The following is a 111,916-nucleotide window of genomic DNA, read 5'->3' on the forward strand; positions in this document are numbered from 1 at the left end:
GGTGCCCGGCACCTGATTGTAGGGAACCGCTTCGTCATAAGTATGCAGATACTTGCGCGAGCGGCCGGTGCCGTTCTGGCCATATTCGATAAAGCTTTTTTCCAGCAGACCAAAGTCGTTGGCTTCCGGCCCGAAATAGCTGATGTGACGTCCGAGGTCACGGGCTTTGCGGATTGCCGCATCCATTTCAGGGCGGGTGAAATGGTGAAAGCTGTCGCCTTCCAGCTCAGCGGCACGCAGGCCAAGCTGCTGAAATATTTTACGAAATGCCAGGCTGGTGGTGGTGGTGCCTGCTCCGCTGGAGCCGGTAACTGCTATAACAGGATGTTTTGCTGACATAGTCGGGCTTACTCCTTAAACGTCACGCCATATTGCCCTTCAGGTCATTCAGGGCAGGCGGAAACAAAGCGCATAATTAATCCCATTGTTACCATAATTATTCGCAGAGGGACAGGCTGTCCAAATCCATTTTATGATCGTGTTTACCAGTCCTGCGGGGTTTCTTCCTGTCCGGCGCGGAACTGACCGCGCGGCATAATGTTCAGCGTTTCATGCAGTTCTGACCAGACCAGTACGACCTCGCCACTTTTCAGCTGACGTTTTACGTCATCGACTTTTTGCTCCAGCGATCGTTCCTGCTCGCCGTAATCGGTGCCTTCGCGCAATACGAAGGATTCCACCACGCTGGTGAGCAGTTCGGCGTCCAGTTCCTGCCAGGGAATAATCACAATAGGGTTTCCTTTGTCTTTTTCTCTAAATGCGGGGCGATCCAGGCCGGAATGCGTTGTTCCAGCCACATCTGCGGATGGCGCAAACTGCCGGACACAAAGCCGACATGTCCGCCGTGTTCGGTGAGCTGATATTCGACGCAGTCCGGTAATTCTTCCGCTTTCGGGATCACCTCCGGCGTCATAAACGGGTCGTCTTTGGCGTGGATAATCAGCAGCGGCGTTCTGATCTGCGCCAGCAGCGGCAAGGCGCTGCACCGGCGGTAATAATCCAGCGCGTCGGCAAAACCGTGAGCTTTCGAGGTAATGGCGTCGTCGAAATCACGAATGCGGCGCATGGCTTTCAGTTGCGCCAGCGTGACGGGCAAGGTGCCCGGATATTTCGCCAGTTTGCGCGTGGCATTGCCTTTGAGCTGACCGAGCAGGTATCGCTGATAAATGCGCGATGAACCGCGCTCCAGCCGGTACGCGCAGGGTTCCAGCATCAGCGGGGCGGACACCACCACGGCGGCGCTCAGCGTACAGGTGTCGCCTTCCTGCCCGAGATAACACGCCAGCATGTTGCCGCCGAGCGAAACACCCACCGCACCGGTCGGGACTTCGCCATAGGTTTCATTAAGCCAGCGGATGAAGAAACGGGCATCTTCGGTTTCACCGGAATGGTAGATGCGCAGCAGTTTGTTCGGCTCACCGCTGCATCCGCGAAAATGCATCACCACGCCGAGCCAGCCCTGATCTTTCCAGGCCTGCAATAACCCGTGGGCATAGGGGCTGTAGAAGCTGCCTTCCAGCCCGTGAAACAGGATCATGCGGGGTTTATGGCGCGCCTGTTCCGGGTCTTCACTCCAGGCTAAATCCAGAAAATCGCCGTCCGGCGTATCCAGCCTTTGCCAGTGAGGTTTGAGTTTGGCATGCCGCCGCACCAGCCGCGGTAACAGCGTCTGGAGGTGCGGATTACTGGCCCCGCGCAGGGGGCGAAAGGATTCAACCATAAGATGAATAAATTTCTCTTAAGAGGCTCTTGTGCGATCAATATCACGCTGATAGCTTCAATGCTATCGCACATCTTTCGGGTCGGAGTACCCAAATTAAATGGAACTCGGTTTATTTTTATCAATGCTCGGATTTTTATGGGTCGCCGCCATTACCCCCGGCCCGAACAATATGTTGTTAACCACGTCTGGCGCTAACTTCGGTTTCTTCCGCTCAATCTGGCTGATGGTCGGCATTATGCTCGGTATGCAAAGTATATTGCTGCTGGTCGCATTTGGTGTCGGCGGGCTGATCACGGTGTATCCCGCGTTACACCTTTTCCTCAAAATCGCCGGTAGCCTGTATCTGTTGTGGCTGGCATGGAAAATTGCCACGTCGGCTTATGAAAAACTGGAAACCGGCGCGCCGCCACCGAAACCCATTCGCATGTATCAGGGCTGGTTGCTGCAATTTCTCAACCCGAAAGCCTGGCTGATGGGGCTGGGCGCGGTGGCGAGTTTCAGTCTGGCCGGTGCCGCCTATAACCATTCCATCGCCGGTATCAGCCTCGGCATGTTCCTGGTGAATCTGGTGTCCGGCATTATCTGGCTCGGCTTCGGTACCGTGATTGGCCGTCTGCTGCGCAGCAAACGCGCGTGGTACACCTTCAATATCGCGATGGGCATTCTGACCGCCGCCTGCGTGTTGCTGATCTGGCACTAAGCCGATCCGGCACTGACAAAAAAGCCCGCCGGGTTTATTCCGGGCGGGCTTTTGACTTTCAGCGGCAGATTATTTGAAGCCGTCGGTTTTCATCAGATTATCCAGCACACCCATTTCGGTATCCAGCTCAAGCTGATCGTTTTCCAGCAGCCGCTGGTGCTGCTGATCAAACATGCTGCGGATGTCTTTCAGGGTTTGCAGCGTCCGGGCACGGGTTGGTGCATCCGCGGCCTGCTGGCGGCGTAAATTCAGATCTTTGTCGATGAAGGTATTCACGGCAGGCAAATACCGCTGGAAGAAGCGGGTGGCCGGTGTGACATCTTTCGGATCTTCCTGCATACATTTTTGTATACGGCGGGCTGACGAGACGATTTCGGCGATCTCGCTGCGGATTTCCTGCGGGAAGTCGCTCAGCTCAGATTTGTTTTCCAGCTGTGTAATGTCCTGATCAAACGGCCTGTCGGGAATATAGGATGTGGATTTTCTGACCGGTTTATCCTCCGTCCAGACGTCTTCGCGCGGCGTGTCCACCGGTGTGCTTTCCGTTTTTACCGGTTCCCGGCGGCGTAACGGCACGGGCTGAATGTTGTCCACCGGCGCAGGGGAAGGCACGGCGTCGCGTTTTTCGATTTTGCGCAGATGGATCACGGAACCGATCATCACGATGACAAAGGCCACATAGAAAACAGCATAAGGCGCGAAGCTGTAAAATTCGGCATAGGAAATCAGGCCGATGAGCCAGGGCAGCAGCATCCCGGTCAGAGGGAAACGGTACTGCGTGATTAAGCTGAGCAGCAGTGCCGCAGTGGCCATCCAGAAAGGGATCGCCAGGGCATCGCCCGTGAAGGCCCAGATCGCGCCAATGATCACGCTGTAGTACAGGCTCAGGCGGTCATAGAGAAACGTATGAAATAACAGGATGAAGGACATCCACACCAGAACGGAAGAGGCGCCGCTCAGATCTTTCCTGACAACGCTGTCCGCCACGTTGAGATACCCGCTGGCGGTCGCTTTTCCATAGGCAATGGCAGCTATCAACAGCAGAAAATGGAGGAATATCTGCGCGCCCCGTGACTGATGATAGGTGGTGCTGAGTATGTCCGTGTTGTGATTGATTGCCCTCATGACTGCGCGGTCACTTTATTCTGTGAGCTATTTTCCGCTGCAATCGATGCCAGTTTGCTGCGCAGTTCCTGCTCCATTGCGGCCAGTTCTTTTTCCACTTCCGCGCGGCGGGTGCGGGCATTGCTGGCGATCTGCATGGTGTCTTCCAGTGTGCTCAGCAAACGGCCCTGAACATCCCGTAATGTTTCCACGTCCACAATCGAACGTTCCACTTCGGTGGCGGTTTCGATGCTACCGGTCTGCAACAACTCAGCATTGCGGCGCAGCATGGCATTGGTGGTGTCGGCGACATCTTTTTGCAGTCTGGCCGCCTGACGCTGGGAATTGAGCGACAGCGCCAGCACGATCTGGCTTTTCCACACCGGAATGGTGGTCAGAATGCTGCTCTGAATCTTCTCAGCCAGCGACTGGCTGTTGCTTTGCATCAGACGAATTTGCGGTGCGGTCTGGATGGACAGCGTGCGCGTCAGCATCAGGTCGCTCAGGCGGCGTTCGAAACGCTGAACACCTTCGACCAGATCCCGCACATTCTGGGCTTCCATTGCATCGCCGGAAGCCTGCACCCGCGCCTGTGCCGCCGGGATCACGTCGGACTGAATTTGCGCGATCTTCTTTTTGCCCGCCAGAATGTGCAGGCTGATGTCTTTGAAGTAATCACGGTTGCGGATAAAAAGCTGTTCCAGCGTGGCGATATTGCGCAGCAGTTCGGTGATGGTGTTCTGCAATTTTTCGGAAAGCGTATCCACCTGTCCGGCCAGCGTCTGGTATTCCAGTAACGTCCGCTCGACCTTGTTAAACAGTTTTCCGAGTAGCGGGACAGAGGCCAGCAGGCTTTTTTTCTGATCGAACACCGTCAGGTCAATGCCTTTTACTTTACTCAGCAGGTCGGTCAGTTGGGCACCCACTTCGCCCGCGTCTTTGGCGCGCACTTCCTGCATCAGCGATTCGTTAAAGCGCGACATGGCATTCAGGGTTTTTGCACCATAGGCAATCGAGAGCACCGGATCAGTAATGTCGATCTGTGCCGCAATCTCTTCAATTTTATGTTGTTCTTCTGCACTGATAGCGGGGGTAGATTCACCGGCGTCGGAGGTCAGGTCGGTGGCGAGCTGGGATGATAAAACAGGTTCGGGCAAAGGTTGCGAAGAAGAGATGTCCGTCACGTCATAATCCTTTTAACTTTGGGCGGTTATCGATTGCACAATCGAAAAGATGAAAGGATTTTAACGCGCAACACGCATGACTGCCAGTGAACCCGGCGGGGAGAGATAAACCGCCATGCCTGTTACGGACGATGGCGGTTACAGGGGGGAACTTCTAGTCGAGATCAAAGGCCTTCGACATGTCTTCCAGTTGTTCCTGCGCATCGAGCCAGGTCATTTCGGTCTCTTCCAGCGCGCCTTTCACTTTGGTCTGTTGTTGCAGACATTCAGTGAGTTCGGCTTTACGGCTGATGTCGTAGATCGCGGAATCCGCCAGACGTTCTTCAAGGGTCGCCAGCTCGGTACTCAGTTTTTCCATCTGCGCTTCAAGTTTGGTGATGTGTTTGCGCAGTGGCTGGGTCTGGTTGCGGAAATCGGCTTCGCGACGTTTCTGATCTTTACGCGATTGCGCGCTGTTCACGCCGCCGTCTTTGGCCGGTGCATCCTGCTGGCTTTCCTGACGCTGAATGTCCACCAGCCATTGCTGATAGTCTTCCAGATCGCCGTCGAACTGTTCCACTTTGCCGCCATGAACCAGATACAAATCGTCAGTGGTGGAGCGCAGTAAGTGGCGATCATGCGACACAACCACCATCGCGCCTTCGAAGTCGATTAGCGCCTCGGTCAGCGCCTGTCGCATATCGAGATCCAGGTGGTTAGTCGGTTCATCGAGCAGCAGCAGGTTAGGGCGCTGCCAGACGATCAGCGCCAGCACCAGACGCGCTTTTTCACCGCCGGAGAAGCGCCCGGTCGGATCCGTCACTTTATCGCCGTGGAAACCAAAGCCGCCGAGATAATCACGCAGTTGCTGTTCGGTCTCTTTATTTGCCAGACGCACCAGATGTTGCAACGGTGAATCTTCAGCGCGCAGGAATTCCAGCTGATGCTGGGCGAAGTAACCGAGTTTGACGCCTTTTGCCAGCCCGATATCGCCCTGAAGCGGCGGCATAGTGCCAGCCAGCAATTTAATCAGCGTGGATTTACCGGCACCGTTACGCCCCAGCAAGCCGATCCGCGAGCCGGGCACCAGATTCAGTTTGATCGACTCCAGAATGGTGGTGTCGCCGTAACCGGCACTGACTTTTTCCATCCGCAGCAGCGGATCGGGCAAGCTTTCCGGCGAGCGGAAGCTAAAATGAAAAGGATTGTCGACGTGCGCCGGGGCAATCAGTTCCATGCGTTCCAGCATTTTGATGCGACTTTGCGCCTGTTTGGCTTTGGTCGCCTGCGCACGGAAACGGTCGATGTAACTTTGCAGATGCGCCACTTTTTCCTGCTGACTTTCAAATAATGCCTGCTGTTGCGACAGTTTGGTCGCCCGCTGGCGTTCGAAAGAGGAGTAGTTACCGGTGTATTCGTTCAGCGACTGCTGTTCGATATGCAGGATTTTATCGACGATCGGATCAAGGAAATCACGGTCATGGGAAATCAGCACCAGCGTGCCGGTGTAGCCTTTCAGCCATTTTTCCAGCCAGATGACCGCGTCCAAATCCAGGTGGTTGGTCGGTTCGTCGAGCAGCAGTAAATCAGAACGGCAAATCAGCGCCTGCGCCAGGTTAAGACGCATACGCCAGCCGCCGGAGAAGGATTTCACCGGTTGCTGCAACTGATTCTGTGTGAAGCCTAAGCCGCTGAGCAGGCTGGCGGCGCGCGCCGGAATGGTCCAGGCGTTAATGGCATCGAGTTTACCGTGCAGCGTGGCGATGGCGTGGCCGTCATCCCGATCGTTGGCTTGTTGTAATTGTGCTTCCAGCTGGCGGAATTCGCGGTCGCCGTCGATAACATACTCTATCGCAGGCTCGTCCAGAGCCGGTGTTTCCTGGTTGACCCAGGCCAGCGCCCAGTTAGACGGAAAGGTCAGGTTGCCTGCGTCAGCGCTCATTTCACCTTTTAACAGCGAAATCAGGGTGGATTTACCGCAGCCATTTTTGCCCACCAGCCCGACTTTCTGGCCGGGATTGATGGTCGCAGACGCGTTGTCCAGCAGCACATTTGTGCCGCGTCGGATTTGTAAGGAGGAGAAAACAATCATAAAGCGCCGTGTTGAGAGTATGTTAAATTGTCATGAAATTCGTTTAAACAAGACGTATCGCGTCCCATTTAGTCTTTGCGAAGCATGGTAACGGAAAAACCGCACCCTGACGACGCTTTGGAGGTATTGATGTCGCAGCCACCAAAGGTTTTGCTGCTGTACGCCCATCCGGAATCACCCGATTCGGTCGCCAATCGCGTTTTGTTACAACAGGCACAGCGGCTTGAACATGTCACCGTGCATGATTTGTATGCCCACTATCCTGATTTTTTTATTGATATCCACCGCGAACAACAGCTGCTGCGCGAACACAAAGTGATTGTCTTTCAGCATCCTCTTTATACCTACAGTTGCCCGGCGCTATTGAAGGAATGGATGGATCGCGTGCTGGCGCGGGGTTTTGCCAGCGGGGCCGGCGGCAATGCCCTCAACGGCAAATACTGGCGTTCAGTGGTGACCACCGGCGAACCGGAAGGTGCCTACCGTGCGGGCGGCTATAACCGTTATCCGATGTCCGACATTATGCGTCCGTTCGAACTGACATCGGCGATGTGTCATATGCACTGGATGACGCCGATTATTATTTACTGGGCGCGACGTCAGAAACCCGATGTGTTGCAAAACCATGCTGAAGCCTACGGTGAATGGCTGCAATCCCCGTTGCCGCACGGAGGGATCGTCTGATGGACGTATCAAATATTCCGACGGCCATCCTGCTGTTTTTGTTCGCTGCGGTGGTTGCCGTCCCGCTGGCTCAACGTTTGGGTATCGGCGCGGTGCTGGGCTATTTGCTGGCCGGGATTGCCATCGGTCCGTGGGGGCTGGGCTTTATCCGCGACGTGGATGAAATTCTGCATTTCTCCGAGCTGGGTGTGGTTTTCCTGATGTTTATCATCGGGCTGGAACTGAACCCCGGAAAGCTGTGGGCGCTGCGGCGGCAAATTTTTGGCGTCGGCGCCGGGCAGGTGGTCCTGACTGCGCTGGTGCTTGGCGGTTTGTTATATCTGACGAAGTTTTCCTGGCAGGCGGCGGTGATCGGCGGTATCGGGCTGGCGATGTCTTCCACCGCGATGGCATTGCAGCTGATGCGCGACAAAGGCATGACGCGTAACGAAGGCGGTCAGCTGGGTTTCGCCGTGCTGCTGTTCCAGGATATTGCGGTTATTCCGGCACTGGCGCTGATCCCGATCCTCGCGGGCGGTTCGGAAGGCAGCAATAACTGGGAAATGATCGGCCTGAAAGTGCTGGCCTTTGGCGGCATGTTGATCGGCGGACGTTATCTGCTGCGGCCGATTTTCCGGCTGATTGTGGCCTCCGGCGTGCGTGAAGTGTTTACCGCTGCCGCATTGCTGGTGGTGCTCGGTTCGGCGCTGTTTATGGATACGCTGGGCTTCTCGATGGCGCTCGGTACCTTTATTGCCGGGATTTTACTGGCAGAAAGTGAATATCAGCACGAACTGGAAATCGCTATCGAGCCATTTAAGGGTTTACTGCTCGGGCTGTTCTTTATTTCCGTCGGCATGGCGCTGAATCTGGGCGTGCTGTATACCCACATTTTGCTGGTGCTGGCAGGCGTGATTATTCTGGTGACGGTGAAAGGTGCGGTGTTATACGGGCTGTCCCGCGTGTTTGGTTTGCGCACTTCAGTCCGGCTGCAATTTTCGGCGGTGCTCAGTCAGGGCGGTGAATTTGCTTTCGTGCTGTTCTCGGCGGCAGGGGCGCAGAAAGTGATTTCCTCCTCGCAGCTTTCCCTGTTGCTGGTGGTGGTGACGATATCGATGATGACCACGCCGTTGCTGATGCAGTGGGTCGACCGGATCCTGGTCAAACGCTACAACGACGGTGAAGAAAGCGACGAAAAACATTTTGTGCAGGATGATGAGCCTCAGGTGATCATTGTCGGCTTCGGCCGTTTCGGCCAGGTGATCGGGCGTTTGCTGATGGCCAACAAGATGCGCATTACGGTGCTTGAGCGGGATATCAGTGCTGTCGGGCTGATGCGCACATACGGCTACAAGGTGTATTACGGCGATGCGACCGAACTGGAGCTGCTCAGGGCTTCGGGTGCTGAAAAGGCCAAATCGATTGTGATTACCTGTGATGAGCCTGCGGACACCATGACCATCGTGCATTTGTGTCAGCAGCATTTTCCGCATCTGAATATTCTGGCGCGCGCACGCGGACGCGTGGAAGCACACGAATTGTTGCAGGCGGGCGTGGTGAATTTCTCCCGCGAGACCTTTTCCAGTGCGCTTGAACTGGGTAAGAAAGCACTGGTCACGCTGGGTATGCATCCGCACAGTGCGTACCGCGCGCAGCAGCATTTTCGTCGTCTCGACATGCGCATGTTGCGTGAACTGGTACCGCAAAACCGTGGCGATGTGGCGCAGATTTCCCGTGTGAAAGAAGCCCGGCGCGAGCTGGAAGACATTTTCCAGAGTGAAATGCATAACGAACGTCGCCAGCTTGATGGCTGGGACGATGACGAATAGTCCGGTCGCGGAAAAATAATTTCGGTGGTTGATCGAAAACTGACCGGACGCAATGTCGGCAATTTTTGGAGAAGTAATATGGCTACAACCCGTAAACGGTTCATCGCTGGCGCGGTGTGTCCGAAATGTAAGGCGATGGATACACTGGCTTTATGGCAGGAAGATCAGGTTGAAGTGGTGGAGTGCGTGAAGTGCGGACACCATCAGCGTCAGACGGATGCGCAGGTCAGTAAGAAGCTGCGCCCGGAAGAGCAGGTGATTGGTATTTTCGATCCGAAGTAGCGTTATCGCCCGTGTTTTTTTATGCTGTTAGTACAGAGACGCGGATTTCCGCTACACTCTTCGCCAAATTTATCCGGTCACGCTTTTCAGGATGATCTCATCGAAAGGCGTCCGTCACTGAATTAGCCTTAAGCGAAGTAGCGTGCGTTATGCAACGCCCGCAGACAACAAATTGAGTTTCCAACGGTAGGAGTTATCATGAAAGTAGCAAAAGACCTGGTCATCAGCGTGGCATATCAGGTACGTACAGAAGACGGTGTGTTGGTTGATGAATCTCCGGTGAGCGCGCCGTTGGATTACCTGCACGGCCATGGTTCCCTGATCTCCGGTCTGGAAACTGCGCTGGAAGGTCATGCCATCGGTGACGTATTTGACGTGCATGTTGGCGCGAATGACGCTTACGGCAACTACGACGACAACCTGGTTCAGCGCGTCCCTAAAGACGTCTTCATGGGCGTGGACGAACTGGAAGTGGGCATGCGTTTCCTGGCTGATACCGATCAGGGCCCGGTTCCTGTCGAAATCACTGAAGTGGATGGCGATCACGTTGTGGTTGATGGCAACCATATGCTGGCTGGCCAGAACCTGAACTTCCACGTTGAAGTGGTGGCAATCCGTGAAGCGACCGAAGAAGAACTGGCTCATGGCCACGTTCACGGCGAACACGGCCATGATCATGGTCACGACCATGAACACGGTGACGGTTGCTGCGGTGGCCACGGTCACAGCCATGATCACGACCATGACCATGACCACGGTAAGAAAGGTGGTTGCGGCGGTAACGGCGGCTGCGGTTGTCATTAATCGCCCGCACAGTGATATAAACGAAAGGCGCCGCAAGGGCGCCTTTTTGTTGCGTCGCAATCCGTATCAATAATGCGGGGGCGGCGTTTCTTCCGACTGATCGGCAATCATTGATGGCTGGCTGGCGCGCAGTTTGTCTGTCAGCAGGCGCAGATGGTCGTGCAATCTGCTCATTTCCAGCTGATGCTGTGTGACGATCAAATTCAGCTCTTCAATCGTGATTTCCTGAAAAGCCAGTTTGTTTTCCAGCATCTCCAGACGTTGTTCAACGGTATCTGAGTTCATCATCATTTCCTCGCTGTGTGGCTCAAATTGATCAGGTCGAGCACTGACCGGAACCTCATCCTGTATTGTAGACCGGCGATTCTACCCGTAAACCCCTCTGATTACCTGACCTCTGCGGCGCTTTATCTTCGCTCTCCATGACCCGACGAAACTAATTGATGTAAAAAAGGTCTGAATATGACGCTAATGGCGTGTATAGAGATTGTTTTGTCGTGAGACGGACAGTTATAGTAACCGCCGAACTTTCGTAATTATTACCAGAGGTCATACGCTTCTGGTCCTGGAGAAATGGATGAAATCACTGTTTAAAGTAACTCTGCTGGCAACCACCATGGCGCTTGCCCTGAATGCCACTCAGGTTATGGCTGCTGAAGCCACCGCACCGGCCGCTGCTGCACCTGCGCCAGCCGCTGCAGCTGCTCCGGCAGCAACAGATACGACCAAGTTTAAAAGTGATGACGAGCAGGCGGCATACGCTCTCGGCGCATCATTGGGTCGCTACATGGACAACTCCCTGAAAGAACAAGAAAAACTGGGCATCAAACTGGATAAAGACCAGTTGATCGCGGGTGTTCAGGACGCGTTTGCTAACAAAAGCAAACTGTCTGATCAGGAAATCGAGAAGACTCTGCAAACCTTCGAAGGCCGTGTGAAAGCTTCTGCACAGGCTAAGATGGAACAAGACGCTAAAGCTAACGCTGACAAAGGCGACAAATTCCGTGCTGATTTCGCCAAAGAAAAAGGCGTGAAGAAGACTGAATCCGGCCTGCTGTATCAGGTAGAAAAACCAGGTACCGGCGCTGCGCCTAAAGACAGCGATACCGTTGTCGTTAACTACAAAGGTACGCTGACTGACGGTACAGAGTTCGATAACTCTTACACCCGTGGTGAGCCGCTGTCCTTCCGTCTTGACGGTGTGATCCCTGGCTGGACCGAAGGCCTGAAACACATTAAGAAAGGCGGCAAAATCAAGCTGGTCATTCCACCGGAACTGGCTTACGGCAAAACGGGCGTCCCGGGGATCCCGGCTAACTCCACGCTGGTGTTCGATGTTGAACTGCTGGATGTGAAAGCTGCGCCTAAAGCGGATCCTAAAGCAGCAGAGAAACCTGCTGAAGCAGAAGCGGCACCAAAAGCAAACTAAGTGGGTGTCGGGTTACTGTTCGGAAACCGTCGCTTAACGCGGCGGTTTTTTTTCGCCCGTCACTTTTCTCTGTACCCGCCCCTCTTTTTGTTGCGGTTACTCTATGATGATAACTTGACGCTTTTGTCTCCCCGGCATAACGTCACAGATCCATATAATCGTAAGGCCGTTTTTTCTGTATTTTTGATACAGTAACGACCCTGAAATGATGAATAATGCGTCCTGACTCCCGTTGGAAGGCGCGATATAGAGGGTGGTAGCTTCGATGTCTAATTCGCTTATAACTGGCGAAACCGGCGAACTGGATTTGCTGGACCAACGTCCTTTCAGCCAGGTCGATCATGAGATTTTGTCTTCATATGAGGCCGTGGTGGATGGACTGGCAATGCTGATTGGTGAGCATTGCGAAATTGTTCTGCATTCTCTGGAAGACCTGAAATGTTCGGCGGTTCGTATCGCTAATGGTGAGCATACCGGCCGTAAGATCGGCTCACCAATTACTGATCTGGCATTGCGCATGTTACATGACATGACCGGTGCGGACAGCAATGTGTCCAAAGCCTATTTTACCCGCGCGAAAAGCGGTGTGCTGATGAAGTCGGTCACCATCGCCATCCGCAACCGTGAGCAGCGTGTGATTGGCCTGCTGTGCATTAACATGAATCTTGACGTGCCTTTCTCGCAAATCATTCAGACCTTTATGCCGCCTGAGACGCAGGAAGTCGCCTCGTCGGTGAACTTCGCGTCATCCGTCGATGATCTGGTCGCGCAGACGCTGGAATTCACCATTGAAGAAGTGAACGCGGACCGCAACGTTTCTAACAATGCGAAGAACCGTCAGGTGGTACTGAATCTTTATGAAAAGGGTATTTTTGATATCAAAGATGCCATTAACCAGGTGGCTGATCGCCTGAACATTTCCAAGCACACGGTCTACCTGTATATCCGCCAGTTTAAAAGCGGTGATCTGGTGGGGAACGAACGTTGAAACTGCGTTACTGTCTGCTGGTCACCGGCCCTGCGTATGGCACGCAACAAGCCAGTGCCGCCTATCAGTTTGCTCTCGCGCTGATCGCCAGCGATCACCAGCTCGACAGCGTGTTTTTTTATCGCGAAGGGGTGCTCAACGGCAATGTGCTTTCTGCTCCCGCATCGGATGAATTCGATCTCGTGCGTTCCTGGCAACGGATGGCGGCAGATTATCAGGTGGCGCTCAATGTCTGTGTTGCTGCCGCATTACGCCGTGGCGTGATCGACGAAACGGAAGCCCATAATCAGGGGCACGGGCAGACAAATTTACAACCGGGTTTTACCCTGACCGGGCTGGGCAGTCTGGCGGAAGCCTCGCTGACCTGTGACCGTCTGGTGCAGTTCTGATGCGTGAGGGCAGGGAACAAAAATGAAAAAGATTGCGTTTGTGTTCACGCAGGGACCGCATGGAACGTCCGCAGGCCGTGAAGGACTGGATGCCTTGCTGGCCACCTCCGCCCTGACCGAAGACATTGGTGTCTTTTTCATGGCGGATGGCGTTTTTCAGTTAATGCCATCCCAGCAGCCGGAAAAAATTTTAGCGCGTAATTATATTGCCACGTTCGGCGTGTTATCTCTTTACGATGTCGATCAGTGTTTCGTTTGCGAAACGTCTTTGAAGACGCGGGGTCTGTCTGCCGGACACGACTGGGTTCTGGACGTCGAGCCGTTATCAGTGGCTGAAATTCGCGGGCGACTGGCCGATTATGATGTGGTAATGACGTTTTAATTCAGGATATTCCATGCTTTTTACGCTTGCACATTCCCCGCAACATTGTGATTTCTCACTGCTTATTAATATGGTTGCTCAGGACGATGCACTATTGCTGATGCAGGATGGCGTACTGGCCGCACTGGATAGCAGTGAGGCATGTGACCGGATGATTCAACAGGTGCAGTCAGTCTATGTGTTGAGCGAAGATTTAGCTGCCCGGGGATTGGTTGGTCAAATTTCGCACAAAATCACGTTGATCGACTATACTGGATTCGTCGCGCTGACTGAGAAACATGCCCAGCAAACAGCATGGTGAATCACTGATGTGCTGTATATTTCTTGACACCCTCTTAGGTCAGCCCTAAAATTCTGCGTCCCCATATTAGCTAATGCTTTTTATGGGGCGATTTATCACGCGTTTACAAAGTAGTTTATGAACCAAAATCCAGGAGCTTTTTAATGGCAACAATTAATCAGCTGGTACGCAAACCACGCTCTACGAAGGTTGCTAAAAGCAACGTTCCAGCGCTGGAAGCTTGCCCGCAGAAACGTGGCGTATGTACTCGTGTATATACTACCACCCCTAAAAAACCAAACTCCGCACTGCGTAAAGTATGCCGTGTGCGTTTGACTAACGGTTTTGAAGTTACCTCCTACATCGGCGGTGAAGGTCATAACCTGCAGGAACACTCCGTGATCCTGATCCGTGGCGGTCGTGTAAAAGACTTGCCAGGTGTGCGTTATCACACCGTCCGTGGCGCACTGGACTGTTCAGGCGTTAAGGATCGTAAGCAATCTCGTTCTAAATACGGCGTTAAAAAGCCGAAGTCTTAATGGTTCTCCGTTAAGTAAGGCCAAACATTTTCACTTTACTGTCAAAATAAACTCTTAGAGTTTTGGACAATCCTGAATTAACAACGGAGTATTTCCATGCCACGTCGTCGCGTCATTGGTCAACGTAAAATCCTGCCAGATCCTAAGTTCGGATCCGAACTGCTGGCAAAATTCGTCAACATTCTGATGGTAGATGGTAAAAAATCTACTGCAGAAGCAATCGTCTACACTGCTCTTGAGACCCTGGCTCAACGTAGCGGTAAAGGCCACCTGGAAGCTTTCGAAGTCGCATTGGACAACGTTCGTCCGACTGTCGAAGTTAAGTCCCGCCGTGTAGGTGGTTCTACTTATCAGGTTCCAGTTGAAGTCCGTCCGGTTCGTCGTAATGCTCTGGCAATGCGTTGGATCGTTGAAGCTGCTCGTAAACGCGGTGATAAATCCATGGCTCTCCGCCTGGCGAACGAACTTTCTGATGCTGCAGAGAACAAAGGTACTGCAGTTAAGAAACGTGAAGACGTTCACCGTATGGCTGAAGCCAACAAGGCGTTCGCCCACTACCGCTGGTAATCACTTCGCTGTAGTTATGCTAACCAAGCGGGCGCTTCAAGAAGCCAACCCGCTTGGGTTAACTGAACTTGAACGTCCTAGTTATAGAGGAATCAAATGGCTCGTAAAACACCCATTGAGCGCTACCGTAACATTGGTATCAGTGCTCACATCGACGCCGGTAAGACAACCACTACCGAACGTGTTCTGTTCTACACCGGTGTAAACCACAAAATCGGTGAAGTTCATGACGGCGCAGCTACCATGGACTGGATGGAGCAGGAGCAGGAACGTGGTATTACCATCACGTCCGCTGCGACGACCTGTTTCTGGTCAGGTATGGCTAAGCAGTTCGAACCACACCACATCAACATCATCGACACCCCAGGGCACGTTGACTTCACCATCGAAGTTGAACGTTCCATGCGTGTTCTTGATGGCGCGGTAATGGTTTACTGTGCTGTTGGTGGTGTTCAGCCACAGTCTGAGACCGTATGGCGTCAGGCAAACAAATATAAAGTTCCACGTATCGCGTTCGTTAACAAAATGGACCGTATGGGTGCTAACTTCCTGAAAGTTGTTGATCAGATTGAAAAACGTCTGGGCGCAACTCCGGTGCCACTGCAACTGGCAATCGGCGCGGAAGAGAAATTCACCGGTGTTGTTGACCTGGTGAAGATGAAAGCTATCAACTGGAACGAAGCTGATCAGGGCGTTACCTTCGAATACGAAGAAATCCCTGCAAACATGCAAGAACTGGCTGAAGAATGGCGTCAGAAACTGGTTGAGGCCGCTGCTGAAGGCTCTGATGAGCTGATGGAGAAATTCTTTGGTGGCGAAGAGCTGACTGAAGAAGAGATCAAAACTTCTCTGCGTAAGCGCGTTCTGAACAACGAAATCATCCTGGTTACCTGTGGTTCTGCGTTTAAAAACAAAGGCGTACAGGCAATGCTGGATGCTGTTGTTGAGTATCTGCCAGCACCAACTGACGTTGAAGCTATCAACGGTCTGTTGGATGACGGTAAAGACACTCCGGCAGTTCGCCATTCTGACGATTCAGAGCCGTTCTCTGCTCTGGCGTTCAAAATCGCTACTGACCCATTCGTGGGTAACTTGACGTTCTTCCGTGTTTATTCCGGTCTCGTCAATTCAGGTGACACTGTATTTAACCCAGTGAAATCTCAGCGTGAACGTCTGGGTCGTATCGTTCAGATGCATGCTAACAAGCGTGAAGAAATTAAAGAAGTTCGTGCAGGCGATATCGCTGCAGCGATCGGTCTGAAAGACGTGACTACAGGTGATACCCTGTGTGATCCAGATAACGTGATTATCCTGGAACGCATGGAATTCCCTGAGCCGGTAATCTCCGTTGCGGTAGAACCAAAAACCAAAGCTGACCAGGAAAAAATGGGTCTGGCTCTGGGCCGTCTGGCGAAAGAAGACCCATCATTCCGCGTTTGGACTGATGAAGAGTCTGGTCAGACAATCATCGCAGGTATGGGTGAGCTTCACCTGGATATCCTGGTTGACCGTATGCGTCGTGAATTTAACGTTGAAGCTAACGTCGGTAAGCCGCAGGTTGCATACCGTGAAGCTATCCGCGCTAAAGTTACCGATGTTGAAGGTAAACACGCTAAGCAGTCTGGTGGTCGCGGTCAGTATGGTCACGTTGTGATCGACATGTACCCATTAGAACCTGGCACAAATCCGAAAGGATATGAGTTTGTCAACGAAATCAAAGGCGGTGTAATTCCTGGTGAATTCATCGGCGCGATTGACAAAGGCATCCAGGAACAGCTGAAGTCTGGTCCACTGGCCGGTTACCCGGTAGTAGATCTGGGCGTGCGTCTGCACTTCGGTTCTTACCATGACGTCGACTCCTCTGAGCTGGCGTTTAAACTGGCCGCTTCTATCGCCTTCAAAGATGGCTTTAAGAAAGCGAAACCAGTTCTGCTTGAGCCGATCATGAAGGTTGAAGTAGAGACTCCGGAAGAGAACACTGGTGACGTCATCGGTGACCTTAGCCGTCGTCGTGGTATGCTGAAAGGCCAAGAATCTAACGCTACTGGCGTTGTGATTCATGCTGAAGTTCCGCTTTCCGAAATGTTCGGTTATGCAACTCAGCTGCGTTCACTGACCAAAGGCCGTGCATCTTACTCCATGGAATTCCTGAAGTATGATGATGCGCCAAATAACGTGGCCCTGGCCGTTATTGAAGCTCGTGGCAAATAAGCCACAGTTTTAAACACAATGATCCCGTGCTCTCTCTATGAAGGGAGAGCACAAGAGTAAGGAATATAGCCGTGTCTAAAGAAAAATTTGAACGTAACAAACCGCACGTCAACGTTGGTACTATCGGCCACGTCGACCACGGTAAAACTACCCTGACTGCAGCAATCACTACCGTTCTGGCTAAAACCTACGGCGGTTCTGCACGCGCATTCGACCAGATCGATAACGCACCAGAAGAAAAAGCTCGTGGTATCACCATCAACACTTCCCACGTTGAATATGACACCCCGACTCGTCACTACGCGCACGTTGACTGCCCAGGGCACGCCGACTACGTGAAAAACATGATCACCGGTGCTGCTCAGATGGACGGCGCTATCCTGGTTGTTGCTGCAACTGATGGCCCTATGCCTCAGACTCGTGAGCACATCCTGCTGGGTCGCCAGGTTGGCGTTCCATACATGATCGTGTTCATGAACAAATGCGACATGGTTGATGATGAAGAGCTGCTGGAACTGGTAGAAATGGAAGTTCGTGAACTTCTGTCTGCTTACGAATTCCCAGGCGACGACATCCCGGTCATCAAAGGTTCAGCGCTGAAAGCACTGGAAGGCGATGCAAATTGGGAAGCGAAAATCATCGAACTGGCAGAAGCACTGGACAGCTACATTCCATTGCCAGAGCGTGCTATCGATAAGCCATTCCTGCTGCCAATCGAAGACGTATTCTCCATCTCCGGTCGTGGTACAGTTGTTACCGGTCGTGTAGAGCGCGGTATCGTTAAAGTTGGCGAAGAAGTTGAAATCGTTGGTATCAAGGACACTGTTAAGTCTACTTGTACTGGCGTTGAAATGTTCCGCAAACTGCTGGACGAAGGCCGTGCTGGTGAGAACGTTGGTGTTCTGCTGCGTGGTATCAAACGTGAAGACATCGAACGTGGTCAGGTTCTGGCTAAACCAGGTTCAATCAAACCACATACCAAGTTTGATTCTGAAGTGTACATCCTGAGCAAAGATGAAGGTGGTCGTCATACTCCATTCTTCAAAGGCTACCGTCCACAGTTCTACTTCCGTACAACTGACGTGACCGGTACTATCGAACTGCCAGAAGGCGTTGAGATGGTAATGCCTGGTGACAACGTGAACATGGTTGTTACCCTGATCCACCCAATCGCGATGGATGACGGTCTGCGTTTCGCAATCCGTGAAGGCGGCCGTACTGTAGGCGCTGGTGTTGTTGCTAAAGTTATCGCTTAATCGCTGATAATTTTTGCAAAATAAAAAGGGTGCTTCGGCACCCTTTTTTATTGCCTGAAATTTGTTCTCAGAAGTATGCAAACTGCATTTGCAATAATAACCATTCTCATTTACAGTTAGGTCAGGTTTTGTTCGAAGTGTGGTCTCTATGTACGTGTGTTTATGCAACAGTGTCAGTGATAAAACGATACGGCAGGCAGTTCGTCGTTATCAGCCTCAGACGTTTCAGCAGCTCAGAAATTTTGTTCCGGTGGGCACGCAGTGCGGTAAGTGTGTCCGTGTCGCGCGGCAGATAATGGAAGATGAATTACAACAGATACCCCAATTCGACAATATCGCCTGAAAATACATCGCTAAAAAGTAGGTGTTTTCTTTGACTTACTCTGAACCGGATCTACGCTTTAGATACCGGAACGGAGGAGTTACCTATGAAAGGCGATAAAAAAGTCATTGCACACCTCAATAAACTTCTTGGAAATGAACTGGTTGCCATCAATCAGTATTTTTTGCATGCCCGTATGTTTAAAAACTGGGGGCTGATGCGCCTCAACGGTATCGAATATCATGAATCCATCGATGAAATGAAGCATGCCGATATCTATATTGAGCGGATCCTGTTCCTGGAAGGCCTTCCTAATTTGCAGGATCTCGGAAAACTCAATATCGGTGAAGATGTTGAGGAAATGCTGAAGTCTGATTTGCTTCTGGAACTGGAAGGCGCGAAAGACTTACGCGAAGGCATTGCTTACGCAGACTCGGTGCATGATTACGTCAGCCGCGATTTAATGATTACTATTCTGGCCGATGAAGAACATCACATCGACTGGCTGGAAACTGAACTGGAATTGATCGGTCGTATCGGTATCCAGAATTACATTCAGTCTCAGCTCAAAGAAGAATCTCAGTAATTTTTGCTGCGTTAACTAAACATCAGCCAGATGGTTCTGCTCTCCTGGCTGATGTAAACCAGCGCACCAGCCAATGCCAGACAAGGACCGAAAGGGATTTGCTCTGACATCTTATAAAGGCCCACACGCACCAGTGCAAAAACGATCCCCGCAAGCGCGGCGAGAATGCACAAATACGGCAACATCTGCCAGCCCACCCAGGCGCCAAGCGCCGCCAGCAGTTTGAAATCGCCGTATCCCATCCCTTCTTTTCCACTGACGATTTTGACTCCCCAGTACAAAACCCAAAGCACCAGATAGCCTGCGACCGCGCCATATAATGCATCCTGAAGTGTTACCTCACCGGAAATCGAATGAATCAATAATCCTGCCCAGAGCAGGGGAAGGGTCAGGCGATCCGGGAGCAGGTAAGTCGCCAGATCAATCAGGCTCAGGGCGAGAAGAAACCAGAACAGCAATAATGCACTCAACAGGCTCAGTGGTGTGGTAAACAGAAAGGAGAGACCCAGAAACATGACGGCACAACCGGCTTCCGTCAGTGGATATCTTTTCGCGATCGGGGCTGCGCAATAATGGCATTTTCCGCGTAACAGCAACCAGCTCAGCACCGGAATATTTTGCCAGTATTGCAGCGGGTGTTTACAGGCCGGACAGTGCGATGCGGGAAGGCTCAGGTTAAAGCCACACTCACCCTGTTGGCCATCATGCTGAATCATCAACGGTAAGCGATAAACGACGACATTGAGAAAGCTGCCCAACAGCAAGCCGAAAATAGCGACACAGGTGTGATAAAACCCACCTGACAAAGATGTGATGTAGTCCATTTGCTGCCAGCCAACAATCATATGAAAATTTCCTGTTGAGGTCATCTGCCCGTTAACGCAGTGTGAGTTGTGGAACACTGACATTTCCGGATTGTCCGCCACCGGTCACTATCGTGATGGCCACGACCTGAATGCCATATTCCTTGTTGAGGATTTCAAGCCAGCGCAGCAGGGTGGAGTAAGGAATTTGTCCCACGCTGAAGGTGACGCCCTGTTCATTCTGTGTCGTTTTTGGCATTTGCAGGGATAAACCGGCCGCTGAGGTGTTGATCGCTTCCGTCAACTTTTCCTTACTCGTTCTCTTTCCGGCAGGTGCACCAAGCCGTTGAGTTTGCTTCACCATCCATTCCAGCTGGTTACGCTGGGTGTTGACCATGACCCGGGATTTGGCGATTTGATTATCGAGGGGGGTTAACAGACCAAACCAGATAAAAGCCATCAATAACAGGCAGGCTGCGATCAGTATCAGCCGTCTTTCACTTTCGCTTTTAAGCATCAACCACTGTTTCATGATTTACTCCGCTGAGTCAGCGTGGCAGTCACGCCTGTTGCCGATGTAGTAAGGTTGGAAACAGCAAAGTGAAAATCATTGGCGGTAATTTTGAGAAAATCATCAATCGCCACGCGGTTATCGGTCGTGATCTGCAATGTGAACTGATTCGTTTTCTGCTGGAAATCCAATTTATCGATGGCGATTTGCGGGACTTGTCCCTGATAAGCCGTGAGTTTTGCCAGCGCAGGCAGAAAGGCTGTGGGCGCTTTTTTCATGTTTTGTTCAAAATAGAATTTCAGGTTGCGGGTGTGCTTGTCCTGAGGGAACGCGCTTTGATGCAGGGTCAGCATCTGGTTTTTCAGCACGGATTCTTGCTGCGACACCTGCCACCATGTGAAAAGTTTGCTGCCGAGAATGAGTACCAGCGTGAATATCACCATACCTGCCGCTATCCGTTGCAGATGACGGCCCCAGGCGGGATCTTCCTCGCGCACGGCAAATTCGCCCTGAAGAAGATTCACGGCGGATGGACAATTATTTTTCATCACAATCAGCGGGTGGGAAGGCGCTTCTGCGTGAACCCAGTCAGGAGGAATCTCCTGATCATGCCCGTAATAGTGCACTACTTCAGGCATTGCGATAGCCAGCAACGTATCAAGTAATACTTGTTCGACCAGACACCCCGAATATTCTGACTGCCGGAGCAGCCATTGATGGTCAAGACGGGCGGCCGACCAGCCTTCCTCAGGCAGAGGGAGCAGTAACGCATCTATATAAACGTGCCTGACTGTCAGGCCGGCATCACGAAAACGGTGTATCCAGTTTCGTAAAAAATCGGCTTCAATACCGGCGGCATACAGTGTTTGCTCCTGACGGTACAGCTCAACCCAATGCAAGGTATCCACATCCGTGGCAATGCTTTCTTCTGTCTGCCAGGCAATCATCTGCCGGGTATTTTTACCCGCACGTTGTGGCACTGTGACCTGACGAAAAATGACTTCACTGGCGGGGATAAGCAGAGAAACGTTCTGTGCCGACGGTTGTGCGGCCAGTTCTGATAAATGCTCAGCGTCTGGTAAAAGATGAATATCCTCATCATTTTCTGCCAGCTCAGTGAACCAGTTAAGTGAGCGTTCTGGCGTACTGCCTGCTCTGATAAACAGCCTGTTGGCCGGTTGACGGTGTTCCATTTACTCAATTACCCGATAGCGTCGCTGATAAATTGTGATTTTTGAATCTTCTGGATTGAAGTGCGCATAACTGCTCATGGTGTTTTGCTGTTCTTCAAAGTGACCCTGTGTGTGCAGAACGAAATACTGGCTGCGCACTGTCAGCAGCGGTTTCAAATCCCCGGTTTGCACGTCGAGAGTCAGCTTTTGTTTTTTAACCTCTTTCAGAAAAGCATCGACAGAGACCCAGCCTCTGCGTGGCCGTACGGCGATTAATTTCATTGCATCGTCCTGATTAATTCCGCCAAGAAATAAGGCGCTCAGCAGGGGAGCCTGCGCTTCGGTCAGCGTATTGACATTGATTTGCTGAGACTCTTCCGGAAGCGCGCAAAGCTGAGTGCGGATCCGCTTCAGGGGCGAAAGAGGCAGGTCTGGCAGTAAAGCCAGTTCATTCATGGAGAAAAGGCGTTGGTTAGCCGCAGCCCGTGGTGGCGTCAGGGTTTCGTAATACTCGGATTCGGCACCGGCGGTACGGGTGTCGTTATCTGTATCCAGATAATCACTGAGGCTGTCGGTGAACCGGTCAATTTCCACGGAAGTTGCCTGTGCATCGAGCAGCAGTTGTTTCAATATCTGCGTATTGTAGGGTTCGTCCTCAAGCTTCGTGTCAGGTTCGTTATTGCGCAGGCTATTGAGGTTGAAGCAGTTTTGGCCATCCGTGACAACATAGTTTACGGAGAAACCGTCTGGTGCGATGAACGTCCCTTCCTGCATGGAAAACTGATCCAGGTTGTTGTTATATGCGTTTTCGGTCAGCTCTTTCCGAAGCCGGGGCAAGGCAATTTCTTCTGCGCCAAGGGTCAGCCAGCGCAACTGCTGCTGGTTGAGTAACCAGCTCTGACGTTGCTGGCTGACCTGAAATTGCAGCGTCATTTTCGCGGCTAATGCCGCCATGATTGCCAGGATCATTAACACGATCAGCAGCGCCACACCTTGTTGCTTATTCATTGTTGAAGCGCCTCCCCGCTCATCGGAACCGGCGTTGCCGAAGTGGGTTCCGTCTGTTCCGGCGCTTTGTCATCGGTATTCGCCTTTGTATCCTCAAGTGCGGCAGGCAGGAGGAACAAACGGCGTATTTCACCCATATCATCCAGCGTGACAACGAGTTCGATAGCGGCAGGAAACGTGGTGGCTTGATCCCATTTGTCAGCCCAGCCGGCAGAAAAGAAACGCCAGTGCAACGTGCGTACGCCGGTCAACATGGTCACGGGAGTGAGCGGTGCGGCATCCGGTAAAGGGGCGGAAGGCAGGGCGCTCGCGCTGCGCTTCAACGCATGATCGATTATGGCCCAATCAACCCGGGATAAATCGCTGGCAGATAAGGGGGTTGCTGCCGGATAACTTCCCAGGGTGGTAAAACGCAGTGAGGTCTCCGTCGCGGATAAGTACGTCTCTTCTTCCTCCGTTTGCCTTGGCAATACCTGGATCAGGTCACGTTCCAGCAGTGAAAACGCCGTCTGGATTTCGTTGAGTCGCGCAGTGTGTTCCTGTGCTATTTCGCTGTTTTTCACTGATGCCGAGAGGATCTGATAGGCCAGTAAGCTGAGCAGGGAAAATATCGCCATCGCAATCATGACTTCTATCAGCGTGAAGCCTTGCTGCCGGGCTGTGCGGTTTTTACTCATGGCTTGTCTGCCGATATCTGAGCCCAGCTGCTGACGGAAAGGAGCGGTGATCGGGCATCTTCAGATTGCTTAACCCGAACACGATTCTGGCGAATTTTATTATCCCGATCAGTGAGTTGCTGTTGATCAACAAACCACTCCTGACCCGCCAGTGTGACGGGTTCTTTTGTTTTCTTTCCGGATTTGATCTGCGCTTCTGCCAGCGTATTTTCGGCGACCCAGCTCCCAAAAAGGCTGGTGCGGAAATGCTCTGCTGCACGCATCTGCGAACTCATACTGTTCAGCAATGCCAGCGCGGCAGTGGCGAAAATAGCGAGTGCGATGATCACCTCAAGCAGAGTCATTCCTTGCTGATTTTTAGCGTCGGGTTTTACCGGGATGCACATTATTTTTCAGGCCTTTTGACAGTGAAAATCAGAGGCAATCGGCCTTCTGAAATGATGCTGCAACAGGCCGGTTCAGACGCTGAAGGGGCGTAGCTAAGTTCAAATACTGAAAGCGTGCCGTCGGGCATAAAAACAATCTGTGGTGGACGGCTGACAGATTTGTTGAGCGGCATCGGAGTCAGGGAAAGGGTTTCTTCTTGCGTAAATTCACCCGTGAGCGGCATACGGGCAGAATCCATCTCTGCCCACTGCGGCTAGCTGGCGTCAGGAATTAACGGCAGCGCGTTACCCAAAATAACAAACCGGTAGGCGCTGCCCGTCAAAGAAAGCCCAAGGGGTTTTCCTTCTAACACGGCACGCTCAGAAGCATATTCCATCATCGCTTTCATTTTCTCAGCGCGCTGGAGTTGGGCGTTGTCAGAAGGTAAAACCATGACAACTACCCCCGCGGCAATGGCGAAGATCGCCAGTACCATCAGGATTTCCAGTAGCGTAAAGCCGGATTGTTTAGCAGCAGACAAGGTTATTGATCCTTCTCAACCCAGTTTTTAATGTCATCTGCCGTGTTCGGTTCACTGTCCGGTCCGGCGGAGAAGACATCGATAGCACCATGTTCACCCGGGCTGAGCAGCATATATTCGTTGCCCCACGGATCGGCAGGTAAGCGTTTGATGTAGCCGTCGTTGCGGTAATTCGCAGGCACCGGGCTAAGCGTAGGTAAGGTTACCAGCGCATCCAGTGTCTGTTCTGTTGTCGGATAGCGGTGGTTATCCAGCTTATACATGTCGAGCGCGTTCTCGAGAGCGACGATATCGCTGACGGCTTTCTGAGTATCGGCCCGCTCTTTATTCCCCATAACATTGGGAACAACCAGAGCGGCCAGAACGCCGAGAATGACGATGACCACCATCAGCTCCATTAAGGTGAAGCCTTGTTGTTTTTTATCCGTCACCGGAAGATTTTTTGAAATGTCTGACATGGGTTTATTCCTTTAACTGACCAGGTTATTGAGCTGGAGGATGGGTTGTAAAATCGACATGATGATGAACAAAACGATGCTCGCCATTGTGACGATCAAAAGGGGTTCAAACAGAGCTAAGGCCATGGAGAGCCGGTGTTGCATCAGCTTGTCCTGATTGTCTGCGGCGTGCGCCATGAGCTCCCCGAGGCGTCCGCTTTGTTCGCCGGAAGCAATCATGTACAGCATCATGGGCGGGAAGAGGCGTGTTTGTTCCAGCACGGCAAACAGCGAGCTGCCCTGACGGACATTTTCTGCCGCCTGTACAAGCAGAGAGTGGATACGCAGGTTGGTTATCCCTTCTGTCGAGATTTTCATCGCGTCCAGTAAAGGGACACCACTTGATTGCAGGATGCTGAGTGTACGGGCATAACGCGCACTGTTTATCGCCCTGATCAGCGGCCCGAAAACGGCAACACTGAGCAACGCAGTATGAAAACGCATAAGGTTGTTTTTACGGCGGAGAACCAGTTTCGCTGCAGCGATTGCCGCAAATATCCCAATGGCTAATAACCACCACGTCCGTTCGAGGAATCCGCTGATGCCGATTAAAATGCGGGTTGTGATGGGCAGCGTATGCTTCATATGAACAAACTGTTCGATGATTTGCGGGACGACGGCCACCAGTAAAATAATAATTACCAGAATGGCGACGATCGTCAGCATCGCCGGATAGATCATAGCCTGCGACAGTTTGCTTTTGATCTGTTGCCGGATTTCATAATAATCCGCCATTTTTTCCAGCACGGACCCGAGTTGTCCGGTGCGTTCCCCGGCGGTGACCAGCGTTCTGAACATCGGGTCAAAGATGCGGGGGAAATCAGCCAGCGCATCGGCAAGCGTATGTCCTTCCACCACTTTGTGACGAATGGCGGTGAGTACCTGCGTGAGTCCGGCGTGCTCTGTTTGTCGGGCGATAACTGCCAGGGCTGCCTCAACGGGCAGGGCTGCGTTGGTTAATGTCGCAAGCTGACGTGAAAACAAGGAGACCGCATGAGAAGGGACGCGGGTTTTTAAACCTTTGCTTTTCATCTTGCTGGCTGTCAGCGAGTTGCCGACCTGCTTTATGTCGAGCAGCGTTAAACCCCGCTCCCGCACCATCTGGCGTGCCTGACGAAGATTGTCGGCTTCTATTACGCCACGTTGCGTCTTGCCCGCCACGGAGGTAGCATGGAAGGAGAAGCGGCTCATCAGACAGGGCTCCCTGTCGTCATCTCATGTTCCGCAGTGACCCTGATGACTTCTTCCAGCGTTGTTTCGCCGCTGATGGTTTTAAGCAGACCATTTTCCCGCAGGCTTCGGGCTGTTTTGCGATGAATATTCTCAATGGAAAATTCATCCTGATTTTCATGAATGGCCTGGCGGATGGCATTATCGACAACCATGCATTCGTGTATCGCTGCCCGGCCCTTGTAACCCGTAAAATGACACTGTGCGCATCCCACGGCTTTAAAAACGGCGACCGGTGGTTCAGGTAAAAAGTGGAACAAAGGAATGTGGGAGATATCCAGCGGCGCTGGCTGAGCACAATGTGGACACAGACGCCGAACAAGACGCTGAGCTACCACCCCCAGCAATGACGAGGCGAGGAGGAAAGGCTCCAGTCCCATATCACGCAGACGGGTAATGGCACCGACGGCACTGTTGGTGTGCAACGTTGACATGACCAGATGGCCGGTCAGTGACGCCTGTACGGCAATCTGAGCGGTTTCGTTGTCGCGGATCTCACCCACCATCACCACATCCGGATCCTGACGTAAAATCGCCCGCAGTCCGAGAGCAAAGGTCATTTCCACGCGCGGGTTAACCTGAGTCTGACCCACGCCTTCCAGTTCATACTCGATCGGGTCTTCTACGGTAAGAATGTTGCGCTCGTTATTGTTCAGTGCAGAAAGCACCGCATAGAGCGTCGTACTTTTACCGGAACCGGTCGGTCCGGTGACCAGAATGATGCCATGAGGTTTATGGATTAATGCGGTGAGCTGTTGCTCATCCTGTGGAGAAAGGCCAAGTTGCGGGATATCAAGGCATAAATTATTTTTATCCAGCAGACGCATTACCACACGCTCACCGTATTGAGCCGGGATCGTCGACACGCGAATATCAATTGCACGGTGACCGATACGCAACGAAATGCGCCCGTCCTGAGGTAACCGCTTTTCGGCGATATCCAGTTTTGCCATGACCTTGATACGGGATACCAGAAACGGAGCCAGCTTGCGGGCTGGCTGCAGGATCTGACGCAAGACGCCATCGATCCGGAACCGGATGCTAAGCATGCGTTCGAAGGTTTCGATATGAATATCTGAAGCCCCTTCTTTTACCGCTTCGGAGAGCACCGCATTAATCAGACGGATAATCGGTGAGTTTTCGTCGCTGGCCAGCAAGTCTTCGTTATCCGGCAGATCTTCAGACAAGGACAGAAGGTCGACTTCATTATCAAGGTCATCAATAATTTGCTGGGAGGCTCCGCTGCTCCGCTGGTAGGTAGCCGATAACTTTTCATCGAAAAGGGGAGTCTCCACGATTTCAATTGCCGTGATTTCCCCCAGGACACGACGTGCTTCAAGCAGCGTTTCCACCGAGATGTCCTGGCGGCAAAAAAGCACGTTATCAACCAGCGTAATGCCCTTTTGTTTGGCATAGGCGTACGGCAGAACAGGGGTGATCTGTTCTGGTTCCGGGGTCTGTTGCAATTCGTTGTCCCTGTTCATTGCTTATCCGCTAAACGGGTTACGAGGTCTGCCGTCATCTGGCGCAGCCGAAATGGACGTTTTGGGCGCAGGATTTTCCGGATAATCCGGTAAAACAGAACGGGTATTTGGTGTGAGCAGATCCTGATGATCCTCATCCTGCCGTTTTTTCTGCAGCTTTTGGAAATGGGAGTATTTCTTATTGGAAATCGAAGAATACACCTCATCATCACGAATAATGGTCGGCCGGATAAACACCATCAGGTTACGTTTTGCTGATTCCGTGCTGGTATAGCGGAACAAATTACCGACCCATGGAATGTCACCCAGCAGCGGCACTTTGGATTTGGTTTCTTTGGTACTGTCATCCAGCAAGCCGCCAAGCACGACGGTTTCCCCGGTGCGAACCAGCACGGCGTTGGAAATGGTGCGGGTATTGAAGGTCGGACCCAGCGATGAATTGGTTGAGGTATCGACACTGGATACTTCCTGTTCGATTTCCATCAGAACCGAATCACCTTCGTTAATCTGCGGCGTGACTTTCAATTTGGTACCGACGGTTTTGTAAACCACACTGCTATAGATGTTGTCGCCGGCTGTGGTTTGCGAACCCGAGAGGGAAGGGACTTCCTGACCGACATTGAACGAGGCTTCTTTATTATCGAGTGTGACAATGCTTGGCGTGGCAAGAATGTCGTTTTTATTGCTGGTGGATAACGCGGTCATTAAGACATTCCAGTCGCCGCTGAAGAAACCTGCCGTCATGCCGTTGAAGGTTTGCAGGGTGCTGCTGAGCGGATTATCACTGCTGATAACGCCGTCTTTTTTGTACTGACGTACGCCTGACGCAACCGTTGATATCGGTGCGCCGGTGCCGGTGAATTGTGTTCCGCCAAACTTGTCGTTGCTCCATTGGATCCCAAGATTGAGTCCGTTACCATCCTGTACTTCAACAATAATGGCTTCGACTAATACCTGCGCACGGCGGATATCAAGTTTGGTGATGACCTGCTCGAGTGACTGCATGACATCCTGCTGAGCCGTAATCACAATGGAATTGGTTTGTTCATCTGCGGTGATGCTCATCGGCTTATTAGAGGCGCTCGAAGACTGAGTTGTTTTGCCTTCTTGCATTTCCTGAGTGATGCCGGTTAGCACGGGAACGATTTTCTCCGCTTTGGCATATTTCAGATAGAAAACACGCGTGTTGCCCTGAGATGACTGGTCTTTATCCAGCTGACTCACCAGTTTTGCTGCGCGGCTGCGCACGCTTTCTGGTCCGCTGATGATTAAGGTATTGGTTCTCTCATCCGCGACGATTTTGGCTTGTAATATGGACGACGATTGCCCTTTGGATTCCTCACGGACCAGGTTGTTCATCATCTCGGCCATTTCGGGCGCAGAGGCATATTTGAGTTTGATGGTCTGTCTCTGCTGATCGCCCATCGTGTCAACGCGTTCGACCAGATCAATAAGACGGTTGACCACAGACGCACGGCCGGTGAGCAGCAAAACATTCGAGGGTTCGTAGTGAACGACATTGCCCACACCGGTACTGTCATTCATCTGGCGAAGCAAAGGAGCCAATTCCCGGACCGGCACATTACGAAGTGTCACCACGCGGGTGACGATCTCATCTCCCTTTCCCGGTCGGTTTTTGTCCGCTACGGGGACGCCTGACATCTTGGCATTGGCGGAACGTACAACTTTAAGCAGTCCGTTATCCATAGGAACCACTGCAAAACCATAGACATCCAGAACACTCAGAAAGAACTGGTAGTACTGCTCTTCATTTAAAACATCATAGCTTTTGACAGAAACAGTCCCCTGCACGGACGGATCGATAAGGATAGTTTTATTGAGATTCCTGCTGACCGTATCAATAAACTCTTTAATATCCGTGCCCTTAAAGCTCGCAGTAAATTCTTCCGCATGGACAATCCCCGGAAGGGTAGCAAATAATATGCATGCCTTTACTAAGAGAGGGTTAATGAACTTCTTCATGACTTTCTGTATCCAACGATGTTTCGATAGTGGCTAAATTTATATAGATATTCTGAAGTTGATTCTCTCTCAGAACGGTAAGTTGTACATCTCTCAGACTTTCCAGTTGTTCAATGTATTTTTCTGCGGTTGTGATGTCGTCGAGAGCTTGTCCGTTTATTTTCGTGACAACCTCATCAGGAATAAGTCCCGTTCTAAGATAAATAGTACTGCCCGTTCTGGGATTAAACCTATAACCTGTAAGTTTCTCATCTTTGTATATGGGGTTGGCAACTAAATAATGCATTAAGTATTTTGCATGTTCTATTTTTACCTTTTTATTCCTCGGTTCAGCAGGTTTACTATCTCTTAATTTATCATTAAGGTATAAAGCTGCTATTCCCTTGGGGGTGCGTATTAATACCTCATCAGGTTTGACTGACTGGAGGTAGGCATTTCCCAAATCAGCAATTTTCTCGCCTTCGCGATAAGTGTGCTGACCTGAAGGGCCTTGCAGTATAGCCAGAGAGCGCCTGCTGTCGCTGCTTGCCAGTACGCCTTTGAGGAACAACGGCAGTTTAACGTTCTCCACAGCAGGTCGCGCGGGCTGTTTTATCTCAGGTTTTTTTCGATTCTCGAAAAGCGTACCGGGTATATTTGTCATGGCTTGTCCACGTTGAGACGGCGGGTGCAACGCCTCATTCTTTGTGCTGTCATTCATCGCCAGCATGAATATGCTTGAGCAACAAATCATTGCACAGGTGAATATAATTGCGATAAATATTGCCATCTTCAATGATACCTTTGGCCAATACCCTTTAATCTTGATGGCATACATGCGTTGAATCATTCCTTTGCACTTTCATTATTCCTGTGGGTTACATATTAGGCTATATTATACGCAGAAAAACATTGATGCACATTAATACATGTTCAATATGAATGAGGTTGTGTTTCTTGATTTTCAGACTGACTCCTCTTTCGGGTTCTTGTATTTATCAACATTCATCGAATGTGTAAATGGTTATGGAAATTGGCATGTACTGTGATTACTTTAAATTTATCACCCACCCTTTTGGGGACGGTAATTATTTCAATAATATACGTTTGTTGGCCGCTCAGGATTTTATTCTGCAGAAGTTAAACCAGGGCGGTATTGCGATTATCAGTGGAAATAAAGGTGTTGGGAAAACGCGTCTGGCTCATGAAATTGCCAGACAGAGCCAACGCCAGATCCTGAGCTTAAGTGCCGCGTCGGTGAATGGCGCCGACAGTGAAAGCCTGGGACAGTTGTTAGCATGCTGTTTTCATTTGAAAAAATGGAGAACGTTGCCAGCGTCGATTCTGCCTCTGCGCATTGCAGAATCTTTTGACCAAAATACGGATTCGGCTCAGCCCTGGCTGGTTGTTGTGGACAATGCTGAAAATCTGTCTGCAGAAAGCTATGAATTTTTGAAAACATTCAAAAGCTATCCGCAATCTTCCCGCGTCTCGTTCCTGCTAGTTGAAGAACGCAAGGGGAGTACCCGTGAGGGTAAGCGCCGACAGATGCTGCTTCCGCATACGGATTATCATCTGCTTCCAATGAGCTTTGCCGAAACCACCGAATATCTGTCACAGCGGTTGCAAACAGCCGGAGAAGATCCGGTCCCGATCCACGGGCCGGTGGCCAGACTGCTGCAGAATGCTTCGGGGGGACGGATCCAATTGATGAATGAACTGGCGGCGGATTCGCTTAACAGTGCTTATGCAGAAAAAACACCGTCAGTCACCTACCGGCAGATGAAGCTCTGTATTGAGGCTCGTGGATTGAAGCCGGGCAGAAAAAAATGCCTCACGCTGCTGATCGCCTGCTACATGCTTTTTGGCGGCGTTCTGGGGTGGACTTATTTCAACTATGCAAAACCCTATCTCCCGATGCCATTAACCCTTTCTGAAAAACTGCATGAAATCCCGGCAGGGGCGAAAACACTTAATGATGTTGGCAGTAATGAGCGTCATGGCATGCGTCAGCTCTTCCAGGTATGGGGGTATGACGTTTCCCCAGATGATGCGTTTTGTGATCAGGCTGCACGGGCACAGCTTACCTGCAAGAAGGGCACGGCCATACTCGATACCTTAACGGAAGAAGGGATCCCCTGGCTGAGTCCGATTACTGTTGATGGGCAGACTGTTTACGCTACCGTGGTGAAAGTGACAGATGAGTCGTTAGATATTCTCATTAAAGGCGATACGTGGACGGTCCAGCGCAGCTGGTTCGATAGCGTGTGGGCCGGCGAATATATCCAGTTAATACCCCAGACACCGAGCGGGAAGAGCGTCATCAACAATACCAGCTCCGAAGCGGATACCGCCTGGCTGGATATGACCCTCAGCAAGATACTTAACCTGCCATTCAGTAAAACGGGGCGGTGGGATAACGATTTGATCGGAAAAATCAAAACATTCCAGCAACGGGAAGATCTGGTTGTTGATGGAAGGGTAGGTAAAGGCACCCTGATGCAAATCGCTAAACGTACAGGCAACATGCCTGTGCTGATTACAAAAGAAGATCTCTAGGTTAAAAATGCAAAACATCCACTTATCGGCTTACACAAGCCACTTGAACAAACAAAAGGTGAAGGTAGCTGTCCGTCGTTCGCTCAGGAAAAGTTTTTACTGCCTGGTGTTTAGTAGCATTTGTTTGGTTCTGGGCGGGCTGGCGGGTTCCTATCTCCACCTGACTTACCTCAACTGGAAAAGCCATCGGGTAGCCGTCAGCGAAGTGTCCCACCTTCCGTATAAACAATCTCCTTTGCACTATATCTATAAGAACAGGACGCTGCCGGCAGTGAGCCAAACTGCCTATATAGATGACAATGCAACGCCTGAAGATGAAATGCCCGCTGAGGCTGAAGACCCGGCAGAAACGTCAGCTATGGAAAATGACGTCCCTGAAGACGCCGCTGCAGATGAAAGTGATGACAGTCAAAACATGGCGTTAGAAGAAAAGAGCCCGGACATGCCATTGCAGGACTGGTTGAATAAGGCAATGCAGGAACAGCAACAAGAAGAGAAGAGCGCAAAATAAAAGCATTTTCTTTGTGGTTCGGATTGCTTCTTGCTGGTGTTTAAGTATAATGCGCGGGCTTACCTAATCTTGGTAGGTCTGATTCATTGAGAATCAGCTGGCCGATAAGTTTACTTGCCGGTCAACAATACTCCCGATATGGGGGTTATGTGAAGAACGATTACACTCTCCCATCAATCGAAATGGGTTTGAGGAGTAATCATTTACGTTTAAAATAATTGGAGCTCTGGTCTCATGCAGAACCAAAGAATCCGTATCCGCCTGAAAGCGTTTGATCATCGTCTGATCGATCAATCAACTGCGGAAATCGTTGAGACTGCGAAGCGCACTGGTGCGCAAGTTCGTGGTCCAATCCCGCTGCCGACCCGCAAAGAGCGCTTTACCATTCTGATTTCTCCGCACGTCAATAAAGATGCGCGCGATCAGTATGAGATTCGCACTCACAAGCGTCTGGTTGACATCGTTGAGCCAACCGAGAAAACCGTTGATGCTCTGATGCGTCTGGATCTGGCTGCTGGTGTAGACGTGCAGATCAGCCTGGGTTAATCAGGGTCATTGAGCGATTGAGAGGTTGAAACAATGATTGGTTTAGTCGGTAAGAAAGTGGGTATGACTCGTATCTTCACTGAAGATGGCGTTTCTATCCCTGTAACCGTTATCGAAATTGAAGCAAACCGCGTTACTCAGGTCAAAGACCTGGACAACGACGGTTACCGCGCTGTGCAGGTTACTACTGGTAGCAAAAAAGCTAACCGTGTAACCAAACCAGAAGCGGGTCACTTCGCTAAAGCTGGCGTAGAAGCTGGCCGCGGTCTGTGGGAATTCCGCCTTGCAGAAGGTGAAGAGTTCACTGCAGGTCAGAACATTAGCGTTGAAATTTTCGCAGACGTTAAGAAAGTTGATGTTACCGGTACTTCTAAAGGTAAAGGTTTTGCTGGCACAGTTAAGCGCTGGAATTTCCGTACCCAAGACGCTACCCACGGTAACTCCTTGTCTCACCGCGTTCCGGGTTCTATCGGTCAGAACCAGACTCCGGGCAAAGTGTTCAAAGGCAAGAAAATGGCAGGCCAACTGGGTAACGAGCGTGTAACCGTTCAAAGCCTGGACGTAGTACGTGTTGACGCTGAGCGCAACCTGCTGCTGGTCAAGGGTGCTGTTCCGGGTGCTACCGGTGGCAACCTGATCGTTAAACCTGCTGTTAAGGCTTAACGTCGAGGAGATAGGAATGGAATTAGTAGTGAAAGACGCGCAGAGCGCGCTGACTGTTTCCGAAACTACCTTCGGGCGTGATTTCAATGAAGCGCTGGTACACCAGGTCGTTGTTGCTTATGCAGCAGGTGCCCGTCAAGGTACTCGCGCTCAGAAGACCCGTGCTGAAGTAACCGGTTCCGGTAAAAAACCTTGGCGTCAGAAAGGTACTGGCCGTGCGCGTTCAGGTTCTGTAAAGAGCCCGATCTGGCGTTCCGGTGGTGTAACCTTCGCTGCAAAGCCACAGGACCACAGTCAAAAAGTAAATAAAAAGATGTACCGCGGCGCGCTGAAAAGCATCCTGTCCGAACTGGTACGTCAAGATCGTTTGATCGTTGTCGAGACGTTCTCTGTAGAAGCGCCTAAAACTAAGCTGCTGGCACAGAAACTGAAAGACATGGCTCTGGAAGACGTGCTGATTGTAACTGGCGAAGTCGACGAGAATCTGTTCCTGGCCGCACGTAACCTGTACAAGGTTGACGTTCGTGATGTAGCAGGTATCGATCCAGTAAGCCTGATCGCCTTCGACAAAGTAGTTATGACTGCTGACGCTGTGAAGCAAGTTGAGGAGATGCTGGCATGATTCGTGAAGAACGTCTGCTGAAAGTGCTGCGCGCGCCGCACGTTTCTGAAAAAGCGTCTACTGCGATGGAAAAGAACAACACCATCGTTCTCAAAGTTGCCAAAGACGCGACTAAAGCGGAAATCAAAGCTGCGGTTTCGAAACTGTTTGAAGTCGAAGTCGAAGATGTGAACACCTTGCTGGTTAAAGGCAAAGTTAAACGTCACGGTCAGCGTGTTGGTCGTCGTAGCGACTGGAAAAAAGCTTACGTAACCCTGAAAGAAGGCCAGAATCTGGACTTCATCAGCGGCGCTGAGTAAGTCGGAGGAGTAAGAACAATGGCAATTGTTAAATGTAAACCTACATCTCCGGGTCGTCGCCACGTTGTTAAAGTGGTTAACCCTGAGCTGCACAAGGGTAAACCTTATGCTCCGCTGCTTGAAAAACTGAGCAAAAGCGGTGGCCGTAACAACAATGGCCGTATCACCACCCGTCATATCGGTGGTGGCCACAAACAGCATTATCGTCTGGTTGACTTCAAACGCAACAAAGATGGTATCGCTGCAGTGGTTGAGCGTCTGGAGTACGATCCGAACCGTTCCGCGAACATCGCGCTGGTTCTGTACAAAGACGGCGAACGCCGTTATATCCTGGCGCCGAAAGGCCTGAAAGTGGGTGACCAGATCCAATCTGGTGTTGATGCTGCAATCAAGACAGGTAACGCCCTGCCTATGCGCAACATCCCAGTAGGTTCAACGGTTCACAACGTAGAAATGAAACCAGGTAAAGGCGGCCAGATGGCTCGTTCAGCCGGTGCCTACGTTCAGATCGTTGCTCGTGACGGTTCCTACGTAACTCTGCGTCTGCGCTCTGGCGAAATGCGTAAAGTTCAGATCGATTGCCGCGCCACCTTAGGTGAAGTCGGTAACTCTGAACACATGCTTCGCGTTCTGGGTAAAGCAGGTGCTGCTCGTTGGCGTGGTATTCGTCCTACCGTTCGCGGTACTGCGATGAACCCAGTCGATCACCCACACGGTGGTGGTGAAGGTCGTAACTTTGGTAAGCACCCGGTAACTCCGTGGGGCGTTCAAACCAAAGGTAAGAAGACCCGTAGCAACAAGCGTACTGATAAATTCATTGTACGTCGCCGTAGCAAAAAATAATTAGAGGATAAGCCATGCCACGTTCTCTCAAGAAAGGTCCTTTTATTGACCTGCACTTGCTGAAGAAGGTAGAGAAAGCGGTGGAAAGCGGTGACAAGAAGCCTTTGCGCACTTGGTCCCGTCGTTCAACGATCTTTCCTAACATGATCGGTTTGACCATCGCTGTCCATAATGGTCGTCAGCACGTACCAGTATTTGTTTCCGACGAAATGGTCGGTCACAAACTGGGTGAATTCGCGCCGACTCGTACTTATCGCGGCCATGCGGCTGATAAAAAAGCTAAAAAGCGCTAAGGTAGGAGGAAGAGATGGAAACTATCGCTAAACATCGCCACGCTCGTTCTTCTGCTCAGAAGGTTCGCCTTGTTGCTGACCTGATTCGCGGTAAGAAAGTGTCGCAAGCTCTGGAAACTCTGGCCTACACCAACAAGAAAGCTGCTGGTCTGGTTAAGAAGGTACTGGAGTCTGCCATTGCTAACGCAGAACACAACGATGGCGCTGACATCGATGATCTGAAAGTCACGAAGATTTTCGTAGACGAAGGCCCAAGCATGAAGCGCATTATGCCGCGTGCTAAAGGTCGTGCAGATCGCATTCTGAAGCGCACCAGCCACATTACTGTGGTTGTGTCCGATCGCTGAGACTCTGGAGACTAGCAATGGGTCAGAAAGTACATCCTAATGGTATTCGACTGGGTATTGTCAAACCTTGGAACTCTACTTGGTATGCAAATACCAAAGATTTCGCTGACAACCTGGACGGCGACTTTAAAGTTCGTCAGTTCCTGACTAAGGAATTGGCGAAAGCTTCCGTTTCTCGCATCGTTATCGAGCGTCCAGCGAAGAGCATCCGTGTGACTATTCACACAGCTCGTCCTGGCATCGTTATCGGCAAGAAAGGCGAAGATGTCGAAAAACTGCGTAAGGTCGTAGCGGATATCGCTGGCGTTCCTGCGCAGATTAACATCGCCGAAGTCCGTAAACCGGAACTGGACGCAAAATTGGTTGCTGACAGCATCACTTCACAGCTGGAACGTCGTGTTATGTTCCGTCGTGCTATGAAGCGTGCAGTACAGAACGCAATGCGTCTTGGCGCTAAAGGTATCAAAGTTGAAGTAAGCGGCCGTCTTGGCGGTGCTGAAATCGCGCGTACTGAATGGTACCGTGAAGGTCGTGTTCCGTTGCACACTCTGCGTGCGGATATCGATTACAACACATCTGAAGCGCACACCACTTACGGTGTAATCGGCGTTAAGGTATGGATCTTCAAAGGTGAGATCCTGGGTGGTATGGCTGCAGTTGAACAACCGGAACCGGCTGCTCAACCTAAAAAGCAGCAGCGTAAAGGCCGCAAGTAAGGAGAGTCGCTGATGTTACAACCAAAGCGTACAAAATTCCGTAAGGTGCACAAGGGCCGCAACCGTGGTCTTGCGCAAGGTACGGATGTGAGCTTCGGCACTTACGGTCTGAAAGCTGTTGGCCGTGGTCGTCTGACTGCTCGTCAAATTGAAGCAGCACGTCGTGCGATGACCCGTGCAGTTAAGCGTCAAGGTAAGATCTGGATCCGAGTATTCCCGGACAAACCGATCACCGAGAAACCGCTCGAAGTTCGTATGGGTAAAGGTAAAGGCAACGTAGAGTATTGGGTTGCTTTGATCCAGCCTGGTAAAGTCCTGTACGAAATGGACGGTGTGCCTGAAGAGCTGGCTCGTGAAGCCTTCCAGCTGGCAGCAGCCAAACTGCCTATCAAAACCACCTTTGTAACTAAGACGGTGATGTAATGAAAGCACAAGAGCTGCGCGAAAAAAGCGTGGAAGAGCTGAACACTGAGTTGCTGAACCTTTTGCGTGAGCAGTTTAACCTGCGCATGCAAACGGCAAGCGGTCAGTTGCAGCAAACACACCTGTTGAAGCAAGTGCGTCGTGATGTTGCACGTGTGAAAACTTTACTGACTGAAAAGGCGGGTGCGTAATGACTGACAAGATCCGTACTCTGCAGGGTCGTGTAATCAGTGACAAAATGGAAAAATCCATTGTTGTTGCGATTGAACGTGTGGTGAAACACCCGATTTACGGTAAATTCATCAAACGTACGACCAAATTGCACGTACATGACGAGAACAATGAATGTGGTATCGGCGACGTTGTGGAAATCAGCGAATGCCGTCCACTGTCTAAGACTAAGTCTTGGACCTTGGTTCGCGTTGTAGAGAAAGCGATTCTGTAATACAGTAGCGCCTCTCAAAAATAGATAAACGGCTCATGAACGTGGGCCGTTTATTTTTTCTACCCATAATCGGGAACCGGTGTTATAATGCCGCGCCCTCATATTGTGGGGATTTCTTAACGACCTATCCTGGGTCCTAAAGTTGTAGTTGACATTAGCGGAGCACTAACATGATCCAAGAACAGACTATGCTGACCGTGGCCGACAACTCCGGTGCACGTCGCGTAATGTGTATCAAGGTTCTAGGTGGCTCGCACCGTCGCTACGCAGGCGTCGGCGACATCATCAAAATTACCATCAAGGAAGCAATTCCTCGCGGTAAGGTGAAGAAAGGCGATGTGCTGAAGGCGGTAGTGGTGCGCACCAAGAAGGGTGTTCGTCGCCCGGACGGTTCTGTCATTCGCTTCGATGGTAATGCATGCGTTATTTTAAACAATAACAGCGAGCAGCCAATCGGCACGCGTATTTTTGGGCCGGTAACTCGTGAACTGCGTAATGAGAAGTTCATGAAAATTATCTCTCTGGCACCAGAAGTACTCTAAGGAGCGAACCATGGCAGCGAAAATCCGTCGCGATGACGAAGTTATCCTGCTTACCGGTAAAGATAAAGGTAAGCGCGGTAAAGTAAAAAATGTCCTGTCTTCTGGCAAGGTCATTGTTGAAGGTATCAACCTGGTTAAGAAACATCAGAAGCCTGTACCGGCCCTGAACCAACCAGGTGGCATCGTTGAAAAAGAAGCTGCAATTCCGGTTTCTAACGTTGCTCTCTTCAACACGGCAACTGGCAAGGCGGACCGTGTAGGCTTTAGATTCGAAGACGGCAAAAAAGTCCGTTTCTTCAAATCTAACAGCGAAACTATCAAGTAATTTGGAGTAGTACGATGGCGAAACTGCATGATTACTACAAAGACGATGTCGTAAAAAAACTCATGGCTGAGTTTGGTTACAATTCTGTCATGCAAGTCCCTCGGGTCGAGAAGATCACCCTGAACATGGGTGTTGGTGAAGCGATCGCTGACAAGAAACTGCTGGATAACGCAGCAGCTGACCTGGCAGCAATCTCCGGTCAAAAACCGCTGATCACCAAAGCACGCAAATCAGTTGCAGGCTTCAAAATCCGTCAGGGCTATCCGATCGGCTGTAAAGTAACCCTCCGCGGCGAACGCATGTGGGAGTTCTTTGAGCGTCTGGTCTCCATTGCTGTTCCACGTATTCGTGACTTCCGCGGCTTGTCTGCTAAGTCTTTCGATGGTCGTGGTAACTACAGCATGGGCGTGCGTGAACAGATCATCTTCCCGGAAATCGATTATGATAAAGTCGATCGCGTTCGTGGTTTAGATATTACTATCACCACTACTGCGAAATCCGATGATGAAGGCCGTGCATTGCTGACAGCCTTTAACTTCCCGTTCCGCAAGTAAGGCAGGGTTACTAATGGCTAAGCAATCCATGAAAGCACGCGAAGTCGTTCGCGTAAAACTGGCTGATAAATACCGCGCTAAACGCGAGGAATTGAAAGCTATTATCTCTGGTGTGAACTCATCCGACGAAGATCGTTGGGATGCAGTTCTTAAGCTGCAGTCTCTGCCGCGTGATTCCAGCCCGTCTCGTCAGCGTAACCGCTGCCGTCAAACTGGTCGTCCGCATGCTTTCCTGCGGAAGTTCGGGTTGAGCCGTATTAAGGTCCGTGAAGCCGCTATGCGCGGTGAAATTCCGGGTCTTAAGAAGGCTAGCTGGTAATTGTCACCAATTGAATCACGGGAGTAAAGACAGATGAGCATGCAAGATCCGATCGCGGATATGCTGACCCGTATCCGTAACGGTCAAGCCGCGAACAAAGTTGCGGTCACCATGCCTTCCTCCAAGCTGAAAGTGGCTATTGCCAACGTGCTGAAGGAAGAAGGCTATATTGAAGAATTTAAAATCGAAGGCGACGCCAAACCTGAACTGGAATTAGTACTGAAGTACTTCCAGGGCAAGGCAGTGGTAGAAAGCATTCAACGTATCAGCCGTCCAGGTCTGCGCATCTACAAGAAAAAAGATGAGCTGCCAAAAGTTATGGCCGGTATGGGTATCGCTGTTATTTCTACCTCTAAAGGTGTTATGACCGATCGTGCAGCTCGCCAGGCTGGTCTTGGTGGCGAGATTATCTGCTACGTAGCTTAATTGGGAGGAAAGAATGTCTCGTGTTGCAAAAGCACCCGTCGTCATTCCTGCCGGCGTAGAGGTAAAACTCAACGGTCAGGTTATTTCGATTAAGGGTAAAAACGGCGAGCTGTCACGTACTATCCATGACGCTGTTGTAGTTAAACAGGAAGAAAATACACTGACTTTCGCTCCACGCGAAGGCGCTGTAGACGGTTGGGCCCAAGCGGGTACCACTCGTGCACTGTTGAACTCTATGGTTGTAGGTGTTACCGACGGCTTCACTAAAAAGCTTCAACTGGTAGGTGTTGGTTATCGTGCTGCTGTTAAAGGCAACGTGGTGAATTTAGCCTTAGGCTTCTCTCACCCGGTCGATCACCAACTGCCGGCAGGCATTACTGCAGAATGTCCGACCCAAACTGAAATCGTGCTGAAAGGCGCTGATAAGCAGGTAATCGGTCAGGTTGCTGCAGATTTACGTGCCTACCGTCGTCCTGAGCCTTATAAAGGTAAGGGTGTCCGTTACGCCGACGAAGTCGTGCGTACCAAAGAGGCTAAGAAGAAGTAAGGTAACACTATGGATAAGAAATCTGCTCGTATCCGTCGTGCGACCCGCGCACGCCGCAAGCTCAAAGAATTGGGTGCGACTCGTCTGGTGGTACATCGTACCCCGCGTCATATTTACGCACAGGTCATCGCACCAAACGGTTCTGAAGTAATAGTTGCTGCATCTACTGTAGAAAAAACTATCACTGAGCAACTGAAGTATACCGGCAACAAAGATGCTGCCACTGCTGTAGGTAAAGCTATCGCAGAACGCGCATTGGAAAAAGGGATCACGAAAGTATCCTTTGACCGTTCCGGTTTCCAATATCATGGTCGAGTCCAGGCACTGGCAGATGCTGCCCGTGAAGCTGGCCTTCAGTTCTAAGGAAGAGGTTTAAGATGGCTCACATCGAAAAACAAGCTGGCGAACTGCAGGAAAAGCTGATCGCGGTAAACCGCGTATCTAAAACCGTAAAAGGTGGCCGTATCTTCAGCTTTACCGCACTGACAGTAGTTGGTGATGGTAACGGTCGCGTTGGTTTTGGCTACGGCAAAGCACGCGAAGTTCCGGCAGCGATCCAGAAAGCGATGGAAAAAGCCCGTCGCAACATGATGAATGTCGCGCTGAATAGCGGCACCCTGCAGCATCCTGTTAAAGGTGCTCATACGGGTTCCCGTGTGTTCATGCAGCCGGCTTCCGAAGGTACCGGTATTATCGCCGGTGGTGCAATGCGCGCCGTCCTGGAAGTTGCAGGGGTTCATAACGTATTGGCTAAAGCTTATGGTTCCACCAACCCGATCAACGTGGTTCGTGCAACTATCGATGCTTTGGCAAATATGAAATCCCCACAAATGGTCGCTGCCAAGCGTGGTAAATCCGTTGAAGAAATTCTGGGGTAATTAACCATGGCAAAGACTATTAAAGTTACACAAACTCGCAGTTCCATTGGCCGTCTGCCGAAGCATAAAGCTACTCTGCTGGGCCTGGGTCTGCGTCGTATTGGTCACACCGTTGAGCGCGAGGATACTCCTGCTGTACGCGGTATGATCAACCTGGTTTCCTACATGGTTAAGGTTGAGGAGTAAGAGATGCGTTTAAATACTCTGTCTCCGGCTGATGGTGCCAAACAAGCGCCAAGGCGTGTAGGTCGTGGTATTGGTTCTGGCCTGGGTAAAACCGGCGGTCGTGGTCACAAAGGTCAGAACTCACGTTCTGGTGGTGGCGTACGTCGTGGTTTTGAAGGTGGTCAGATGCCTTTATATCGTCGTTTGCCGAAATTCGGCTTCACCTCCCGCAAAGCTATGATCACGGCAGAAGTTCGTCTGTCTGAACTGGCTCTGGTGGAAGGCGACGTGATCGACCTGAACGCGCTGAAAGCCGCTAACGTAGTTGGTATCCAGATCGAGTTCGCGAAAGTAATCCTTTCTGGCGAAGTTGGTCGTGCGGTAACTCTGCGTGGTTTGCGTGTCACCAAAGGCGCTCGTGTTGCTATCGAAGCTGCTGGCGGTAAAATTGAGGAATAAGTAGCAGATGGCTAAGCAACCGGGATTAGATTTTCAAAGTGCCAAGGGTGGACTAGGCGAACTGAAGCGCAGACTTTTGTTTGTTATCGGTGCGCTGATTGTTTTCCGTATCGGCTCTTTTATTCCGATCCCTGGTATTGATGCCGCTGTACTTGCCAAATTGCTCGAGCAGCAAAGAGGTACCATCATTGAAATGTTTAACATGTTCTCTGGTGGTGCCCTTAGCCGTGCTTCAATCTTTGCTCTGGGGATCATGCCGTACATTTCTGCATCGATCATTATCCAGCTGTTAACGGTGGTTCATCCAGCGTTAGCAGAAATAAAGAAAGAAGGGGAGGCTGGCCGTCGTAAGATTAGTCAGTACACCCGTTACGGTACGCTGGTATTGGCAGTGTTTCAGTCGATCGGTATTGCTACCGGTCTGCCGAACATGCCTGGTATGCAAGGTCTGGTGTTAAATCCAGGCTTTGCGTTCTACTTTACTGCAGTTGTGAGCTTAGTGACTGGGACAATGTTCCTGATGTGGCTGGGTGAGCAAATTACTGAACGAGGTATCGGTAACGGTATTTCAATCATTATCTTTGCAGGTATCGTAGCGGGTCTCCCGCCAGCAATCGCCCATACTATCGAACAAGCTCGGCAAGGCGACCTGCACTTCCTCCTGTTGCTGTTGGTTGCAGTTTTAGTGTTTGCAGTGACTTTCTTTGTGGTGTTTGTTGAACGTGGTCAACGTCGTATCGTCGTTAACTATGCTAAACGCCAACAAGGTCGTCGTGTCTATGCAGCACAGAGCACGCACTTACCGTTGAAAGTGAATATGGCCGGGGTTATCCCAGCAATCTTCGCTTCCAGCATTATTCTGTTCCCTGCCACGATTGCATCATGGTTTGGGGGCGGGACTGGTTGGAACTGGCTGACTACGATTTCGCTGTATTTGCAGCCTGGGCAACCGCTTTATGTGTTACTCTATGCGACTGCAATCATCTTCTTCTGTTTCTTTTATACTGCGTTGGTGTTCAACCCGCGTGAGACAGCAGATAACCTGAAGAAGTCCGGTGCATTTGTACCAGGAATTCGTCCGGGAGAGCAAACGGCGAAGTACATTGATAAAGTGATGACTCGTTTAACCTTAATTGGTGCGATGTATATTACTTTCATCTGCCTTATCCCGGAGTTCATGCGTGACGCGATGAAAGTTCCATTCTACTTTGGTGGTACTTCTCTACTGATCGTAGTCGTCGTTATCATGGACTTTATGGCTCAAGTGCAAACTCTGATGATGTCAAGTCAGTACGAGTCTGCATTGAAGAAAGCAAACCTGAAAGGCTATAACCGCTAATCTGGTGAGTTTGCGAAGTTACGGAGAGTAAAAATGAAAGTTCGTGCTTCCGTCAAGAAATTATGTCGTAACTGCAAAATTGTTAAGCGTAACGGTATCGTTCGCGTAATCTGCAGCGCAGAACCGAAGCATAAACAGCGTCAAGGCTGATTATCTCGCATATTTTTCTTGCAAAGTTGGGTTGAGCTGGCTAGATTAGCCAGCCAATCTTTTGTATGTAAGCAGCAATACTATTTGAGTATCCTGAAAACGGGCTTTTCAGAATGGTATTGCCGTATATAAATAGTAGGAGTGCATAGTGGCCCGTATAGCAGGCATTAACATTCCTGATCAGAAACATACCGTGATCGCATTAACTTCGATCTACGGCATCGGCAAAACCCGCTCACAGTCTATCTGTGCTGCATCAGGTATTGCTGAAAATGTTAAGATCAGTGAGCTGTCTGAAGAGCAAATCGAAAAACTGCGTGACGAAGTTGCCAAGTTCATTGTTGAAGGTGATCTGCGTCGTGAAGTCACCCTGAGCATCAAGCGTCTTATGGACCTTGGAACTTATCGTGGTTTGCGTCATCGTCGTGGTCTTCCAGTACGCGGTCAGCGTACCAAGACTAACGCACGTACCCGTAAGGGTCCGCGTAAACCGATCAAGAAATAATCGGGGTGATTGAATAAATGGCAAAGGCACCTGTTCGTACACGTAAACGTGTAAGAAAACAAGTCTCTGACGGCGTGGCTCATATCCATGCTTCTTTCAACAACACCATTGTTACCATTACCGATCGTCAGGGTAATGCTTTGGGTTGGGCAACAGCTGGTGGTTCCGGTTTCCGTGGTTCTCGTAAATCCACTCCGTTCGCAGCTCAGGTTGCAGCAGAGCGCTGCGCTGACGCAGTGAAAGAATACGGTATCAAGAATCTGGAAGTTATGGTTAAAGGACCTGGTCCTGGTCGAGAGTCTACTATCCGCGCATTAAACGCGGCTGGTTTCCGCATCACTAATATTACTGATGTGACTCCTATCCCTCATAACGGTTGTCGTCCGCCGAAAAAGCGTCGCGTATAACGCTGCTTTTAGGTTTGTTGGAGAGAGAAAATGGCAAGATATTTGGGTCCTAAGCTCAAGCTTAGCCGTCGTGAGGGCACAGATTTATTCCTTAAATCTGGCGTTCGCGCGATCGATACCAAGTGTAAAATTGAACAAGCTCCTGGTCAGCATGGTGCGCGTAAACCGCGTCTGTCTGACTATGGTGTACAGTTACGTGAAAAGCAAAAAGTTCGCCGTATCTACGGTGTTCTGGAGCGTCAGTTCCGTAACTATTACAAAGAAGCAGCACGCCTGAAAGGCAACACCGGTGCAAACCTGTTGCAACTGCTTGAAGGTCGTTTGGACAACGTAGTTTATCGTATGGGCTTCGGCGCTACTCGTGCGGAATCCCGCCAGTTAGTTAGCCACAAAGCTATCATGGTAAACGGTCGCGTTGTTAACATCGCTTCTTATCAGGTATCTCCGAATGACGTTGTCAGCATCCGTGAGAAAGCTAAAAAGCAATCTCGCGTGAAGGCCGCTTTGGAGTTGGCTGAACAGCGTGAAAAGCCGACTTGGCTTGAAGTTGATGCTGCTAAGATGGAAGGTGTGTTCAAGCGTATGCCTGAACGTACTGATCTGTCTTCCGACATTAACGAACACCTGATCGTCGAGCTTTACTCCAAGTAAAGCTTAGTACCAAAGAGAGGACACAATGCAGGGTTCTGTGACAGAGTTTCTAAAACCGCGCCTGGTAGATATCGAGCAAGTCAGTTCGACGCACGCCAAGGTGACCCTTGAGCCTTTAGAACGTGGCTTTGGCCATACTTTAGGCAACGCACTGCGCCGTATTCTGCTTTCATCCATGCCGGGTTGCGCGGTGACCGAGGTTGAGATTGATGGTGTACTGCATGAGTACAGCACCAAAGAAGGCGTACAGGAAGATATCCTGGAGATCCTGCTCAACCTGAAAGGGCTGGCGGTGAGAGTTCAAGGGAAAGATGAAGTTATTCTTACCCTGAATAAGTCTGGCATTGGCCCTGTGACTGCAGCCGACATTACCCATGATGGTGATGTCGAAATCGTCAAGCCGCAACATGTCATCTGCCACCTGACCGATGAGAACGCTGCTATCAGCATGCGTATCAAAGTTCAGCGCGGTCGTGGTTATGTGCCGGCGTCTGCCCGAATTCATTCGGAAGAAGATGAGCGCCCAATTGGTCGTCTGTTAGTAGATGCATGCTACAGCCCTGTAGAGCGTATTGCCTACAATGTTGAAGCAGCGCGTGTAGAACAGCGTACTGATTTGGACAAGCTGGTTATCGAAATGGAAACCAACGGTACGATCGATCCTGAAGAGGCGATCCGTCGTGCGGCGACCATTCTTGCTGAACAACTTGAAGCTTTCGTTGATTTACGTGATGTACGTCAACCGGAAGTCAAAGAAGAGAAGCCGGAATTCGATCCAATCCTGCTGCGCCCTGTTGACGGTCTGGAATTGACTGTCCGCTCTGCTAACTGCCTTAAGGCAGAAGCAATCCACTACATCGGTGATCTGGTACAGCGTACCGAGGTTGAGTTACTTAAAACACCTAACCTGGGTAAAAAATCTCTTACTGAGATCAAAGACGTACTTGCGTCCCGTGGTTTGTCTCTGGGCATGCGCCTGGAAAACTGGCCACCAGCAAGTATTGCTGACGAGTAACCGGATCACAGGTTAAGGTTTTACTGAGAAGGATAAGGTCATGCGCCATCGTAAGAGTGGTCGTCAACTGAACCGTAACAGCAGCCACCGACAGGCTATGTTCCGTAACATGGCCGGCTCTTTGGTTCGTCATGAGATCATCAAGACGACCCTGCCGAAAGCGAAAGAGCTGCGTCGCGTTGTTGAGCCGCTGATTACTCTTGCCAAGACCGACAACGTTGCAAATCGTCGTCTGGCATTCGCCCGTACTCGTGATAACGAGATCGTGGCAAAACTGTTTAATGAACTGGGCCCGCGTTTCGCGAGCCGTGCCGGTGGTTACACTCGTATTCTTAAGTGTGGCTTCCGTGCAGGCGACAATGCGCCGATGGCATACATCGAGCTCGTTGATCGTGCAGAGTCAAAAGCAGAAGTAGCAACTGCTGAATAATCTGTAGATGCATGAAAAAACCGGGCTTTTGCCCGGTTTTTTTACATCTGAATTTTAGTGCCCCACTTCTTTTTCTTACCGCAATATTTGTCCTGCGTTTCTTCCTCTTTTAAGCCAGTCAGTCAGAGACTATGATTCACAATGATTCGTTCTGATGAGTAGAGGAAAATCATGTTTTTGATTGATCAATGGGTTGAAAAGCACATCAAAGATGCTCAGGAAAAGGGCGAGTTTGATAATCTGCCCGGAAGCGGACAAACCCTGGTTCTGGATGATGACAGTGCTGTTCCGGATGAGCTCAGAACCTCCTATCGTATCCTCAAAAATGCGGGTTACTTACCCCCGGAATTACAGGATCGAAAGGAAGCAATCGAACTGGATCATTTGCTGCAAACATTAGGCAATGATGACCCGAACTTTGCGCCCACAGAAAAGCGACTGAAAGTCTTGCAGTTACGTTTACAGCAAGCCGGATTAAATACTGATTTCCTTCACGGGCATTATGGAAATGCACTGATAGATAAATTCAAAGGTAAATAGACATGTATAAAATTGGTGAGCTTGCCAGCCTGGCAAATGTATCCACAGATACCGTCCGCTACTACGAGAAGCAGGGGATGATGAGTGCGGGTACACGTAATCCCTCGGGTTACCGTCAATATGACGACAGTGATGTGCAGCGGTTACGCTTTATTCGCTATGCCAAATCGACGGGTTTTACACTCGATGCGATTAAGGAGTTACTTTCGATTCGGATCGATCCTCTGCATCACACCTGTCAGGAATCAAAATCCATCGTAGATGAAAGACTTGCCGAGGTTGAGTTGAAATTAAAAGAGCTTAATCAGATGCGCGAATCGTTGCAGAGACTCAGTGCTGCCTGCTGCGGCTCCGCGCATACCAGTGTAAGTTGTTCTATTTTGGAAGCACTGGAAGATGGTGCTGGAAAAGTTGCATGAGCCTTCGCACCTGTTTATAAACCACTTTCACAGTAATAATTATCGCAGTATGATGTGCGCGTATTTTGTTCAACATGTATGACAATAATCGAGGTTATATGTCCCACTATAAGCACCAGAAAGGCACTATTCAGGATAACGCATTGCAGGCACTTCTTCATGACCCGCTGTTTAAACAGAGAGTTGAGAAAAATCAGAAAGGGAAAGGGAGTTATCGGCGCAAAGAAAAAAATGGCAAGGGGAGTTATTTGGAGGGCAGTGTTGAGTGTTCACTTGAGTATTCAACACTGCCCTTCTAAAAAGTCTTCGCAGAGAGGGCTTACAGTTTTGGTGTCTGCTGTTCTTTCAGTAAATCGCGAATTTCCGCTAACAGAGTTTCTTCCGCAGTAGGTTTTGGTGGTGCAGCGGGTTTGTCTTCCTGCTTACGACGCATTTTGTTCATCAAGGTAATTGCGCAGAATATAGCCAGTGCGACGATGACGAAATCAAAAATATTCTGAATAAATACCCCGTAATGCATGACTACGGCGGGTGTTGCTCCCTGAGCATCCCTGAGCACGAAAGCAAACTGCTTAAAATCGACCCCACCAATCAGTAAACCCAGTGGCGGCATAATAATATCGGCGACAAATGACGATACTATTTTGCCAAATGCGGCCCCGATGATAACACCGACAGCCAGGTCGACCACGTTGCCACGCATGGCAAACTCACGAAACTCTTTCATAAAACTCATAAATACTCCTTGGCAAATTCATCAAATATAACAAACCAAGTAAAGACCATTTGTGGTGTCTTCGCTACAAAAGTTCTTACCCGAAGCCTGATTAACGCTAAATTCGATTAACAGTGACACACGAATTATAAGAAGAATGGGCTTGGCTGGAACAGGCGCTCTACATCCCTGACAAATTTCTTGTCGGTGATAAACATCACCACGTGATCACCTTGTTGGATCCGGCTGGTACCGTTAGCAATGATTACGTCATTTCCGCGGACAATCGCCCCGATAGTCGTGCCGGGCGGCAGTTTGATTTGCTCTACAGTACGGCCAACAACTTTAGATGTTGTTTCGTCACCGTGTGCAATGGCTTCAATCGCTTCAGCGACACCACGCCTCAGGGATGAAACGCTGACTATGTCCGCTTTCCTGACGTGTCCCAGCAACGCGGAGATGGTTGCCTGCTGGGGTGAAATTGCTATATCGATAACGCTGCCCTGAACCAAATCGACATACGCGCTGCGCTGAATGAGTACCATGACTTTTTTGGCGCCCATGCGCTTGGCAAGCATGGCCGACATGATATTGGCTTCGTCATCATTGGTAATTGCAATGAACACATCGACTTGTTCAATATGTTCTTCGGCCAACAGTTCCTGATCGGACGCATCGCCATAGAAAACAATGGTGTCCTGCAGGATTTCCGCAAGCTCAGCGGCACGCTGTTGATCACGTTCGATCAGTTTTACGCTGTAGTTTTTTTCCAGCCGTTGTGCCAGACCCGCACCGACATTACCGCCACCTACAATCATGATTCGCTTATAAGGCTTTTCCAGCCTCTGAAGCTCACTCATGACTGCACGGATATGCTGAGAAGCGGCCACAAAGAAAACTTCGTCACCAGCCTCAACGATGGTGGATCCCTGCGGACGGATAGGACGATCCTGACGGAAAATCGCGGCCACACGGGTTTCAATATGCGGCATATGCTCACGCATTGAAGACAGCGCGTTGCCCACTAACGGCCCGCCGTAGTAGGCTTTTACTGCGGCAATGCTGACTTTCCCTTCAGCGAAATTCACCACCTGCAATGCACCCGGATACTCAATGAGTTTGTAGATGTAATCCGTCACCAGTTGTTCTGGCGAAATCAGGTGATCAATCGGCACGGCTTCGGGATGGAAGAGCTTTTCGGATTCACGGATGTATTCGGTTGAACGAATGCGGGCAATACGATTGGGGGTATTAAAAAGCGAGTAGGCGATCTGACACGCCACCATATTGGTTTCGTCCGAATTGGTCACAGCGACCAGCATATCGGCATCTTCCGCACCGGCTTCTCGCAGTACGCGCGGATGTGAACCATGACCCTGGACGACCCGCAGGTCGAATTTATCCTGAAGCTGACGCAGCCGGACGGTATTCGTATCGACAACCGTGATGTCGTTGTTCTCACCCACCAGGTTTTCGGCGAGTGTTCCGCCAACCTGCCCTGCCCCGAGAATTATTATTTTCATATGACTCTCTGCTTTGCCTCGAAGGTATCAGCCTGCGTAAAAAGCACTAATACAAGATGATCAGCTTTTGATGAGTTTAGCGTAATAGAAGCCATCGCCATCTTCAGCATGGGGAAGATTTTGTCGGCCAGGTTTTTCCGCCGTTCCGGTTTCAACCAGCGTTGCCTCCGGATGAGATGCCAGAAACGCGGCGATTTGCTGGCAATTTTCATCTGGCAAAATTGAGCAGGTGGCGTAAACCATGACACCCTGGCTTTTTAATCGTGGCCAGACAGCTTCAAGAATTTCTCTCTGAAGCTTCGCCAGTTCGGCAATATCGCTGTCCCGGCGCAGCCATTTGATATCAGGGTGTCGGCGAATAACACCGGTCGCTGAGCAAGGGGCATCAAGCAAAATCCGATCGAAGAGGCGATCACCGGCCCACGCCTGCGGCTCACGGCCATCACCTTGTTTCACTTCTGCACTCAGTTTCAGGCGCTGCAGATTTTCATGAACGCGTTTCAAACGCTGCTCATCCACATCAACTGCGAGAACATGTGCTTTTGGTGCAGCTTCCAGAATGTGAGTTGTTTTACCGCCAGGCGCACAACATAAATCGAGGATCAATTCGCCATTCTGCGGATCCAACAGATCAACACTGCCCTGCGCCGAAGCATCCTGTACGGTGACCCAGCCTTCAGCAAAACCAGGAAGCAGGTCCACCTGGCAAGGTGTCATCAGCCTTAATGCATCGCTGTACTCATGATGCGGCATGGCTTCAATCTGGGCTTCATTCAGCAGATGCAGGTATTCTTCGCGGGTATGGTGCATTCTGTTGACGCGCAACCACATTGGTGGCCTTTGATTGTTTGCTTCAATAATCGCTTCCCAATCAGCTGGATAGGCTTTTTTCAGGCGGTTAAGCAGCCAGCTTGGGTGAAGATAACGGCTGTCATTGTTGGCCATGCGGGGCAGTAATTCTTCCTGCTGTCGCTGAAACTGACGCAAAACGCCGTTGATAAGGCCTTTAAGCTGAGGGCGTTTCAGTGCCACGGCACCGTTCACAGTTTCAGCAAGAACGGCATGCGCCGGAATACGGGTGTGGATTAACTGATACAGGCCAACCATCAGCAAGTAATGCAAAGTTCTTTGCTTACCAGTGAGAGGTTTTGCCATCAGTTGCTGCAAACACCATTCCAGCTGAGGAAGAACCCGAAGCGTACCAAAACACAGTTCCTGAAGGAGTCCGCGATCTTTTTCTGAGACATTTTTCTGCAGACCAGGAAGCACGGTGGACAAGGATAAACCTTTGTCCAGAACCTGACTGATGGCTTGAGCGGCAATGCTACGGAGATTATAGGCTGTTTTCATAGTCAAAAAAGCTGACCGGAGCCAGCATCATCAGAGAGATAAGGCCCGACGAAATATCGGGCGTAGTCGTTATGGTCAGGCTAAACGGGTGCCTTCGGTAAACCATTCGCGACGAGAGTTCAGCAAGTCTTGTGCAGACATCGCTTTTTTACCCGAAGGTTGTAGCTGGGTAATGTTCAGGATCCCGTCGGCCGTCGCAATCTGAATGCCTTTTTTGTTGGCAGACACAATGGTTCCGGGAGCCGCACTGCTTTTCTCTGACAAACATTCCGCCTGCCAGACTTTAACCGGTTGTTCTTCAATCATGAAAAAGCTGACAGGCCAGGGATTAAACGCGCGAATACAACGCTCAAGTTGTTCAGCGGATAAGTTCCAGTCTAAACGGGCCTCTTCCTTGCTCAGTTTTTCAGCGTAGGTGACGTGTTCTTCGCTTTGAACTTCCGGTCTGGCGGTACCGTTTGCCAACTGCTCAAGAGTTTCCAGCATGCCTTGCGGGCCAAGTTCGGCCAGCTTGTTATAAAGCGATGCGCTGGTGTCTTCGGGCAGGATGTCACACTCGATTTTATGCAACATGTCACCGGTATCAAGCCCGACATCCATCTGCATGATCGTGATGCCTGTTTTGGCGTCGCCAGCCCACAGAGAACGTTGGATCGGCGCGGCGCCACGCCAGCGCGGCAGCAAAGAGCCATGCACATTGATGCAGCCCAGTTTCGGCATCTCCAGCACTGCTTTAGGTAAAATCAAACCATAAGCAACAACAACCATGACATCAGCCTCTAACGAGGAAACCAGTGATTGGTTTTCTTCAGGGCGTAACGATTTAGGTTGGAAAACAGGAATGTCGTGGGTTTGAGCCAGAACTTTTACCGGGCTTGCGGTGAGTTTATTCCCGCGGCCAGCCGGGCGATCAGGCTGAGTGAAAACACCGACAACCTGATGTTCTGATGATAAAAGCGCGTCGAGATGACGCGCTGCAAAGTCGGGAGTACCGGCAAATATGATTCGCAAAGCAGTGTCCTGTGTTACACGAATATTAGTCAGCCCGTGCGTTCAGCTTGGCCATTTTTTCCATTTTCTGGCGAATACGCTGACGTTTCAGTGGAGACAAATAATCCACGAACAATTTGCCCACCAGATGATCCATTTCATGCTGGATACAAATTGCCAGCAAGTCATCAGCTTCCAGTTCGAAGGATTTGCCTTCACGATCAAGTGCGCGAATTTTAACTTTTTCCGCACGCGGCACCAGCGCCCGTTGATCCGGGATCGACAGGCAGCCTTCTTCAATCCCCGTTTCGCCGCTCTTTTCCAGCAATTCCGGGTTGATGAGAACCAGACGCTCGTCGCGATTTTCAGAGACATCAATAACGATGATCCGTTGGTGAATGTCGACCTGAGTAGCAGCAAGACCAATGCCTTCCTCTGCATACATGGTTTCAAACATATCATCCACGATCTGCTGGATTTCGGCGTTAACTTCTTTGACCGGTTTTGCAGTTATGCGAAGCCGCTCGTCTGGGAAATGTAATATCTGTAATACGGACATATTTTTCTGGATCTTTATTCAATTGATTGAAGATATATAGACTCTATTCTAGACATTTCCTGCCCCGATTGACAGCATCCTCTGCCAATTGAATCAGTCGCCGAAAGGCATTGAGAAGGGAAAGGACAATGACATTACAGGAAGTATGGATACGTTTATCTGCGGTGAAACGCCTCGGTGCAAGACATGCCCTTGAGATCGTTCAGGCATTATTTTGTCGCGGAACGTATTCGCCGTCAGCGTTACCCGTCTGCGGTCTTTCAGTCGAACAGGTCGCAGACTTTCAGCATCTCAGTCAAAAGTGGGTGTCAGCATCTCTGCGATGGCTGGAAGGGGACAACCGCCACCTGGTGACGTTCGGCAGCGCGTTGTATCCGCCGCTGCTGGCACAAATATCCTCTCCACCTTTAATGTTGTTCGTCGAAGGCACCGCTGACCTGCTCCAGTCTGCGCAAATCGCAATGGTGGGTAGCCGAAATTTCACGCACTACGGCGAACAATATGCTCAGGTTTTTGCCGGTGGCCTTGTCAGCAGTGGTTTTACCGTCACCAGCGGACTGGCAATGGGGATTGATGGCATCAGCCACAGGGCAACATTAGAGGCTCAGGGGAAGACGATTGCGGTGCTGGGCAGCGGGCTGCTGAACCGTTATCCACTCCAGCATGCAAAGCTTGCGGACCATATCCTTGAGCAGGGAGGGGCTCTGGTCTCTGAGCATCTGGTAACAGCCCCGCCTTTAGCTGCTCATTTCCCCCGGCGGAACCGTGTGATTAGCGGGTTAAGTGCCGGTGTGCTTGTGATTGAGGCAACGTTGCGCAGCGGGTCACTGATTACCGCGCGTTATGCGCTGGAACAGGGAAGAGAGGTTTTCGCGTTACCCGGCCCGTTGGGAAGTGCAACCTCAGAAGGCACGCACTGGCTGATTCAGCAGGGGGCGTATCTGGTGACGGCACCCAATGATATCGCTGAACAGATAGGAAGCGGGCTGACGTGGTTTCCCAATATCCAGTCTTCAGAGTCTTTTAAACGGACACCGGCGAAACGATTAACGGCGTCAGAGGCGATTATTTGTGCATCAGATAGCGAAGTTGAATTGCCATTTGCTGATGTGTTGGCTAACGTAGAATATGAGGTGACATCTGTTGACGTCGTCGCCGAACGTGCCGGCCAACCTGTGCCAGAAGTGGTAGGTAAACTACTCGAGCTGGAGTTAGCAGGATGGATCGCAGCTGTATCCGGCGGCTATGTCCGAATTAAGAGGGCAAGCCATGTTCGACGTACTAATGTACTTATTTGAAACTTACATTCACAACGAAGCGGAGATGAATGTTGACGAGGATAGGTTAACGGATGACTTGACCGAGGCTGGTTTTCACCGGGCCGATATTCACAATGCGCTGAATTGGCTTGAAAAACTTGCGGATATGCAAGAGGGTGGAACCCCATCTTATATGCTGGATTCTGATCCTTCAGCATTGCGTGTTTACACCGATGAGGAAACAAGTCGGTTAGATTGCAGTTGTCGTGGTTTTCTGTTGTTCCTTGAACAGATCAAAGTATTGAATTTCGATACCAGGGAGATGGTTATCGATCGTGTTATGGCTCTGGACACTGAGGAATTTGATCTTGAGGATCTGAAATGGGTCGTGCTGATGGTTCTGTTTAATATTCCCGGATATGAAAGTGCGTATCAGCAAATGGAAGAGCTATTATTTGAAGTTAATGAAGGTTATCTCCATTAAGAGATAACAGGTAAAACGTAACCTATGACAAAAGCAGCACTTTTTGCTGAGAAGCAAAATGGATCCTGTCCAGAATGCGGGGCCGGGTTGGTGATCCGTAGTGGTCGCCACGGCCCTTTTCTCAGTTGTTCATCCTATCCACAATGCCAATATATTCGTCCCCTGAAATCACAGGCAGATGGTCATATTGTGAAAATTCTGGAGGGACAAGCATGCCCTAAATGTGAATCTACTTTAGTGCTGCGTCAGGGCCGCTATGGAATGTTTATTGGCTGCAGTCAGTATCCTGAATGTGACCATATTGAAGCCATCGATAAACCTGAAGAAACCAGCCTCGGATGCCCGCAATGTGGAAAAGGTCATTTACTACAACGAAAATCACGTTTTGGTAAAGCTTTCCACGCCTGTGACCGTTACCCGGATTGCCAGTTTGCTATCAACAATAAGCCGGTGGCGGGTGAGTGCGAACATTGCCACTACCCCTTATTGATGGAAAAGAAAACGGCTCAGGGAATAAAGTTATTCTGTGCCAGTAAATTATGCGGTAAGGCCGTCGAAATAAAAGATAACGAACAAGATGAATAAAGAAACAGAAAATACATTAAGCACAGTGCTTGAAGCGCTGCGCGGGCAACAAGTCATTGCGTATCCGACAGAAGCAGTATTCGGTCTGGGTTGTGATCCTGACAGTGAACAAGCAGTAGAGGCCCTTCTGGCACTTAAAAAGCGGCCTAAAGATAAAGGACTGATTCTGATTGCTGACAGCTACCAGCAACTCCTTCCCTATATCGATGACTCATCATTAACTGAGCAGCAACTTCAGCATATTTGGTCATTCTGGCCCGGCCCGGTCACCTGGGTGATGCCGGCGAAGCCATCGACACCAGACTGGTTAACTGGCCGTTTCAGCTCGCTGGCCGTCCGTGTCACCGATCATCCCCTGGTAAAAGAACTCTGCCAAAAGTTTGGCAAACCGCTGGTGTCCACCAGTGCCAATCTGAATGGCCAGCCGCCGTGCCGACTTTCCGACGAGGTCAGACGCCAGTTTGGCAATGATTTCCCGGTGCTGAATGGCCATGTGGGAGGAAGAGACAATCCATCTGAAATCAGGGATGCCATTACCGGCAACCTTATTCGTCAGGGCTAAACAATGAAAGTCACGCCATCCTTTGCAGTATTTGGGAATCCTATCGGCCATAGTAAATCCCCGCGTATTCATGCGCTGTTTGCCAGCCAGACGGGAATTGATCACACCTATGGTACGGTTCTGGCTCCGCATGAAACGTTTGAAGAAACCCTGCGATCCTTTTTTGAAGGCGGCGCGCGTGGTGCCAATATTACTGTCCCTTTCAAAGAGCGTGCTTTTGCACAATCTGATGAGCTGACGGAACGTGCTGCGCTGTCCGGAGCGGTTAACACCCTCAAAATTTGTGAGGATGGGCGACTGCTTGGGGATAACACGGATGGCATCGGTATGCTGAGTGATCTGGAGCGGCTGGCGCTTTTGCAGCACGGCGACCGGGTTTTACTGGTCGGTGCGGGTGGTGCCGCGCGTGGGGTGATCCTTCCTCTGTTGTCTTATGGCTGTTCAGTGATCGTCACAAACCGGACGTTTGAACGGGCGCAGCAACTGAGCCATATTTTCGAAGAAAAAGGAGATATCCGCGCGGTAGCATTAGCGGATCTGGCTGATGAATCTTTCGATCTGATTATTAACGCCACAGCATCGGGTATCAAAGGTGAGATCCCGTCGATCCCCGAAAAAGTACTGACAGCCCGGACTCGCGTCTACGATATGTATTATCAGGCAGGATTAACGCCTTTTATTGCGTGGGCTATAAATAATGGGGTAACCCGTTATGCCGACGGATTGGGCATGCTGGTGGGGCAGGCGGCTCATGCATTCTATTTATGGCATGGCGTGATGCCGGAGATAGAACCTGTGCTGGAACAGCTAAAGGAAGATTTGCTGGGATAACCGGTAATGCCTGAACAGTCCGGATTCATTACTGTTCAGGCAACGCACTTCTTTATTGTTCTTGCGACAGATAGAGATCTTTCCATGTCACATAGTTATTAGAAGAGTACGTCAGTCCTGCGAGTTCTTCAGAGGTCAGTTCCCGTATCTGCTTAACGGGGCTGCCTAAATAGAGGTAGCCACTTTCAAGCGTCTTACCCGGTGGAACCAGGCTACCGGCACCAATCATGACATCATCTTCTACAATGGCCCCGTCCAGCAAAATGGATCCCATCCCGACCAGAACCCGATTTCCGATTGTGCAGCCATGCAGCATTGCTTTATGTCCGATAGTAACATCTTCCCCAATAATTAGAGGATAGCCCTCGGGATTGTGTCGTGACTGATGGGTCACATGTAGCACACTGCCATCCTGAACATTGGTTCTGCAGCCGATCACGACATTATTCACATCACCACGTATGACAACTAACGGCCAGATGCTGACATCATCCGCAAGATCCACATCGCCAATGACCACACTGGAGGGATCAACCATGACTCTTTCGCCCAATGTGGGTGTTAATCCCTGATAAATACGTAAAGCCTCAGACATCTGTAAGTACCCCATAAGTGAGTTATAACCTTGGCAATATAGTTCGGGTCAGAGGAAATACCAATTTGGACCCGCTGAGATCGGTGTCAAAACCAGCGGATCGGGTGAGATCTCCGCGAAAGGGTCGAAAAACACGCAGTCGATCCTTTTATTGGAAAAAAGGCTTGTGCAAAAAATTCGGATCCCTATAATGCCGCTCCATCGACAGGGAACAACGTGAACAACATCACGAAGTAACCGGGTCGGAAAGATTAAAAACAGTGATGACCGGATGAAATAAACGGTTGACACTGAATGAGGAAAGCGTAATATACGCCACCTCGAGTTAGCAAGCGAAAGCGCGTAACTCACTGCTCTTTAACAATTTATCAGACAATCTGTGTGGGCACTCACAAGACGATATCAGCCACCTCGGTGGCAAAAAATATCAAGTCTTAAAGAGTGACCAAGCAGTAATTCATTTAGTTGACTTGTTCAACTATAAGAGTACTACGAAAGTTAATTTTTGAGCACCGCTTCACTTGTTGAAGCAAATCGAACTTTTAATTGAAGAGTTTGATCATGGCTCAGATTGAACGCTGGCGGCAGGCCTAACACATGCAAGTCGAGCGGCAGCGGGAAGTAGCTTGCTACTTTGCCGGCGAGCGGCGGACGGGTGAGTAATGTCTGGGAAACTGCCTGATGGAGGGGGATAACTACTGGAAACGGTAGCTAATACCGCATGACCTCGCAAGAGCAAAGTGGGGGACCTTCGGGCCTCACGCCATCGGATGTGCCCAGATGGGATTAGCTAGTAGGTGAGGTAATGGCTCACCTAGGCGACGATCCCTAGCTGGTCTGAGAGGATGACCAGCCACACTGGAACTGAGACACGGTCCAGACTCCTACGGAGGCAGCAGTGGGAATATTGCACAATGGGCGCAAGCCTGATGCAGCCATGCCGCGTGTGTGAAGAAGGCCTTAGGGTTGTAAAGCACTTTCAGCGAGGAGGAAGGGTTCAGTGTTAATAGCACTGAACATTGACGTTACTCGCAGAAGAAGCACCGGCTAACTCCGTGCCAGCAGCCGCGGTAATACGGAGGGTGCAAGCGTTAATCGGAATTACTGGGCGTAAAGCGCACGCAGGCGGTTTGTTAAGTCAGATGTGAAATCCCGAGCTTAACTTGGGAACTGCATTTGAAACTGGCAAGCTAGAGTCTTGTAGAGGGTAGAATTCCAGGTGTAGCGGTGAAATGCGTAGAGATCTGGAGGAATACCGGTGGCGAAGGCGGCCCCTGGACAAAGACTGACGCTCAGGTGCGAAAGCGTGGGAGCAAACAGGATTAGATACCCTGGTAGTCCACGCTGTAAACGATGTCGACTTGGAGGTTGTGCCCTTGAGGCGTGGCTTCCGGAGCTAACGCGTTAAGTCGACCGCCTGGGGAGTACGGCCGCAAGGTTAAAACTCAAATGAATTGACGGGGGCCCGCACAAGCGGTGGAGCATGTGGTTTAATTCGATGCAACGCGAAGAACCTTACCTACTCTTGACATCCAGAGAATTCGCTAGAGATAGCTTAGTGCCTTCGGGAACTCTGAGACAGGTGCTGCATGGCTGTCGTCAGCTCGTGTTGTGAAATGTTGGGTTAAGTCCCAACGAGCGCAACCCTTATCCTTTGTTGCCAGCACGTAATGGTGGGAACTCAAAGGAGACTGCCGGTGATAAACCGGAGGAAGGTGGGGATGACGTCAAGTCATCATGGCCCTTACAGTAGGGCTACACACGTGCTACAATGGCATATACAAAGAGAAGCAAACTCGCGAGCAAGCGGACCTCATAAAGTATGTCGTAGTCCGGATTGGAGTCTGCAACTCGACTCCATGAAGTCGGAATCGCTAGTAATCGTAGATCAGAATGCTACGGTGAATACGTTCCCGGGCCTTGTACACACCGCCCGTCACACCATGGGAGTGGGTTGCAAAAGAAGTAGGTAGCTTAACCTTCGGGAGGGCGCTTACCACTTTGTGATTCATGACTGGGGTGAAGTCGTAACAAGGTAACCGTAGGGGAACCTGCGGTTGGATCACCTCCTTACCTAAAGATACGCATTGTGCAGTGTCCACACAGATTGTCTGATGAAATTAATGAGCAAGAGCACCTGTTGATGCGGTGAGGGCAACCTTACGCTGATACGAAAAGTGCCAAACCATGTATGTGGTCTGGTACGGATTTTTCGTGTCCCCATCGTCTAGAGGCCTAGGACACTGCCCTTTCACGGCTGTAACAGGGGTTCGAATCCCCTTGGGGACGCCACTCCGATAATGTGTGAAAGACATTATCAACTGTTCTTTTATGAACAGAAAATAACTTAAAGATGACTTTAATGAGTCGTGTTTAAGATATTGCTCTTTAACAATCTGGAACAAGCTGAAAATTGAAAGTTTACAGCTGAACATCACTCTCCGTAGAAGTACTGAGTGGTGGATTAGTCTGTAACAGAGTCTCTCAAATAATCGCAGCACGATGATGTCTTTAAGACACCTTCGGGTTGTGAGGTTAAGCGACTAAGCGTACACGGTGGATGCCTAGGCAGTCAGAGGCGATGAAGGGCGTGCTAATCTGCGAAAAGCGTCGGTAAGGTGATATGAACCGTTATACCCGACGATACCCGAATGGGGAAACCCAATGTGTTTCGACACATTATCATTACATGAATACATAGTGTAATGAGGCGAACCGGGGGAACTGAAACATCTAAGTACCCCGAGGAAAAGAAATCAACCGAGATTCCCCCAGTAGCGGCGAGCGAACGGGGAAGAGCCCAGAACCTGAATCAGGGTATGTGTTAGTGGAAGCGTCTGGAAAGTCGCACAGTATAGGGTGATAGTCCCGTACACAAAAATGCATACGTTGTGAGTTCGATGAGTAGGGCGGGACACGTGACATCCTGTCTGAATATGGGGGGACCATCCTCCAAGGCTAAATACTCCTGACTGACCGATAGTGAACCAGTACCGTGAGGGAAAGGCGAAAAGAACCCCGGCGAGGGAGTGAAATAGAACCTGAAACCGTGTACGTACAAGCAGTGGGAGCCTACTTTGTTGGGTGACTGCGTACCTTTTGTATAATGGGTCAGCGACTTATATTTTGTAGCAAGGTTAACCGTATAGGGGAGCCGTAGGGAAACCGAGTCTTAACTGGGCGTCAAGTTGCAAGGTATAGACCCGAAACCCGGTGATCTAGCCATGGGCAGGTTGAAGGTTGGGTAACACTAACTGGAGGACCGAACCGACTAATGTTGAAAAATTAGCGGATGACTTGTGGCTGGGGGTGAAAGGCCAATCAAACCGGGAGATAGCTGGTTCTCCCGAAAGCTATTTAGGTAGCGCCTCGTGAACTCATCTTCGGGGGTAGAGCACTGTTTCGACTAGGGGGCCATCCCGGCTTACCAACTCGATGCAAACTACGAATACCGAAGAATGTTATCACGGGAGACACACGGCGGGTGCTAACGTCCGTCGTGAAGAGGGAAACAACCCAGACCGCCAGCTAAGGTCCCAAAGTCATGGTTAAGTGGGAAACGATGTGGGAAGGCATAGACAGCCAGGATGTTGGCTTAGAAGCAGCCATCATTTAAAGAAAGCGTAATAGCTCACTGGTCGAGTCGGCCTGCGCGGAAGATGTAACGGGCTAAACCATGCACCGAAGCTGCGGCAGCGACACTGTGTTGTTGGGTAGGGAGCGTTCTGTAAGCCGTCGAAGGTGAACTGTGAGGTTTGCTGGAGGTATCAGAAGTGCGAATGCTGACATAAGTAACGATAATGCGGGTGAAAAACCCGCACGCCGGAAGACCAAGGGTTCCTGTCCAACGTTAATCGGGGCAGGGTGAGTCGACCCCTAAGGCGAGGCTGAAAAGCGTAGTCGATGGGAAGCTGGTTAATATTCCAGCACTTGGTGTTACTGCGAAGGGGACGGAGAAGGCTAGGCTAGCCGGGCGACGGTTGTCCCGGTTCAAGCGTGTAGGGTGTAGTCCTGGTAAATCCGGATTACTTTAACCCTGAGGCGTGATAACGAGCCACTACGGTGGTGAAGTAGTTGATGCCAAGCTTCCAGGAAAAGCCTCTAAGCTCCAGGTAACACGAAATCGTACCCCAAACCGACACAGGTGGTCAGGTAGAGAATACTCAGGCGCTTGAGAGAACTCGGGTGAAGGAACTAGGCAAAATGGTGCCGTAACTTCGGGAGAAGGCACGCTGGCGCGTAGGTGAAGGGACTTGCTCCCGGAGCTGAAGCCAGTCGAAGATACCAGCTGGCTGCAACTGTTTAATAAAACACAGCACTGTGCAAACACGAAAGTGGACGTATACGGTGTGACGCCTGCCCGGTGCCGGAAGGTTAATTGATGGGGTTATCCGTAGGAGAAGCTCTTGATCGAAGCCCCGGTAAACGGCGGCCGTAACTATAACGGTCCTAAGGTAGCGAAATTCCTTGTCGGGTAAGTTCCGACCTGCACGAATGGCGTAATGATGGCCAGGCTGTCTCCACCCGAGACTCAGTGAAATTGAACTCGCTGTGAAGATGCAGTGTACCCGCGGCAAGACGGAAAGACCCCGTGAACCTTTACTATAGCTTGACACTGAACATTGAGCCTTGATGTGTAGGATAGGTGGGAGGCTTTGAAGCGTGGACGCCAGTCTGCGTGGAGCCAACCTTGAAATACCACCCTTTAATGTTTGATGTTCTAACTCGGCCCCATAATCTGGGGTGAGGACAGTGTCTGGTGGGTAGTTTGACTGGGGCGGTCTCCTCCTAAAGAGTAACGGAGGAGCACGAAGGTTAGCTAATCACGGTCGGACATCGTGAGGTTAGTGCAATGGCATAAGCTAGCTTGACTGCGAGAGTGACGGCTCGAGCAGGTACGAAAGTAGGTCATAGTGATCCGGTGGTTCTGAATGGAAGGGCCATCGCTCAACGGATAAAAGGTACTCCGGGGATAACAGGCTGATACCGCCCAAGAGTTCATATCGACGGCGGTGTTTGGCACCTCGATGTCGGCTCATCACATCCTGGGGCTGAAGTAGGTCCCAAGGGTATGGCTGTTCGCCATTTAAAGTGGTACGCGAGCTGGGTTTAGAACGTCGTGAGACAGTTCGGTCCCTATCTGCCGTGGGCGTTGGAAGATTGAGAGGGGCTGCTCCTAGTACGAGAGGACCGGAGTGGACGCATCACTGGTGTTCGGGTTGTCATGCCAATGGCATTGCCCGGTAGCTAAATGCGGAAAAGATAAGCGCTGAAAGCATCTAAGCGCGAAACTTGCCTCGAGATGAGTCTTCCCTGTGGCTTTAAGCCACCTGAAGGGACGTTTAAGACTAAGACGTTGATAGGCTGGGTGTGTAAGTGCAGCGATGCATTGAGCTAACCAGTACTAATGACCCGAGAGGCTTAACCTTACAACACCAAAGGTGTTTTAGCAGAGACTTTGAAGTAGATTTTCAGCTGATTGTTCCGAGATTGGTTCGTATGGCGGTGTGTGGTGAGAAATCATGACACGATGCGGTATGAATGAAACAGAATTTGCCTGGCGGCAGTAGCGCGGTGGTCCCACCTGACCCCATGCCGAACTCAGAAGTGAAACGCCGTAGCGCCGATGGTAGTGTGGGGTCTCCCCATGCGAGAGTAGGGAACTGCCAGGCATCAAATTAGTAAAGTTTGCTTTTAGCAGGCTGTTATAAGAATTAGCGTGCTGATATGGCTCAGTTGGTAGAGCGCACCCTTGGTAAGGGTGAGGTCCCCAGTTCGACTCTGGGTATCAGCACCAGTAATAAGCGTAGAGTTCGGTAAATTAAAGAATTTGCCTGGCGGCACTAGCGCGGTGGTCCCACCTGACCCCATGCCGAACTCAGAAGTGAAACGCCGTAGCGCCGATGGTAGTGTGGGGTCTCCCCATGCGAGAGTAGGGAACTGCCAGGCATCAAATAAGACAAAAGCCCTGCACTATGTGCAGGGCTTTTGTCTTTTCTGCTCTTGATAATTTTCTGAGGGTAGACAAATCCTCTCCAAATAAAAGGCCATCCTCAGGGATGGCCTTTTGCGTTTCTGCTTGCTGAACATTAGTGATTAGAACTCTGGGAAATCCCGATGCCCGTTTGTGATCGTACAAACTGAGGATAGAAGCGCTCTCTCTCTTTCTGTCCTTCCAGTGAGTTATCTGTAATCGAGAAGAACCAGGTGCCAACAAAGGCCACAATCATCGAGAACAGCGCCGGGTATTCATAAGGATAAATAGGTTTAGCATGCCCCAAAATCTGAACCCAGATCGTCGGGCCAAGAATCATCAGTATCACAGCAGTGAGTAAACCAAGCCATCCTCCGATCATTGCCCCGCGTGTCGTCAGTTTTGCCCAGTACATCGAAAGCAAAATAATCGGGAAGTTGCAGCTTGCAGCGATGGAGAACGCAAGTCCAACCATGAACGCAATATTCTGTTTTTCAAAAAGAATACCCAGCGCAATGGCGACGATACCCAGAATTATGACGGTGATCTTCGAGACTCTAAGCTCATCACGCTCTGTCGCTTTGCCATCCTTGATGACACTGGCATACAGGTCATGAGATACCGCTGACGCTCCTGCCAGCGTTAAGCCGGCAACTACCGCTAATATCGTCGCGAAGGCGACTGCGGATATGAAGCCAAGGAAGAAGCTGCCACCAACCGCATCAGCTAAATGCACTGCGGCCATATTATTGCCGCCCAGCAATATGCCGCTGGCATCTTTAAATGCCGGATTCGCACTGACCAGTACGATCGCGCCAAAGCCGATAATGAAGGTCAATATGTAGAAGTAGCCGATAAAACCCGTGGCATAGAACACACTCTTGCGCGCTTCCTTGGCATCATTGACGGTGAAGAACCGCATCAGAATATGTGGCAAGCCTGCGGTACCGAACATCAATGCCAGCCCCAGAGACAGCGCGGATATCGGATCCGATACCAATCCTCCCGGACTCATGATCGCAATGCCTTTTGAGTGTACGGCGACAGCCTGAGTAAAGAGTGTGTTGAAATTGAAACCGACAGATCTCATGACCATAATGGCCATGAACGTCGCACCGGCCAGTAACAGGATAGCTTTGATAATTTGCACCCAGGTCGTTGCCAGCATCCCGCCAAACAACACATAGAGCACCATCAGGATGCCGACGAGGATCACCGCGACGTGATAATTCAGGCCAAACAGCAACTGAATTAGCTTACCGGCGCCCACCATTTGAGCAATCAGATACAGCGCGACGACCACCAGTGAACCGCAGGCTGAAAGCAACCGGATCGGCTTTTGTTTTAACCGGTAAGATGCCACATCCGCAAAGGTATATTTGCCCAGATTACGCAGACGTTCAGCAATCAGGAATAAAATGATTGGCCAGCCGATCAGGAAACCGATGGAATAGATCAACCCGTCGTATCCTGAGGTATATACCAGCGCAGAAATACCCAGGAAAGAAGCGGCAGACATGAAGTCCCCGGCAATAGCCATTCCGTTTTGCAGGCCGGTAATGCGTCCGCCTGCCGTGTAGTAATCCTGGCGGGAGCGCGTACGTTTCGCCGCCCAATAGGTGATATACAACGTCGCACCCACAAACAGTACGAACATCACGATGGCTTCAATATTAAGAGGCTGGCGTTTAACTTCTCCGCCGATCCCTTCAGCTGCAAACAGACTGAAAGGTAAGCAGAGCGATAACATCAGCAAAAGAAGAGAACTGCAACGAGCCTTCATGGTTGCACCTCACGGATAATATCGGCAGTCAGCCGGTCAAACTCACCGTTGGCACGCACAACATAAATACCGGTCAGCACAAAAGAAATGACGATTAATCCGACGCCCACGGGGATGCCACGGGTAATGGTCGCCCCCTCATAGAGCGGTGTTCCCAGCCATTGCGGATCGAACGCAATCAGTAAAATAAACGCGACATACAGAACCAGCGTAATGCCTGACAGCAGCCAGGCAAAACGACTGCGTTTTTGCACCAGTTCCCTGAAGCGCGGATTACTTACAACTCTCTGATAAATGAGATCATTCATCTCAGTGACTCCTTTGAGGCATTGATAGAGTCCACCGCGCCAGGGCGGTGAAAATTATGACGGCACTTTCATGGATTGTTTTTCTTCGAGCAATTTATCGACTACGCCCGGATCCGCCAGCGTAGAGGTGTCTCCCAGATTGCTTGTGTCACCGGCAGCAATTTTGCGCAAAATACGGCGCATAATTTTGCCGGAACGGGTTTTGGGTAACGAATCTGTCCAGTGAAGAATGTCAGGCGTCGCGATGGACCCTATCTCTTTACGCACCCAGTTGCGCACTTCGGTATAGAGTTCCGGTGACGGTTCTTCCCCGTGATTCAGTGTGATGTAGGCATAAATGGCCTGCCCTTTGATGTTATGCGGAATGCCGACAACCGCGGCCTCAGCAATTTTAGGATGAGACACTAGCGCCGATTCAATTTCGGCAGTACCCAGACGGTGACCGGAAATATTCAATACGTCATCAACCCGGCCGGTGATCCAGTAATAACCGTCTTCGTCACGACGGGCGCCATCACCGCTGAAGTACATGTTTTTAAAGGTAGAAAAATAGGTTTGCTCAAAACGTTCATGATCGCCGAATAATGTCCGTGCCTGGCCCGGCCACGAATCGGTGATCACCAGATTGCCTTCGCATGCACCTTCCTGCGGAACGCCTTCGTTATCGACCAGTGCCGGTTGCACGCCAAAGAACGGACGTGTTGCCGAACCGGCTTTCAGTTCTGTGGCACCGGGTAACGGGGTGATCATGAAGCCCCCGGTTTCGGTTTGCCACCAGGTGTCGACGATCGGACACGCGCTGTTACCGATAGTTTTGTAGTACCACTCCCAGGCTTCCGGATTGATTGGTTCGCCGACCGAACCCATAATCCGCAGCGATGCCCGGCTGGTGCCCTCAACCGCTTTATCCCCTTCGGCCATTAATGCCCGGATAGCCGTTGGCGCGGTATAGAGAATATTCACCTTATGTTTATCAATCACCTGTGCCATACGGGCGGGAGTCGGATAATTAGGGACACCCTCAAACATCAGACTGATGGCTCCGCAAGCCAGCGGCCCGTAAAGCAGATAACTGTGGCCGGTAACCCAGCCGACATCGGCGGTACACCAGTAGATATCACCATCGTGATAATCGAAGGTGTATTTGAACGTCAGCGCGGCATACACCAGATAACCGCCAGTGGTATGCAGCACGCCTTTTGGTTTACCGGTTGAGCCGGAGGTATAAAGGATGAAGAGCGGGTCTTCTGCGTTCATTTCCTCTGCCGGGCAATCCGCAGAAACACCTTCAATCGCGTCATGCCACCAGATGTCGCGTCCTTCTTTCCATTCGCCCTGTTTTCCGGTGCGTTTGAAAATAATGGAATGCGTGATGCTGGTAACGGCAGGATTCTTCAGCGCATCATCCACGTTTTGTTTCAGCGGAATGGTTCGTCCGGCGCGAAGCCCTTCATCAGCGGTAATCACCAGTTTGGCGTTGGAATCGATAATACGGCCCGCGACCGCTTCCGGTGAGAAACCGGCAAAGATGACAGAATGCACGGCGCCGATACGGGCACAGGCCAGCATGGCGACAGCAGCTTCCGGCACCATGGGCATATAAATGGCGACAACGTCCCCTTTCTTTACTCCCAGCCCCTTTAAGACATTAGCGAACTGACATACGTCATGATGAAGTTGTTTATAAGTGACGTGTTTGTTTTCGGCTTTCGGGTCATCGCCTTCCCAAATCAGCGCGGTCTGATCCCCTTTTTCAGCCAGATGGCGATCCAGACAGTTGGCGGCAAGATTGAGAGTGCCGTCCTCAAACCAGCGAATATCAATATTCCCTGGGGCAAAAGAAGTGTTTTTCACCTTTGTGAAAGGCTTGATCCAGTCGAGCACTTTTGCCTGTTCGCCCCAGAAGGCATCGGGGTCTTCAACAGACTGTTGATAATACTGCTGATATTTCTCAGGTGTGATCAGGGTACGTTCTGCCACAGCGGCAGGAATAGGGTGCTTATAAACATGGCTCATGGTTTTTCTCCTTTAATTTGTTAATGATATGTCAACCAAAGGTTAAGTGTAGTTTGCGATATGGCTTTGTTCGTTTTCTGGGGGGCAGATCACGCAAGCGGAGAAAAAACAGCAAGATATAAACACCGGTCATGAGGGACAGACCACAGAAGTGGAGACGGGCGCAGGAGGAAAAAGAAAGGGGGAAAGTTAAAATATAGGAATAAAAATGTAATTAATTAGTTAAATAAAGCTTAATCACAGAGCAGGGGCGGCGATTTTCTTAACTGAGAGGGCATATTTAATATCAAATATTTTAACCTCTGAGTTAATTTACATTCATAAAGATAATGTTTAAAGATTAATCTGAGAGGGAAACTCTTAATATTTGCATTAAGCAAATTATTATAACGTTAAATTTAAAATATCAGTATATTGATCTGGCAAGAGAGGGGTGCTCTCTTCGGTACAGCGAAATATATCGCTTAACAGCTGCTTAATTGCTTATGCAACGCTTAATAGCTACCGTTAAATCTCAAGGACTTATTATGTTTAACGCCAAAAACAAGACACTGGTTATTGCTTTATCTGCCCTTATTTCTGCATCAGCTTTTGCAGATGATACAACGCCTCCGACAGGAACCGATCAGGGTTCCGGCCGTATTCATTTCACCGGTACGGTGATTAATGCACCTTGCTCCATTGCGGCGGGTGATGAAGACATTAACGTGAATATGGGGCAGGTGGCGAATAAGGTGCTGGAGAGTGGCAATAAATACTCTCAAAACGTTAACTACACCATTCACCTGCAGGATTGTGATCTGACTGCACAAACGGCGGGCACGGTTGAATATCCGGCCATGTCTAAAGTTGCCGTCTCCTTTGCCGGCACACCTGACAGCAGTGCAGCGGAACTTCTGGCAAACACCGGCAGTGCAAAAGGCGCAGGTATCCGCCTGATTGACGCCAACGGCGATCTGCTGAAAGTCGGTGACACGTCTAAAGATATCAACCTGGTTACTGGCAACAACGAACTGGTCTTTGCTGCACGCGTTGAAGCCAACTCTCAGCCAGTTTCTACCGGTACGATCGTCTCTCAGGCGACCTACGCCCTTAACTATAAATAATTATTGCTGTGATTAAGGGGAGTTTTCTCCCCTTTATTTTCAGGTGTGAATGCACCGGGGATTTGTGTTTATTACTGCTTAGTCAAAGTGATTTTATTATGTCGTTTGTGATGGATAGAACATCGGCAGACAAGAAAATAACCCTGTGGTTTATTTTCCTTCTGTCGGGATGCTTTATTTCGGTCAGAAGCCTTGCGGTAGAATTTAACGTTAATTTCATCGATTCTGCCGATCGCAATAATGTCGATCTGTCACGATTTCAGGTAGCCCATTATATCGCGCCCGGTGAATACCTGCTGGATGTGGTGCTCAATGGCCGCACGCTCGGCGATCAAAGCCTGATTAAGTACATTCCCGCTGAAAATAACCCGGACAGCCGCCTTTGTCTGCCGCCCGCGCTGGTGGATAAATTCGACCTGACCCCGGCTGCCCGCGAGAAGCTGACGCTGTGGCATCAGGGCGAATGCACGTCGCTCGATCAGCAGAAAGAAGTGACCACCCGCTACGATCAGGAAAAACAGACCCTTAACATCAGCATTCCGCAGGCGTGGCTGACCTTTCACGATGAAAACTGGGTGCCGCCGTCGCAGTGGGATGAGGGCGTGAACGGCGCACTGCTGGATTACAACCTGCTCGGCAGCAAATACATGCCGCAGTCCGGTGACAGCACCACCAGCTTCAGCAGCTACGGCACCACCGGCGTTAACCTCGGACCGTGGCGTGCGCGTGCCGATTATCAGTATGCTTCATCGCGCACCTCCGGCACCCCCGCCAGCAACAAATTCACCTGGACGCAAACCTATGTTTACCGCGCCCTGCCGTCCCTTGGCGCGCGCCTGACCGGCGGACAGACCTATTTCAGTTCGGATATTTTCGACTCATTCCGCTTTCTCGGCGTGTCGCTGAACAGCGACCAGCGGATGCTGCCGCCGTCGCTGCGTGGCTACGCGCCGCAGGTGACCGGCATCGCCAAAACCAACGCCAAAGTGAGCATCAGCCAGAACGGACGGGTGATTTACCAGACCAACGTGTCGCCGGGGCCGTTCGTGGTGCAGGATCTGACCGAGGCGGTGCAGGGCGCGCTGGACGTGAAAATCGAGGAAGAAAACGGCAGCGTCACCACCTATCAGGTGACCACCGCGACCATTCCGTTTCTGACCCGCAAAGGGCAGATGCGCTTTAAAACCGCGACGGGCAAACCGACCACCGGCAGCAACAATCACGTGTTACAGCCCGGTTTTTACAGCGGCGAAATGTCCTGGGGCGCGCTCAATGATTTCTCGCTTTACGGCGGCGTTATCACCACCACCGGCAACTATCAGGCGCAGGCGCTCGGCGTCGGACAAAACCTGCAAAAGCTCGGCGCGGTGTCGTTTGACGTCACGCGATCCTCGGCCACCGTGCCGGTGGCGGGCAGGCAAACCGGGCTGAGTTACCGCGCCAACTACTCCAAACGCTTCGATTCGACCGGCAGCCAGATCACCTTTGCCGGATACCGTTTCTCGCAAAAAACCTTTATGTCGTTCAGCCAGTATCTCGACAAGGTCAACGGCGACGGCTATTCCCGCGACGACAAACAGACCTACACCGTCACCGCCAACCAGTATCTGCCGTGGCCGGCCATCACGCTGTATCTCTCGGCCACCCACAAAATCTACTGGAACGAGCGTGCCAGTAACAACTACAGCCTGTCGGTCAGCAAGATTTTCGATGTCGGGCGCTTTACCGGCGTCTCGGCGACGTTTTCCGCCAGCAAGCTGAACTACCGCGATACCGATGAAAACCAGATGTTTCTGTCGCTCAGTGTGCCGCTCTCTTCCGGGCAGCAAATCAGCTACGACGCGCAGCAGGATTCGCAGAGCGGCTTCTCGCAAACGGCGTCGTATTACAACAGTCAGGATCCGGCCAACAGCTGGCGCGTCGGCGCGGGCGGCAGCAGCCCGGATCTGCAAAAAGGCAACGGCGTATTCCGCGCCAACTACCAGCACATGTCGCCGTACGGCCAGTTCGGGGCGAACGGCAGCGTGAAAAATAACGATTACCGATCGGTGAATGCCAACTGGTACGGATCGCTGACCGCCACGGCGGCGGGCGCGGCCCTGCATCAGAGCAGCGCCGGCAGCGAGCCGCGCATGATGTTGTCGGCAGGCGTGAAAGGCATTCCGGTCAGCGACGGCGCGTCCGTGACCAACGATTACGGCATCGCGGTGGTGAACGGCGTGTCCAGCTACCAGACCTCGGACATCCGCGTCGATGTGAATAATTTGCCGGACGACGTCGAGGTTTACAGCTCGGTGGTCAGCAAAACGCTGACCGAAGGGGCGATCGGTTTTCGCCAGATCCGCGCCGTTAAAGGCGAGCGCCTGATGGCGGTGATCCGCCTGAAAGACGGCAGCCATCCGCCGCTGGGCGCGTCGGTAACTGACAACAGTTCCGGCTTTGAGGCGGGGCTGATCGGCGACGGCGGACTGGCCTATCTGGCCGGTGTGTCAGGGGAAAAATCCCTGACGGTGCGCTGGGGCGATGCGCAGCAGTGTCAGATCCGCGTGCCCTCTGAACCCGAAACCCGTTCCGGGCAGATGTTGCTGCCCTGCACATAAGGAAATAATCCCATGAAGAAACGGCATTTTTATCTCATCGCCCTGCTGACGATGGTCGCGGCAACGCCCGCGCTGACCGCCGTCAATCTTGACCGGACGCGCATCATTTATCAGGCCGGTGATAAATCCGTCAGCGTGATGCTGGAAAATCAGAGCAAAACGTTGCCGTATCTGGCACAGGTCTGGCTGGAGAATGCGCAGGGCGAAAAGATCACCTCGCCGTTGGTGGCGCTGCCGCCGATGCAGCGCATTGACGCCGGTGAGAAAAGTCAGATCCGCATTCTGCAATTACCTGAAACCGCAGGCTTACCGAAAGACCGCGAGTCGCTGTTTTACTTCAACGTGCGCGAGGTGCCGCCCAAAAGCGACATGGCGAACGTCATGCAGGTGGCGATCCAAAGCCGCGTGAAGCTGTTCTTCCGCCCGGCCGCCATCAGCAGTCAGACCAAAAATAACTGGCAGGAACAGCTTCAGGTTGTCCGGCTCCGCGACGGCCTGAAACTGACCAACCCCACGCCGTTTTACATCACCGTCGGTTATCTGGGAACGGACAACAAAGGCAATATTCCCGGCTTCGACAGCGTGATGCTGGCACCCTTTGCGACGGAAAATCTCACCGGCAGCCGGTATGTCAGTAACGAATACAGCCTCGGTTACATGGACGATTACGGCGGTTTGCAGGTGAACGAATACCGCTGCCAGACCTCGCCGTGTCAGATCGTCAGCAAGCCCGTAAAACGTTAAGGAAAGGTGATGCCTGCTATGTACAGATTACTCCCGTGGCGGATGGCAGCCATTCTGCTGGTGCTGTTATTTTCCCGTCACGCGCTGGCGCTGGATTGTGTCGAAAAAGGCACCGGCATCGTGGATAAACCGGCCATCCCGGTCGGGCAACTGGCGATCCCGGCCAATGTGCCCGCCGGAACCAAGGTGTGGGAATCCAATGACATCAACGTGACGGCCTATTGCGACAACGTGCTGGGGTCGATCATTGACGTGGTGCATTTCTACTTCAACCCCAAATCCCAGTCGATTGGCGAAGGGTTGTTATTAGGCGTCAGCTATAACGGGCAGGATCTGGAACAAAACGAGCAGCGTCTGAGCACCAACAGCGAGCCGATCAAAAAAGGACAAAATGTGACGGTGAATGTCACGTTCCGTCTGTATATCAAAGTCAGCGGCAATGCGCCTTCCAGCGGACATTATCAGGGAGCCGATCAGTTTACGGTGTTTCAGCTCGATGGTAGCCGGGGCATCAATAAAACGCCGGGGGCGAAGAACCTCAAATACAACCTGTCAGGGCTGCAGGGGATCCGCTTTCTGGCCTGCGGTTCCGACCTGAAGGTGTACCCGGAATCTCAGATTGTGGATTTCGGCGCGATCCAGTCAACCACCTTATCGCGCTCGTCCGGCATTTCGCTGCCGTTTGCCATCAAAGCGGTGAAACAGGGGTGTCTGGATAATTTCTCGCTACAGGCCGAGTTTTCCACCGCCAGTCCGTTGCTGGATAACACCGCGATTGACCTGCAAAACGGCGCCAGGCTGATGCTCTATAACGATCAGGATCAGGCGATTACCTTTAACCGTTACGATGACTTTGCCGAACTGAATAACGTGAATGAGGTGACCAAAAATTTCACTGCAAAACTGAGTGCGATCCCCGGCCGGGCGCTGTCTCTCGGGCAGTTTGATGCGTCAGTGATCGTCAAAATTAATTATTACTGACAGCCGATAAGAAACGGAGAATGACATGCTAAGAACGGCAAAATTACGGGCGCAGGCGCTTGAGGAACCGGTTTATACCGCACAGGCACCCGAACTTATCGCTGAATCCGAGATCAATGCTCTGCTGCAAACCCTGCGTGAAGATGCCGGATTAAGTAAAACAGAACTGGCCAGACGGCTCGGGGTCACGCCGCCAGCCATTACCCGTCTGGAAAAAAGGCCCGCACAGGCCAGTTTCTGTACGCTTTCCCGGTATGCACAGGCCTGCGGATTTCATCTGTATCTCTATTACAAATAAATAGGGTCAGAAACTCTTTTTGAATACGCACAGGGCAAACGGCGACTGATTACTTTCTATCAGCAAGGTATTGTCGTCATATTTTTTCAGAACCAGGGTATCGGTATGACCACTGAGGAAAAAGCTGTTCATCAGCAGCAGGGATGAAATCCCCCAGTCCATATCATCAACACTGTCGATGTTTATCTGGCGACTGGTCAGTGAATACGTGTTGGTACTTTTGCTTTCGTGAACATAGTGATAATAAATGTTCCTCAGCAATGTTTTACGTGCAATCAGATTGCCATCCTTGTCGTATAAGTACCCGGTTCCACTTAATGAAACTAAAATTTTGTTTCCATCAAGGAAGCTGAAATACAATGTACTGACCATTTTGGCTCTCTGATTATCATACCGTGCTTCTACGATCATATTTCCCCGGCACGGAATATTTACCGGAAACGCATTCTGATCTGCAGGGGATAAAATCTCATATAAAATGAATAGCAACAGGGCAGTCGCCGGAAGAAGAGTCAAGAGAATAGTCTTCCTGCCATAGAACATATTTTTCTTATTACTTGTCATGCGTGGTCCTGTCATTTGTATAATAGCTTATGCAAATGTTAGCCTTGTCATTATCGTCGGTGCTGCATTGCGCCATAAAATCACGGACTGAACCGGTGTTTATCGGTGACGAAAAACGCTCGCTTTGGAATATTAAAATATCGCCTGACTTACAGGGAATATTCTTGTCCTTAAGAAATTGACTGGCCAGAGTAATAAACTCACCTCTGCGGGATAACGTCACCGGTGCGGTTGAATACAAATCACAAACGCCGGACCAGGCGATCTTCAGTTCCGCTTTCGGGTCACGCATGCCATTGTGCAGAATGAAAAAGACCCATGCCGTCAGCGCAGTAGTGACTAACAGAATGATCACAAAGCCCTGCTGATGCTTGTCGCGACGGAAGCCGGGTTCCTTGTCGGCGCGCGGGAACCGGGGTTCCGCTGTAATAATCTCGTCAATATACGGCGCTATTTTCTGCCGGACTTCCGGTGTCGGGACAGTCTCGTCACTGATACAAGGTTCAATGACAATCTCCTTTCGGATGGTAAAGCCAACCTTGGGCACAGTAACAATAAACTCATTAAGATAGCCTAACGTAACCATCACTTTCCGTAATTTACTGATGCAATGATTGAGGTTGTTATTACTTGCCGTGAGGCCGTAGTCATCCCATACTTTCTTAAAGAATGTTTCACGGTCGACAACCATACCCTGCTGTTCAATGAGCAATAATAATATCCTACGTGCAGGATTCGATACTGCGATCTTACTTTCTGAATCGCCTCGTAATGAAAGTGAGTTATCCTCCGCATTGAAGATAATTTGATTTTCAATCAGATAATTCATATGCATCTCACGTCTCCCTGTTTAGAATATCCTGCTTCCGCATCGCTTCAGGTAATTAGAACAATGCGCACCCTGTCGGATTTTTCATTTATATATCGCATGACAGGACCGCCAGTATAAACCGTTCTATTTTAAAAACAGATTCCTGTCGTAAATGTTTACAGACAAGTCATTTTCATGAGGGAGAACGCGTGGGGTCTGAAGAGATATAAATCACGTACGGATTTTTAGTAGTACGTGATTTACGGAGGATCATTGCAAATACGGGCTGACAATATCCACGTGCTGGCGATCAAAGTCGACAGCAATACGGGCACCCAGTGGCAGCGTCAACATCGGATGGGTATGGCAGCAGTCAAAACCATCGACCAGCGGGATATCTTGTCCGTTGAGGACTTCCCGCAGCACATCAGCGGGTTGTCTGCCTGATCCTGCAGGGTTAAATAATTCATGTTTACCGAGCACAATGGCACTCACGCGATCGAAGATGCCATTGAGTTTGAGCATCGAAAAAGAACGTTCCACCGTGGCGATATTTAGCAGGCTGTCTTCAATAAACAGAATATCGCCCTGACGAATTTCCGGCATATACGGGCTGCCCCAGATGCCTGACATTGTGTTCAGATTGCCACCGATGACTCGCCCCTCAACGCGACCCTTGCCGAGAAAACGGCAGGTGTTGGCATACAAGGTTTTCGCTCTGACCGGGGTTACATCATCCCAGTTGAGTTTTTCATCTGTCCAGAAAGGCGGCAACGCGTAGCGGTAAGGCGTATTGCGACGGGTCATCAGGATGTCAGCAAAAGAGGCATAGGTCTCATCCACCAGCGGCGGAAATTCGCCAAAAGAAGCCACCAGAGCCGGACCGTAAAAGGTGATCAACCCGGTTTGCGCATAAATCCCGGCCAGCAAGGCCGTCGTATCGGAATAACCCACAATAATTTTTGGATCGGCGCGCAGTGCATCGTAATCGAGATAAGGCAGCAGGGAATTCGAGTTATTACCGCCAATTGTCGACATCACACAGCGTACCTTCGGGTCACGGATCAACTGATTCAGTTCCTCCGCGCGTCCGGCGATGGAACCCGAACGATAGTGATCAGATTGTCCGGTGAGTGCACCCGCTTTCAGTACAAAACCCTTTTCTTCCAGGAATTTTTTCCCGCGCATAAAACGGTTTGGCGCTGTAGCGGTAGCGGGGGAAGAAGCAGAGAAAAAACCAATGGTATCGCCGGTTTTCAGGGCGGGCGGGAACAGCGGGGTATCTGAAGAGGGCATATTACATCCTATAAATCTGCTCAATGTTCAACCTGCAATGTATCAGTTCAACCTACGGTTTTATATGACTTTATGGGGGCGACTCCATCGATAAATGAGCATAAAAAACTTGCCTCAGGCCACTCCTTATACTTGTAAAACAAGGGATAATGGGTAACTCACAGAAATTCCTGCTGATTTGGCAAAAATTATAACCGAGAACACTGCCTTTCTGGTCTGAACTTCCGATGTCTTTGTTGTAAAGTCCTCTTAATTTATATGGATATTGTTCATCGTAGAGGATGATTATGCTCTCTTCATTAACCGGACTTAATTTCTCCCTGACTGCAGGCGGTTTACCGCCCGCTACCTTTGCTGTCGCGAATTTTACGCTGACGGAATCATTTTCTACGCCTTTTAGTCTGCAGGTCAGTGTGGTGAGCACCGATCCTGCGGTGGATTTCGCTGCAGTCCTGGACACCACGGCAAAGCTCACCGTGATGGATACTGGCATTTTGCAACGTTGCATCAGCGGCGTTGTGTCTTCATTTGAGCAGGGCGATACCGGTAAAGGTCAGACCCAGTACGATATGGTGATACGCCCCGCGCTGTGGCGGGCCACGTTGCGACATAATTCGCGGATTTTTCAACTCCAGGATATTCAAACCATCCTCAGCATACTGATGAAAGAGAATGGCATCAGCAAAGTCGCCTATGCCTTTAAAAACCCCCATCCGCAGCGTGAGTTCTGTGTTCAGTTCGCCGAATCGGATTTGAATTTTATTCAGAGACTCACGGCGGAAGAAGGGATTTTTTACTTCTTCGAATTTGATGAAGGCGGTCATACGCTGGTATTCGCTGACGACGTGGCTGCTCTGGGAGCGGGGCCGGTATTGCCGTACAACGCAACGGACGCTTCCGCCTCTCCGGTCACCTGCATCAGTTCATTCCGCTGCGGCAGCCGCGTCCGCACGGCGTCGGTGACACTCAAGGATTACACCTTCAAAACGCCCGCATGGGACGCCAGATTTAACCAGATGGGTAAAGACCTGCAGAACCAGCAGGAAACGTATGAACACTATGACTACCCGGGGCGTTACAAGGATAACAGCGGTAAAAACTTTACTCAGTACCGTCTCGAGGGGCTGCGCAATGATGCCCAGCAGGGGCAGGGGCAGAGCAACGCATTTGCGCTTCAGCCCGGCATTCGCTTTACGCTGATGGCGCATCCGCGCCCTGATTTGAACACCCGCTGGCAGCCGGTAAGCACTGTTCATACCGGTTCGCAGCCGCAGGCCCGGCTGACTTCTTCAGGGGGACAGGGCACCACGCTCACCTGTCAGTTCAATTTTGTGCCGGGAAAACAGACCTGGCGGCCGTCGCCGCGCAATAAACCGGTCATGGACGGCCCGCAGATAGCCAAAGTCGTCGGCCCTGCCGGGGAAGAAATCTATACCGATAACCACGGACGCGTGCGTCTGCAGTTCCCGTGGGACCGCGAGGCCAAAGGGGATGACACCAGCTCGTGCTGGGTGCGGGTCTCCCAGGCCTGGGCCGGACAGGGATGGGGGGCCATCGCCATTCCCCGCATCGGTCAGGAAGTCATTGTGGATTTTCTGGGCGGCGACCCCGATCAGCCGATAGTGACCGGTCGTACCTATCACGCCAGTAACATCGTGCCCAATGGCCTGCCGGGTAAGAAAACCCAGATGTCGATCAAATCGAAGTCCTATAAAAGTCAGGGGTTTAACGAACTGCGGTTCGAAGACGCGACCGGCGCGGAAGAACTGTACATGCACGCGCAGAAAGATATGCGTACCGAGGTGCTGAACAACCGGAGTACGACGGTTGATAACAATCATACCGAACTGGTAAAGGCTAATCAGTCTGTGACGGTCAATAAAAACCAAACTATCGCAGTACTGATGAATGAAAAAGAAACAGTGGGTATGAATCAAAGTCTCAATGTTGGCATGAACCAGACCGAAACCGTCGGCATGAATAAGGTTGAGACAGTGGGTCTTGCCCGTGCATTGAACGTGGGGATCTTTTCCCAAACCAGTGTGGGCGTAGCGATGAACACCACTGTGGGGCTGGTACAAGCTTCTCAGGTGGGAATGAGTAAATCACTTCTTGTCGGGGAAAGTTACAGCGCTGATATCGGCAAAACCATGTCGCTGACAGTGGGTGAACGTAAGGTTGAGAGTATGGGGAAGGTAGCCGTCTACTCTGCGGGTGAACATCTGGAGTTAGTCTGTGGCAAGGCGCGGCTGGTGCTCACCAGTGACGGCGGTATTTATCTTAACGGGCAACATATTGAATTGCAGACCCTGACAGCCCTGAATGGTGACAGCATGCTAATACAACTTAATGGCGGTGCGAGTCAGAAAGCACCAGCAACTCCGAAAGGCTGAACGCTATTCTACGTGTTTTCAGATATGCGGCAGACAAACTCGGATCATGGACAGAAAAATCTAATACAAGGAGAGAACAATGGCAGGACAACCCGCCGCCCGTCAGGGCGATGCCACGCTGTACGGCGGCCCGATAGTTCAGGGCTCCGCCAGCGTGCTGATTGGCGCGCCTTCCGGTATTGCCTGCTCGGTCTGTCCCGGCGGGCTCATAAAGGGCAATCCGGTCAACCCGTCGCTCGGCGCCAAGGTGCTGCCGGGCGAGACCGACCTGGCGCTCCCCGCCCCCGCCCCCCTGGTCATTCACCGCAGCTACAGCAGCTACCGCACGCCCACCCCCGCTCCGGTCGGACTCTTCGGCCCCGGCTGGCAGGGGGCGTTTGACGTCAGCCTGCAGGTCCGTCCCCGCGCCCTCATCCTTAACGACAACGGCGGCCGCAGCCTGCACTTCGACGCCCTGAGCGCCGGGGAGATTGTCTACAGCAGCAGCGAGAAGCTGTGGCTGGCACGCGGCGGCGCGGCTGAGCTGGCGGACGCGCGCCACGCGCTGTTTTTGCTCTGGCAGTCGCTGCCGCGGCGTCTTCGTGAAGACACCCATCACTACTTTGTCAGCAACAGCCCGCAGGGGCCCTGGTGGGTCTTCGGCTATGTCCCGCAGGTGCCCGCCGCTGACGCCGTGCTGCCCGCCCCCCTGCCGGTGCACCGCCCGCTGCTGTGCGTGGCTGAGCGGACCGGCCACCAGCTTCGCTACCTGCGCGACGTCGGCGGTGAGTTTGCCGGACGGGTCACCGGCGCTGTGGACGGCGCCGGGCGGCGCTTTCGTCTGGCACTGACCCGCCTCGCGCTGCCGGCGTTATCCCGCCCGGACGGTGGCACCGACGACGGCATCCGCCTGACCGCCGTGCATCTGCTCTCCGCCCCCGGCTTTACGGCCGTTCCCGCGACGCCGCTGGCGCGCTATGAGTACGGCCCGCGCGGCGAGCTGACGGCCGTGTATGACCGGGCGGGCGTCGCGGTGCGCGGGTTTGAATACGATGCGCAGCACGCCGGGCGCATGGTGGCTCACCATTATGCGGGACGTCCGGTGACGACCTATGAATACAATGCGGACGGCAGGGTGATACGCCAGCACAACCCCGGCGGGCTGGACTACCGGTTTGAGTATGACACCGACCGCACCACCGTCACCGACGGCCTCGGGCGCCGCGAGGTGTACCACTTCGCCGGTGAGAACGGCCTGCGCCGCCTGATTACCCATGAGCGCGCCGACGGCACCACCACGCACAGCGACTATGACAGCCACGGGCGCCTGACGGCCACCACGGATGCGGCCGGGCGTAAAACCGAGTTTGACCTCGACGTCGCCAGCGGCAGCCTGTGCGGCATCACCGCCCCCGACGGCAGGCAGACCCTCTACGTCTGGAACCGCCGGCATCAGCTGACCCGCGCCATCGCCCCCGACAAAACCGAAACCACCCGCGAATACGATGCCGCAGGCCGTCTGGCGGCGCAGGCCGACGCGCTGGAGCAGACCACCCGCTACCACTACGCGGACGCGCACGGTGACCGGGTCATGGCCGTGGAACTGCCGGACGGCAGCCGTCAGCAGCTGGCGTGGACGGATTACCATCAGCTGCGCCGCACGACCGACTGCTCCGGCCACGCCACGGATTATGAGTATGACCTGTGGGGGCAGGTGACAAAAATCACCCGTGAGGAGGGGCAGGTGACCCGCTACCGCTACGACCCGCGCGGCCGCCTCACGGCCACGGAAAACGCCGCCGGCGAAGTCACGGCGTATCACTACAACGCCGCCGGTGACCGGGTGCGCACCGTCTTCCCGGGCGGGCGGCAGGAAGACGTGGAATACGACGCGCGCGGTCAGCGTCTGCGCACCCTGCACGGCGGGCTGTCGCAACGGTTCAGCTACGACGCCGCCGGACGCGTACTCAGCCTCATCAACGAAAACGGCGCGCGGACGCAGTTTGTCTATGACGTCATGGACCGCCTGATACGCGAGACCGGCTTTGACGGGCGCATTCAGCAGTATCAGTACAGCGCGGCGGGCGAGCTGATACACCGCCTCGACGGTGAACGGGCGACCCGCTGGCACTATGACGCCGCCGGGCGGGTGATATGCCGCGAAAATCCGCCGCACGGCGACGGCACGCCCGATGACGAACGGCGGACCTATGATACCAACGGCCTGCCGCAGGCGGTGGTGCACCACAGCGGCGGGCATCAGGTCACGGCCGTCTGGCAGCGTGACGCGACCGGGCGCATTGTCGCCGACGGTCAGCAGGTCACCGCGCCGGACGGGCGGGTGCTGTGGTCGCACACGCAGGCCAGCCGCTACGGCCCGCGCGGCGTCCTGACGCAGACGCTGCCCGACGGCTTACCGGCCGTTGACTGGCTGACCTACGGCCCCGGCCACCTGCTGGGCGTGGCGCAGGGCGGCACACCGCTGCTCGAGGTTGAGCGCGATAAGCTTCACCGCGAGCGCACCCGCACCTTCGGGCCGCTCACCCGTGAGACGCGCTACGACAGGGCCGGGCGCCTGTCGCACCTGACCCTCGCCGGGTATCCGGCGCTCAGCCGTGAACACCGCTACGACGAACGCGGGCAGCTGACCGCCATCATCAGCGGCACCCGTGACGACGCCGGCGCCCGCCAGTTTGTCTTTGACGACGCGGGCCGCCTGACCGAAGCCCTGGGGCTGTATCCGGCGCAGTATCAGTACGACCCGGCGGGCAACCGCCTGCCGCCCTTGCATCACGCCGACCCGTTCTCTCCCGCACGGCCTGACCCGCGCGACGCCCCCCGTCCGGCGCTCGCGGATAACCGGATACGCGAGGACGCCACCTTTACGTATCACTACGATGATTACGGCAACCTGACGGAGAAGGTCTGTAAGGCCACGGAGGGCGAGGTATACCGCTACGGCTACGACAGCAGCCACCGCCTGACGCACTACAGCCACACCCTGAGCTGGGGCGACGGCCACAGCACCCGCCACGGCCATTACCTGTATGACCCCCTGGGCAGGCGCGTCGGCAAGCGCACCCTGCGCATCAGCCCGCACGGCCAGGAGCTGGAGCCGGAATGCCTGACGTGGTACGGCTGGGAGGGCGACAACCTGGTGGTGTCAGAGCGCGACGGCCAGCGCATCCACACGCTGTATCAGCCGGGCAGCTTCGTGCCGCTGCTGCGCATGGCGGGCGGCATCCGCCAGCCGGTGCCGACGCTGGTGGCGCGGCTTGAGCAGGACGCGGACATCGTCTTCCCGCCGGAGGTCGCCGTGCGGATACACCGTCTGGAGCAGGACCTGCGCGCGGGCGAGCTGTGCGAACAAAGCCGGCAGCTGCTGGCGGCCTCGCAGCTGACGCCGGCGCGCCTGCTGCCGTTGCTGCAACCGGTGCCTGAAACCGCCCCGCCGGTGGTGCATCTGTACTGCTGCGACCACCTGGGCACGCCGCTGGCCCTGATAAACCCGCAGGGCCACGTCGACTGGCGGGCAGAGTTTGACCCGTGGGGCAATCAGGTGGACGGCAGCAACCCGCTGCGCATGTACCAGCCCATCCGCATGCAGGGGCAGCATTATGATGAGGAGTCGGGGCTGCACTACAACCGCCACCGCTATTACGACCCGACGCTGGGCAGGTATATCACGCAGGACCCGATTGGGTTATTGGGGGGATGGAATTTGTATGGTTACACCTCAAATCCGACCCAGCAAAGCGATCCTTTAGGTTTGAGTGAAGACTGGAGTTATTTTTTTTCGATGGGGACTATAGGTGGAGTTGACTATGGCGTAGCAGCTGAGTCTGCTGGGACCCGTTTATCAACTGACGAATCTGCAAAAACACTAAGCAATATGGCATCCACTGAAGGTGCGTGGAATCCAGGTTCTGACTATGTAAAAGCATGGGCAATTAATACGCCAATTGTTGCTCTGACAGCAATATATGGGCCAGCAGCATCTATTGCCAAAGTTATAAAGAGTAGCATCATTTTCTGTTCTGCAAATGCGACATACCAATGGGTTGAACACGGAGAAGTGAAACCTTCTGATGCGGCTGCAGCTGCATTGACAGGGGCTTTGTATCCAGGCCGCTTACTTAGTGTCAACACATTAATCGCTTCAGGGATTGCTTATTTAAATAGTGGAAGTAATAGCGGAGCTGTAGGGGCTGGGGCTGGAACGGTAGTAAGTGGTCTTCTGGGGAAAGTACCTTTTTTGTCAAATATTGTGGGTGATTTCGCTACGGGAGTAACATCTGAAGGTACCAGTGATAATATCGGGGGGTACATGGATAACGACAAGGATAAGGATAATGAAAATGATTAAATTTTCTTTTTTAAAACGACGTAATAATGTCAATAGAGAAGTATCCGTTGCATTATATATACTGACATCTGCCGCGCCAGTATTTCTGGCTATAATAACAATGGCTGTAGCCATGGAATGCTTTAATGATAGTTCATTTCATTATAATAGCGACTATACGCTTAAGGCTTTAAAATTAATTACAGCAAGCATTTTTTTCTCAGTTATTTACAGTGTGGTGGATTTTTATATCGATAAGAGCAAAGTAAAAAAATAATCAATATCTATAGAAGTGAGTATAATAAGGGTAATTATAATCAGATACTAACCCTCATAAGTGATAAGGATGATGAGTCTGTTAATTATCTCTTAGAAGAGATTGAAAAGAGACGGGTTAATGACGGAGAGTTGAGATGCTTAGATATTCATGCCATAAGCTTCATAGTTACTGGCATAAATATGAAAAAACTAGAATATAATATTTCTTGCATTTCCATGTATGCCTCAGAGCGAAGTGAAATTATTTACTTTAACTGTTATACAATAAATAGCGGAGATCTAATATTGAAAAGTATAGATTACCCGGTTGATGTTAGGCAGGATAGTATGTCAGATGCCTCAGGTGTGCGTGACCGCTGACACCGATGCCCGAAACTGCGCCGCAGGTGGTGCATCGACTGGCGGGCAGAGTTCGACCCGTGGGGCAATCAGGTGGACGGCAGCAACCCGCTGCGCATGTACCAGCCCATCCGCATGCAGGGGCAGCATTATGATGAGGAGTCAGGGCTGCACTACAACCGCCACCGCTATTACGACCCGACGCTGGGCAGGTATATCACGCAGGACCCGATTGGGTTATTGGGGGGATGAAATTTGTATGCTTATCCGTTGAATCCAAACATAAAAACTGATCCCTTAGGGTTAACACAAATCAATATGGGGGCGGGGTTTAATGAAAGAGCTTCGCTTGGATTGTCGATGGCTGAAAATGGTGCCTCTCCAGAAGAACTGACCAAAGCGATGGCACCTTTCCACCACCAAATCCAATGTCAAGAGAATGTCGAGCCTCTACTACCGCAGCATTAGGGACGGGTATATCTGGAACTGTTGCAGTTAATGAAAACACTGGTGCTAGCGGATGGGTAAGTGTTCCCGTTGCGGCTGCTGGCGCACGTATAAGTGCAACGTGTGGGCTGAAATTTAGAGATCCTGATGCTAAAGATTTAAAGGCTGCGGCAGGCTTTTCTATTGGACTTGGAATCATAAGTTTCGAGGTAACGCAAACATCAGCATGGCCAGAGGTATACATTGGGGCCTGCCCCGGGGCAGGCCCCGGGGCAGGTCCTGAACTTAAAATGCCATACAATCCGAGTGTGTCTACTCCATTATTTTAGTTGAGAGAAATATGTGCGAGCAAATTAGAGTTGGAAGAATTGTAGTGTTCTTAATAATATTTTCGCTGGCGGCAATCGCCGTATTAGCTGAAATGCGTTTCTGCAAAAAAAAGGGAATAGATTTTAATACATTCACAGGAATGTTTGAAATATATGCACGCGTTTTCAAATTCGAAGAAAAAGCATTTTCCATCTTGATACTAGGATGTATGTACGGAGGTGCGTTACTAGTTTTGTTAACTATTGGCATCAGTATTTGGGCGGAAGGAACAGGGTGTGTTTTCCCAACGCAACATAATAAATAACCGATAAGCAGGGGGGTTATCAAGCACTGACACGACGACTGATACGCAACCGCCAACAGTAATAATGAAGTTCAACCTGTATCAGCACAAATACAGGTTGAACAGGGGCTTACAGGATAAAGCGTCAGATCAGTGGCCGGTGACAACGTCCTCAGGCTGCGTTTTTTTGCCAAACAATTCATTCACTTTGTTCTGGCGCACGAGGATAGCCATCGCAATCACGCCAATGATGGCGAGGCCGCTCGACAGGATGAAGGCTGACTGATAACCGCCGCCGTACTGGATTAAAAAGCCGGTAATGCTCGGGGATAAGATCCCGGCGAGATTCGCCAGTAAATGCACGAAGCCGCCAGCCGTTCCGATACGGTGTGCCGGAACGATATCCTGCAACAGTGACCAGCATGCCTGCGGTGTCATGTAAGCAAAAATACTGGCGACGGTGATCAGCGAGACGGCACCTGCGGTATTGCGGGTGTAGGCCGTCATCAGCACGCAACCGGCGGCAATAATCAGACCGGCGAAAATCACGGCTTTACGTGAGAACAGAAAATTGCCGGTACGGCGGTACAGCATATCCGCGACAATCCCGCCGCCAATAAAGCCGGCAGTGGCGCCCAGCCAGGGCAGAATACCGATAATGCTCATGCTCTTAATGTCGAGATGCTGGAAGTCAGTGAGATAGCTTGGCAGCCATGACAGGAAGAAATACTGAATGTAGTTGAAGCAGAAAAAGGCAGCGGCCACGCCCAGCACAGGTTTAGAAAATACGTAGTACCACAGGCTGTGCGCGTCTTTCTCTTTCAGGCCAGTTTTCACCGGCGTGGCCGGGCGATCGCTGGCAATCAGCTGTTTCTCCTCCTCAGAGACGCGCGGGTGCTGTTCAGGTTTATCGCGGAACAGCGTCATCCACGCCGCCAGCCAGACAAAGCCCAGCGCGGCGATCACCACGAAGGCGATACGCCAGCCAAAGTGCAGCCCGACCAGCCCGACAATCGGCGCGGCAATGGCTGCGCCCAGCGGTTGTCCTGCATTGGTGAAACCGACGGCGCGCCCGACCTCCTTACGCGGGAACCAGTTAGAAATCGACTTGTTGGTCGTGGTCCCCATCGGGCCTTCACCGATACCGAACATAACCCGTACCACCAGCAGATGTGCGAAACCGGTCACCAGCGCAGTTGCGCCGCAAAAGACTGACCAGAAAGCGGCTGCGACGCCGAAGACTTTGCGCGGGCCGAATTTATCTGCACTCCAGCCGCCGATAAAACAAAACAGGCAGTAGCCGATAAAGAAGGCGCTGAACAGGATCCCCATCTGCGCATCATTGATATGCAGATCGCCCTTAATCAGCGGTGCCATCACTGATAACGCCGCGCGATCGAGATAGTTGAGCATACCGGCAAAGAACAGCAGCAGGGCGATCACGACACGATAATTGGATTTACGCATGGACGGCCTCCGCGGTCAGGGAAAGGGAATGCTGGCTGACCAGGTATTTTTGAATGACCGACGGCGCAGGCTCAAAGCCGATCCCCGGCATCTCCGGCAACAGCATGTGTGGCGCGAGATTCAGCTGCGGATAAAGGTTTTCCTGCCACTGAATGTAAGGCACTTCCAGACTCACATTGTCGTCGAGAGTCGCCACCAGCTGTGCGGTCGCCATCAGCCCTGCGCCGTAATAGAAACAGTGAGGAACCACGCGGATATGATATTGCTTCGCCAGCGCAAACACGTTCAGCATGGCGGTAATGCCCCCCACTTTACTGACACTGGGCTGGGCGATATCAATCGCGCCGTGTTCGAAATGCTCAGCGAAGCCCTGAACGCCTGCGGCATTCTCTCCGGCGGCGATCCGTGTCCCTTGTTTGCGGACGTCAGCCAGACCGGCTAAATCATCCGGCGGCCAGACCGGTTCTTCCAGCCAGCCCAGATTGAGTGAACGTAAGGCCTGAGCCTGTTCAGCCGCTTCTTCCACGCTCCACGGGCAATTCACATCCACCATCAGTTCGGCATCGGCGGGCAATATCTCTCTGGCGGCGGCGATGGCGGAATAGTCAGTTTCATGCAATTTGATGGCGCGGAATCCGGCCTGATAAGTGCTCAGCACTTTCGCCGCCACCCGTTGCGGATGGTTGCCATAACTGACCAGACTGGCGTAAACCCCGATTTTCTGGCGCTTCGCCCCCAGCAATTGCCAAAGCGGCTGGTTCCGCGCTTTGGCCAGCAAATCCCATAGCGCGATGTCGATAGCAGAAAGGGCAAACATTACAGGGCCGGTGCGGCCGAAGGCGTGAAAGTTAATCTCTGCCTGCTGCATCAGCGCGGCGATTTCCTGCGGACTTTGCGGACAATGCTGACCGAGGAAAAACCGTCCGACCAGCCCGTTTAACGCGGTTTCTGTCATCGGGTTACAAAGGTGCCCGAATCCTTCACCCCAGCCGTGTAAGCCTGTATCGGTACTGATTTTTACCAGCAATGTTTCCATTCTGGTGAGTTCGGGAGACGCCGCGTTATAGGCATCCGTTTGTGTCTCTGGTGGTTTTTCCCTGCCGCTGCTGAAAGGAATGGCAACGCGCAATACCTCAATCCTGGTTATTTTCATGAGACGTTCCTGTTTTTGTAGGGCTTCTGAGAAACTTATCAGCCTAAGGAATCAGTCTAAAACGCCGTGAATAAGGCCGTTAACGGACGTCAGCCTAACTTTTAATCAGGATTAAACGGGAATTTTGTGCAAATGAATGAAGAGGTGAGAAGTGAGTCACGAAAGTGGGGTATGCAGGATTCAGAAAGCAAAAAACCCGCCATAGGCGGGTTTCTTTAAATAGGGTGCCCGGACCCGGACTAACGCCGCAGGCGTTTGAACAACGGCTATGCCGTTGGCCCGCAGGGCGAGCCTGTTAAGGCGAGTCATCGAACGACGTTCGATGGAGAGTCCGTAGCGCAGAAAGCAAAAAACCCGCCATAGGCGGGTTTCTTTGAATATGGTGCCCGGACTCGGAATCGAACCAAGGACACAGGGATTTTCAATCCCTTGCTCTACCGACTGAGCTATCCGGGCAACGGGGCGCATTAAACCGTATTGGGCCTGTGCCGTCAACGGCTTTGTCATCTAAAACAGATAAAACGCGTTCGTTTGCTGTCTTTTCATTCAAAAATGCTGAATTCTCTGGTTGGAAGACGCCGGATGTCAGGAAAGTGCGCCATGTTCACGGCAGCGTGCCACATTCAGGACATCTTCTGCCAGACGACGTGCGACTTCCACATCGTTCAGCTGGCGCTTAACCAGCAATTTACTCAGGCAGCCTTCGAGGATCAGTTCCATCTGCTGAGCGACCATTTCCGGGTCATCCGAGCCCATTTCCTGCAACAAAGAAAGTGTGTAGTCGTACGACGCCAGTTTCTGTTGTTCCGCGAGCTGGTGGATGGGCGCATCGCTGTCAGGGAAAAACGTACAGGCTGCGATAAACAGACATCCCGGATAGCGTTGCTGGCGCACCTGCTCATCCAGCACCTTATAGCGTGCCAGCAGTTTCTGCGGCGCGGAAAGAGTCTCATCAAGCATCAGCTGACGACGCCAGATTTCAATTTGTTCGCCGTGATAACGCAGGCTGTCATACAGCAGGGCTTCGGCATCCGGCCAGAAACGGCGCAATTCGTTGAGCGGAACGTCGACCAGTCCGGCGACAGTTTCTAGTGACAATGTTGCAAGGCCACGTTGTTCCAGGAAATTAAGCGTTTTATCGAGAACTTGTTCACGTAGCACGTTTGCCTCCTCACCATTGGCGTACTTCAAAATGTAGTGTCGTTTACGGGCGGGCTTTCTGCAAATGCGCGCTGAATTGCTCTGCATCCATAAAACCCGTCACCCGGGAGTGTGGCAACTCATGGCCATCTGGCCCGAAGAACAAAATCGTCGGCAGGCCAAGCACGTTCAGGCGTTCTAATAACGCTTTTTGTTCAGGGGAATTTTGGGTGACATCCGCCTGTAGCAACAGGGTATCAGCCAGTTCATTCTGCACTTCTGGTGCTGAGAAGGTATATTTTTCGAACTCTTTACACGCCACGCACCAGTCAGCGTACAAATCCAGCATCACGCGCTTACCCTGTGCGGCCTGAAGCGCGGTATCCAGTTCTGCGACATTATGGATTTTCTGGAAATTCAGCGCATGCGTCTGCGTCGTCGTGTTACCGGCTGGCGCAAACGCCCAGTCCTGCAACGGACGGCTGACAATCAGCGCCGCGGCGAGAAACGCAATTTGCAGCGCGCGTATCAAGCCACGCTGGCTTTTCAGGCTGAGTAACAATGCCCAGCCGAAGAACGCCACGCCGAGCAGGCTCCACAAGCGCAGACCCCAGACATCGCCAATCACACGTTCGAGCAGAAAAACCGGCAGCGCCAGAATGACAAAGCCAAACCCTTCTTTAACGTACTGCATCCACGGCCCGCTGCGCGGCAGTAATTTATTGCCGAACATGGTAACGATAATCAGCGGAATGCCCATTCCCAGCGCATACAGATACAGCGTGCCAGCACCCGCCAGCAAATCCCCGCTCTGAGCGATATACAGCAGGATGGCGCTGAGCGGCGCGGTGGTGCAGGGCGAGCAAATCAGCCCCGCCAGCGCGCCCATAATAAAGACGCCGGGCAGCGAACCGCCTTTTTGTTCGTTACTCCATAGCGCCAGACGGGTTTGTACGGACGAAGGAAGTTGCAGGCTGAAGGTGCCAAACATCGACAGCGCCAGCACAATAAACATGACCGAAAGCACAATCAGCACCCACGGGCTTTGCAGCGCCGCCTGGAACTGCAAGCCTGCTGCCGCGACGACCATGCCGAGCAGCGTGTAGGTCAGCGCCATCCCCTGAACGTAGACCAGCGCCAGCAGGAAAATTCGCTTCATGCTGTGAGGGCGCTGACGCCCGAGAATGATGCCGGAAATCAGCGGATACATCGGCAGCACACAAGGCGTAAAGGCAATACCCATGCCGATCAGCAAGGCCCAGAGCGGAGAGAAGGGCAGTGGCGTGGATTGTTTTTCCGGCGTCGCGATCACCGCTGCGGGTTCCGTTGCCGGCGTGCTGGCGCGTGCGGGTTCCGTGACAGGATTCAGCGGCACATCGCGGGTTTCCGGCGGATAGCAGAATCCTGCAGCGGCGCATCCCTGATAGGTCACACGCACGGTCGCATCGGCACTGGCTTGTCGCAGCGGGATCGTCAGGTTCAGGGCATTTTCATACACTTCGCTGTCACCAAAAAACTCATCATGGTGATCACGGCCTTTCGGCAGCAGGAACGCAGCGAGTTGGGCATTTTTCGGTTCAAGCTCAATTTTGCTGCGATATAAGTAATAACCCTCGCGGATCTGCCAGTTCAGTTTGAGGTCGTGACCTTGCTGCTGAAAGTCAAAGCTGAATGCCTGATCCACCGGCACAAACTGCGGTGCGGCGGGTTTGCCAAATAAAGACGCGTTTGCCTGAAGCGGCAAAAGACACAGGCTGCAAAGCAGAAAGAAGAGTCGAAAAATGCGGTGATCCATGCGGAGTAAAATTCTCTTTGTCGCGGCAGATGAACAGCCACTGAGTGAACCGACAGAAGATGCGCGCGGCATCATGCCATAACGCGTTAATGAAAGGTGAGTATACCCTGAGCAGTCGCTGAGCAGAAAGCCCCGCTGTGCTTAACGGGGGCCGCAGCCCCCGGAAAACTGTCAGAGAATAATACTGCCGAAACCGAATCCGAAAAGTACCGACAGGAACACGCCGATGGTGCCGGGAATAAAGAACGGATGGTTAAAGACGAAGCGGCCGATGCGGGTCGTGCCGGTGTCATCCATCTGCACGGCAGCCACCAACGTCGGGTAAGTCGGCAGAATGAATAAGCCAGAAACGGCCGCAAAGGAACCCACGGCGGTCAGCGGCGACACACTCAGCGCCAGCGCCATTGGCAGCAGGGCTTTGGTGGTAGCCGCCTGCGAATACAACAGGGCAGAACTGAAGAAGAAAATCACCGCCAGCAACCACGGATGCGCCTGGATCAAACCGCCCGCGGTCTCTTTAATCCAGCCGAGATTGGCCTGTACAAAGGTGTCGCCCAGCCACGCCACGCCGAGGATACAAATACAGGCGCTCATGCCGGATTTAAAGGTGCTGGACGTCAGAATCGCGTCGGTATCAATGCTGCAAAGCAGGGTGATTAACGTCGCCACGCTGAGCATGATAATCAGGATGGCGCTGTTGGTGGTCATCACCGGCTGCGCGACCCAGCCCAGACTCGGGCTGTTGATGACCGCATACGCGACCACCGTCAGGACACCGAGCAGGAACAGTAACACCGAGAGTTTGGCGCCGCGTTTGATCTCCGGCACTTTATCGCCCCGCAGCTGAATCAGCCCTTCTTCATAACGCTTGAGATACACCGGGTCATTGGACAGTTTCGAGTCAAAACACCAGCTGACCATCAGTGACATCAGGATCACGGCGACCAGCGTGGCGGGGATCATCACCATCAGCAGATGAAGATAACTCACGCCATGACCTTCCATGGTGGAGGCCATATACACCACGGCGGCGGAAATCGGCGAGGCGGTGATCGCTATCTGCGCGGCTACCACGGCGGTTGAGAGCGGGCGACAAGGCTTAATACCCTGTTCTTTAGCCACTTCAGCAATGACCGGTAAGGCGGAAAGCGAGATATTGCCGGTGCCTGCCATAATCGTCAGAAAGTAGGTGACGATCGGCGCGAGGATCGTGATGTGTTTCGGATTGCGACGCAGCAGTTTTTCGGTTTGCTGCACCAGATAATCCATCCCGCCCGCTACCTGCATGGTTGAGATCGCCGCGATCACTGCCATGATGATGGAAATGACGTCAAACGGAATGGTCCCCGGTTTAACGCCAATCAGCGCCAGCACCAGCACGCCTAGTCCGCCCGCGAAACCAATGCCGATGCCGCCAAGGCGCGCACCGAGGAAAATCGCCGCCAGTACAATAATAAATTCGATAATTAACATGGTTGTCCGTCCATATTCCCAGCACTCCTTAAGGAATTGATAATTAATTGTTATGTGATTGTTGTGTCATGAAAAGTAAAAAGGCCCGCTGTTCCGCAGAACAACGAGCCTTTAAAAGGTCATCCGTAAAGTCTGTTACTGTTCATTTTCATCGGTATAGCGTTTGGCCTTGTAGGCCGGATGTTTCAGGTTTTCGATAGAGAAAATGTCATCCAGCTCGGCTTCGGTCAGCAGGCCGCGCTCAAGCACGACTTCCCGGACGCTCTTCCCGGTTTCCGCACAAATCTTGCCGACGATATCGCCGTTGTGGTGGCCGATGAACGGGTTCAGATAAGTGACGATCCCGATCGAGTTGAAGACGTAGAACTCACACACTTCTTTGTTGGCGGTAATGCCGTTGATGCATTTTTCCAGCAGATTGTAGCAGGCGTTCGTCAGGATATGCACTGACTCAAACATCGCCTGACCAATCACCGGCTCCATCACGTTCAGCTGTAACTGGCCCGCTTCCGCTGCCATGGTGACGCACACGTCGTTACCGATGACTTTGAAGCACACCTGGTTCACCACTTCAGGAATAACCGGGTTCACCTTGGCGGGCATGATGGAAGAACCTGCCTGCAATTCCGGCAGATTGATTTCATTCAGACCGGCACGCGGACCGGAAGACAGCAGGCGCAGGTCGTTACAGATTTTCGAAAGCTTCACCGCCAGACGCTTCAGCGAGCTGTGCACCATCACGTAAGCGCCGCAGTCGGACGTCGCTTCGATCAGATCTTCCGCCGGTACGCAGGCCAGATTGCTGACTTCTGCCAGTTTCTCTACCGCCAGCTGCTGATAACCTTCCGGCGTATTCAGACGGGTGCCGATAGCCGTCGCACCGAGGTTCACTTCCAGCAGTAATTCGCCGGTGCGCATCAGGTTGCGGGTCTCTTCTTTGAGCAGCACGTTAAACGCGTGGAATTCCTGACCGAGAGTCATCGGAACGGCGTCCTGTAACTGGGTGCGGCCCATTTTGATGATGTTTTCGAATTCTTTTGCTTTACGCTCAAAGCCGTCACCCAGCTGGGAAATGGCATCGACCAGTTTCAGCAACGAGGCATACACCGCGATACGAAAACCGGTCGGGTAGGCGTCATTGGTGGACTGGCATTTGTTGAGATGATCGTTTGGATTGAGGAACTGGTAATCGCCTTTCTGGTGTCCCATCAGTTCCAGACCGATGTTCGCCAGCACTTCATTCGTGTTCATATTTACCGAGGTTCCCGCGCCGCCCTGATAGACGTCGATAGGGAACTGGTCCATGCATTTGCCTTTATCAAGCACTTCGTCGCACGCCTGAATAATGATATCCGCAATATGACGTGGGATGGTGCGCAGCTCTTTGTTGGCCAGCGCCGCCGCTTTTTTTACCATCACCATGCCACGTACAAACTCAGGGACATCGCTGATCTTGGTGTTGCTGATATAGAAGTTTTCAATCGCCCGCAGGGTGTGAATGCCGTAATAAGCTTCTGCTGGTACTTCGCGCGTGCCCAGCAGGTCTTCCTCGATACGAATGGTGTTTGACATGAGAACCTTCTCTTCGGTACTAAAGCGTTATGCGATGTTTAAAATTATGTTACTTACTGTGGTGAATTTAAAACGATCAACCGTTGTTTTCGCAACGAAGGCGATCATATGCTGCTTCAGACGAATTGCACGTACTAAGATCACTATCCTGCCCTATTACTGTGCAAGTTTTTAGTATCTGTGAGAATTCTCACAAATCATTTACCCGCTCAATTAAATCAGGTCTGACGCTTGAAATCCTGATGATGAAGCACCATCTCAGTGTAGTCAGCCTGCATTTCTTTGAATGCAAAGATCCCGAGCAGGCACTTATTCAGGGTTTGGAATGCCTCTGCGAAAGGGCGTTCGGAGCCACATTACAAGGAGAATGCGGTGCGCTGGTTACCGTTACTACTGTTATTCCTGCTGGCTTACATTGAAATCACCTTATTTATCAAGGTGGCTGCGGTTGTCGGTGTTGCCACCACATTATTGCTGGTGGTATTCACCTCCTGCGTCGGTGTTTCTCTGGTGAAAAATCAGGGCATGAAAACCTTTATGCAGTTGCAGCAAAAACTGGCTGTCGGTGAAAGCCCGGCGGCTGAAATGGTCAAAAGTGTTTCGCTGGTGATTGCCGGTTTCCTGCTGCTGGTGCCGGGTTTCTTTACCGATTTCCTCGGCTTACTGCTGTTATTGCCGCCCATCCAGAAACGACTGACGCTTAAACTGATGCCGCATCTGAACATTGTGCGTTCCGGTGGCAACTGGGGAAGCAGCGCGCCAACGGGGAATACCTTCGATGGCGAGTTCCAGCGGACGGATGAAACGCAGGAACGTCTGGTTTCACCAAAAAAAGATGACGACACAGAGCACCGCGATCGCTAATCTCTGTGGCCTTGATTGTTAAGACATTGTTGGGAAGAGTATTTCAGGCGGTTTTTTACTGACCTGAGGTGCGAAAGAAAAAGCGAAATTTTTTTCTGTTCTTCCCCTTGAAGGGCAGGGTATCGCCCCCATTAAACAAACCACGAGGCCGGGCAGGACTTTGTCAGGCATTCAACCCTAAAAATAGATATGGACCCGCTCACAGGAGAGTTATCAATGAAAATTCGTCCATTGCATGACCGCGTTATCGTCAAGCGTAAAGAAGTAGAATCTAAATCCGCTGGCGGCATCGTTCTGACTGGCTCAGCTGCTGGTAAATCTACCCGTGGCGAAATCCTGGCTGTCGGCCATGGTCGCATTCTGGAAAACGGTGAAGTGAAAGCGCTGGACGTGAAAGTTGGCGACATCGTCATTTTCAACGACGGTTACGGCGTGAAAGCTGAGAAGATCGACAATGAAGAAGTGTTGATCATGTCTGAGAGCGACATTCTGGCAATCGTAGAAGCCTGATCGTCCCCCGATCCACTTTTTTCTGAACAGAACGAATTTAAGGGAAATTAACAATGGCAGCTAAAGAAGTAAAATTCGGTAACGACGCCCGTGTGAAAATGCTGCGTGGCGTAAACATCCTTGCTGATGCAGTAAAAGTGACCCTGGGCCCTAAAGGCCGCAACGTGGTTTTGGACAAATCTTTCGGCGCACCAACCATCACTAAAGACGGCGTGTCCGTTGCACGTGAAATCGAACTGGAAGACAAGTTCGAAAACATGGGCGCACAGATGGTGAAAGAAGTCGCGTCCAAAGCGAACGATGCAGCGGGTGACGGTACCACTACCGCAACCGTTCTGGCACAAGCCATCATCACTGAAGGCCTGAAAGCTGTTGCCGCCGGTATGAACCCGATGGATCTGAAACGTGGTATCGACAAAGCTGTCGTTCATGCGGTTGAAGAACTGAAAAAATTATCCGTACCTTGCGCTGACTCTAAAGCTATCGCACAGGTTGGTACCATCTCTGCTAACTCCGACGAAACTGTCGGTAAACTGATCGCTGAAGCGATGGAAAAAGTCGGCAAAGAAGGCGTCATCACTGTTGAAGAAGGTACCGGCCTGCAAGACGAGCTGGACGTTGTTGAAGGTATGCAATTCGACCGCGGTTACCTGTCTCCGTACTTCATCAACAAACCAGAAACCGGTTCTGTTGAACTTGAAAGCCCGTTCATCCTGCTGGCTGACAAGAAAATTTCTAACATCCGTGAAATGCTGCCAGTACTGGAAGCCGTTGCGAAAGCCGGTAAACCACTGCTGATCATTGCTGAAGACGTGGAAGGCGAAGCCCTGGCGACGCTGGTAGTGAACACCATGCGTGGCATCGTGAAAGTGGCTGCGGTTAAAGCACCAGGCTTCGGCGACCGTCGTAAAGCTATGCTGCAGGATATCGCAACTCTGACCGGCGGTACCGTTATCTCTGAAGAGATCGGTCTGGAACTGGAAAAAGCGACTCTGGAAGATATGGGTCAGGCGAAACGTGTTGTTATCAACAAAGACACCACCATCATCATCGATGGCGTTGGCGAAGAAGCAACAATCCAGGGCCGTGTTTCTCAGATCCGTCAGCAGATCGAAGAAGCGACGTCTGATTACGACCGCGAAAAACTGCAAGAGCGTGTGGCTAAACTGGCAGGCGGCGTAGCCGTTCTGAAAGTAGGCGCAGCGACTGAAGTTGAAATGAAAGAGAAGAAAGCCCGCGTTGAAGATGCCCTGCACGCAACCCGTGCTGCGGTAGAAGAAGGCGTGGTTGCAGGTGGTGGTGTTGCGCTGATCCGCGTTGCTCACACTCTGGCTAACCTGACCGGCGACAACGACGACCAGAACGTGGGTATCCGCGTTGCTCTGCGCGCAATGGAATCTCCACTGCGTCAGATCGTAGTGAACGCAGGTGAAGAAGCCTCTGTTATCGCCAACAAAGTGAAAGCAGGCGAAGGCAGCTTCGGTTACAACGCTTACACTGAACAGTACGGCGACATGATCGCAATGGGTATCCTGGATCCAACGAAAGTGACCCGTTCTGCGCTGCAGTACGCGTCTTCTGTCGCTGGCCTGATGATCACCACTGAGTGCATGATCACCGACCTGCCGAAAGACGATAAAGTCGATATGGGCGGCGCTGGCGGTATGGGTGGCATGGGCGGTATGGGCGGCATGATGTAATCATCATCCCCCTGCGTTCATCCGCAGGTACGCCAAATCAGCGGGCATTTTTGCTTACTGACACAACGTACTGAAGAAACCCGGTCTGAAAAGGCCGGGTTTTTTTATTTGACCCTTTTTTATCAGGTTCAGTAAGATAACTCTCATTGTCGTCGGCCTTTAGCGTGTAGACTCATTTCTGCGTGGTTTCGGATTTTTACCGATAGCGCAAACTTGGGTATGCGTGGCAACGGATGCCTAAGAGAGCCAGGTGTTTTCTGATAGGCTTTATGTGATTACAAAAACAAATGGGGAAAGTGATGCGGATTAAAATGTTACTGGGCCTGTCAGCTATCGCGCTGCTTGCCGGGTGCAGTACCACTCATCAACTGGATGCAGCGGGCCAGCAGGTGAAATTCACCGACGACAAACCAGGCGCTGAATGTCAGCTGCTTGGCGCAGTAACGGGTGCCCAAAGCAACTGGTTCTCCGGTACCGGCGGCGACGGCAGCTCCATGCGTGGTGCAGCCAATGACCTGCGTAACAAAGCGGCAGCCATGGGCGGCAACACCATCTATGGTGCCAACAGCCCGTCACAGAACTTCCTGTCCAGCTTTGCACCGGTTGACAGCAAAATGGTCGGTCAGGTTTATAAGTGCCCATAGTCGCGTGAAGGCTATAAATACTAAAGGGATGCCCGTGGCATCCCTTTTTGCATTCCCCCTTCATTCTTCAGGCTGCAGGCGCGTTGGCTACGTTCAGTCACCCGAATCACTTACCTGAGTAAGCTCATCGGGATTCCCTCACTTGCCGCCTTCCTGCAACTTGAATTATTTGGGGGGAGATTAGGTTGTTAACACTGCTTCAGCCGCAGATCCAAAATGGTTTTGCTTGGCTCGCCGCCAATCTCGCGGGTCAGTTTCGGCACCATATAACCTGACACTTTACTCATCAGCCCCTTCATGATGACGCGCGCTTCGTCGTCATTCACCATGAAATGCGCCGCGCCCTGTACTTTATCCAGCACATGGATGTAGTAAGGCAAAATGCTGGCATCGAACAGGGCGTTACTCAGCGCAGCAAGCACATCAGCAGAATCATTGACGCCACGCAGCAGCACGCTTTGATTGAGCAGTGTCACGCCGTGGCGTTTCAGCTTCGCCATGCTGGCGCGCAACGCATCATCAATCTCATTGGCGTGATTGATGTGCGTCACCATCAGTACCTGAAGTCGTGATTTTTCAAGGCGCTGGCAGAAGGTATCGGTGATGCGGGCAGGGATCACGACCGGCAAACGGGTATGGATACGCAGCCGCTTAATGTGCGCGATGCCTTCCAGTTCGCTGATCAACCAGTCGAGTTCGTGATCTTTCGCCATCAGCGGATCGCCGCCGGAGAAAATAATTTCATCGAGTTCGGGGCGTGTGCGGATATAATCCAGCGCCTGAACCCAGTTGGCCTTATTTCCCTGGTTGTCCTGATACGGGAAATGACGGCGGAAACAGTAGCGGCAATTTACCGCACATCCGCCTTTCACCAGTAACAGGGCGCGATTGCTATACTTGTGCAACAGACCCGGAACAACGCTGCGTTGTTCATCAAGCGGGTCAGTGGTAAAGCCCGGCGCGGCGATAAATTCCTCGCGTGCGGTCAATACCTGAAGCAGTAAAGGATCCTGTGGATCGCCCGGCTGCATACGTGCCACAAAGGCGCGGGGCACGCGAAGCGGGAACAAACGACGGGCTTCACGCCCACTTTGCAGTTCTGCATTGTCGTTAAGTGCCAGAAGAGTAAGCAGTTCATCCGGGTCAGTGATAACATCGCCGAGTTGATACAACCAATCTTCTCTAAATGGCGTGTTTAGGGTTACAATGTTTGCCATTTTTTTGGCTAATACCAGTTTAAAATTAGAGGGCCATCATGGCGACTTATTCTAGCAACGATTTCCGTCCGGGTCTTAAAATCATGTTCGAGGGCGAGCCTTACGCTATCGAATCCAGTGAATTTGTAAAACCAGGCAAAGGCCAGGCTTTCGCACGCGTTAAAATGCGTCGTCTGCTGACCGGTTCCCGTGTCGAAAAAACCTTCAAATCTACTGACTCATGTGAAGGCGCTGATGTTGTAGATACCAACATGAACTACCTGTACAACGACGGTGAGTTCTACCACTTCATGCACCCTGAGACGTTTGAACAGCATCAGGTTGAAGAGAAAACCGTTTCTGACGCCTCTAAATGGCTGCAGGACAACGCAGAATGTATCGTGACTCTGTGGGATGGCCGTCCTATCGCGGTTCAGCCACCGAACTTCATCGAAGCTGAAGTTGTCGATACTGATCCGGGCCTGAAAGGTGATACCGCAGGTACCGGCGGCAAACCAGCGACCCTGAGCACCGGCGCTGTGGTTAAAGTGCCATTGTTCGTGCAGATCGGCGAAATCGTCCGTTGTGACACCCGCTCTGGCGAATACGTTTCCCGCGTTAAATAAGTTCTCAGGACTTATTACGTCGGATGAAAGCTGCCGCAGGTGAAAGCCTGTCGCAGCTTTCCAGCCCCAACTTGTTGAATTGGATTGTGTTTACCATGTTGAAGAAGATGATGTTTATCGTGGTTTCAGTGATGTTGCTGGCTTCGTTATCCGGCTGCAACACGGTTCATGGTTTCGGTGAAGACATCCAGCATCTGGGTGGCGCGATTTCCAAAGCAGGCTGATTCTTCAGCCTCGTTTTTCCAACAGTCCTAAAATCCCTCCTGTTCGCTTCAATTTCCTGAAAGTTATCTACACTTAAAGCGTCGTACTTTACATTCTCTTATAGGAAGGAAATTTATATGTTGAAGAAAAGTATCCTCGCTATCTTGTCTGTTCTTATCCTGTCTTCTGCGTTAACCGCCTGCAACACCACGCGTGGCGTGGGGGAAGATGTCTCTGCCGGTGGGGAAGCCATTCAGAAAAGCGCACAATAGCGGTAATTGACGTGAAGTAAGCTGAAGTCTGCCTGCACATTGATGCAGGCAGTGTTGTTTATGGGGCACAAGAATCAGGGCTGTTTCACCCACACCAGTTTGCTGGTATCAAATCCATACCGCTGCGCGGTTTGCAGAAGCTTCTGCTTCACGCTGTCATCCAGCGTCGGAGTGCGTGACAGGATCCACAAATAGCTTTTATCTGGGCCGCAAACCAGCGCGTACTGATAATCCTTATCCAGCTCAATCACGTTATAGCCGCCATAGAACGGGCCGAAGAATGACACCTTGAGCGCCGCCCGCGCAGGCGATCCGGTGAAGTAACCTTTGCCTTCGCTTTCCTGCCATTTATTCTTCTGCGGATTAAATCCGCGGTTAATGACTTTCACACCGCCATCGTCGCGCAGGCTGTAATTCGCCGTGACGCGCTCCAGCCCGCTCTCAAAACGATGATCCAGTCTGGCGACTTCATACCAGGTGCCCAGATAGCGGGTGAGTTCGAAGTTATTGACGACGTTGACGTCTTTCGGTGGTGTGACGCTACAGGCGACAGACATGATTGCTGTCACGATGACGCCGAGTTTTGACCAGATACGCATAGAGTTTCCTTCCTTAGTGTTTCGACTAAGTGTAGGTAACAACACGGGAAAAGGGAAAACCGGCGGGGAAAAATGAAAGCAGCGGCCAGAGAGATGGCCGCTGGAAAGTCAGATCCGAAGGGATCAGAGACGGATCAGTACGATAAGGGTGACAATACTTAAGATCGTTGCCAGCCCGTAGAACACCCATTTACCGGCCGGAACGTGGATCTTCAGGTCATGCATCGCATGATGGATCCGGTGCAGTCCGCACCACAGCGGCAGCACGATCATCAGCAGCAGGAACAGCCGCCCGATCCAGCTCTGCGCGAACGCCAGCACACGCGGATAACTCAGTGCGTCACCGGGGAAAAATCCCAGCGGCAGCAGAAAGCACACCAGCAGAATCATCACCGGCGCGAAAATCGCGCTCCACATACCACCGGCACCAAACAATCCCCAGAACACCGGCTCATCTGAACGTTTAGGAAGAGTATTTTTCATGTCGCCTCCTTAAAGAAACAGTGCGATGGCGAGAATAACCAGCGTCACGACAACGGTCACGCCCCAGAAACCGGCAATGACCGGTTCCGGTCCCATTTTTTTGCCTTTCACCACAACAATGGAGGCTTTCGGTGCCAGTTCGAACCAGGTTTTGGTATGCAGCAAGGCCGCGAGCAGGGCGATGAGGTTAATCAGCAAAACCACCGGATTTTGCAGAAAATGCACAAAACCCGCCCAGCTTTCCGCGCCGTTGCGTAACGAGAAAATTCCCGCCAGCAGCAACAGGCTGAACCACACCGCCGGGACCGCCGTGCCTTCACGGATCATGTAAAACCGGTAGAACGGCAGGCTTTGCCACCAGCTGGCTTTCATCTGACGCACGTAGGGTTTACGTTTGCTGCCTGTACTTTGCGTTGTCATATTGTCCTCCCTCATTGCGGTCTCAGCCTCGCGATCATGAAGTCTTTAGCGCTTTCGACTTTGCCTTGCTGAATGGCGGCAGCAGGGTCGACGTGCTTCGGACAGACTTCGGAGCAATACCCGACGAACGTACAACTCCAGACGCCGTTCTGACCGTTTAACTGCGGCATACGTTGCGCCTTGCCGTGGTCACGGTTATCGAGGTTGTAGCGGTGCGCGAGAGTGATAGCGGCGGGGCCGATGAATTCAGGATTCAGGCCAAACTGCGGGCAGGCGGCGTAGCATAAACCGCAGTTGATGCAGCCGGAGAACTGATGATATTTCTCCATTTGCGCCGGGGTTTGTTTACCGGGGCCTTCACCCACGGTGCGGGTATTGCCGATAATGTAAGGTTTGATGGCTTCCAGGCTTTCGATAAAGTGGGTCATATCGACCACCAGATCACGCTCGACCGGGAAATTCGCCAGCGCTTCCACCTGCATGCCTTCCGGGTATTCCCGCAGGAAGGTTTTGCAGGCCAGTTTCGGCACCTTGTTGATCATCATGCCGCAGGAGCCGCAGATCGCCATACGGCACGACCAGCGGTAGGAAAGGTCTGCTGCCAGATGATCTTTGATGTAACCCAGCGCATCGAGCAGTGACGTTGTTTCATCGAAAGGCACGTCATACACCACCGGATGCGGCGCGCTGTCCGTTTCCGGGTTATAGCGCATGATTTCAACCTTCAGGCTGCGCATTTTAGCCACGTGATTGCTCCTTATCTTTTTTATCGTGAGTCTCAGATTCCCCGCCGTACACACGTTTTGCCGGAGGCAGCGTGGTAATTTTCACGTCACCGTATTCCAGACGCGGGGCGGAATCTGGCTGATAAAAGGCCAGGGTATGCCTGAGGAAATTCACGTCATCACGTTCAGTACAACCTTCATCGAGACGCTGATGTGCGCCACGTGATTCGCGACGATTGATTGCGGAATGCGCCATACATTCGGCGACTTCCAGGCCATGCCCCAGTTCGATGGTGTACAGCAAATCGGTATTGAACACGCTGGAGGTATCCTGGATTTTCACCCGTTTGAAGCGTTCCTTCAGTTCCGCCAGCTTATCGATGGTTTTCTGCATCAGCTCGGTGGTGCGGTAAATGCCGCAACCTTCTTCCATCGCCAGACCCATTTCGTCACGGATGGCCGCCCAGCTTTCATCGCCTTCCTGTGCCATCAGTGCGGCAAGACGGTTTTCGATATCACGCACCTGTGCGTCTAACGCTGCACTGTTGCTGGTATCTTTGGCTTCTGCTGCGCGTTCTGCCGCTTTTTCACCGGCCATACGCCCGAACACCACCAGTTCTGCCAGTGAGTTTGAGCCGAGGCGGTTAGCACCGTGCAGGCCGACAGAAGAACATTCGCCGACCGCAAACAGACCTTTGATTCGGGTTTCACACTGCGCATCCGTTTCGATCCCGCCCATGGTGTAGTGTGCGGTAGGGCGCACCGGGATCGGATCGGTAATCGGATCGACGCCGACGTAGGCTTTAGCCAGCTCGCAGATAAAGGGCAGACGTTCGCGCAGTTTTTTCTCGCCCAGATGACGTAAATCCAGATATACCACGTCGCCGCGCGGGGTTTCGATGGTGCGTCCGGCGCGCCATTCGTGCCAGAACGCCTGAGAGACTTTGTCGCGCGGACCGAGTTCCATGTATTTATTTTTCGGCTCGCCCAGCGGCGTTTCCGGTCCCATGCCGTAATCCTGCAGATAACGGTAACCGTCTTTATTGACCAGAATACCGCCTTCACCACGACAGCCTTCCGTCATCAGAATGCCGGAACCCGGCAGGCCGGTCGGATGATATTGCACGAACTCCATGTCGCGCAGCGGAATGCCGTGGCGGAACGCCATGCCCATGCCATCGCCGGTGACGATGCCGCCGTTGGTGTTGTAACGGTAAACGCGGCCTGCACCGCCGGTCGCCATGACCACCGCGTTGGCACGGATTTGTACGCGGGTGCCTTCCATCATATTGATGGCGACCACGCCGCGCACCTGGCCTTCATCGACCAGAATGTCGAGAACGAAATGCTCATCGAAGCGTTTGATTTGCGGGTATTTCAGGGACGTCTGAAACAGGGTGTGCAGCATGTGGAAGCCGGTTTTATCGGCAGCGAACCATGTGCGTTCGATCTTCATCCCGCCGAAGCGGCGGACATTGACGGAACCGTCCTCTTTACGGCTCCACGGGCAACCCCACAGTTCCAGCTGGGCCATTTCAGTCGGGCACTGATGAACGAAATGTTCCACCACGTCCTGCTCACACAGCCAGTCGCCTCCGGAAACGGTATCCTGGAAGTGAAAATCAAAACTGTCGTGATCTTGCGTCACTGCGGCCGAACCGCCTTCGGCGGCCACCGTGTGGCTGCGCATTGGGTACACTTTCGAAATCAACGCGATATTCAGGTTGGGATTGGCTTCCGCTGCGGCTATTGCTGCGCGTAAACCCGCCCCACCTGCACCTATAATTGCAATGTCGGCGTTAAAGGTTTGCACTGCATTCCTCCACTATCATCAATGAGATCGGGTTTGAAACACCCGCGAAAAGCTCTTCAGAATCGAAGAGTTAGTGAACCCCGATGACATACAGGCGCTGTCCCGGCGGCTGATATTCTTATAGTTTGTAAGGGAATTATGATACCAAAGGGGTAGAAGTGGTAATTTGATGTGAACGCGGGTTTAGGCTTTCTCTGCATTGTGCTTTGCAAAATGAGATATTTGTTTGCCTGCGGGGATGCAGGTAGACTGCATGACTTTTCTGAATTCGGAGTAAATCACCATGAGCGAAACAGCAAGCTGGCAACCCAGTGCTCCCATCGCCAATTTGTTGAAGCGTGCGGCTATTCTCGCTGAGATTCGACGTTTCTTTGCCGATCGCGGCGTACTGGAAGTCGAAACGCCAGCCATGAGTCAGGCCACGGTGACCGACATTCATCTGGTGCCGTTTGAGACACGTTTTGTCGGACCGGGTGCGGCTGATGGCATGACGTTGTATCTGATGACCAGCCCGGAATATCACATGAAACGTCTGCTGGCGGCGGGCAGTGGTCCGATTTATCAGATGGGACGCAGCTTCCGTAATGAAGAAGCCGGGCGTCATCACAACCCCGAATTCACCATGCTGGAATGGTACCGTCCGCGTTATGACATGTACCGTCTGATGAATGAAGTGGATGATTTGCTCCAGCAGGTTCTCGACTGCGATACCGCAGAAACACTCTCTTATCAGCAGGCGTTTACCCGCCATCTCGGCGTGGATCCGTTGTCAGCCGATAAAACCGAGTTGCGTGAAGCGGCGGCGAAACTGGATTTATCCAACATTGCCGATACCGAAGAAGACCGCGATACGCTGTTGCAGCTGTTGTTCACCATGGGCGTCGAGCCACACATTGGCCGCGACAAACCGACGTTCGTTTATCACTTCCCGGCGACCCAGGCCGCTCTGGCAGAAATCAGCACGGAAGACCACCGTGTGGCGGAGCGTTTTGAGGTGTATTACAAAGGCATTGAGCTGGCGAACGGTTTCCGTGAACTGACAGACAGTCGCGAGCAGCGTCAGCGATTCGAGCAGGATAACCGCAAACGTACGGCGCGTGGCCTGCCGCAGCATCCTGTCGATAATAATCTGCTGGATGCCTTAGCGCACGGTATGCCGGAGTGTTCCGGTGTGGCGCTGGGTGTTGACCGCCTGATTATGATTGCCCTCGGCGCTGACAGCCTGAGTGATGTGCTGGCCTTCCCGGTGACCCGCGCCTGATCTGACCGAAGCCCTGATTTTCTGATCAGGGTTTTTTCTCCCTCCCCTGTTTTTTTGCCCTGATAGTGTGCAATGAAACCAAAAATGCACTTTTTCTGAAACAAAAGTACCTAAATGGCGAAACACTGATTTTAAAGTTTCAGGCTGCCCTGTTTCCCTCCAGCCCGCATCCGCAGGGCATTTTCTGTGCCTTAACGTAAATTTTCCTGCCGCTGGCCTGATTTATGCATTACCGGATCATCACTCATCATCCGGAAAACCCGTTATGTCAGAATCCAACGACAAAGAACTTCTTTATGGACTGGAAGAGCGCATCGCACCGGCACCGGCATTCTTCACCGCCATCCAGCATGTGCTGGCGAGCGTCGTCGGCATCATCACCCCGCCGCTGATTATCGGCTCGGTGCTGGGGCTGAATGCCTATCTGCCTTATCTGATCAGCATGTCTTTGCTGGCATCCGGCATCGGGACATTCATTCAGGCGCGCCGGTTTATGTCGGTGGGCGCGGGGATGATTTGTCTGCAAGGCACCAGTTTTGCGTTTCTGGGGGTGATCCTCTCCGGCGGTATGCTGGTGAAAAGCCGTGGTGGCTCGCCGGAAGACATCATGGCGATGATTTTTGGCGTGAACTTCGTGGCCGCTTTTATTCCGTTGCTGGTCAGCCGGTTTATCGGCCAGATGCGCCGCGTGTTCACCCCGCTGGTCAGCGGCACTGTGATCGCGCTGATTGGCATCAGCCTGATTAAAGTCAGCATCACCGACTGGGCGGGCGGCCACGGTGCCGCGAATTTCGGCGCACCGGCTAACCTCGGGCTGGGCGCACTGACGCTGCTGGTGATTGTCGCCTGCAACCGTATCAACGTGCGCTGGCTGCGTCTGTCATCCATCGTGTTGGGGATTGTTGCCGGCTGTATCGCGGCGGCACTGACCGGCCATCTGACAGTGAAACCCTTGCAGGGCGACTGGTTTGCCCTGCCGCAACTGTTCCGCTTCGGGTTTAAATTCGACTGGATCATCTTCGTGCCGATCGCGCTGGTGTCGTTTATCAGCATTCTGGAAGCCGTGGGCGATCTGACGGCTAACTGCATGCTGTCACAGCAGCCGATTGAAGGCGAAAGCTTCCGCAAACGCCTGAAAGGCGGGATCCTGGCGGACGGCATCAGCTGTATTATTGCGGCGGCCTTCTCATCATTCCCTAACACCACCTTCGCGCAGAATAACGGCGTGATCCAGATGACCGGCGTCGCCAGTCGTTTTGTCGGCATGTATATCGGCGCGGTATTGTTAGTGCTCGGGCTGTTCCCGTTTATCGGCGAAGTGTTGCAGCAAATCCCTGCGCCGGTGCTGGGTGGCGCAACGCTGGTGATGTTTGGCAGCGTGGTCGCGGCGGGCATCCGCATCATGACGCAGTCGCCGGTCGGACGCCGCGAAATGCTGATTATCGCCATCGCCTTTGGCATCGGTCTGGGCATTGAAGCCGTACCGGACGTGCTCAGCCAGTTCCCGCCAATTGTCGGCAATATCTTCGGCCATGCGGTGACCAGCGGCGGCGTTATCGCTATCCTGCTCAACTTACTGATGCCGGCAGAGCGCATTACCTCTGTGGTGACAGAGGAGATAAAGGTTCACTGAAATCCCGCGCGTTGCGCCCCTGGATCAGCAGACAGGGCATAACTGAGCTGACTCACTTTTTGAATTTACTGACCTTAAAAAGGAAGTCAGATATGTCAGAACAACGCACGTGGATAAAAAATCCGCTGGCGGTTTTTACCGCAAATTCACTCGATGCCCGTGGCGGCATCGTCATTGAAGGGCAGAAGATAGCTGAGTTGCTGGCCGCCGGTCAGCAGCCTTCGCAGCCGGTCGATCATATTTATGATGCCTCAGAATCTGTGCTGTTACCGGGGCTGATCAATACCCATCACCATTTCTATCAGACGCTGACCCGGGCCTGGGCGCCCGTGGTCAACGTGCCGTTATTCCCGTGGCTGAAAAAACTCTATCCCGTCTGGGCGCGTTTAGGGCCGGAGGCGCTGGGGCTGGCAAGCCGCGTGGCGATGGCGGAACTGTTGCTTTCCGGTTGTACCACCACCACTGACCATCATTATCTTTTCCCGCAGGGCATGGAAGAAGCCATTGATGTGCAGGTCGATGTGGTCCGTGAGCTGGGCATGCGTGCGCTGCTGACGCGCGGCTCGATGAGTCTTGGTGAAGAACAGGGCGGTCTGCCGCCGGAGCAAACAGTGCAATCGGGCGAGGTGATTTTGCAGGACAGTCAGCGTCTGATTGACCGCTATCATCAGCGCGGTGAGGGCGCGTGGATGCAGATTGCGCTGGCGCCGTGTTCGCCGTTTTCGGTCACCACTGAGATTATGCGTGAGAGCGCGAAACTGGCGCAGCGGGAAGATGTCCGGCTGCATACCCATCTGGCGGAAACGCTGGATGAAGAACAGTTTTGCCTGAACATGTTTGGTCTGCGTACCGTTGATTATCTGGAAAGTGTCGGCTGGCTGAGCGACCGTACATGGCTGGCGCACGGCATCCATTTTAACGCTGACGAAATTCAGCGTCTGGGCGCGGCGGGCACCGGTATCTGTCATTGTCCGGTATCCAATATGCGGCTGGCTTCCGGCATGTGTCCGACACGGGATCTGGAAGCGGCGGGCGTACCGATCGGGCTGGGCGTTGACGGCTCGGCCTCAAATGACGCCTCGAATCTGATGTATGAAGCGCGGCAGGCGCTGTATCTGCAACGTCTGAAATACGGTGCGGAATATGTCACGCCAGAAAGGGTGCTGGGCTGGGCCACACGCGGCTCGGCGAAGCTTATCGGACGCGACGATATCGGGCAGATAGCGGCAGGCAAACAGGCCGATCTGGCGCTGTTTAAACTCGATGAATTACGTTTCAGCGGCAGCCATGACCCGATTGCTGCGTTATTACTGTGTGGCGCTGAAAAGGCCGATCGCGTGATGGTCGGCGGGAAATGGCGGGTGACCGACGGCGAAATCGTCGGAATGGATATCCGCTCGCTGATATCTCAGCATCGCAAAGCCGCAGCGGCGCTGATCGCCGATCTGTAAACTCAGTCTGTCATCCTGAGACGTAAAAAAGGGCAGAAGAGTCTGCCCTTTTGCTGTTCTCTCTACTCTTACAAATCGCCCGGTGAGCGCGAACTGTTACTGCTGCGACCACTGCTGCTGCTGCTGGTAAAGGTCGCATTATTGCCATTTTGCGCGCGGTGCAGCGTTTCCATCCGCACCTGGAATGGCGGGAATGGCAGCGTAATGCCGTGCTCGCGGAATCCGGCCAGGATCAGCTGATGAATTTCATGGCGCAGCGGCATACGGTGCGCCATTTCAGCAGCGTGCATACGCAGTTCGAAAATCTGAATACCCTGTTGTAAATCCACCAGATAAGCTTCCGGCGCAGGCATGTCCAGCACCAGCGAACAGCGGTGCGCGGCGCTGAGCAGGATTTCGGTCACCTCTTCACTGTTGGCTTCCGACGGGGCAGGCACGGTCAGCACCACACGGGTCACGGAATCCGACAGCGACCAGTTGATGAACTGCTCGGTGATAAAGGCCTTGTTCGGCACGATGATCTCCTTGCGGTCCCAGTCGGCGATCGTCGTGGCGCGTGTGTTGATCCGGGTGATGCTGCCGGTCAGGTTGCGGATCGTCACGGTGTCGCCGATACGGATCGGTTTTTCAAACAGGATGATCAGGCCGGAAATAAAGTTGGCGAAAATCTCCTGTAACCCGAAGCCAAGACCGACACCCAGTGCCGCCACCAGCCATTGCAGTTTTGCCCATTCGATACCGATCAGCGAGAATCCGGTCAGGCCACCAATCAGCAGCAACACGTATTTGGTCACGGTCAGCACCGCATAACCGGTGCCCGGCGTCAGGTCCAGATGTTGCAGCAGCGCCAGTTCCAGCAGCGCGGGCAGATTACGCACCAGCTGCGTGGTGATTATCAGCACCAGAATGGCGATCAACACCGATCCCAGCGTGATCGGCTGCATGCTCTCCACGCCCTGAACCGTGGACGCCACCTGCCAGAGATGAATATTTTCCAGGAACGAGAAGGCCGAATGGATTTCAGACCACAGGAAGATCACCGAGATCAGCGCGATCAACGTCAGCAGGGAACGCACCAGTCGCAGCGACTGCGCGGAAATGGCATCCAGATCGACCACCGGTTCTTCAATCTCAACCGTGCCTTCATTGCTGGTGCTCACCTGATGGCCGTCTTCCTCACCGCGTGCGCGCTGATTGAGCATTTCAGCCCGGCGCTGCTTGGCGCGTTCGAAAGCGATACGACGTCGCTGGATCAGCATCCAGCGGCGGATAATGTGATAAATCACCAGCAATACGAACCAGATGGCGACGGAGGTTTCCAGACGGGCCAGCAGCGCCTGTGAGGTCGCGAGGTAGCCCATCAGGGAAGCCATCGCGGCCACGATCGGCGCGCCCAGCAGCATCCACCACAGCGCCTTGTTGATGACGTTCTCGCTGTTGCCTTTTTTATCGTGATACAGCGGGATCCCGGCACGTTTCAGACTGTTGGTGACCAGCGCCACCACCATACAAAGCAGGACAAAGCACAAGCGCCCCAGCGTGTTGGAGAACTCGCGGTCATTCAGATTATCGAAGGTAATCAGCGCCATAATTAACGGCACCAGCACCCAGATTGACAGCGCGTAATAGCGCAATGCCCGTGATACCGCCCGTTGCGGCCAGCCGAAATGCGCCACAAACAACCCTTGCGGATGTGCCAGCGCGGCGCTGACCATAAACGCCCACAGGATCGGCAGGGTCGCGGTGACGCCATCGCCTATCGCCACCGCAATCGGATACGGCCACGCGCTTTGCAGCCCGAAGCCCAGCGCCGCCCACAGCACCGGTAACGGCATCGCCACCAGAATCGACCAGAACACGGTGCGCATGGTCAGCGAGAAATGGTCCTGCGTGACTTTGCCGACTTTACTGCTGGCGCGTTCCAGGAAGGCGTAATAGTGCTTGCGGGAACTGATGCTGATGATCACCAGAATCAGCGCGCCAAACAACGGCAGCAGCGTTTCCTTGCTGGTCACCATCATCATGGATGCGCCACCAAGCTGGCTGAGGGAATCCAGAGAAACCAGACGTTTCAGGTCATGAGCGACCTGAACCGGATAGGAGAAGCCGATGGCACTGACGTCGGCCACCCAGAACAGATAACGGTGGGCGGCGTCGTGGACGTCATTCAACGCTTCCACCAGCTGGCTGTTCGCCACTTTCAGTTTGGTCAGTTCCAGAATCTGGGTATCACAGCCCGACAGCAGGGAATTGAGTAAATCCCGCTGCGTCCGCAACTGGGCATCCAGAATTTTTTGCTGTGCGGCCGTCAGCGGTTTGCCATCGTCCTGCCGGGCCTGACGGTAAATCGCCTGCTTATCCAGCAGATCTTCATAGTGCAGACGCTGAACACGCAACTGCCCCATGTCACGGTCAAGCTGTTGCGGTTTTGGCATATCCGGCAGGCGGGCAACCTGCGCCCGCAGCGTTTCGCCTAACAGATTAGACGCGCCAAGCCACTGGGCCTGTTCACGAATGGTATTAATGGCCTGACGAACCTGCTGGGTCTGTGCCGCTGCCTGACGCTGCTGGGAGGAAATCAGATCCATCCGCTGCGCCTGCTGATTGAGGGCCAGCGACAACTCGCGGTTCGCCTGTAACTGCTGGCTGATCGAATGGGGCAATTCACCACTTTGCTCGGCTAACAGTTCGGTTTTTTCCAGCGCCTGCTCGGCTTCGCGCTGGCGCTGGTTATTCAGTGTGTTGCGTAACGCCTGTAACTGCTGATCAAGAAAATCGGCGCGCTTTTTGTAGAGATCGGTGCGCATTCGCGACAGTTCCTGCCGGTTATTGGCAGAAAGCTGAGCCAGCTCCAGTTCATCCACTTTCGCTTTGCGCGCCGCCGATTCAGCCTGAAGCGCACTGAGCTGTGCCTGAGCCAGCGGGGAAGAGGTCGCCGCTGCGGATGCCGCCTGCATGCGTTGCTCAATATCGCCAAGCGCGTTACGGGCTTCGGATTGCTGTTGCGGGATAAGACTCAGTGAATCGCTGATGTCGCGTGAGCGATCCTGCTCCTGACGCAGCTGGCGGGTTTCTTCCAGTTGCTGGCTGCTGACCTGCAGAATTTGCTGCTCCAGCTGCGCGGTCGGGATGTTGTCATCCACCGCAGGCGGTTTGTCAGGCTGGTTTTGCAGTTCCTGACGCAGGGCCTGCGTCAGTTTTGGGAAATCGTCAATGACCTTCTGATATTCCGCCGAGCGCCCGGCTGACACACTGGCCTCATTCAGCCAGTTAAGCGCGCTTTGCAGCGCCTCAACCACCTGCGTCTGATTGGCCATTTCTTTGTTGGCTTCCGCCTGTTTCAGCTCCTGTTTGAGCTGATCTTCAGTCGGCGCAGCACCCGCCATCAATGGCAGGGACAGCAGTAAACTCATCAGCAGGGCGGGGATCAGGCGCACTCGGTCACATCCTTTTCTCAGTTCTTTTCGTCAGGTCAGGACAAACTTAATAGTCTTTCGGGACCTGGGGTTCAGCCGTGGCCACACCGGCAGGCGTCTCTGTCGCTGAAGGTAATTCTGTTGCGGGGACTTCCGCGACGACAGGTTCCGCCGTCGCGGCTGCCGGAGCACGTACCGCTTCGGCGAACGGTTCGCCCATGCGGGTCACGGTACCGTTGCTTAGATTTGGCATAAAGCGGATCTGACCGGCAGCAAACAGGTTAATGACCGTGGAACCCAGTTTGAAGCGGCCCATTTCCTGTCCTTTTTCCAGCGCAATCACGCCTTCTTCACCGGCAGCCGGATAAGTCCAGCGTTTGATGATGCCTTCGCGTGGCGGCGTGACGCAGCCTGCCCAGACGGTTTCGATGCTGCCGACGATCGTTGCACCGACCAGAATCTGCACCATCGGGCCAAATTCAGTATCAAAGACGCAGATGACACGTTCGTTACGGGCGAACAGGTTCGGCACGTTTGCGGCGGTCAGCGGGTTCACGGAGAACAAATCGCCCGGCACATAAATCATTTCACGCAGCACGCCGTCGCACGGCATATGCACGCGGTGATAATCGCGCGGTGCCAGATAAACGGTGGCAAACTGGCCGTCTTTAAACTGTTCTGCCAGCAGATAATTACCCGCCAGCAGGGCTTCTAAACTGTAAAAATGGCCTTTGGCCTGGAACAATTTGCCATCAGTAATCGCCCCCAACTGACTGACCGCGCCGTCGGCAGGCAGGCAAAGCATATCTAAACCGCTGACCACCGGACGTGCGCCATCACGCAACGGACGCACGAAGAATTCGTTAAACGTGGCGTAAGATTTGAGATCCGGATTTTGTGCTTCTTTCATGTCGACGTTATAAAAACGCGCAAAAGCTTTGATCACCCAGTGTGTCAGCGTGGCAGCACGTTTATCCGCGCCCCAGCCCGCCAGACGGGTCAGTCCTTGTTTAGGAAGTAAGTATTGAAGTTTGATTTTGATACTGTCCAGCACGGGGAAAACCTCTTGGATGGTATGAATGACCGGCGTACCGGCCATTTTCAGGAAACCCGTGAATCACGTTCAGGGTCACACAGTGTTTTATGGCGGGGGATTGTAACGGGGTGAAATCAACGGTTCAACTTCCGTTAACGTCACCCCTTTGCCATTAACATGTTAATTCAATTAATTAGCATTACAGCGTGTCGAAGTTTTTACGCGTTTTTACGTCTTCCATACTTTCCAGAATGCGGTGGTAGTTGTCGAAACGCTCTTCGGCAATCTCGCCACGGTCTACCGCATCACGGATGGCACAGCCCGGATCATTGCCGTGTTTGCAGTCACGGAATTTGCAGTAACCAAGGAAAGGACGGAATTCGACAAAGCCCTGGGTGATCTGCTCAGGTGCCAGATGCCATAAACCGAACTCACGCACGCCCGGAGAATCGATAACGTCGCCGCCGTGCTGGAAGTGATACAAACGCGCTGCGGTGGTGGTGTGCTGACCCAAACCTGAGTTGTCAGACACCTCGTTCACCAGAATTTGTTTTTCATCCGGTGGCAGCAGGGCATTCAGCAGGCTCGATTTTCCGACGCCGGACTGACCGGCGAAAATACTGATGCGGTCGGTCA

General features: G+C 52.2%; 120 protein-coding genes, 3 tRNA genes, 4 rRNA genes and 1 pseudogene (2 of these 128 running past the window's edge). 80 read left to right on the forward strand and 48 right to left on the reverse strand.

Annotation, left to right across the window (positions count from 1 at the left end; genetic code table 11):
• From J9880_RS09225 to J9880_RS09235, 3 genes are all read right to left on the reverse strand, one after another.
• Positions 1–339 carry the beginning of a phosphoribulokinase gene (locus J9880_RS09225; protein ID WP_095923780.1) on the reverse strand. It extends 531 nt beyond the left edge of the window, so only the first 339 of its 870 coding nucleotides appear in the window; it begins with the start codon at positions 337–339; the stop codon falls past the left edge of the window.
• 143 nt (positions 340–482) lie between these two features.
• On the reverse strand, positions 483–728 hold the full coding sequence (locus tag J9880_RS09230) for a YheU family protein (RefSeq protein ID WP_013573654.1): 246 nt from the start codon (positions 726–728) through the stop codon (positions 483–485).
• Entirely contained in the window at positions 725–1,720 is a 996-nt protein-coding gene (locus tag J9880_RS09235; protein WP_119825266.1) for a hydrolase, read from the reverse strand. Before J9880_RS09235 ends, J9880_RS09230 begins: the two co-directional genes overlap by 4 nt.
• A gap of 100 nt (positions 1,721–1,820) precedes the next feature.
• Here J9880_RS09235 and J9880_RS09240 point away from each other — a divergent pair, with 100 nt between their 5' ends.
• The gene (locus tag J9880_RS09240) at positions 1,821–2,423 is read left to right on the forward strand and encodes a LysE family translocator (RefSeq protein WP_095923778.1); all 603 of its coding nucleotides are present in this window, start codon (positions 1,821–1,823) and stop codon (positions 2,421–2,423) included.
• A 69-nt stretch (positions 2,424–2,492) separates the two neighbouring features.
• Here J9880_RS09240 and J9880_RS09245 read toward each other — a convergent pair whose 3' ends face one another.
• The 3 genes from J9880_RS09245 to J9880_RS09255 all read right to left on the reverse strand — a co-directional run bounded on the left by J9880_RS09245 (position 2,493) and on the right by J9880_RS09255 (position 6,782).
• Positions 2,493–3,548, reverse strand: coding sequence for a 5-bromo-4-chloroindolyl phosphate hydrolysis family protein (locus tag J9880_RS09245; RefSeq protein WP_119825264.1), 1,056 nt, complete (start codon positions 3,546–3,548; stop codon positions 2,493–2,495).
• On the reverse strand, positions 3,545–4,711 hold the full coding sequence (locus J9880_RS09250) for a toxic anion resistance protein (protein WP_408637224.1): 1,167 nt from the start codon (positions 4,709–4,711) through the stop codon (positions 3,545–3,547). Before J9880_RS09250 ends, J9880_RS09245 begins: the two co-directional genes overlap by 4 nt.
• Positions 4,712–4,865: 154 nt before the next feature.
• Positions 4,866–6,782, reverse strand: coding sequence for an ABC transporter ATP-binding protein (locus J9880_RS09255; protein WP_232770364.1), 1,917 nt, complete (start codon positions 6,780–6,782; stop codon positions 4,866–4,868).
• Positions 6,783–6,911: 129 nt separating this feature from the next.
• Here J9880_RS09255 and kefG point away from each other — a divergent pair, with 129 nt between their 5' ends.
• The 4 genes from kefG (at position 6,912) to slyD (ending at position 10,360) form a co-directional block, all read left to right on the forward strand.
• Complete coding sequence (gene kefG, locus J9880_RS09260; RefSeq protein ID WP_095923775.1) at positions 6,912–7,466, forward strand: glutathione-regulated potassium-efflux system ancillary protein KefG; 555 nt, start codon at positions 6,912–6,914, stop codon at positions 7,464–7,466.
• Positions 7,466–9,274 carry a glutathione-regulated potassium-efflux system protein KefB gene (kefB, locus tag J9880_RS09265; RefSeq protein WP_095923774.1) on the forward strand — a complete coding sequence of 603 codons (1,809 nt, stop codon included), beginning with the start codon at positions 7,466–7,468 and terminating at the stop codon, positions 9,272–9,274. Before kefG ends, kefB begins: the two co-directional genes overlap by 1 nt.
• A 78-nt stretch (positions 9,275–9,352) precedes the next feature.
• A complete protein-coding gene (locus J9880_RS09270; RefSeq protein ID WP_013573660.1) occupies positions 9,353–9,556 on the forward strand; it encodes a YheV family putative zinc ribbon protein in 204 nt (67 codons plus the stop codon).
• A gap of 198 nt (positions 9,557–9,754) precedes the next feature.
• Positions 9,755–10,360 carry a peptidylprolyl isomerase gene (gene slyD / locus J9880_RS09275; RefSeq protein ID WP_095923773.1) on the forward strand — a complete coding sequence of 202 codons (606 nt, stop codon included), beginning with the start codon at positions 9,755–9,757 and terminating at the stop codon, positions 10,358–10,360.
• Positions 10,361–10,426: 66 nt separating this feature from the next.
• Here slyD and J9880_RS09280 read toward each other — a convergent pair whose 3' ends face one another.
• Positions 10,427–10,645 carry a protein SlyX gene (locus J9880_RS09280; protein WP_095923772.1) on the reverse strand — a complete coding sequence of 73 codons (219 nt, stop codon included), beginning with the start codon at positions 10,643–10,645 and terminating at the stop codon, positions 10,427–10,429.
• A 292-nt stretch (positions 10,646–10,937) separates the two neighbouring features.
• On the opposite strand from J9880_RS09280, the gene fkpA reads away from it, so the two are divergent.
• The 11 genes from fkpA (at position 10,938) to bfr (ending at position 19,309) form a co-directional block, all read left to right on the forward strand.
• A complete protein-coding gene (gene fkpA / locus J9880_RS09285; RefSeq protein WP_095923771.1) occupies positions 10,938–11,789 on the forward strand; it encodes an FKBP-type peptidyl-prolyl cis-trans isomerase in 852 nt (283 codons plus the stop codon).
• 265 nt (positions 11,790–12,054) lie between these two features.
• Entirely contained in the window at positions 12,055–12,777 is a 723-nt protein-coding gene (locus J9880_RS09290; RefSeq protein ID WP_013573664.1) for a helix-turn-helix transcriptional regulator, read from the forward strand.
• Positions 12,774–13,166, forward strand: a complete 393-nt coding sequence (gene tusD / locus J9880_RS09295; protein WP_408637225.1) for a sulfurtransferase complex subunit TusD — start codon at positions 12,774–12,776, stop codon at positions 13,164–13,166. Before J9880_RS09290 ends, tusD begins: the two co-directional genes overlap by 4 nt.
• 22 nt (positions 13,167–13,188) lie before the next feature.
• On the forward strand, positions 13,189–13,548 hold the full coding sequence (tusC, locus tag J9880_RS09300) for a sulfurtransferase complex subunit TusC (RefSeq protein ID WP_095923769.1): 360 nt from the start codon (positions 13,189–13,191) through the stop codon (positions 13,546–13,548).
• 13 nt (positions 13,549–13,561) lie between these two features.
• The gene (gene tusB / locus J9880_RS09305; protein ID WP_119825258.1) at positions 13,562–13,849 is read left to right on the forward strand and encodes a sulfurtransferase complex subunit TusB; all 288 of its coding nucleotides are present in this window, start codon (positions 13,562–13,564) and stop codon (positions 13,847–13,849) included.
• A gap of 143 nt (positions 13,850–13,992) precedes the next feature.
• On the forward strand, positions 13,993–14,367 hold the full coding sequence (gene rpsL, locus J9880_RS09310) for a 30S ribosomal protein S12 (protein ID WP_013573668.1): 375 nt from the start codon (positions 13,993–13,995) through the stop codon (positions 14,365–14,367).
• Positions 14,368–14,463: 96 nt separating this feature from the next.
• A complete protein-coding gene (rpsG, locus tag J9880_RS09315) occupies positions 14,464–14,934 on the forward strand; it encodes a 30S ribosomal protein S7 (RefSeq protein WP_005969574.1) in 471 nt (156 codons plus the stop codon).
• 96 nt (positions 14,935–15,030) lie between these two features.
• Positions 15,031–17,145, forward strand: coding sequence for an elongation factor G (gene fusA, locus J9880_RS09320; protein ID WP_013573669.1), 2,115 nt, complete (start codon positions 15,031–15,033; stop codon positions 17,143–17,145).
• 71 nt (positions 17,146–17,216) lie between these two features.
• Positions 17,217–18,401, forward strand: coding sequence for an elongation factor Tu (gene tuf / locus J9880_RS09325; RefSeq protein WP_095923767.1), 1,185 nt, complete (start codon positions 17,217–17,219; stop codon positions 18,399–18,401).
• A 148-nt stretch (positions 18,402–18,549) separates the two neighbouring features.
• Positions 18,550–18,744 (forward strand): bacterioferritin-associated ferredoxin, encoded by a 195-nt coding sequence (bfd, locus tag J9880_RS09330; RefSeq protein WP_014333588.1) that lies wholly within the window; start codon positions 18,550–18,552, stop codon positions 18,742–18,744.
• Between the two features lie 85 nt (positions 18,745–18,829).
• The gene (bfr, locus tag J9880_RS09335) at positions 18,830–19,309 is read left to right on the forward strand and encodes a bacterioferritin (protein WP_014333589.1); all 480 of its coding nucleotides are present in this window, start codon (positions 18,830–18,832) and stop codon (positions 19,307–19,309) included.
• A gap of 11 nt (positions 19,310–19,320) precedes the next feature.
• On the opposite strand, the gene J9880_RS09340 is transcribed toward bfr, so the two are convergent.
• The 13 genes from J9880_RS09340 to gspC are packed head-to-tail and all read right to left on the reverse strand — an operon-like array spanning position 19,321 to position 30,398.
• Positions 19,321–20,154 carry a prepilin peptidase gene (locus tag J9880_RS09340; RefSeq protein ID WP_269812098.1) on the reverse strand — a complete coding sequence of 278 codons (834 nt, stop codon included), beginning with the start codon at positions 20,152–20,154 and terminating at the stop codon, positions 19,321–19,323.
• A gap of 31 nt (positions 20,155–20,185) precedes the next feature.
• Entirely contained in the window at positions 20,186–20,644 is a 459-nt protein-coding gene (gene gspM / locus J9880_RS09345) for a type II secretion system protein GspM (protein WP_095923765.1), read from the reverse strand.
• Complete coding sequence (gspL, locus tag J9880_RS09350; RefSeq protein WP_232770365.1) at positions 20,641–21,816, reverse strand: type II secretion system protein GspL; 1,176 nt, start codon at positions 21,814–21,816, stop codon at positions 20,641–20,643. The genes gspM and gspL overlap by 4 nt, the downstream gene beginning before the upstream one ends.
• The gene (gene gspK / locus J9880_RS09355) at positions 21,817–22,803 is read right to left on the reverse strand and encodes a type II secretion system minor pseudopilin GspK (RefSeq protein WP_095923763.1); all 987 of its coding nucleotides are present in this window, start codon (positions 22,801–22,803) and stop codon (positions 21,817–21,819) included.
• Positions 22,800–23,480 carry a type II secretion system minor pseudopilin GspJ gene (gene gspJ / locus J9880_RS09360; protein ID WP_232770366.1) on the reverse strand — a complete coding sequence of 227 codons (681 nt, stop codon included), beginning with the start codon at positions 23,478–23,480 and terminating at the stop codon, positions 22,800–22,802. Before gspJ ends, gspK begins: the two co-directional genes overlap by 4 nt.
• Positions 23,477–23,866, reverse strand: coding sequence for a type II secretion system minor pseudopilin GspI (gspI, locus tag J9880_RS09365; protein WP_232770367.1), 390 nt, complete (start codon positions 23,864–23,866; stop codon positions 23,477–23,479). The genes gspJ and gspI overlap by 4 nt, the downstream gene beginning before the upstream one ends.
• The gene (locus tag J9880_RS09370; protein WP_232770368.1) at positions 23,866–24,105 is read right to left on the reverse strand and encodes a hypothetical protein; all 240 of its coding nucleotides are present in this window, start codon (positions 24,103–24,105) and stop codon (positions 23,866–23,868) included. The genes gspI and J9880_RS09370 overlap by 1 nt, the downstream gene beginning before the upstream one ends.
• Before the next feature lie 15 nt (positions 24,106–24,120).
• Positions 24,121–24,387, reverse strand: a complete 267-nt coding sequence (locus J9880_RS09375) for a prepilin-type N-terminal cleavage/methylation domain-containing protein (protein ID WP_232770369.1) — start codon at positions 24,385–24,387, stop codon at positions 24,121–24,123.
• Between the two features lie 2 nt (positions 24,388–24,389).
• On the reverse strand, positions 24,390–24,845 hold the full coding sequence (gene gspG / locus J9880_RS09380; protein ID WP_119825242.1) for a type II secretion system major pseudopilin GspG: 456 nt from the start codon (positions 24,843–24,845) through the stop codon (positions 24,390–24,392).
• Positions 24,846–24,857: 12 nt separating this feature from the next.
• A complete protein-coding gene (gene gspF, locus J9880_RS09385; protein ID WP_195817652.1) occupies positions 24,858–26,075 on the reverse strand; it encodes a type II secretion system inner membrane protein GspF in 1,218 nt (405 codons plus the stop codon).
• Positions 26,075–27,598 carry a type II secretion system ATPase GspE gene (gspE, locus tag J9880_RS09390; protein ID WP_131693883.1) on the reverse strand — a complete coding sequence of 508 codons (1,524 nt, stop codon included), beginning with the start codon at positions 27,596–27,598 and terminating at the stop codon, positions 26,075–26,077. The genes gspF and gspE overlap by 1 nt, the downstream gene beginning before the upstream one ends.
• A gap of 3 nt (positions 27,599–27,601) precedes the next feature.
• Positions 27,602–29,581: a type II secretion system secretin GspD gene (gene gspD / locus J9880_RS09395; protein ID WP_119825236.1), complete on the reverse strand. Its 1,980-nt coding sequence runs from the start codon at positions 29,579–29,581 to the stop codon at positions 27,602–27,604.
• Entirely contained in the window at positions 29,565–30,398 is an 834-nt protein-coding gene (gene gspC / locus J9880_RS09400) for a type II secretion system protein GspC (protein ID WP_232770370.1), read from the reverse strand. The genes gspD and gspC overlap by 17 nt, the downstream gene beginning before the upstream one ends.
• A 188-nt stretch (positions 30,399–30,586) precedes the next feature.
• On the opposite strand from gspC, the gene J9880_RS09405 reads away from it, so the two are divergent.
• The 33 genes from J9880_RS09405 to J9880_RS09565 all read left to right on the forward strand — a co-directional run bounded on the left by J9880_RS09405 (position 30,587) and on the right by J9880_RS09565 (position 47,797).
• A complete protein-coding gene (locus tag J9880_RS09405) occupies positions 30,587–32,119 on the forward strand; it encodes an ExeA family protein (protein WP_232770371.1) in 1,533 nt (510 codons plus the stop codon).
• A gap of 7 nt (positions 32,120–32,126) precedes the next feature.
• Entirely contained in the window at positions 32,127–32,630 is a 504-nt protein-coding gene (locus J9880_RS09410; protein ID WP_195817655.1) for a hypothetical protein, read from the forward strand.
• 234 nt (positions 32,631–32,864) lie between these two features.
• Positions 32,865–33,176: a 30S ribosomal protein S10 gene (rpsJ, locus tag J9880_RS09415; protein ID WP_009639175.1), complete on the forward strand. Its 312-nt coding sequence runs from the start codon at positions 32,865–32,867 to the stop codon at positions 33,174–33,176.
• 33 nt (positions 33,177–33,209) lie between these two features.
• On the forward strand, positions 33,210–33,839 hold the full coding sequence (rplC, locus tag J9880_RS09420) for a 50S ribosomal protein L3 (RefSeq protein ID WP_013573687.1): 630 nt from the start codon (positions 33,210–33,212) through the stop codon (positions 33,837–33,839).
• Positions 33,840–33,855: 16 nt separating this feature from the next.
• Positions 33,856–34,461 (forward strand): 50S ribosomal protein L4, encoded by a 606-nt coding sequence (rplD, locus tag J9880_RS09425; RefSeq protein WP_013573688.1) that lies wholly within the window; start codon positions 33,856–33,858, stop codon positions 34,459–34,461.
• On the forward strand, positions 34,458–34,760 hold the full coding sequence (rplW, locus tag J9880_RS09430) for a 50S ribosomal protein L23 (protein WP_013573689.1): 303 nt from the start codon (positions 34,458–34,460) through the stop codon (positions 34,758–34,760). Before rplD ends, rplW begins: the two co-directional genes overlap by 4 nt.
• An 18-nt stretch (positions 34,761–34,778) precedes the next feature.
• A complete protein-coding gene (gene rplB, locus J9880_RS09435; protein WP_095923753.1) occupies positions 34,779–35,603 on the forward strand; it encodes a 50S ribosomal protein L2 in 825 nt (274 codons plus the stop codon).
• Between the two features lie 14 nt (positions 35,604–35,617).
• Positions 35,618–35,896: a 30S ribosomal protein S19 gene (gene rpsS / locus J9880_RS09440; RefSeq protein ID WP_004929772.1), complete on the forward strand. Its 279-nt coding sequence runs from the start codon at positions 35,618–35,620 to the stop codon at positions 35,894–35,896.
• A 14-nt stretch (positions 35,897–35,910) separates the two neighbouring features.
• Positions 35,911–36,243 (forward strand): 50S ribosomal protein L22, encoded by a 333-nt coding sequence (gene rplV / locus J9880_RS09445; protein WP_004391423.1) that lies wholly within the window; start codon positions 35,911–35,913, stop codon positions 36,241–36,243.
• A 17-nt stretch (positions 36,244–36,260) separates the two neighbouring features.
• Positions 36,261–36,959, forward strand: coding sequence for a 30S ribosomal protein S3 (gene rpsC, locus J9880_RS09450; protein WP_013573691.1), 699 nt, complete (start codon positions 36,261–36,263; stop codon positions 36,957–36,959).
• Positions 36,960–36,971: 12 nt separating this feature from the next.
• On the forward strand, positions 36,972–37,382 hold the full coding sequence (gene rplP / locus J9880_RS09455; RefSeq protein WP_009639183.1) for a 50S ribosomal protein L16: 411 nt from the start codon (positions 36,972–36,974) through the stop codon (positions 37,380–37,382).
• Entirely contained in the window at positions 37,382–37,573 is a 192-nt protein-coding gene (gene rpmC, locus J9880_RS09460) for a 50S ribosomal protein L29 (protein WP_013573692.1), read from the forward strand. Before rplP ends, rpmC begins: the two co-directional genes overlap by 1 nt.
• Positions 37,573–37,827 carry a 30S ribosomal protein S17 gene (rpsQ, locus tag J9880_RS09465; RefSeq protein ID WP_014333604.1) on the forward strand — a complete coding sequence of 85 codons (255 nt, stop codon included), beginning with the start codon at positions 37,573–37,575 and terminating at the stop codon, positions 37,825–37,827. The genes rpmC and rpsQ overlap by 1 nt, the downstream gene beginning before the upstream one ends.
• Before the next feature lie 170 nt (positions 37,828–37,997).
• On the forward strand, positions 37,998–38,369 hold the full coding sequence (gene rplN, locus J9880_RS09470; protein ID WP_008457164.1) for a 50S ribosomal protein L14: 372 nt from the start codon (positions 37,998–38,000) through the stop codon (positions 38,367–38,369).
• A 10-nt stretch (positions 38,370–38,379) separates the two neighbouring features.
• A complete protein-coding gene (rplX, locus tag J9880_RS09475; protein ID WP_095923752.1) occupies positions 38,380–38,694 on the forward strand; it encodes a 50S ribosomal protein L24 in 315 nt (104 codons plus the stop codon).
• Positions 38,695–38,708: 14 nt separating this feature from the next.
• Positions 38,709–39,248: a 50S ribosomal protein L5 gene (rplE, locus tag J9880_RS09480; RefSeq protein WP_013573695.1), complete on the forward strand. Its 540-nt coding sequence runs from the start codon at positions 38,709–38,711 to the stop codon at positions 39,246–39,248.
• Positions 39,249–39,261: 13 nt separating this feature from the next.
• Complete coding sequence (rpsN, locus tag J9880_RS09485; protein WP_013573696.1) at positions 39,262–39,567, forward strand: 30S ribosomal protein S14; 306 nt, start codon at positions 39,262–39,264, stop codon at positions 39,565–39,567.
• A gap of 33 nt (positions 39,568–39,600) precedes the next feature.
• The gene (gene rpsH / locus J9880_RS09490) at positions 39,601–39,993 is read left to right on the forward strand and encodes a 30S ribosomal protein S8 (protein ID WP_013573697.1); all 393 of its coding nucleotides are present in this window, start codon (positions 39,601–39,603) and stop codon (positions 39,991–39,993) included.
• Positions 39,994–40,006: 13 nt separating this feature from the next.
• Positions 40,007–40,540, forward strand: coding sequence for a 50S ribosomal protein L6 (rplF, locus tag J9880_RS09495; protein ID WP_119825232.1), 534 nt, complete (start codon positions 40,007–40,009; stop codon positions 40,538–40,540).
• A 9-nt stretch (positions 40,541–40,549) separates the two neighbouring features.
• The gene (rplR, locus tag J9880_RS09500) at positions 40,550–40,903 is read left to right on the forward strand and encodes a 50S ribosomal protein L18 (protein WP_013573699.1); all 354 of its coding nucleotides are present in this window, start codon (positions 40,550–40,552) and stop codon (positions 40,901–40,903) included.
• A 14-nt stretch (positions 40,904–40,917) separates the two neighbouring features.
• Positions 40,918–41,418 carry a 30S ribosomal protein S5 gene (gene rpsE, locus J9880_RS09505; RefSeq protein WP_013573700.1) on the forward strand — a complete coding sequence of 167 codons (501 nt, stop codon included), beginning with the start codon at positions 40,918–40,920 and terminating at the stop codon, positions 41,416–41,418.
• A gap of 6 nt (positions 41,419–41,424) precedes the next feature.
• A complete protein-coding gene (gene rpmD / locus J9880_RS09510; RefSeq protein WP_013573701.1) occupies positions 41,425–41,604 on the forward strand; it encodes a 50S ribosomal protein L30 in 180 nt (59 codons plus the stop codon).
• 3 nt (positions 41,605–41,607) lie between these two features.
• Positions 41,608–42,042, forward strand: coding sequence for a 50S ribosomal protein L15 (gene rplO / locus J9880_RS09515; protein ID WP_013573702.1), 435 nt, complete (start codon positions 41,608–41,610; stop codon positions 42,040–42,042).
• Positions 42,043–42,049: 7 nt separating this feature from the next.
• Entirely contained in the window at positions 42,050–43,381 is a 1,332-nt protein-coding gene (gene secY, locus J9880_RS09520; protein ID WP_014333605.1) for a preprotein translocase subunit SecY, read from the forward strand.
• Between the two features lie 33 nt (positions 43,382–43,414).
• The gene (gene rpmJ / locus J9880_RS09525) at positions 43,415–43,531 is read left to right on the forward strand and encodes a 50S ribosomal protein L36 (protein WP_012768118.1); all 117 of its coding nucleotides are present in this window, start codon (positions 43,415–43,417) and stop codon (positions 43,529–43,531) included.
• 148 nt (positions 43,532–43,679) lie between these two features.
• The gene (gene rpsM / locus J9880_RS09530; protein WP_013573704.1) at positions 43,680–44,036 is read left to right on the forward strand and encodes a 30S ribosomal protein S13; all 357 of its coding nucleotides are present in this window, start codon (positions 43,680–43,682) and stop codon (positions 44,034–44,036) included.
• 17 nt (positions 44,037–44,053) lie between these two features.
• A complete protein-coding gene (gene rpsK, locus J9880_RS09535) occupies positions 44,054–44,443 on the forward strand; it encodes a 30S ribosomal protein S11 (protein ID WP_004929731.1) in 390 nt (129 codons plus the stop codon).
• 30 nt (positions 44,444–44,473) lie between these two features.
• A complete protein-coding gene (gene rpsD, locus J9880_RS09540) occupies positions 44,474–45,094 on the forward strand; it encodes a 30S ribosomal protein S4 (protein ID WP_095923750.1) in 621 nt (206 codons plus the stop codon).
• A 25-nt stretch (positions 45,095–45,119) separates the two neighbouring features.
• A complete protein-coding gene (locus J9880_RS09545; protein ID WP_232770372.1) occupies positions 45,120–46,109 on the forward strand; it encodes a DNA-directed RNA polymerase subunit alpha in 990 nt (329 codons plus the stop codon).
• 40 nt (positions 46,110–46,149) lie between these two features.
• Entirely contained in the window at positions 46,150–46,539 is a 390-nt protein-coding gene (gene rplQ, locus J9880_RS09550) for a 50S ribosomal protein L17 (protein ID WP_013573706.1), read from the forward strand.
• A 171-nt stretch (positions 46,540–46,710) separates the two neighbouring features.
• A complete protein-coding gene (locus J9880_RS09555) occupies positions 46,711–47,079 on the forward strand; it encodes a DnaJ family domain-containing protein (RefSeq protein ID WP_119825230.1) in 369 nt (122 codons plus the stop codon).
• Between the two features lie 2 nt (positions 47,080–47,081).
• On the forward strand, positions 47,082–47,498 hold the full coding sequence (gene zntR, locus J9880_RS09560; protein WP_095923748.1) for a Zn(2+)-responsive transcriptional regulator: 417 nt from the start codon (positions 47,082–47,084) through the stop codon (positions 47,496–47,498).
• A 98-nt stretch (positions 47,499–47,596) separates the two neighbouring features.
• Positions 47,597–47,797 (forward strand): alternative ribosome-rescue factor A, encoded by a 201-nt coding sequence (locus J9880_RS09565; protein ID WP_095923747.1) that lies wholly within the window; start codon positions 47,597–47,599, stop codon positions 47,795–47,797.
• Positions 47,798–47,817: 20 nt separating this feature from the next.
• Here J9880_RS09565 and mscL read toward each other — a convergent pair whose 3' ends face one another.
• The 5 genes from mscL to def form a co-directional block, all read right to left on the reverse strand.
• Positions 47,818–48,234 (reverse strand): large-conductance mechanosensitive channel protein MscL, encoded by a 417-nt coding sequence (gene mscL / locus J9880_RS09570; protein WP_095923746.1) that lies wholly within the window; start codon positions 48,232–48,234, stop codon positions 47,818–47,820.
• A 125-nt stretch (positions 48,235–48,359) separates the two neighbouring features.
• Positions 48,360–49,736: a Trk system potassium transporter TrkA gene (gene trkA, locus J9880_RS09575; RefSeq protein WP_095923745.1), complete on the reverse strand. Its 1,377-nt coding sequence runs from the start codon at positions 49,734–49,736 to the stop codon at positions 48,360–48,362.
• Positions 49,737–49,796: 60 nt separating this feature from the next.
• Positions 49,797–51,086 carry a 16S rRNA (cytosine(967)-C(5))-methyltransferase RsmB gene (gene rsmB / locus J9880_RS09580; RefSeq protein ID WP_232770373.1) on the reverse strand — a complete coding sequence of 430 codons (1,290 nt, stop codon included), beginning with the start codon at positions 51,084–51,086 and terminating at the stop codon, positions 49,797–49,799.
• 75 nt (positions 51,087–51,161) lie between these two features.
• Entirely contained in the window at positions 51,162–52,121 is a 960-nt protein-coding gene (fmt, locus tag J9880_RS09585; RefSeq protein ID WP_232770459.1) for a methionyl-tRNA formyltransferase, read from the reverse strand.
• 1 nt (position 52,122) lies between these two features.
• Positions 52,123–52,635 (reverse strand): peptide deformylase, encoded by a 513-nt coding sequence (gene def, locus J9880_RS09590; RefSeq protein ID WP_119825222.1) that lies wholly within the window; start codon positions 52,633–52,635, stop codon positions 52,123–52,125.
• Between the two features lie 128 nt (positions 52,636–52,763).
• Here def and dprA point away from each other — a divergent pair, with 128 nt between their 5' ends.
• The 5 genes from dprA to aroE are packed head-to-tail and all read left to right on the forward strand — an operon-like array spanning position 52,764 to position 56,356.
• Positions 52,764–53,933 carry a DNA-protecting protein DprA gene (dprA, locus tag J9880_RS09595; RefSeq protein WP_232770374.1) on the forward strand — a complete coding sequence of 390 codons (1,170 nt, stop codon included), beginning with the start codon at positions 52,764–52,766 and terminating at the stop codon, positions 53,931–53,933.
• Positions 53,905–54,378 (forward strand): DUF494 family protein, encoded by a 474-nt coding sequence (locus J9880_RS09600; protein ID WP_095923740.1) that lies wholly within the window; start codon positions 53,905–53,907, stop codon positions 54,376–54,378. The genes dprA and J9880_RS09600 overlap by 29 nt, the downstream gene beginning before the upstream one ends.
• A gap of 24 nt (positions 54,379–54,402) precedes the next feature.
• A complete protein-coding gene (locus tag J9880_RS09605; RefSeq protein ID WP_119825218.1) occupies positions 54,403–54,963 on the forward strand; it encodes a DNA topoisomerase family protein in 561 nt (186 codons plus the stop codon).
• A complete protein-coding gene (gene tsaC, locus J9880_RS09610) occupies positions 54,956–55,525 on the forward strand; it encodes an L-threonylcarbamoyladenylate synthase type 1 TsaC (protein WP_119825217.1) in 570 nt (189 codons plus the stop codon). Before J9880_RS09605 ends, tsaC begins: the two co-directional genes overlap by 8 nt.
• Positions 55,526–55,528: 3 nt before the next feature.
• On the forward strand, positions 55,529–56,356 hold the full coding sequence (aroE, locus tag J9880_RS09615) for a shikimate dehydrogenase (RefSeq protein WP_119825215.1): 828 nt from the start codon (positions 55,529–55,531) through the stop codon (positions 56,354–56,356).
• Between the two features lie 52 nt (positions 56,357–56,408).
• Here aroE and J9880_RS09620 read toward each other — a convergent pair whose 3' ends face one another.
• Positions 56,409–56,951 carry a gamma carbonic anhydrase family protein gene (locus J9880_RS09620; RefSeq protein ID WP_119825656.1) on the reverse strand — a complete coding sequence of 181 codons (543 nt, stop codon included), beginning with the start codon at positions 56,949–56,951 and terminating at the stop codon, positions 56,409–56,411.
• 543 nt (positions 56,952–57,494) lie between these two features.
• Between J9880_RS09620 and J9880_RS09625 the strand changes: the two genes are divergently transcribed.
• The 6 genes from J9880_RS09625 to rrf (J9880_RS09650) all read left to right on the forward strand — a co-directional run bounded on the left by J9880_RS09625 (position 57,495) and on the right by rrf (J9880_RS09650) (position 62,900).
• A 16S ribosomal RNA gene (locus J9880_RS09625) occupies positions 57,495–59,024 on the forward strand.
• 143 nt (positions 59,025–59,167) lie between these two features.
• Positions 59,168–59,243: transfer RNA gene (locus J9880_RS09630), tRNA-Glu, on the forward strand.
• 241 nt (positions 59,244–59,484) lie between these two features.
• Positions 59,485–62,380 (forward strand): 23S ribosomal RNA (locus J9880_RS09635).
• A gap of 127 nt (positions 62,381–62,507) precedes the next feature.
• Positions 62,508–62,623 (forward strand): 5S ribosomal RNA (gene rrf, locus J9880_RS09640).
• Positions 62,624–62,672: 49 nt separating this feature from the next.
• Positions 62,673–62,748, forward strand: a tRNA-Thr gene (locus tag J9880_RS09645).
• Between the two features lie 36 nt (positions 62,749–62,784).
• A 5S ribosomal RNA gene (gene rrf, locus J9880_RS09650) occupies positions 62,785–62,900 on the forward strand.
• The 16S, 23S and 5S rRNA genes sit together here with 2 tRNA genes alongside, the layout of an rRNA operon.
• Positions 62,901–63,040: 140 nt before the next feature.
• Here rrf (J9880_RS09650) and actP read toward each other — a convergent pair.
• The 3 genes from actP to acs are packed head-to-tail and all read right to left on the reverse strand — an operon-like array spanning position 63,041 to position 67,032.
• A complete protein-coding gene (actP, locus tag J9880_RS09655) occupies positions 63,041–64,708 on the reverse strand; it encodes a cation/acetate symporter ActP (RefSeq protein ID WP_095923736.1) in 1,668 nt (555 codons plus the stop codon).
• Positions 64,705–65,016 carry a DUF485 domain-containing protein gene (locus J9880_RS09660; protein WP_095923735.1) on the reverse strand — a complete coding sequence of 104 codons (312 nt, stop codon included), beginning with the start codon at positions 65,014–65,016 and terminating at the stop codon, positions 64,705–64,707. Before J9880_RS09660 ends, actP begins: the two co-directional genes overlap by 4 nt.
• Before the next feature lie 54 nt (positions 65,017–65,070).
• Entirely contained in the window at positions 65,071–67,032 is a 1,962-nt protein-coding gene (gene acs / locus J9880_RS09665) for an acetate--CoA ligase (RefSeq protein ID WP_119823179.1), read from the reverse strand.
• 527 nt (positions 67,033–67,559) lie between these two features.
• On the opposite strand from acs, the gene J9880_RS09670 reads away from it, so the two are divergent.
• From J9880_RS09670 to J9880_RS09690, 5 genes are all read left to right on the forward strand, one after another.
• On the forward strand, positions 67,560–68,138 hold the full coding sequence (locus J9880_RS09670; protein WP_095923733.1) for a fimbrial protein: 579 nt from the start codon (positions 67,560–67,562) through the stop codon (positions 68,136–68,138).
• A gap of 110 nt (positions 68,139–68,248) precedes the next feature.
• Complete coding sequence (locus J9880_RS09675; protein WP_232770375.1) at positions 68,249–70,738, forward strand: fimbria/pilus outer membrane usher protein; 2,490 nt, start codon at positions 68,249–68,251, stop codon at positions 70,736–70,738.
• Between the two features lie 12 nt (positions 70,739–70,750).
• Positions 70,751–71,482 carry a fimbrial biogenesis chaperone gene (locus J9880_RS09680; RefSeq protein ID WP_232770376.1) on the forward strand — a complete coding sequence of 244 codons (732 nt, stop codon included), beginning with the start codon at positions 70,751–70,753 and terminating at the stop codon, positions 71,480–71,482.
• Between the two features lie 9 nt (positions 71,483–71,491).
• Positions 71,492–72,463, forward strand: a complete 972-nt coding sequence (locus tag J9880_RS09685; RefSeq protein WP_119826998.1) for a fimbrial protein — start codon at positions 71,492–71,494, stop codon at positions 72,461–72,463.
• A gap of 25 nt (positions 72,464–72,488) precedes the next feature.
• Positions 72,489–72,761, forward strand: a complete 273-nt coding sequence (locus J9880_RS09690) for a helix-turn-helix domain-containing protein (protein ID WP_095923729.1) — start codon at positions 72,489–72,491, stop codon at positions 72,759–72,761.
• Between the two features lie 6 nt (positions 72,762–72,767).
• On the opposite strand, the gene J9880_RS09695 is transcribed toward J9880_RS09690, so the two are convergent.
• The 3 genes from J9880_RS09695 to J9880_RS09705 all read right to left on the reverse strand — a co-directional run bounded on the left by J9880_RS09695 (position 72,768) and on the right by J9880_RS09705 (position 75,432).
• Positions 72,768–73,325, reverse strand: coding sequence for a FidL-like protein (locus tag J9880_RS09695; protein ID WP_119826995.1), 558 nt, complete (start codon positions 73,323–73,325; stop codon positions 72,768–72,770).
• Positions 73,315–74,154, reverse strand: coding sequence for a winged helix-turn-helix domain-containing protein (locus J9880_RS09700; RefSeq protein WP_232770378.1), 840 nt, complete (start codon positions 74,152–74,154; stop codon positions 73,315–73,317). Before J9880_RS09700 ends, J9880_RS09695 begins: the two co-directional genes overlap by 11 nt.
• Positions 74,155–74,406: 252 nt before the next feature.
• Positions 74,407–75,432 (reverse strand): S66 family peptidase, encoded by a 1,026-nt coding sequence (locus J9880_RS09705; RefSeq protein WP_119826991.1) that lies wholly within the window; start codon positions 75,430–75,432, stop codon positions 74,407–74,409.
• Between the two features lie 287 nt (positions 75,433–75,719).
• Here J9880_RS09705 and tssI point away from each other — a divergent pair, with 287 nt between their 5' ends.
• The 5 genes and pseudogenes from tssI to J9880_RS09730 all read left to right on the forward strand — a co-directional run bounded on the left by tssI (position 75,720) and on the right by J9880_RS09730 (position 83,848).
• Positions 75,720–77,825: a type VI secretion system Vgr family protein gene (tssI, locus tag J9880_RS09710; protein WP_119826989.1), complete on the forward strand. Its 2,106-nt coding sequence runs from the start codon at positions 75,720–75,722 to the stop codon at positions 77,823–77,825.
• A gap of 79 nt (positions 77,826–77,904) precedes the next feature.
• Positions 77,905–82,170: an RHS repeat-associated core domain-containing protein gene (locus tag J9880_RS09715; protein ID WP_232770379.1), complete on the forward strand. Its 4,266-nt coding sequence runs from the start codon at positions 77,905–77,907 to the stop codon at positions 82,168–82,170.
• Complete coding sequence (locus tag J9880_RS09720; RefSeq protein WP_232770380.1) at positions 82,157–82,426, forward strand: hypothetical protein; 270 nt, start codon at positions 82,157–82,159, stop codon at positions 82,424–82,426. Before J9880_RS09715 ends, J9880_RS09720 begins: the two co-directional genes overlap by 14 nt.
• A gap of 401 nt (positions 82,427–82,827) precedes the next feature.
• Positions 82,828–83,235: pseudogene (locus tag J9880_RS25185) on the forward strand (RHS repeat-associated core domain-containing protein); the annotation flags it as partial.
• A 319-nt stretch (positions 83,236–83,554) separates the two neighbouring features.
• Positions 83,555–83,848 (forward strand): hypothetical protein, encoded by a 294-nt coding sequence (locus J9880_RS09730; RefSeq protein WP_119823456.1) that lies wholly within the window; start codon positions 83,555–83,557, stop codon positions 83,846–83,848.
• Positions 83,849–83,977: 129 nt separating this feature from the next.
• On the opposite strand, the gene J9880_RS09735 is transcribed toward J9880_RS09730, so the two are convergent.
• The 7 genes from J9880_RS09735 to aspA all read right to left on the reverse strand — a co-directional run bounded on the left by J9880_RS09735 (position 83,978) and on the right by aspA (position 92,427).
• Positions 83,978–85,294, reverse strand: a complete 1,317-nt coding sequence (locus tag J9880_RS09735) for an MFS transporter (protein ID WP_119823454.1) — start codon at positions 85,292–85,294, stop codon at positions 83,978–83,980.
• A complete protein-coding gene (locus J9880_RS09740; RefSeq protein ID WP_232770382.1) occupies positions 85,287–86,447 on the reverse strand; it encodes a mandelate racemase/muconate lactonizing enzyme family protein in 1,161 nt (386 codons plus the stop codon). Before J9880_RS09740 ends, J9880_RS09735 begins: the two co-directional genes overlap by 8 nt.
• A gap of 380 nt (positions 86,448–86,827) precedes the next feature.
• A tRNA-Phe gene (locus tag J9880_RS09745) sits at positions 86,828–86,903 on the reverse strand.
• 129 nt (positions 86,904–87,032) lie between these two features.
• Complete coding sequence (gene dicD / locus J9880_RS09750) at positions 87,033–87,608, reverse strand: division control transcriptional repressor DicD (RefSeq protein WP_095923723.1); 576 nt, start codon at positions 87,606–87,608, stop codon at positions 87,033–87,035.
• Between the two features lie 43 nt (positions 87,609–87,651).
• Positions 87,652–89,382 (reverse strand): protein-disulfide reductase DsbD, encoded by a 1,731-nt coding sequence (locus J9880_RS09755; RefSeq protein ID WP_232770383.1) that lies wholly within the window; start codon positions 89,380–89,382, stop codon positions 87,652–87,654.
• A gap of 171 nt (positions 89,383–89,553) precedes the next feature.
• Positions 89,554–90,855 (reverse strand): anaerobic C4-dicarboxylate transporter, encoded by a 1,302-nt coding sequence (locus J9880_RS09760; protein ID WP_095923721.1) that lies wholly within the window; start codon positions 90,853–90,855, stop codon positions 89,554–89,556.
• Positions 90,856–90,990: 135 nt separating this feature from the next.
• Positions 90,991–92,427 carry an aspartate ammonia-lyase gene (gene aspA, locus J9880_RS09765; protein WP_014333637.1) on the reverse strand — a complete coding sequence of 479 codons (1,437 nt, stop codon included), beginning with the start codon at positions 92,425–92,427 and terminating at the stop codon, positions 90,991–90,993.
• 372 nt (positions 92,428–92,799) lie between these two features.
• Here aspA and J9880_RS09770 point away from each other — a divergent pair, with 372 nt between their 5' ends.
• The 4 genes from J9880_RS09770 (at position 92,800) to J9880_RS09785 (ending at position 96,145) form a co-directional block, all read left to right on the forward strand.
• Positions 92,800–93,291 (forward strand): FxsA family protein, encoded by a 492-nt coding sequence (locus J9880_RS09770; protein WP_014333639.1) that lies wholly within the window; start codon positions 92,800–92,802, stop codon positions 93,289–93,291.
• Positions 93,292–93,507: 216 nt separating this feature from the next.
• On the forward strand, positions 93,508–93,801 hold the full coding sequence (locus J9880_RS09775; RefSeq protein WP_009636718.1) for a co-chaperone GroES: 294 nt from the start codon (positions 93,508–93,510) through the stop codon (positions 93,799–93,801).
• Positions 93,802–93,854: 53 nt separating this feature from the next.
• Positions 93,855–95,501: a chaperonin GroEL gene (gene groL, locus J9880_RS09780; RefSeq protein ID WP_119823448.1), complete on the forward strand. Its 1,647-nt coding sequence runs from the start codon at positions 93,855–93,857 to the stop codon at positions 95,499–95,501.
• 299 nt (positions 95,502–95,800) lie between these two features.
• The gene (locus J9880_RS09785) at positions 95,801–96,145 is read left to right on the forward strand and encodes a DUF4156 domain-containing protein (protein ID WP_095923719.1); all 345 of its coding nucleotides are present in this window, start codon (positions 95,801–95,803) and stop codon (positions 96,143–96,145) included.
• Between the two features lie 188 nt (positions 96,146–96,333).
• Here J9880_RS09785 and epmB read toward each other — a convergent pair whose 3' ends face one another.
• Positions 96,334–97,362, reverse strand: coding sequence for an EF-P beta-lysylation protein EpmB (gene epmB, locus J9880_RS09790; protein ID WP_095923718.1), 1,029 nt, complete (start codon positions 97,360–97,362; stop codon positions 96,334–96,336).
• A 38-nt stretch (positions 97,363–97,400) separates the two neighbouring features.
• On the opposite strand from epmB, the gene efp reads away from it, so the two are divergent.
• The 3 genes from efp (at position 97,401) to J9880_RS09805 (ending at position 98,443) form a co-directional block, all read left to right on the forward strand.
• A complete protein-coding gene (gene efp, locus J9880_RS09795) occupies positions 97,401–97,967 on the forward strand; it encodes an elongation factor P (protein ID WP_013573742.1) in 567 nt (188 codons plus the stop codon).
• Between the two features lie 95 nt (positions 97,968–98,062).
• The gene (locus J9880_RS09800; protein WP_013573743.1) at positions 98,063–98,191 is read left to right on the forward strand and encodes an entericidin A/B family lipoprotein; all 129 of its coding nucleotides are present in this window, start codon (positions 98,063–98,065) and stop codon (positions 98,189–98,191) included.
• Positions 98,192–98,308: 117 nt separating this feature from the next.
• Positions 98,309–98,443 carry an entericidin A/B family lipoprotein gene (locus J9880_RS09805; RefSeq protein WP_013573744.1) on the forward strand — a complete coding sequence of 45 codons (135 nt, stop codon included), beginning with the start codon at positions 98,309–98,311 and terminating at the stop codon, positions 98,441–98,443.
• A gap of 74 nt (positions 98,444–98,517) precedes the next feature.
• Here J9880_RS09805 and blc read toward each other — a convergent pair whose 3' ends face one another.
• The 5 genes from blc to frdA form a co-directional block, all read right to left on the reverse strand.
• Positions 98,518–99,042, reverse strand: coding sequence for an outer membrane lipoprotein Blc (gene blc, locus J9880_RS09810; protein ID WP_095923717.1), 525 nt, complete (start codon positions 99,040–99,042; stop codon positions 98,518–98,520).
• Positions 99,043–99,165: 123 nt separating this feature from the next.
• Entirely contained in the window at positions 99,166–99,525 is a 360-nt protein-coding gene (frdD, locus tag J9880_RS09815; RefSeq protein ID WP_095923716.1) for a fumarate reductase subunit FrdD, read from the reverse strand.
• 9 nt (positions 99,526–99,534) lie between these two features.
• On the reverse strand, positions 99,535–99,945 hold the full coding sequence (gene frdC / locus J9880_RS09820; protein WP_095923715.1) for a fumarate reductase subunit FrdC: 411 nt from the start codon (positions 99,943–99,945) through the stop codon (positions 99,535–99,537).
• Between the two features lie 11 nt (positions 99,946–99,956).
• Entirely contained in the window at positions 99,957–100,691 is a 735-nt protein-coding gene (locus tag J9880_RS09825; protein ID WP_014333647.1) for a succinate dehydrogenase/fumarate reductase iron-sulfur subunit, read from the reverse strand.
• A complete protein-coding gene (gene frdA / locus J9880_RS09830; RefSeq protein ID WP_232770384.1) occupies positions 100,684–102,483 on the reverse strand; it encodes a fumarate reductase (quinol) flavoprotein subunit in 1,800 nt (599 codons plus the stop codon). The genes J9880_RS09825 and frdA overlap by 8 nt, the downstream gene beginning before the upstream one ends.
• A gap of 283 nt (positions 102,484–102,766) precedes the next feature.
• On the opposite strand from frdA, the gene epmA reads away from it, so the two are divergent.
• From epmA to J9880_RS09845, 3 genes are all read left to right on the forward strand, one after another.
• A complete protein-coding gene (epmA, locus tag J9880_RS09835) occupies positions 102,767–103,744 on the forward strand; it encodes an elongation factor P--(R)-beta-lysine ligase (protein WP_232770385.1) in 978 nt (325 codons plus the stop codon).
• Positions 103,745–104,009: 265 nt separating this feature from the next.
• Positions 104,010–105,377, forward strand: a complete 1,368-nt coding sequence (locus J9880_RS09840) for a nucleobase:cation symporter-2 family protein (protein WP_232770386.1) — start codon at positions 104,010–104,012, stop codon at positions 105,375–105,377.
• Positions 105,378–105,469: 92 nt separating this feature from the next.
• Positions 105,470–106,828, forward strand: a complete 1,359-nt coding sequence (locus J9880_RS09845; RefSeq protein WP_232770387.1) for an 8-oxoguanine deaminase — start codon at positions 105,470–105,472, stop codon at positions 106,826–106,828.
• A 68-nt stretch (positions 106,829–106,896) separates the two neighbouring features.
• Here J9880_RS09845 and mscM read toward each other — a convergent pair whose 3' ends face one another.
• The 3 genes from mscM to rsgA all read right to left on the reverse strand — a co-directional run.
• Positions 106,897–110,265 carry a miniconductance mechanosensitive channel MscM gene (gene mscM, locus J9880_RS09850; RefSeq protein WP_232770388.1) on the reverse strand — a complete coding sequence of 1,123 codons (3,369 nt, stop codon included), beginning with the start codon at positions 110,263–110,265 and terminating at the stop codon, positions 106,897–106,899.
• A gap of 46 nt (positions 110,266–110,311) precedes the next feature.
• Complete coding sequence (gene asd / locus J9880_RS09855) at positions 110,312–111,298, reverse strand: archaetidylserine decarboxylase (RefSeq protein ID WP_119823474.1); 987 nt, start codon at positions 111,296–111,298, stop codon at positions 110,312–110,314.
• 181 nt (positions 111,299–111,479) lie between these two features.
• Positions 111,480–111,916: the final stretch of a small ribosomal subunit biogenesis GTPase RsgA gene (rsgA, locus tag J9880_RS09860; protein WP_232770389.1), read on the reverse strand. It continues 601 nt past the right edge of the window; 437 of the gene's 1,038 nt are visible here — the last part of the coding sequence; the start codon falls outside the window, past its right edge — the gene reads right to left on this strand; it ends in the stop codon at positions 111,480–111,482.

The sequence above is a fragment of the Rahnella victoriana genome, from assembly GCF_021276285.1.
Lineage (GTDB): Bacteria > Pseudomonadota > Gammaproteobacteria > Enterobacterales > Enterobacteriaceae > Rahnella > Rahnella victoriana.

Excerpts from the sequence above, each read along its gene's own strand:
- gspJ (WP_232770366.1), bottom strand. The coding sequence starts at position 23,480 with ATGAGTAAAAACCGCACAGCCCGGCAGCAAGGCTTCACGCTGATAGAA.
- J9880_RS09235 (WP_119825266.1), bottom strand. The coding sequence starts at position 1,720 with ATGGTTGAATCCTTTCGCCCCCTGCGCGGGGCCAGTAATCCGCACCTC.
- J9880_RS09405 (WP_232770371.1), top strand. The coding sequence starts at position 30,587 with ATGGAAATTGGCATGTACTGTGATTACTTTAAATTTATCACCCACCCT.
- aspA (WP_014333637.1), bottom strand. The coding sequence starts at position 92,427 with ATGTCAAACACCATTCGTATCGAGGAAGACCTGCTGGGCACGCGCGAA.
- J9880_RS09805 (WP_013573744.1), top strand. The coding sequence starts at position 98,309 with ATGTTGAAGAAAAGTATCCTCGCTATCTTGTCTGTTCTTATCCTGTCT.
- rpsG (WP_005969574.1), top strand. The coding sequence starts at position 14,464 with ATGCCACGTCGTCGCGTCATTGGTCAACGTAAAATCCTGCCAGATCCT.
- rpsE (WP_013573700.1), top strand. The coding sequence starts at position 40,918 with ATGGCTCACATCGAAAAACAAGCTGGCGAACTGCAGGAAAAGCTGATC.
- rplN (WP_008457164.1), top strand. The coding sequence starts at position 37,998 with ATGATCCAAGAACAGACTATGCTGACCGTGGCCGACAACTCCGGTGCA.
- J9880_RS09245 (WP_119825264.1), bottom strand. The coding sequence starts at position 3,548 with ATGAGGGCAATCAATCACAACACGGACATACTCAGCACCACCTATCAT.
- J9880_RS09270 (WP_013573660.1), top strand. The coding sequence starts at position 9,353 with ATGGCTACAACCCGTAAACGGTTCATCGCTGGCGCGGTGTGTCCGAAA.
- gspC (WP_232770370.1), bottom strand. The coding sequence starts at position 30,398 with ATGTATGCCATCAAGATTAAAGGGTATTGGCCAAAGGTATCATTGAAG.
- J9880_RS09695 (WP_119826995.1), bottom strand. The coding sequence starts at position 73,325 with ATGACAAGTAATAAGAAAAATATGTTCTATGGCAGGAAGACTATTCTC.
- gspL (WP_232770365.1), bottom strand. The coding sequence starts at position 21,816 with ATGGAACACCGTCAACCGGCCAACAGGCTGTTTATCAGAGCAGGCAGT.
- tusC (WP_095923769.1), top strand. The coding sequence starts at position 13,189 with ATGAAAAAGATTGCGTTTGTGTTCACGCAGGGACCGCATGGAACGTCC.
- gspG (WP_119825242.1), bottom strand. The coding sequence starts at position 24,845 with ATGTCAGACATTTCAAAAAATCTTCCGGTGACGGATAAAAAACAACAA.
- rplO (WP_013573702.1), top strand. The coding sequence starts at position 41,608 with ATGCGTTTAAATACTCTGTCTCCGGCTGATGGTGCCAAACAAGCGCCA.
- J9880_RS09555 (WP_119825230.1), top strand. The coding sequence starts at position 46,711 with ATGTTTTTGATTGATCAATGGGTTGAAAAGCACATCAAAGATGCTCAG.
- rpsJ (WP_009639175.1), top strand. The coding sequence starts at position 32,865 with ATGCAGAACCAAAGAATCCGTATCCGCCTGAAAGCGTTTGATCATCGT.
- rplF (WP_119825232.1), top strand. The coding sequence starts at position 40,007 with ATGTCTCGTGTTGCAAAAGCACCCGTCGTCATTCCTGCCGGCGTAGAG.
- kefG (WP_095923775.1), top strand. The coding sequence starts at position 6,912 with ATGTCGCAGCCACCAAAGGTTTTGCTGCTGTACGCCCATCCGGAATCA.
- J9880_RS09565 (WP_095923747.1), top strand. The coding sequence starts at position 47,597 with ATGTCCCACTATAAGCACCAGAAAGGCACTATTCAGGATAACGCATTG.
- aroE (WP_119825215.1), top strand. The coding sequence starts at position 55,529 with ATGAAAGTCACGCCATCCTTTGCAGTATTTGGGAATCCTATCGGCCAT.
- rpmC (WP_013573692.1), top strand. The coding sequence starts at position 37,382 with ATGAAAGCACAAGAGCTGCGCGAAAAAAGCGTGGAAGAGCTGAACACT.
- J9880_RS09715 (WP_232770379.1), top strand. The coding sequence starts at position 77,905 with ATGGCAGGACAACCCGCCGCCCGTCAGGGCGATGCCACGCTGTACGGC.
- gspM (WP_095923765.1), bottom strand. The coding sequence starts at position 20,644 with ATGAAACAGTGGTTGATGCTTAAAAGCGAAAGTGAAAGACGGCTGATA.
- fkpA (WP_095923771.1), top strand. The coding sequence starts at position 10,938 with ATGAAATCACTGTTTAAAGTAACTCTGCTGGCAACCACCATGGCGCTT.
- J9880_RS09785 (WP_095923719.1), top strand. The coding sequence starts at position 95,801 with ATGCGGATTAAAATGTTACTGGGCCTGTCAGCTATCGCGCTGCTTGCC.
- rpsC (WP_013573691.1), top strand. The coding sequence starts at position 36,261 with ATGGGTCAGAAAGTACATCCTAATGGTATTCGACTGGGTATTGTCAAA.
- rpsH (WP_013573697.1), top strand. The coding sequence starts at position 39,601 with ATGAGCATGCAAGATCCGATCGCGGATATGCTGACCCGTATCCGTAAC.
- J9880_RS09545 (WP_232770372.1), top strand. The coding sequence starts at position 45,120 with ATGCAGGGTTCTGTGACAGAGTTTCTAAAACCGCGCCTGGTAGATATC.
- gspI (WP_232770367.1), bottom strand. The coding sequence starts at position 23,866 with ATGTGCATCCCGGTAAAACCCGACGCTAAAAATCAGCAAGGAATGACT.
- gspE (WP_131693883.1), bottom strand. The coding sequence starts at position 27,598 with ATGAACAGGGACAACGAATTGCAACAGACCCCGGAACCAGAACAGATC.
- J9880_RS09700 (WP_232770378.1), bottom strand. The coding sequence starts at position 74,154 with ATGAATTATCTGATTGAAAATCAAATTATCTTCAATGCGGAGGATAAC.
- J9880_RS09735 (WP_119823454.1), bottom strand. The coding sequence starts at position 85,294 with ATGCGTAAATCCAATTATCGTGTCGTGATCGCCCTGCTGCTGTTCTTT.
- actP (WP_095923736.1), bottom strand. The coding sequence starts at position 64,708 with ATGAAGGCTCGTTGCAGTTCTCTTCTTTTGCTGATGTTATCGCTCTGC.
- fusA (WP_013573669.1), top strand. The coding sequence starts at position 15,031 with ATGGCTCGTAAAACACCCATTGAGCGCTACCGTAACATTGGTATCAGT.
- rplP (WP_009639183.1), top strand. The coding sequence starts at position 36,972 with ATGTTACAACCAAAGCGTACAAAATTCCGTAAGGTGCACAAGGGCCGC.
- epmB (WP_095923718.1), bottom strand. The coding sequence starts at position 97,362 with ATGGCAAACATTGTAACCCTAAACACGCCATTTAGAGAAGATTGGTTG.
- tusB (WP_119825258.1), top strand. The coding sequence starts at position 13,562 with ATGCTTTTTACGCTTGCACATTCCCCGCAACATTGTGATTTCTCACTG.
- rplC (WP_013573687.1), top strand. The coding sequence starts at position 33,210 with ATGATTGGTTTAGTCGGTAAGAAAGTGGGTATGACTCGTATCTTCACT.
- rplV (WP_004391423.1), top strand. The coding sequence starts at position 35,911 with ATGGAAACTATCGCTAAACATCGCCACGCTCGTTCTTCTGCTCAGAAG.
- J9880_RS09705 (WP_119826991.1), bottom strand. The coding sequence starts at position 75,432 with ATGCCCTCTTCAGATACCCCGCTGTTCCCGCCCGCCCTGAAAACCGGC.
- J9880_RS09730 (WP_119823456.1), top strand. The coding sequence starts at position 83,555 with ATGTGCGAGCAAATTAGAGTTGGAAGAATTGTAGTGTTCTTAATAATA.
- J9880_RS09845 (WP_232770387.1), top strand. The coding sequence starts at position 105,470 with ATGTCAGAACAACGCACGTGGATAAAAAATCCGCTGGCGGTTTTTACC.
- J9880_RS09370 (WP_232770368.1), bottom strand. The coding sequence starts at position 24,105 with ATGGATTCTGCCCGTATGCCGCTCACGGGTGAATTTACGCAAGAAGAA.
- J9880_RS09340 (WP_269812098.1), bottom strand. The coding sequence starts at position 20,154 with ATGATTGTTGGCTGGCAGCAAATGGACTACATCACATCTTTGTCAGGT.
- J9880_RS09675 (WP_232770375.1), top strand. The coding sequence starts at position 68,249 with ATGGATAGAACATCGGCAGACAAGAAAATAACCCTGTGGTTTATTTTC.
- J9880_RS09680 (WP_232770376.1), top strand. The coding sequence starts at position 70,751 with ATGAAGAAACGGCATTTTTATCTCATCGCCCTGCTGACGATGGTCGCG.
- kefB (WP_095923774.1), top strand. The coding sequence starts at position 7,466 with ATGGACGTATCAAATATTCCGACGGCCATCCTGCTGTTTTTGTTCGCT.
- secY (WP_014333605.1), top strand. The coding sequence starts at position 42,050 with ATGGCTAAGCAACCGGGATTAGATTTTCAAAGTGCCAAGGGTGGACTA.
- J9880_RS09620 (WP_119825656.1), bottom strand. The coding sequence starts at position 56,951 with ATGTCTGAGGCTTTACGTATTTATCAGGGATTAACACCCACATTGGGC.
- trkA (WP_095923745.1), bottom strand. The coding sequence starts at position 49,736 with ATGAAAATAATAATTCTCGGGGCAGGGCAGGTTGGCGGAACACTCGCC.
- frdC (WP_095923715.1), bottom strand. The coding sequence starts at position 99,945 with ATGACAACGCAAAGTACAGGCAGCAAACGTAAACCCTACGTGCGTCAG.
- rplR (WP_013573699.1), top strand. The coding sequence starts at position 40,550 with ATGGATAAGAAATCTGCTCGTATCCGTCGTGCGACCCGCGCACGCCGC.
- rpsK (WP_004929731.1), top strand. The coding sequence starts at position 44,054 with ATGGCAAAGGCACCTGTTCGTACACGTAAACGTGTAAGAAAACAAGTC.
- rpmD (WP_013573701.1), top strand. The coding sequence starts at position 41,425 with ATGGCAAAGACTATTAAAGTTACACAAACTCGCAGTTCCATTGGCCGT.
- gspK (WP_095923763.1), bottom strand. The coding sequence starts at position 22,803 with ATGAATAAGCAACAAGGTGTGGCGCTGCTGATCGTGTTAATGATCCTG.
- J9880_RS09410 (WP_195817655.1), top strand. The coding sequence starts at position 32,127 with ATGCAAAACATCCACTTATCGGCTTACACAAGCCACTTGAACAAACAA.
- def (WP_119825222.1), bottom strand. The coding sequence starts at position 52,635 with ATGTCCGTATTACAGATATTACATTTCCCAGACGAGCGGCTTCGCATA.
- rplW (WP_013573689.1), top strand. The coding sequence starts at position 34,458 with ATGATTCGTGAAGAACGTCTGCTGAAAGTGCTGCGCGCGCCGCACGTT.
- epmA (WP_232770385.1), top strand. The coding sequence starts at position 102,767 with ATGAGCGAAACAGCAAGCTGGCAACCCAGTGCTCCCATCGCCAATTTG.
- rplE (WP_013573695.1), top strand. The coding sequence starts at position 38,709 with ATGGCGAAACTGCATGATTACTACAAAGACGATGTCGTAAAAAAACTC.
- slyD (WP_095923773.1), top strand. The coding sequence starts at position 9,755 with ATGAAAGTAGCAAAAGACCTGGTCATCAGCGTGGCATATCAGGTACGT.
- bfr (WP_014333589.1), top strand. The coding sequence starts at position 18,830 with ATGAAAGGCGATAAAAAAGTCATTGCACACCTCAATAAACTTCTTGGA.
- J9880_RS09255 (WP_232770364.1), bottom strand. The coding sequence starts at position 6,782 with ATGATTGTTTTCTCCTCCTTACAAATCCGACGCGGCACAAATGTGCTG.
- J9880_RS09755 (WP_232770383.1), bottom strand. The coding sequence starts at position 89,382 with ATGGATCACCGCATTTTTCGACTCTTCTTTCTGCTTTGCAGCCTGTGT.
- bfd (WP_014333588.1), top strand. The coding sequence starts at position 18,550 with ATGTACGTGTGTTTATGCAACAGTGTCAGTGATAAAACGATACGGCAG.
- efp (WP_013573742.1), top strand. The coding sequence starts at position 97,401 with ATGGCGACTTATTCTAGCAACGATTTCCGTCCGGGTCTTAAAATCATG.
- rpmJ (WP_012768118.1), top strand. The coding sequence starts at position 43,415 with ATGAAAGTTCGTGCTTCCGTCAAGAAATTATGTCGTAACTGCAAAATT.
- rpsL (WP_013573668.1), top strand. The coding sequence starts at position 13,993 with ATGGCAACAATTAATCAGCTGGTACGCAAACCACGCTCTACGAAGGTT.
- J9880_RS09740 (WP_232770382.1), bottom strand. The coding sequence starts at position 86,447 with ATGAAAATAACCAGGATTGAGGTATTGCGCGTTGCCATTCCTTTCAGC.
- J9880_RS09605 (WP_119825218.1), top strand. The coding sequence starts at position 54,403 with ATGACAAAAGCAGCACTTTTTGCTGAGAAGCAAAATGGATCCTGTCCA.
- dprA (WP_232770374.1), top strand. The coding sequence starts at position 52,764 with ATGACATTACAGGAAGTATGGATACGTTTATCTGCGGTGAAACGCCTC.
- gspF (WP_195817652.1), bottom strand. The coding sequence starts at position 26,075 with ATGAGCCGCTTCTCCTTCCATGCTACCTCCGTGGCGGGCAAGACGCAA.
- J9880_RS09660 (WP_095923735.1), bottom strand. The coding sequence starts at position 65,016 with ATGAATGATCTCATTTATCAGAGAGTTGTAAGTAATCCGCGCTTCAGG.
- blc (WP_095923717.1), bottom strand. The coding sequence starts at position 99,042 with ATGCGTATCTGGTCAAAACTCGGCGTCATCGTGACAGCAATCATGTCT.
- groL (WP_119823448.1), top strand. The coding sequence starts at position 93,855 with ATGGCAGCTAAAGAAGTAAAATTCGGTAACGACGCCCGTGTGAAAATG.
- J9880_RS09720 (WP_232770380.1), top strand. The coding sequence starts at position 82,157 with ATGAAAATGATTAAATTTTCTTTTTTAAAACGACGTAATAATGTCAAT.
- J9880_RS09840 (WP_232770386.1), top strand. The coding sequence starts at position 104,010 with ATGTCAGAATCCAACGACAAAGAACTTCTTTATGGACTGGAAGAGCGC.
- rsmB (WP_232770373.1), bottom strand. The coding sequence starts at position 51,086 with ATGAAAACAGCCTATAATCTCCGTAGCATTGCCGCTCAAGCCATCAGT.
- rplD (WP_013573688.1), top strand. The coding sequence starts at position 33,856 with ATGGAATTAGTAGTGAAAGACGCGCAGAGCGCGCTGACTGTTTCCGAA.
- J9880_RS09685 (WP_119826998.1), top strand. The coding sequence starts at position 71,492 with ATGCCTGCTATGTACAGATTACTCCCGTGGCGGATGGCAGCCATTCTG.
- J9880_RS09670 (WP_095923733.1), top strand. The coding sequence starts at position 67,560 with ATGTTTAACGCCAAAAACAAGACACTGGTTATTGCTTTATCTGCCCTT.
- rplQ (WP_013573706.1), top strand. The coding sequence starts at position 46,150 with ATGCGCCATCGTAAGAGTGGTCGTCAACTGAACCGTAACAGCAGCCAC.
- J9880_RS09280 (WP_095923772.1), bottom strand. The coding sequence starts at position 10,645 with ATGAACTCAGATACCGTTGAACAACGTCTGGAGATGCTGGAAAACAAA.
- rpsQ (WP_014333604.1), top strand. The coding sequence starts at position 37,573 with ATGACTGACAAGATCCGTACTCTGCAGGGTCGTGTAATCAGTGACAAA.
- J9880_RS09290 (WP_013573664.1), top strand. The coding sequence starts at position 12,055 with ATGTCTAATTCGCTTATAACTGGCGAAACCGGCGAACTGGATTTGCTG.
- J9880_RS09240 (WP_095923778.1), top strand. The coding sequence starts at position 1,821 with ATGGAACTCGGTTTATTTTTATCAATGCTCGGATTTTTATGGGTCGCC.
- rpsN (WP_013573696.1), top strand. The coding sequence starts at position 39,262 with ATGGCTAAGCAATCCATGAAAGCACGCGAAGTCGTTCGCGTAAAACTG.
- tssI (WP_119826989.1), top strand. The coding sequence starts at position 75,720 with ATGCTCTCTTCATTAACCGGACTTAATTTCTCCCTGACTGCAGGCGGT.
- J9880_RS09760 (WP_095923721.1), bottom strand. The coding sequence starts at position 90,855 with ATGTTAATTATCGAATTTATTATTGTACTGGCGGCGATTTTCCTCGGT.
- tsaC (WP_119825217.1), top strand. The coding sequence starts at position 54,956 with ATGAATAAAGAAACAGAAAATACATTAAGCACAGTGCTTGAAGCGCTG.
- frdD (WP_095923716.1), bottom strand. The coding sequence starts at position 99,525 with ATGAAAAATACTCTTCCTAAACGTTCAGATGAGCCGGTGTTCTGGGGA.
- J9880_RS09775 (WP_009636718.1), top strand. The coding sequence starts at position 93,508 with ATGAAAATTCGTCCATTGCATGACCGCGTTATCGTCAAGCGTAAAGAA.
- rplX (WP_095923752.1), top strand. The coding sequence starts at position 38,380 with ATGGCAGCGAAAATCCGTCGCGATGACGAAGTTATCCTGCTTACCGGT.
- acs (WP_119823179.1), bottom strand. The coding sequence starts at position 67,032 with ATGAGCCATGTTTATAAGCACCCTATTCCTGCCGCTGTGGCAGAACGT.
- rpsS (WP_004929772.1), top strand. The coding sequence starts at position 35,618 with ATGCCACGTTCTCTCAAGAAAGGTCCTTTTATTGACCTGCACTTGCTG.
- rpsD (WP_095923750.1), top strand. The coding sequence starts at position 44,474 with ATGGCAAGATATTTGGGTCCTAAGCTCAAGCTTAGCCGTCGTGAGGGC.
- zntR (WP_095923748.1), top strand. The coding sequence starts at position 47,082 with ATGTATAAAATTGGTGAGCTTGCCAGCCTGGCAAATGTATCCACAGAT.
- J9880_RS09690 (WP_095923729.1), top strand. The coding sequence starts at position 72,489 with ATGCTAAGAACGGCAAAATTACGGGCGCAGGCGCTTGAGGAACCGGTT.
- mscL (WP_095923746.1), bottom strand. The coding sequence starts at position 48,234 with ATGAGTTTTATGAAAGAGTTTCGTGAGTTTGCCATGCGTGGCAACGTG.
- gspD (WP_119825236.1), bottom strand. The coding sequence starts at position 29,581 with ATGAAGAAGTTCATTAACCCTCTCTTAGTAAAGGCATGCATATTATTT.
- J9880_RS09800 (WP_013573743.1), top strand. The coding sequence starts at position 98,063 with ATGTTGAAGAAGATGATGTTTATCGTGGTTTCAGTGATGTTGCTGGCT.
- rplB (WP_095923753.1), top strand. The coding sequence starts at position 34,779 with ATGGCAATTGTTAAATGTAAACCTACATCTCCGGGTCGTCGCCACGTT.
- J9880_RS09600 (WP_095923740.1), top strand. The coding sequence starts at position 53,905 with ATGTTCGACGTACTAATGTACTTATTTGAAACTTACATTCACAACGAA.